The organism is Flavobacterium sp., from assembly GCF_035299245.1.
GTDB lineage: Bacteria > Bacteroidota > Bacteroidia > Flavobacteriales > Flavobacteriaceae > Flavobacterium.
Map to the genome: position 1 here is coordinate 57,672 of NZ_DATGWY010000009.1, position 115,343 is coordinate 173,014.

The window sequence follows — 115,343 nt, forward strand, 5'->3', positions numbered from 1 at the left end:
ATACAAAACACCATGGAGCAAATTGTTTTTATCCCATCGCCACTCGGAACCACTAAAATTGTAGGCGATGAAAACGGTGTTTCTGTGATTTCAATACTTCAGGAAGGCGAACTTTCTAAAAAAATTCCAAAGGAATTAAAAGACGCAGTTACCCAACTCAATGAATATTTTGAGGGCAAACGTCAGCATTTTGATTTCAAAATCAATCCAAAAGGCACCGATTTTCAGCAGAAAGTATGGCAAGAATTACTCGCTATTCCTTTCGGGAAAACAATGTCGTATCTTGATTTGTCAAAAAAACTAGGCGATGTCAAAGCCATTCGCGCAGTCGCTTCTGCCAATGGTAAAAACCCACTTTGGATAGTCGTTCCGTGTCACAGAGTCATCGGAACCGATGGTTCACTCACGGGTTACGCCGGCGGTTTGTGGCGTAAAAAATGGTTGTTGGAACACGAAAGCCCGAGTTTACAACAAAGCTTATTCTAAAATTTTAATTTTACATTTATTCCTAATTCAAAAAAACACTATGAAAAAAACACTACTGATTATCGGTTTATTATTTATTTCCTTATCCAATTTTGCTCAGGATAAAAACACCATTTTAGGAAAATGGACATTCAAAGATGCTGAAGGCAAAGAATCGATGGAAGCCGACGAATTAAAAATGGTGATGACGATGTTCAAAGATTTAAGTTTGGAATTCAAAGCAACCGAAGTAGTGCTAACTATGATGGGAAAATCAGAACCAGCACAATGGAGTTTTTCGGAAAATGACAACAAAATAATCAACACTACATCAAAAACAGGCAAACAAGCACAGATGACTATTAGCAAGTTTGATGAAAAAGAAATGGTTATTACCATTGGTAGAGCTGGACCTTTTGTAATGTCAAAATCGTAATAAGTTCCGTCGGGTTTAATTTTCAAAACTTATTTTTTTATCTTCGTAGTATCAACGCCATAAAAATTTTAGTATGATAGAAAAAATTAAACTCGACTACATTTTGTTTCTTGATATAGAAACAGTTCCTCAAGAAGAACATTTCAATTCGCTTGATGAAGAAATGAAACAACTCTGGGAACAAAAAACGCTGTACCAACGCAAAGACGATTACACACCAGAAGAATTTTACGAACGTGCAGGAATTTGGGCTGAATTCGGAAAAATTGTTTGTATTTCGGTGGGTTATTTTGTAACCAAAGCTGACATTCGAAATTTCAGAGTCACTTCTTTTTTTGGAGAAGAGAAGAAGATTTTACACGATTTTTCTAATTTGTTGAACAATCATTTCAATTTGGCGCAACATCTAATTTGCGGACACAATGCCAAAGAATTTGATATTCCGTTCATTGCCAGAAGAATGATTGTCAATCAGATGAATCTTCCTCAGAAGCTTAATTTATTTGGAAAAAAACCATGGGAAATTCCGCATCTCGACACTTTAGAACTATGGAAGTTTGGCGATTATAAAAATTTTACTTCGTTAAAACTCTTGACTAAAATACTTGGAATTCCTTCCTCTAAAGGCGATATCGATGGCAGTCAAGTAGGTCATGTTTTTTATGTTGAAAAAGACATCGACCGAATTGTAACGTATTGTGAAAAAGACGTGATTGCAGTAGCCCAAGTCTTTCTGAGATTCAGAAAAGAAGATTTATTAATTGAAGATGAAATCATACATGTATAAAAAAAGGAGGTCAATTTTGACCTCCTTTTTTATTTATCTTCTTAAAACAATTTTCTTGGAAATCGTTCCGTTACTATTTTCAATGTTTACCATGTATATTCCATCTTGAAGAGAATCAATCGAAAAAGAAGTATTGATTTGATTGGTTTCTTTCTTCAGAATTTCCCTTCCTTGTAAATCAAAAAGTGTAATTATTGATTTTTCAGTAGTATTCGGAATCATCACATTTACGGTTCCTTTAGTTGGATTCGGATATACACTTACATTGTTTAACGTAGAACTAGCTACTGACAATGTTGAAGGAGTAACTCTACACAAATCGATGCTAAACAAGTTAATTGAACCACCATCATTATCCCATGGATCGTCAACATAAAGTGTCCAAACGCCATCCGCAGGAAGAGTGTTTAAAGAACTTAAGCTTTCAAAAGGAGCAATGCTACCAGAAATCGATGGAATTCCAGAACATTGTGGCGCACCACCATCATCGTCTAATGTACAGTCAATATCTTGGTTGTCTCCACAAGCTTCCTGAAATAAAATAATTTCAGGGCTACCAATTGATGGTGGACCAATTAATGAAATGGTCATGTCTTGAACCCAAGTGTGAGTAATATTCAAATTGATGTTAATATCACCAATCGTATATCCGCCAGTAATTGTCAAAGGCACGCTCGCACTAGAATTTGGAACGTCAGCAATTGTTGCGTTGGAATAATCTTCTGCAACAAATGATTGATCACAGACTAAGATTCCAGTAGAGAATGAGTTTACAGTTGAATTACTAGAATTACCACTACCACATTGATTTGATGGAGTAACTCTCCAATAATAAACAGTTTCTTGGTCCAATCCAGTAGCAAAATATTCGTTAGTAGTAACTGTTTGGTTAACTAACAATGTAGAAAAGCTAGGCGATGTAGACAATTGAACAAGATAACTTTGTGCATTGGCTTGTTCTTGCCAATTTAAGATTGCTGAAGTTGAAAGTCCACTTTGCCCGTTAGTTGGACTCGTTATTACCACATTTTGGAATGTAGAATTAAATATGCGCAACGATTTTAAACGTGTTTCAGTTTCAGTTCCATTATTTCCAGTTATTCCAACAAAATATTCATTAGGAGTTACATTTGATAACCCAGTAATTGTCATGGTTACAGTACCGTTAGAACTCAAAGAAGTAGGAGAAAATGTTGCACTTGCACCCGATGGCAATCCAGCGGCAGAAAAAGTAGTTGTTCCTGCGCCAGTTTGATTATGACTAAAGGTAAATTGTGCATTTTGATTAGAACAAACCGTTACATCTGAGCTAGTTGAATTTAAAGCAAATGTCGAATTGATTCCAGTTATCACCAAAGAATATTTTTGACTGTTGTTGACCAAATTTGTCTTGTGAGTTACAGTTATGGTATATTGACCAGCTGTTGGATTATCAATTTTAACTTGTTCAATATTATCAACATTATTATCACCATTTCGTATAGCAGCATTATTTGGGTCTGATGTAAGTCTCCATGGATAATATGTGGTTCCGTTTCTTGTGATTCGTATGTCTAAGTCGTTCACTAATACTTTGGTTGGATCATTCGGAATGCCGCTAGTATTAATTGCGCCAGGCACATCAGTCCAAGTAATTGAAGCAATTAAAGGTTGCGTACCATTAGAGTTAACATTCATTGTAAATGTTTGACCTTGATTTAAGTTTTCTTCAGAAATCCAAGAGGTTAATCCGTTATTAGAGATGGTTTCGGCTGATTTCTTTGTGTTTAAAAGTCCCCAACCAAAAACAGCATCCGGACCGATATCACCTGCATCATCGGCTGTGTGACAAGCAATTCCTTTTAAGGTTGCTGAACGCATAAAAGAACCATATAAATTGTTGTGATGTTGTTGAAGTAAAATTAAACTTCCTGCCACATTAGGAGATGACATCGATGTTCCAGTAAGAACCGTAGTTGAGGTATTGCTGGTGCTATTAGTAGAAGTTAAACCCGTTCCGTTGCCTGTAATATCGGGTTTAATTCGTAAATCATCTGTTGGTCCTTGACTACTAGAAGAATTGATATTAATATTACCCGAAATTGTACCATCAGTATTGGTGGAAACATCTTGAGCGTTTGCAACAACTAAATTGTTTTTAGATACTTTATTTCCGACTAATTTGTCAAAACCAAAAGCTATTGGGTCTGTGTTAGCATTGTTGTCACCATCATTTCCTGCGGATGCAACTTGTAAATAATAAGGTGATGAATAAGCAATATCATCCCATGCATATGAATCGGGAATGTATGCTCCAATAATCCATGATGGTAACGGACCAGTTCCACCTGAAATGGGAACACCATAAGAATGATTCGATACCAACATTCCTAATTGAATTTCGGACAATGCTTCCGATTCATCGTTAGTCCAGTTGAATGTTCTGGCAGTAGCTTGTGGAGCCATTCCTTTAACTGAAGCAGGATTGGCACTAGCAACCATTGTTCCTGTCACGTGAGTAGAGTGAAAATTCAACGCTTCTGTCAAATCGTCTACAACAGTAACTCTTCCACCAAATGCATTGTGAGACGCTCTAACTCTTCCACCATCCCAAACTCTAACCGTCATTCCTTGTCCTTCTAAATTCAAACCCAAAGAACCACCCGAATGCAGGTGATTGGTTCTAGTGCTTCGAGCTGCATTTACATTTTCAGTTGAATAATAAATAGGATAACCGTCTGGAGTTAATTTCATCAATTCAGCAATTGAACCATCATCTTTAACAATTATTAATGGCCAATGATTGATGTTGGCGGCAGCTATAGCTTTCTTTTTTTCTATTTCTTCTTGCTTTCTGTAATATTCTTCTTTCTCTTTCAAAAGTTTCAAGTCATAATTTTGAACTATTTCTCTAACTTCTTCTGGAGATTGACCATAAGATACAATAGAAAAAAGAACCATAAAAGTCAAGTATAAACTAATGTTTTTCATTTTTTAAAAGGGTGTTTATGAGGTTATAGCAGTTTATTTTTTGCCAAATATACTATTCAAAACTTAAAAAGGTAATAATGTTAAGAAATAATCGACAAAAGTTTAATAATTGTTTAATTGTAGCCTCTACTAATCGTGAAATTGAAATAAAATAATTTTCAACGCTATTTGATATATCCTATATTTACGGAAAAATACATATTATGGTTCTAAGTAGGTTTTGGCTTGTTATATTTATTTCGTCTATTATTTTTGTGATGATAGCATTGTTTTCGGGGAATAGTTATTCTATTGATTATGTCTTGAATGGGAAAAAAGATGATCCGATTCTAGTATCTGAAAAATACAAAGAACAACTTCCGGCTTTCATAAAAGACAGTATCGATAAAGCACCCGATCAAACAATGGTAATCAATCGTGATACTTTAAACGCAGACACTACTTATGTTTTTTCTAATAAAACGGTAAAAATTTACAGTGGAAAACAAAAAAGTGATGGTTTGTTGCCTACTTGTAAAACCAGTTTATTTGATATTATCTTGCCTTTGATGGCGTATTTGGCTTTCTTTTGTGGATTGATGGAATTGTTAATCATTTCTGGTGCTTCTGAAAAATTAGCCCGAAAATTAAGTCCACTTTTTTCTAAAGTTTTCCCATCAGTTCCTAAAAATCACGAATCCATATCGTACATGACCTTGAATTTTGCAGCTAATTTTCTTGGATTAGATTCAGCAGCAACACCATTTGGATTGAAAGCCATGGAAAGTCTGCAAGAAATTAATCCCGACAAAGACAAAGCGAGTGATGCTCAAATTATGTTCATGTGTTTGCATGCAGCGGGATTGACTTTGATTCCAACATCGATTATTGGTTATCGAGCAGCAGCCAATGCAGCCAATCCTGCTGACGTGATGCTTCCGTGTATCATTACATCGTTCATCGGAACTATTGCGGCGATGATTATTGTGGGAATTCGACAAAAAATAAATTTCAAAAGCGCTACTTTGCTGGTGGCTATAATGACTATAATTGCTGCCATTGTAGGTTTGTTGTTATACATTAATCGATTGGATTTAATCGGGAAAAACTTCTTCACGGCCAATTTATCGGGATTGATGCTCATTTTAATCATCGGATTTACTTTGGCATTTTCATTTTTCCATGAAAAGAAATTTTCAGAAAAAAGCACTACTGTTTTTGACACTTTTGTGAATGGTGCTCGCAACGGTTTGACAACAGGCGTTACTATTTTTCCTTATGTAATGGGGATGTTGGTGGCCATTTCCTTCTTTAGAAACAGTGGTTTATTTGAAATTATGAGTAACGGAATTTCGTTTGCTTTTTCCAATATTGGTGTTAGTAAAGAAATCACTGATTCGCTGCCAGTTGCTATGCTTCGTCCGTTCAGTTCAAGTGGTTCAAGAGGATTTATGTTGGATGCCATGAATACTTATGGAGTCGATTCGCTCACCGGAAGATTGAGTTCTATTTTTCAATGCAGCGCCGAAACCACATTTTATGTGATCGCTGTGTATTTTGGTTCAGTAAAAATTAAAAACACACGTTATACTCTAGGAACGATGCTGTTGGTGGATTTAATTTGTGTGATAACGGCAATTTTTGTGGCGAGCTGGTTTTTTTAAAAAGTAGAAATGAATAAGTTTTTGTTAGTCTTTTTTATAATTTTCTTGACCTCTTGTCAAAATAGAGAGGCAGTAATAGACTCTATGCAACTAGCTGAAGCTGCTGAAGATCCTATTTATACAATTGATAAAGTTATCAGTACCGATACTATTTTCTTTCTTTATCAAGACGATAAAAAGTACAATGATTATGCTTTAGTTCATCTTTTGAAAAAGACATGCAGCAAAGACAGCATTTGTGATTTGGATTTTAAAATTGACTTTTTACAAAAGAATCAATTGGTGTACACAGATAAAATTACTGTAAAAGCCGCATCAGAAGGATCCGAATGGTACGGTAATTATGAGTTGGATTCTATTTCTTCTTCATTTAAAAGAGTATCTTTTGGATATCCGGCATGTGGTTATGATCAAAGTAATACTCTTTTCTATGTAGATGGGAAAAATTCGTCAAAAGTGCATACTTGGTCATCTGTGGGTGATGGTGGTTGGTATACTGACGTTAATTTTTCTTTGATTTCCAACACAAAACTAGTTGCTTATACGGAGTCGTTTTGGCCTAATGAAACAAACGCAGAAGAAGACCTATCGGGCGGAGAAGATGGTCTTTTAGAATATTCAGATTCTATTCATTTCACAAAAAAAGGGAACAAATGGAATAAAGATTTCAAATCTCCACGAGGAAAAGTATATCGAAAGAAAATAATTTCATATTCAGAGTATTATAAAATAGAGGAGTAAATTCATCTATAGCAAATAACCAATTTGGGTTTTTCTTTCCCAGCATTATTCCGTAACTTTACGCTTCAAAAACAATTCAAAATGGACTTTATATACCAAGATCCGTATCCGATTTTGAAAGACGATACGCAGTACAAAAAACTATCTTCTGATTTTATAAAAGTAGAACAATTGGGTGATAGAGAAATCCTAACCGTTGATCCGAAAGGTTTGGAATTATTGGCTCAAGAAGCGATGAATGATGTTTCGTTTATGCTTCGAACTGCACATTTGCAAAAATTAAACAACATTCTAAACGATCCTGAAGCAACTGATAACGACCGATTTGTAGCCTATAATTTACTCCAAAACGCAGTAGTGGCCGTTGAAGGTCAATTGCCTTCTTGTCAAGACACCGGAACGGCAATTGTTATGGCTAAAAAAGGGGAAAATGTTTTCACTGGTGTGGATGATGCCGAATGGTTGTCCAAAGGGATTTTCAATACATTTCAGAATAAAAATCTGCGGTATTCGCAAATCGTCCCGATTTCTATGTTTGAGGAGAAAAATTCGGGCTCCAATCTTCCAGCACAAATTGATATTTATGCTAAAAAAGGAGCGTCGTATGAGTTTTTGTTTTTGACCAAAGGCGGAGGTTCGGCTAATAAAACCTTCTTATATCAAAAAACAAAATCGCTATTGAACGAAAAATCAATGGAGGAATTTGTGCGAGAAAAAATCAAAGATTTAGGTACTTCGGCTTGTCCGCCTTACCATTTGGCTTTGGTAATTGGAGGAACGTCTGCCGAAGCAAATTTGGCTGCCGTAAAAAAAGCATCAGCAGGTTATTACGACAACCTTCCAACGTCTGGAAACATGTCGGGTCAAGCGTTTCGCGATTTGGAATGGGAGAAAAAAGTATTGTTGTACTGTCAAGAAAGTGCCATTGGTGCCCAATTTGGAGGAAAATATTTTGCACACGATGTTCGTGTGATTCGTTTGCCTCGTCACGCGGCTTCTTGCCCGGTTGGATTGGGAGTTTCATGTTCGGCCGACCGAAACATCAAAGGGAAAATCACTAAAGAAGGAATTTTCTTGGAGCAACTAGAAACCAATCCGAAGCAATTTTTACCAGAAGTTCCACCGCATTTGGAAGCTCCAGTTGAGGTAGATTTAAACCGACCCATGGCTGAAATTTTAGCAGAATTATCAAAATATCCAATCAAAACGCGTTTGAAATTGAACGGAACGTTGATTGTGGCTCGCGATATTGCTCATGCCAAGATCAAAGAATTGTTAGATGCTGGAAAACCAATGCCCGACTACTTTAAAAACCATCCGGTGTACTATGCTGGTCCGGCTAAAACTCCAGAAGGAATGCCATCGGGAAGTTTTGGTCCAACAACCGCAGGTCGAATGGACGTTTATGTAGAAGAATTCCAAAAAGCTGGTGGAAGTATGATCATGTTGGCCAAAGGAAATCGCACCAAAGAAGTGATGGAAGCGTGTAAAAAATACGGTGGATTTTATTTAGGTTCGATTGGTGGTCCGGCGGCGATTTTAGCTCAAGATAATATTCTAAAAGTAGAAGTAGTCGATTTTGAAGAACTCGGAATGGAAGCCGTACGCAAAATTACAGTTAAAGATTTCCCAGCGTTTATTATTACTGATGATAAAGGCAACGATTTTTTTGCTAACTTATAATTAAAAAAATGCCGCTGATTCAAAGATTCTATTTTTAATGAAAAGTAAAAAAAATCTGTGAATCAGTGGCAAATAGTTTTACAATATGCCTTTCAAAGAATCCTTTTTAGAGTTTTATGCTAAAGTTAAAGTCAGTCTGGAAGACGGAACTTTTGCTAAATTAACTTTGGCAAAAACCATTGGCAATACCGAATTGATGAACATTTACGTTCGCCCGGTTGTGGAAAAAAACGATTTGCAATTGGAATTGAAATTCAAGTTTCAAAAAGAAGAAATTGTTGAAATTCATACGATTGATTCAGCCTTCAATCGATTGTTGGAGTTCATTAATAATCCGTTTTTAGCAGCCATTTTATTCACCACCGAATTTGACCTGACTTATAAATTGAATAAGAAACGTGCAGTGAGTATGGTCGAACAATTCCCGAGTTTCACTCATGCTTCACCAGTAATTTCGGAATATTTGGAAAGCAAAAAATAATGTTCAGATAAACAAAAAACCACAAAATTCAATTGAGTTTTGTGGTTTTTTATTTTATGAATGTGTGTATTAATCAATCACCATTTCTGGAACTTCACCTTCTATGATCAAATCGGCCTCAGTGGAAGCAATAATATGCTCAACTGAAACACCGGGAGCGCGTTCTAAAAGTTTGAACCCTTTGGGTGTGATTTCCAAGACAGCCAATTCGGTTACTACTTTTTTCACACAGCCAACACCAGTTAACGGCAAAGTACAACGTTTTAAAATTTTACTTTCGCCAGCTTTGTTTACGTGCATCATGGCCACAATAATATTTTCGGCAGAAGCAACCAAATCCATTGCACCGCCCATTCCTTTGACCATTTTTCCTGGGATTTTCCAGTTGGCGATGTCACCATTTTCGGCTACTTCCATAGCGCCAAGAATGGTCAAATCTACGTGTTGCCCACGAATCATTCCGAAGCTAAAACCCGAGTCAAAGAAACTCGCTCCAGGTAATGTGGTAATGGTTTGTTTTCCTGCGTTGATTAAATCGGCATCTTCTTCGCCTTCAAAAGGGAATGGACCCATTCCGAGTACGCCATTTTCGCTTTGAAACTCAACTGAAATATCAGTACGCACATAATTGGCAACCAAAGTAGGAATTCCGATTCCTAAGTTGACATAATAGCCATCTTTGACTTCTTTGGCTATTCGTTTTGCGATTTCTTCTTTTCCTAACATAATTTGATGATTTGAAAATTTGATGATTTGAAAATTAAGACTTCTTACTCGAAGAAATAATCTTTGATAAAATCAAATTTATAGATTGTATTTGTGTGTGAAGTTCTTCACTCGGATTAGGGTAAAATTCTGATTCTTTGCATAAAATCAACCAGTATTGGACTTCATCCGCTTCTTTAGCTGCAATTTTGAATTTATGAATAAAATCTGCTTTACTTTCTGCATTTTGAGCTTCTCTTATATTGGCTCCTATCGATGTTCCGCTTCTGAAAATTTGTGAAGCCATTTCAAAACGATTTGTTTTCCGAATTTCTTCAACGTAAGCAATGATTTTTAAAGCAAATTCAAAACTTAAGTTTACTATTAAATTGTCTTTGTCGTTTCTCATCTTCAAATTTTCAAATTAATGAATCTTCAAATTATTTCTTGCGGACTGTGCGTTGCTCTATTCGTTTTTCAAACTTTTCACCTTTGAAAATGCGTTGAATTAAAATTCCGGGTATGTGAATTTGATTTGGATCTAAACTACCCGCAGGAAGTAATTCTTCTACTTCGGCGATAGTGATTTTTCCAGCGCCGCACATACACGGGTTGAAGTTTCGAGCCGTTCCTTTGAAAATTAAATTTCCAGCTTCGTCGCCTTTCCATGCTTTTACAATCGAAAAATCGGCTTTGAACGCGTGTTCCATAACGTGCATTTTTCCGTTGAATTCGCGCACTTCTTTTCCTTCGGCTACCTCGGTTCCGTAACCTGCTGGAGTAAAAAATGCTGGAATTCCGGCTTGAGCAGCACGACAACGTTCTGCCAAAGTGCCTTGCGGAATGAGTTCGACTTCCAATTCGCCCGAGAGCATTTGGCGTTCGAATTCGGCATTTTCACCCACATACGACGAAATCATTTTTTTGATTTGTTTTTGTTGGAGTAATAGTCCGAGGCCAAAATCGTCTACACCTGCATTATTGGAAATACACGTAAGGTTTTTGGTTCCTTTTTTTACCAATTCGGCGATGGAGTTTTCGGGAATGCCACACAAGCCAAAACCACCGAGCATGATGGTCATATTGTCTTCAATTCCGGCGAGTGCTTCCTGCACCGAGTTTACTTTTTTGTTGATCATATTTTAGTACAATTTACTGCAATTGTTGTTTGTATTGCGATGCCCTAGCCCAGATAGAAGCAAGTATCCTTTTTTGTTAGTAACTGCTTTTCGTTTGCAGCTAAGTTTTCAAAAAAGATACTGCGAATAGCTGGAGATTGCTTCAAAAAATCAAGCTATTTATTCGAGACCGAATTCGTCTGTGGGTGCTGTTACAGCAGTTGAATCGCGAGATTTTTTCTTGATGTAATTGGACGAGCCACAATCGACTTTAATGACTGATTCTTCGGGTTCTTCAAAGGCTTCTTTGGATATGTTTAAATCGGGATCAGCGTAGCATTTTTTCATGAACAATCCCCAAACAGGCAAAGCCATTGCTGCACCTTGTCCGTAGGTGATGCTTCTAAAACGCGCTGAGCGATCTTCACAACCGACCCAAACACCAGTTGCTAAATTGGGTACCATACCGATGAACCAACCGTCGGATTGATTTTGAGTCGTTCCCGTTTTTCCGGCGATGTCATTTTCAAAAGCATACGGAAAACCTGTCATTCGGTTGTATCCCGAACCTCCGCCAGTGTAACGTAAACGTTGACCCGAACCTTCTTCGGTTACGCCTTCCATTAGTTTCACTACGGCAAAAGCGATGTCGCGGTTGAGCACGTCACGCGATTCCATTTTGGGTTCGTAGATAAGTGAACCGTTTTTATCTTCAATTTTTAAGATGAATTGTGGTTTTACGTACACACCTTGATTGGCGAATGTACTGTAAGCGCCTACCATTTCCTGAACTGTGATTTCAACAGCTCCAAGAGCAATGGCAGGTTGAGCAGGAATATCGGCAGTGACACCTAATTTTTTGGTCATGTCTACAACGGCTTCCGGACCGGTTTTGTCAATTAATTTAGCCGAAATTGTATTGATGGAATGAGCGAGTGCTTTTTTCAAAGTCACCATTCCGCGGTATTTACCGTCTGAGTTACGCGGTTCCCAATTGCTGGTTAAGTGGTGTTTTCCTCTTCGCATCATGAACGGACCGTCAATCATTTGATCACAAGGCGACATTCCGAGTTGTTCGATGGCAGTTGCATAAACAAACGGTTTGAAAGTAGAACCAACTTGGCGCGCACCTTGACCCACGTGATCATACTGGAAGTATTTATAATTGATTCCGCCTACCCAAGCTTTTACGTGTCCGGTTTGTGGTTCCATCGACATTAAACCGGCTTGTAAAAAGTGTTTATAGTAGCGAATGGAGTCCAAAGGTCGCATGATGGTGTCTTTTTCACCTTCCCAAGTAAAGACTCTCATTTTTGTTTTTACTTTAAATGAGGCTATGATTTCATCATCGGATTTGCCTAATTCTTTGAGTACGCGCCAACGTTCCGAATTTTTCATGGCTTGATTCATGATTCGATTGGTCTCGGCATCTGTGATTTTTAAGAAAGGCGCGTTTTTGTTACCGCGTTGTTGGATGAAAAACTCTTCTTGCATGTTTTTCATGTGGGCTTTTACTGCTTCCTCGGCATAAAGTTGAATTTTAGAATCAATGGTGGTGTAAATTTTTAGACCATCGCTGTAGATGTCGTAATCGTCACCATTAGGTTTTTTATTGTCTTTGGCCCACGCTTTCATGTAATCGCGCAGGTATTCTCTGAAATAAGTAGCTTCGCCTTCGCGGTGACTTTCGGGCTGGAATTTAAGAACAATAGGTTTTTTAGAAAGTCGTTCTTTAGCTTCAGGTTCAAGGAATTTATTGCGAACCATTTGACCCAGCACTGTATTTCTTCGGTCTAAAACCAATTGTTTTCTCTTTTCTTTTACCGGATTGTAAAGCGCAGGATTTTTTAGCATTCCTACTAAAACTGCGCTTTCTTCTATGGTTAAATCTTTAGGTGCTTTTCCGAAGTATATTTTGGAAGCAGAACCAATTCCAACTGCACCATTTACAAAATCTACTTGATTGAGATAAAGAGCGATGATTTCGTCTTTGGTATATTGACGTTCTAATTTAATAGCAATGATCCATTCTTTGGTTTTTTGAATGACACGAAGAATGAAGTTTTTCGAACCCTCACCATGGAATAATAATTTGGCTAATTGTTGAGTGATGGTACTTGCTCCACCGTCTCTTCCTAATTGAACTGCTGCGCCAAATGTACGTTTGGCATCAATTCCGGAATGTTCATAAAAACGTTCGTCCTCGGTAGAAACCAATGCATCTACTAAATGTTTGGGTAAATCACTGTACTTAACAGCAGAACGGTTTTCGTTATAGAATTTTCCTAAGGTTACACCATCAAACGAAATGATTTCAGTGGCTAAGTTAGAATCTGGATTTTCCAATTGTTCAAACGAAGGCATTTTTCCGAAAACACCCCAAGAAGCCAATAAAAAATAAAGAAAAATACCTGCAATTCCGTATATAAAAAATTTCCAAAATTTTCTTTGGTAGTATTTTATGTCTTTGGTTTTGGGAGTTGTTTGTGCCATTTGTTCTTATTTTAATTCAATTCTAAAACCAACATCGGTAACACCTTTTAGGTTTTCTACACCCACAATCTTGCCAGTTTGTCGGTTAGCGTGTTGGATTTTGACTGTATAATCTCCTTTTAAATCAAAACTCACATTCTCTTTGTAAAGTAATTTGCTGAGTTTTATATCGGAAAATCCTTCCCCCATTAGAGTTCCGTCTGGATTGGCCATTTGGTATTCTAAGGTATCTACAATCACTTTTTTGTTGGGTTGTTCCATTGAAACAATTAAAAAAAGATTGTTGTAAGGATAATCATTGTTGTTTCTGATGTTGACAAATAAATTGTATTTCTTAGCCTTATCCAGTTGAGGTAATTTAAAGCTAACAATAGTGTCTTTGTGCCACGAAGTATCAACCGATTTGTATTCGTCAAAAACACTTTTCTTATCGCAAGAAATTACAACAAGAGCTAAAAGCAAGAATAAAAAACTATTTTTTATTTTCATTTCTATTGATCTTTCTCTCACCCGATACTTTAGTGCTATTTTTGTTAGCGTTGTTAGCGTTGTTGTTGCTATTTGGATTGTTAGTATTCGGACGTTTTTTATTTCTGTTTTTACTTTTTTTCTTTTTAGGTTGGTCAAAACGCGTTAAACTTTCTTGTCCCATAGCATTATTGAAATCAACAACAGGTTCAGTTGTAACTTCCAAAGCATAATCTTCAAGAGAAGAAACCCTTTTTTTCTCTTTATTGGAAGCGATGATTTCTTTTACTTGCTCAATTTTGAGTACATGCCAATTGGCAAAATTATCAGTATAAGCAAACCACATTAACCCTTTAAAAATATCTTGTTTTTGACAAATTGCATCACCTTTTTCGGTATATAACTTGGTTTCAAAATCTGGGAAATCTTTTAAAGCATCAAGGTAAGTGTCCAATTCGTAATTCAGACAGCACTTTAGTTTTCCGCATTGACCTGCTAATTTCTGTGGATTTAAGGATAATTGCTGGTAACGAGCCGCCGCAGTATTTACACTTCTGAAATCGGTCAACCAAGTTGAACAACACAATTCACGTCCACATGATCCAATTCCGCCCAAGCGTGAAGCTTCCTGACGAAAACCTACTTGTTTCATTTCGATACGTGTACTGAATTCTTTTGCAAAATCTTTAATCAATTGACGGAAATCTACACGATCGTTTGCGGTATAATAGAAAATGGCTTTTGAACCATCACCTTGAAATTCGATGTCTGATAATTTCATTTCGAGTTTGAGAGCGATGGCAATTTCACGTGCTCTTACCTTCATAGGCTCTTCTTTGTCACGAGCATTACTCCAAATGTCAATGTCTTTTTGTGATGCTTTTCGGTAAATTTTTGCGATTTCTGCACTGTTGTGATTTACGCCTTTTTTCTTCATTTGAATTTTCACCAATTCGCCTGTCAGGGTTATAATTCCAACATCGTGTCCTGGTGAGGCTTCAGTAGCAACAATATCTCCAATACTTAGGGTAAGTTTTTCAGTGTTGCGGTAAAATTCTTTTCTTCCATTTTTGAAGCGTACTTCTACACAATCAAACGGTGTTTCTCCGTTGGGTAAATTCATATTTCCCAACCAATCAAAAACCGTCAATTTGTTGCAGCTATCGGTGCCACAAGTCCCATTATTTTTACATCCTCTTGGTGTACCATCTTTAGCACCCGTAGAACAGTTTGTACAAGCCATAATATATTTAGAGTGTTGCCAAAAGCAACTTAAATTCTTAAAACGATTAATTGGTAAAGATAGTATTTTTATAAAATAAATTCCAATTAAAAAATCCCAAAAAACGAACTCCAAATCCCAACTTAATTATCGTTGAAATTTGGAGTATAATGTATTGAAAATCTGTAAATTTTAGGTTTCTTTTACTGAGATAATGTTTACTGGACAAGCTTTTACAGCCAATTCGCAGTTTTCTGCAATGGTATAATCGGGTGATTTTAACGTGTGAAATCCTTTGGTGTTGGTTGATTTTAACAAGACTGATTTTCCGTCTTTTTTTGACATCTGAAACTGACCAGGTGCCATTTCGACACAGTAATTACAACCGATGCATTTGTCTCTTTGAAGCGTAACAATGACCATTAGTTTTCTACGATTTTGTACATTTTGTCGGATAATCGAATGCGGAAAGGCACTTTCAAGGTACAGCTGTCGCCTTTGGTCGCTTTTTCAGAATGGTTATCGTTAACTAAAAAATCCTCTAAAACCAATTCTTGTGCGCCCGTACTCGGACCAGTGATTAGAATTTTATCGCCTTTTTTGATGTCATAGGCTTCAATTTTGAATTCGGCGATATTCGATTTGGGGAAATAATGCATTCCTTTTCCCACATACACTTTTTTCTGAGTAGCGCTCGAACCCGGATTGTCCGACCATTCGCCCAATTTTTGCCCGAGATAATAACCACTCCAAAAACCGCGGTTGTAAACAGTAGCTAAAGCTTCCATCCAAACTGTGGTTTTTTCTTTGGTGAATGTTCTTTCGTAGTAGGAATCTATGGCTTCGCGGTAGGTTTTGATAACGGTTGCTACGTAATCAGCAGCGCGACCGCGACCTTCAATTTTCAATACTTTGATGCCTGAATCGATGACTTGATCTAAGAAATCGAGCGTACACAAATCTTTGGGCGACATCATGTATTCGTTGTCAATTTCAATTTCGAAACCACTTTCTTGGTCGATAACGGTATATTTTTTTCGGCAATTTTGCTTGCAAGCACCGCGATTGGCTGATGAATTGTGCGAATGCAAACTTAAATAACATTTTCCGGAAACGGCCATGCACAACGCACCGTGACCAAAGATTTCGATTTCAACTAAATTACCACTCGGACCTTTGATTTGTTCTTTTTCGATATCGTCGGTGATTTTCTTTACTTGACGCAAACTCAACTCACGCGACAAAACTATTGTATCCGCAAATAGTGCGTAAAATTTTACTGTTTCAATATTAGTAACGTTCAATTGAGTAGAAATATGAACTTCAATTCCCATACTTCGTGCCGACATGATGACTGCTTGATCCGAAGCAATAACTGCTGTAATTCCCACTTCTTTGGCCTTATTAAGTAAGGTTTTTACAACCGACAAATCGTGATCGTAAATAATGGTATTTAAAGTCAAATACGTTCGAACGTTTTTTTCGTTGCAACGACGCGCAATTTCAGGTAAATCATCCAAAACAAAATTTACCGTGGCACGAGCACGCATATTCAATTGTTCCACACCAAAATACACCGAATCACAACCATTATCTAATGCCGCTTGAAGTGATTCGAAGTTGCCCGCAGGCGCCATCAATTCAATCTTTCCTGAAGTGGTCATTAGCTAATAATTTTAAATAACTTATCAGACAAACGCACTCTAAAAGGCACTTCAAAAGTCACTTTATCTCCGACTTTTGCCACTGAATTTTCCTGCCCGTTCACGAGCATTTTTTCTAAAATTAGCTGCTCATTTCCAGTTGTTGGTCCCGAAATTAGAATGGTATCACCAATAGTTAATTCCTGATTTTCGATGATGAACAATCCCACTTGCGCTTTTACATAATAATGTTCGGCTTTGCCTAAAAGTACCTTTTTGACTTTTATTTTTTGACGGATGTCGGTGATTTCTTGTGCTTTGGCTAAAGGTTGATCCGACAATTCACCAGAATGTTTGAACTTCAATTTCTCTGATTTCCCTTTGCGGAAGACTTTGTTTCCTACTTGTTTTCCACGTCTCAATTTAACTTGTTCAGCCAAAGGAAGATGAGTGATTTCTAAACATTCTGTTGAGCAACAATTTTCCATTGCGGTTTTACATTCGTCGCATTGAATGAACAACAAATGACAACCATCGTTCAAACAATTGGTGTGATTGTCGCACGGTTTTCCACATTGATGGCATTGCGAAACAATATCGTCGGTGATGCGTTCGCCCAATCGATGATCGAAAACGAAATTTTTACCAATGAACTTGCTTTCCAAACCTTCTTCTTTGATTTGTTTGGCATAGTTGATGATACCGCCTTCCAATTGGAACACGTTCTTAAAACCTTGGTGTTTGAAATATGCCGATGCTTTTTCGCAACGAATTCCACCTGTGCAATACATCACTAGGTTTTTATCTTCTTTAAAATCTTTGAGTTGTTCGTTAATGATGGGCAAACTTTCTCTAAAAGTCTCAACATCGGGAGTAATTGCGCCTTTAAAATGACCAATTTCGCTTTCGTAGTGATTTCTAAAATCAACAACAATCGTGTTCGGATCTTCTAAAATTTGGTTGAATTCTTTGGCTTTTAAATGCACACCAATGTTGGTTACATCAAAAGTTTCATCGTTCAAACCGTCGGCTACAATTTTGTCGCGGACTTTCACGGTCAATTTTAAAAACGAATGATCGTCGTGTTCTACAGCTACATTCAAACGAATGCCTCGCATGAATTCGTAGGATTCTAAAGTTTCGCGAAATGCTTCAAAATTTTCGGCCGGAACACTCATTTGAGCGTTAATTCCTTCTTTGGCTACATAGGTTCGACCCAAAGCATCGAGTGCATTCCAAGCAAGAAATAAATCGTCGCGAAATTTTTTGGGATCTTCAATTTTGGCATACGCATAGAAAGACAACGTGAGGCGTTGTTTTCCGGCTTGATCAATCAGCTCGGCTCTTTCTTCTGCGCTTAAGGTGTTGTACAGTTGCATGCTATAAACGTTTTAGCGGTGCACTTTAGTGCACTGTTACAGAAATATGTTATGAACTCTAAATGGAAGAATTCGGGTGCAAATTTATAATTTAACCGCAAAGGCGCAAAGTTTTTTACGCAAAGTTCACAAGGTTTTTTAAAATAATAAGCCACAGATTCACAGATTAAAAAATAATCAGCGAATCTGCGGCAAATTTTTGAGTTTTTCTTTGCGAGCTTTGCGCAAACGTAGCGTCTTTGCAGTTAAAAAATTAACAAAACTCTGCGTAAGCGTCTTTTAAGTTTTCAGCAATCATTTCGGCAGGACGACCTTCAATGTGGTGACGTTCTAACATGTGTACCAATTCGCCATCTTTGAACAACGCCATGCTTGGCGATGATGGTGGGAACGGAAACATTTCTTCTCGAGCAGCATCAACAGCTTCGCGATCAACACCGGCAAAAACAGTGATTAAATGATCAGGCTTTTTGCTTCCATCCAAACTCATTTTGGCTCCAGGACGCGCATTTCTGGCTGCACAACCACAAACTGAGTTGACCACAACCAATGTAGTTCCTCCTGCTTTGATTGCATTTTTTACTTCTTCAGCGCTATATAAATTTTGAAAACCTGCGTCGGTTAATTCAGCACGCATTGGGCTTACCATTTCTTCTGGATACATAATTATAATTTAAGATTTTAGACGTATGATTTTAGATTTAAAAATCTTGTGCAAAGATAAATAGAATTCTCTTCTGTAGAATGATTCTAATCATAAAGATTTGTTATCATTGGATAGAAATTATGTTAGGTTTTTAGAATTGTGTTTACAAATTGGTTGATGGATTCTTTAGTAGTACCGTTTTCTTTCAAATGGTTTATAAAGGCACTTCCAATTATCGCTCCTGAACCAAATTGACAAACGGTTTCAAATGTTTTTTGATTATGAACACCAAAGCCAATTAGATGCGGATTTTGTAAATTCATATTCTGAATGCGTTGGTAATAATCCGTTTGAAAAGAAGTTGCATTGGTGCTTCCTGTAATACTGTTGGACGAAACCAAATAAATAAATCCCGACGAATAACGGTCTAATTGCTCAATACGTTCTTCTGAAGTTTCGGGTGTTACTAATAAGATGTTTGAGACTTGATTTTTCTCGCATAATTCTTTAAAATTTGATACATAATAGTGCAACGGCATGTCGGGAATGATGATTCCGTCAACGCCAACTTCAGCACATTTTTCAATAAATTCTCTTTCTCCATATTGTAGCACTACATTCAAATAACCCATCAGAATAATTGGTTTTTGAGTACTATTTCTTAAGGTTTTTAATTGTTCGAATAAAAGAGCTAACGTCATTCCGTTTTCAATAGCTTGTGTGCTGCTTTCTTGAATAACGGGTCCATCGGCCAACGGATCAGAATACGGAAATCCGATTTCAATCATATCAACATCACTTTCTTCTAGATGTTTTAAAATGGTAAGAGTGTCATTCAAATTGGGAAATCCCGCCGTGAAATACAACGACAAAATGTTTTCTTTTTTGGCTTTAAATAGGGTTTGGATTCTATTGTTCATGGTTACTGTAGTTTTGTAAGGTTGCTAAGTCTTTGTCGCCTCTTCCGGATAAATTTACGACCACCACATCACTTTTTTTCAACTTCATTTTGTGCAAATACGCCAAAGCATGTGCCGATTCAATTGCTGGAATAATGCCTTCTTTTCGAGATAAATCATACGCAGCTTGCATCGCCTCATCATCAGTAATTGAAACTACTTCTGCTTTTTTGGTATCGTGCAAATAGGAGTGAATAGGTCCAATTCCGGGATAATCCAATCCGGCTGAAATCGAATGAGGTTCCACAATTTGGCCGTCATCGGTTTGAATTAAATACGTTTTACTTCCGTGAATGATGCCTTTTTTGCCTAAAGCAATTGTGGCAGCTGTTTTTCCGGAATGAACACCTAAACCGCCCGCTTCAACGGCAATTAATTGGGTTTTTCCATTATCAATAAAATGATAAAAAGCTCCAATGGCATTGCTTCCGCCACCAAGACAAGCGACAACATAATCGGGATTTTCATCACCGGTCTTTTCTTTTAATTGGATTTTGATTTCTTCACTAATGACCGATTGAAATTGTGCCACCAAATCGGGATACGGATGCGGACCAACTACTGAACCAATAATATAGTGGGTTCTAACAGGATCATTAATCCACGCGCGAATGGCTTCGTTGGTTGCGTCTTTTAAGGTTTTACTTCCACTCGTTGCGGGTTGAATTTTGGCGCCAAGTAATCGCATGCGTTCGACGTTTGGTTTTTGTCGTTCGATGTCAATTTCACCCATATAAATAGTGCAATCCAATCCCAATAAAGCACAAGCTGTTGCCGTTGCAACTCCGTGTTGACCCGCACCCGTTTCGGCAATAATTCGTTTTTTGTTCAATCGTTTGGCTAATAAAACTTGTCCGATAGCGTTGTTGATTTTGTGCGCACCAGTGTGGTTCAAATCTTCTCGTTTCAAATAAATTTGCGCCTGAAATTGCTCAGATAAATTCTTTGAAAAATACAAAGGCGTTGGTCGGCCTACATAGTCTTTCAATAACGATTTGAATTCGTTTTGAAATTCATCAGTTGCGATGATTTGCAAATAATTTTTTTGTAATTCCAGAACATTGGGATACAACATTTCGGGGACAAAAGCACCGCCAAATTCGCCATAAAATCCGTTCTCATCAGGTTGTAAAGTCGTTTTCATTTTGCTCTTATTGTTTCTATTAATTCGCTCACTTCTTCTTTAATTTTTCTTGTATTGGAATCTTCCAATTGACTGTTAAAATCCAATCCGACTAACATCGGATGTTTTGTATATTTTATCTTTCCGATGTTGTGAATGCTCAATCCACCACTTAAAAAAAAGGATTTTGACAACCTATATTTTTCTAATAACTCCCAATCAAAAGACTTTCCACTTCCGCCATAATCGGGAGTTTTGGTATCGAATAAAAAGAAATCACAAACCGATTGGTATTTTTCAATTGCTTCAAAATCAAAGGTTGAGTCAACCGAAAAAGCTTTGATGATGTTGATGTTGTTTTCTTTTAAAACTTCACATTCGGCAACCGATTCATTTCCGTGTAATTGCACAAAATCAAAGCTAAATTGGTGTTGAATTTCAAGAATTCGATCGACCTCTTCATTAACAAAAACCGCTACTTTTTTTATACTATTGGGTACTTTTTGTATTGATTTTGGTGAAAAATCAGTTCCAACATACCGTTTGGATTTTGGATAGAAAATATAACCCATAAAATCAGGTTGCAAAGCAGCAATTTCTTGAATGTTTTTCGGAAATTTCATTCCGCAAATCTTTATTTTCATAGCAATTGTTGGATTAGTTTTTTACATTTTTCAGCCGGATTTCTCTCTTTCATAAAATATTCTCCAATTAAAAATCCGTTGAATCCATTGGCCTTCAAGAGTTGTAGGGTTTTTAACGATTGAATGCCACTTTCGGCAATTTTAATACTCGATTTTGGGAGTAATTGCGCCAATTTGATACTGTTCTCGACTGAAACTTCAAATGAGTTTAAGTTGCGGTTGTTAATTCCGATTAAATCAAATGGCAAATCCAAATTCTCCAGAATTTCTACTTCATTTTGGGTTTCTAGAAATACTTCCATTCCGAGTTCGTGTGCCAAATGGGTGAAGGATTGCAATTGTTTCTTCGATAAAATTTTAGCAATCAACAAAATCACATCGGCGCCCATGGCTTTCGACTGAATGATTTGGTATTCATCGACCATAAAATCTTTTCGTAACATTGGAATGGAGTTGCTTTTTCGTGCCAATCGAAAGTCGGTTTTCTGAGCGCCAAAAAATTCGGAATCTGTCAAAACGGATAATCCAGAAACTGCTGCGTTGGCATAACCTTGAGTCACTTCCACCACATTAGCCTCCAAATTGATATTTCCTTTAGCGGGTGATTTTCGTTTGAATTCAGCTATAATTCCGCCTGTAACCGAACTTTCAATCGCTTTTTTCATCGAATGAGTAGCCGAATTGAACAGCGGTTGTTCTTCCAAAAATGAATACGAAAATTGGGCTTTCAATAGTTCAACTTCTTTTACTTTTTGAGCTTTTATAGTATCTAATATGTTCATTGAATCTCTTTTAATCGGTTAAACGAATTTTTAGCTTTTAGTCCCAATAATGATGCTGACGCATGATCAAACGCTTCTTCAAAAGTTAAATTGGGATGGTACGTTTGAATTGCAAGTGCTGCATTCACTAAAACCACATTGTTTTGCGCTTCTGAACCTTTTCCGTTGATAATTGTAGTGAAAATCGATGCGGCTTCTTCCAAGGTTTCGCCTCCATACAATTCAGAAAACGCTACTTTTTTCAGAGCAAAATCTTTAGCTTCAACCAATCGCTCGCCTTTGTTGGTTACCAATTTGCAGGTATCAGTGAGTGTTACTTCGTCAAAACCATCCAAACCATAAATTATAGTGTATTGACTGTTTTCTTCTTGCAGTAAATACTGATACATTCGTGCCAACTCTAAACTAAAAACACCTGTCATTTGTACCTTTGGGAAAGCCGGATTTACCAATGGGCCAAGCATATTAAAGAAAGTCTTGATTCCTAATTCCTTTCGAATAGGACCAACGGTTTTCATGGCTGGATGAAACAAAGGCGCGTGTAAAAAGCAAATATTGGTTTCTTGAATTTGTTGTTTCAGAATGGCTTCGTCTGTTTGAAAAACAACGCCTAAAGTCTCCAAAACATTCGATGAACCAGAAATTGACGACACACCATAATTTCCGTGTTTGGCTACCGGAATTCCGGCTCCAGCCACAACAAATGACGTTAATGTTGAAATGTTGAACGTATTTTTTCCATCGCCACCTGTTCCACAAACATCCATCGGATTGTAAGCTGATAAATCAACTTTATGACACAAATTCAGTAAAGCTTCTCGGAAACCAATTAATTCATCCAGCGTGATGTTTCGCATGATAAAAACCGTCAAAAAAGAAGCAATTTGCGTTGGATTGTATTTCCCTAAAGCAATGTCGGTGAGCACTTGTTTGGCTTCGTCTTTGGTTAAAGTTTTATGTTTGAATAAAGGTTCTAATATTGTTTTCATTTTAATTATTTTTAATAGTATAGTGTTGTTTTTTTTTGCCACAGATTCACAGATTGAAAAAGATTTTAAAATCTGTGAATCTGTGGTTATTTTTTATAAATAATTTGATTTTACATTAGATGGTTTATCCAATTTTTAAGTACTATTTTTCCGTTTTCGGTAAGGATGGATTCGGGATGGAATTGCAATCCGCGCACATCGTATTTCTTATGTTTTAGTGCCATTATATTTCCCAATTCGTCTTTGGCTAGAATTTCCAAATCCTCTGAAATTTTATCGGAAACCACCCACGAATGATAATGGCCAATTTTAAATTGTTTTGGAAGATTTTCGAATAAATAGTCGTCTTTTACAATTTCAATTTCTGAGGCAACTCCGTGAAGTGGCGCTGTTAAATTGATCAAATCGGTTCCGAAATGTTCGGCGATGGCTTGATGACCCAAACAAATTCCGAGTATGCTTTTGGTGGAAGCGAATTCAGTTAATAATTTCGGCATTAATCCAGCGTCTTTCGGAATTCCAGGTCCGGGCGAAAGCACAATTTTATCGTACTGATGAATGGATGAAAAATCGAGTTGGTCGTTTTTGATGACATCAATTTCTTCCACACCAATTTCATACAACGCATGCACAATATTGTACACAAACGAATCGTAATTATCTACTACTACTACTTTCATAACTATATGTTTTGGGCTAATTGAATTGCTTTTCGAAGTGCTGACAATTTGGTTTCCACTTCATTTAATTCGCTGTTCACGTCTGATTTTGTTACGATTCCGCAACCGGCTTGGTACGTCAGTTGATTGTTTCTGCTCACGAACGAGCGAATAAAAATCGCGTGATTGAATCCACCATTGAGGCCAATTATACCAACCGTTCCGCCGTAAAATCCGCGTGAATTGGGTTCGTATTGGTCAATCAATTGCATGGCTTTGTGTTTTGGTGCGCCTGATAATGTTCCAGCAGGATATGTGTTTCCCAAAATTTGTATCGGATTGTATTCGGGTTGTAATTCGGCACTGACTTTAGAAACCATGTGAATGACGTGTGAGTAGTATTCAATCTTTTTAAAACTCTCGACCACAACTTTTTTACTCGATTTACTCAAATCATTTCGAGCCAAATCAACGAGCATGATGTGTTCGGCATTTTCTTTTGGGTCGGCCAAAAGCGCTTCTGCTAAAAGTGCGTCCTCGGCATCATTTCCGGTTCTTTTAAAGGTTCCGGCAATCGGGTTGATGATGGCTTTTTGATTGTTGATGGTTAATTGTGCCTCGGGTGAAGAGCCAAATAATTTGAAATTTCCATAATCAAAATAGAACAAATAGGGTGACGGATTGATGGAACGCAATGCTCTGTAAACATTAAATTCGTCGCCTTTGAAAGCTTGTTTGTATTTTCGGGAAAGTACGATTTGAAACACATCACCAATAAAGCAATGTTCTTGACCTTTCTTAATTACTTCTAAAAAATCATCATTTGTAAAATTAGATTCCTCGTTGTTTTGAATCGCAAATTTGAACTGCGTCACCGAACGATTGTTGATGATTTCCTGAATTTTTTCCAAGTTGGAAGCCTCATTTTCTTGCAAATGTTCCAGCAAAAAAAGTTCATTGTTAAAGTGATTGAACACAATCGTATACCGAAATAAATGGTATTGAATGAGCGGCAAATCAAAATCGTTTTTGGTGAAAGTGATGTCTTCAAACAGCGGAATCGCGTCGTAACTCGTATAGCCAAATAATCCCAACGTTTCAAATCCGAGGTTTAAATCAGTCACTGAAAATGATTTTGAGAATTGATTTAACTCGGCTGCTATTTCAATTTCTGAAGTTGCTTTTATACTTGTTTTTTTATCAGGAAAAGTAATAGTGGTTTGATTAGCATTTGTAATAAATGAAGCGATTGGATCAAAACAGAGGTACGAATAACTGTTTTCTTTGCTTTTATAATCGGAGCTTTCCAGCAAAAAACTATTGGAAAATTGATCGCGGATTTTTAAATACAACGCTACTGGCGTGTGCGTATCGCTTAGGGTTTTGAGTACATTGGTTTGAAAATGATATAACATGATAATTGATTTTTGAGAAAAAATTGGACATAAAAAAAACCCGCTTGGAAAAGCGGGTTTGACAATATTGTAGCAATTTACAAATAGCAGTTACCAACCAATTCCAAGAACGGAGTTAGTCGTGTGCCACCAATTTGTATTTTGTATTTTGTTCATCATAAGTACTGCAAACGTATTGAATTATTTTGTTGCAGTTGCATTATTTTTTAAAATTTAACATTTGTACAACAGTGTTATTTCTTCATTCTGCGTTGTAATTCTTGCTCTATGTCATTTAATTTCAAATCTTTAGCCTGCAATAAAATGAGATAATGAAACAGCAAATCAGCTGCTTCACCAATAAACAAATCGTGATTATTGTCTTTGGCTTCGATGACTAATTCGACGGCTTCTTCACCTACTTTTTGAGCTATTTTGTTGATTCCTTTTTGAAAAAGAGACGCCACATACGAATCAGAAGTTGGATTGGCAATTCGATTTTCAATGACCTTTTCCAATTCCTGTAGAAAAGAAATTTGAGATTCGTTTGCAAAACACGATGTTGTTCCATTGTGACACGTTGGTCCGTTGGGAATGACTTGAATCAGCAGCGCATCTTGATCACAATCTTCTTCAATGGAAACCACTTTTAGAAAATTTCCAGACGTTTCACCTTTGGTCCACAATCGGTTTTTGCTTCGACTGAAAAAAGTTACTACGTTTTCTTGTTGTGTTTTTTGGAGCGCTTCGTCGTTCATATAACCCAACATCAAAACTTGCTGTGTTTTGTTATTTTGGATGATTACTGGAACTAATCCGTTATTTTTTGAGAAATCTAATGTCATCGGATGGGAATGTTTTGGGTTTTTAATACGTTTTTTAATTCGGAAATCGGCACTTCATTAAAGTGGAAAATACTGGCTGCTAATCCGGCACTGACTTCGGTTCGGGTAAATAATTCAACAAAATGTTCCGAATTTCCAGCTCCACCAGAAGCAATAACCGGAATGTAAACGGCTTTGCTGATGGCGTTGGTGATGTCTAAGGCAAATCCGTTTTTGGAACCATCATTATTCATGGATGTAATTAATAATTCGCCAGCGCCTAATTCTTCTACTTTTTTTGCCCAATCGATAGCTAAAATTCCGGTTGATTCGGTTCCGCCTTTGATGAAAACGTACCAATCCTTTTCCACTTTTTTGATGTCGATGGCAACGACTAAACTTTGACTTCCAAAAGCAGCTGAAATTTGGGTTATCAAATCCGGATTCAAAACGGCAGCCGAATTGATACTGACTTTATCTGCGCCCGATTGTAGTAATATTCGAGCGTCATCAACCGATTGAATGCCGCCACCAACTGTAAAAGGAATGTTGATTTCTTTCGATAATTGCATGACCATTTCGGCTAATGTTTTACGTTGTTCCAAGGTCGCGCTGATGTCTAAAAACACCAGTTCATCAGCGCCATTTTTAGAATAAAACGAAGCCAATTCCACTGGATTCCCAGCGTCTTTTAGTTCTAGAAATCGAACGCCTTTTACCACGCGTCCGTCTTTGATATCCAAACACGGAATGATTCGTTTCTTTAACATAACTTGCTCAGATTTTCAATTTTTATTGTGCCTTCATATAAGGCTTTTCCGATGATAGCGCCTTCACAACCTATGGTTTTCAAAAGTTCTAAATCGGAAATGGTTGTCACGCCGCCACTGGCAATTAAGTTGACTTTGGTTGTTGCTAAAATTTGCTGATACAACTCATTTGAAGTTCCTTGCAGCATTCCGTCTTTGGAGATGTCCGTACAAATAACAGTCGAAATTCCTTTGACAACATAATCCGATATGTAGTCAATGACATCTAATTCAGACGTTTCCAACCAGCCTTGAGTCGCTATTTTTCTGTTCAGGCAATCGGCACCTAAAATGATTTTATCGCTTCCAAATTCACTTAGCCATTCTAAAAACTCAGTTGGATTTTTGGCAGCAATGCTTCCGCCAGTAATTTGATTGGCTCCATTTTCAAAAGCGATTTCGAGGTCTTTTCGCTTTTTTAATCCGCCACCAAAATCAATCTTCAAGTTGGTATTGGTTGCAATTTGACACAATATTTTGTGGTTGATAATTTGGTTGGATTTTGCTCCGTCCAAATCCACTAAATGCAAGTATTGAATACCGTTGTCTTCAAAATATTTCGCTACTTCCAACGGATTTTCGTTGTATATTTTTTGCGTGGTATAATCGCCTTTGGTCAATCGGACACATTTTCCGTTGATGATGTCTATGGCTGGGATGATTCTCATAAAATTAGATTTTTGCCACGGATTGCACTGATTTTCACAGATTGTTCCGCGTTTATAGTTTTAAAAAATTCAGTAAAAGTTGTTCGCCAACACTTGATGATTTTTCGGGATGGAATTGTGTGGCGTAGAAATTATCCTTTTGCATGGATGCGCTGAACGGAACAATATACTCGCAAATAGCCGAAGTTTCGTTGGTGATTTCAGCATAATAACTGTGCACAAAATAGAAATCTTCAACGTCTGAAATTCCGTTATACAATGTAGAGTTTAACCGCGAAATAGTATTCCAACCCATGTGTGGTACTTTCAATTTGGGTTCAAATTTCTTTACGGTTGCTTCAAAAATGCCTAAACATTCTGTATTGCCTTCTTCCGAATATTGACATAATAATTGTTGACCAAGGCAAATGCCTAAAACGGGTTGAGTGAGATTTTTTATGACTTCATCTAACCCTTTTTCTTTAAGGTAGTTCATCGCCGAACTTGCTTCGCCTACACCCGGAAAAATGACTTTTTCAGCCAGTTTTAAAATCGCTTTATCATCGGTAACGAGACACGAATAACCTAATTGTTCGATGGCATTTTTAACCGAAGTGATGTTGCCTGCATTGTATTTTACTATTGCTATCATAAGATTCCTTTGGTACTTGGGATGTTGTTCGTTCCGTCTTTTTGAATGGCCATTTTTAGGGCTTTGGCGAACGCTTTAAAAATCGATTCTATTTTGTGGTGTTCGTTTTCGCCTTCATTTTTGATGTTCAAATTGCATTTGGCACCATCGCAAAACGATTTGAAAAAGTGAGAAAACATTTCGGTAGGCATTTCTCCGATTTTTTCTCTTTTGAATTCCGCATTCCAAACCAACCAAGAACGACCGCCAAAATCAAGTGCGACTTGCGACAAACAATCGTCCATCGGAAGTAAAAAACCATAACGATTAATTCCTTTTTTAGAACCTAAAGCTTGTGCAAATGATTCACCTAGTGCAATTCCAACATCTTCGATCGTGTGATGTTCATCCACATACAAATCGCCATTGACACTAATGTCTAAATCGATGTTTCCGTGTTTGGCAATTTGCTCGAGCATGTGATCGAAAAATCCCAAACCTGTATTAATGTTACTATTTCCGCTTCCATCCAAATTGATTTTGACAGTAATTTCAGTCTCTTTTGTTTTTCGAATGAGTTGTGCTACGCGTGGTTGTTCTTTTAGAAATCGATAAATGGTTTCCCAAGAAGTAGTTGATACAATCGCTCGTTCATTGGCTGTAACCGAAATAAAAATCGCCTGACTTCCTAGGTTTTCTGCCAGTTGAATATCGGTAACTCGATCACCAATGACAAAAGAATTTTTCAAATCGTAGTTGCCTTTTACATACTGTTGTAACAAGGCTGTTCCGGGTTTTCGTGTGGGCAAATTTTGCTCTGGAAATGAAACATCAATAATCACATCAGAAAATCGAATTCCTTCGTTTTCAAACGCTTTCATCATTTTATTTTGTGCGGGCCAAAATGTGCTTTCTGGAAACGAATCGGTTCCCATTCCGTCTTGATTGGTCACCATCACTAACTCATAATCGAGTTCTTTAGCAATGCGAGACAAATACTGAAAAACTTCAGGGTAGAATTCTAATTTTTCCAAACTATCCACTTGAAAATCAATCGGAGGTTCGATGATTAACGTGCCGTCTCGGTCTATAAATAGTACTTTTTTCATACGGTTATTAGTTGTAAAGCATACAATAATTGTTGGTTTTCTCGTGGTGTTCCGATGGTAATTCGGATTGTGTTTTCAACCACCGAACTTCGATTGCGCGTGATGATTTGTTGTTCGATTAAACTATTGTAAATGGCTGTTGCGTTTTCCATTTCGACCAGTAAAAAATTAGCTTCTGAAGGATAAATTTTAGTGACAAAATCCAATGCTAGAAGCGATTGTTTTAGTAATTCTCGTTCTGAAATTAGGAGTTGTACTTTCGATTTAAAATTGGCTTCATCGGCGAGCGATTGCACAGCGGCTTCTTGATTCAACTGACTCACATTGTACGGCGGTTTTACTTTATTCATTACCGAGATAATGGTTTCATTGGCATAAGCAATTCCGATTCGAGCTGCGGCAAGACCACGTGCTTTACTAAAGGTTTGTGATACAATCAAATTGGGATAGTTTTTGATTTTGGACACCAACGACGGTTGTTCGCTAAAATCGATGTACGCTTCATCTAAAAACACAATTCCGTTGAAATTTTGAATTATAAATTCCAAATTTTTTAATGAATTTCCTGTCGGATTATTAGGCGAACACAAGTACAAAATTTTGGCTTTGGTTGCTAAAATGGAATCCGAATTTAACTGAAAATCGTCGGTTAATGGAATCGAAATAATTTCAAGATTGTTAATATTCGCATACACTTCATACATGCCATAAGTTGGTGGACAAATGATGACTGTATCTTCATTCGGTTCACAAAAAACGCGTTGTACTAAGTCGATGATTTCGTCGCTTCCATTACCAATTAAGATATTTTCAATTCCTACTTTTTTCTGACTACTCAAAATTTGCTTTAAGCGCCATTGGTACGGATCAGGATAGCGATTTAAATTCCCAAACGGATTTTCATTCGCGTCCAAAAAGATACCCAGATTGCTTTTGTATTCGTCGCGAGCACTCGAATAGGGCGTAAGCGAGAGAATATTTTTTCGAATTAAATTAATGATACTATCCATTTTGCAGTTTTTTTAATCGGATGGAAACGGCGTTTTTGTGTGCGTCTAATTGTTCGGCTGCCGCCATAATTTCGATGGTTGGTCCTAGATTTTGAATGCCTTGAGAAGTCAGTTTTTGAAACGTAATTTTCTTTATAAAACTGTCCAATGAAACGCCGCTGTAATTTTTTGCATAACCATTTGTTGGCAAAGTATGATTGGTGCCGCTGGCGTAATCACCCGCACTTTCGCAGCTGTAATTTCCGATGAAAACCGAGCCAGCATTTTCGATGAACTTAATTTTACTCTCAGCATCTTCAATGGACAAAATCAAATGTTCGGGTGCGTAAAAATTGCTGAATTCGATTCCGGTTGGAATGTCTTGAAAAACCAACGCGCGACTATTTTCCAATGCTTTTTCAACAGTAGATTGGCGAGGTAAAATGGCTTTTTGACTTTCAATCGCTGATGTCACTTTTGTAACAATTTCTTCTGAATTGGTAACTAAAATCACCTGACTATCACCACCGTGTTCGGCTTGCGAAAGTAAATCGGAAGCCACGAATTCTGGATCACAAGTGGCATCAGCAATTACTAGTAATTCACTTGGACCAGCAGGCAAATCGATAGCCAAACCTAATTGTTGGGCATATTGTTTAGCGGCGGTTACGTATTGGTTTCCTGGTCCGAAAATTTTGGACACTTTCGGAATTTCATCGGTGCCAAAAGTTAGCGCAGCGATGGCTTGAATACCGCCAACTTTGTACATTTGAGTCACACCTGTCAATTGAGCCGCAAACAAAATCGCGGGATTGATGTTGCCGTTTTTATCGGGTGGCGAACACAAAATAATGTTCTTGCAGCCAGCAATTGTAGCTGGAATCGCCAACATTAAAACCGTTGAAAAAAGCGGAGCCGTTCCGCCCGGAATATAAATCCCGATGGTATCGATAGCGCGACTTTCCCTCCAACAAAAAACACCCGAAGTAGTTTCAATTTTAGTCGGAATTTCTTTTTGCGAAAGGTGAAATTGGGTAATATTTTCCGCCGCAACTTGAATCGCATTTTTTAATTCTAAGGAAACTTGAGCGATAGCATCTTCAATTTCTGAAGTAGTTACCCTGCAATTTTCAATTGACACACCATCAAAATAATGAGTGTATTTTTTTACTGCTTTGATTCCGTTTTTTTGAATGTCATCAAAAATGGCTTTTACTGTTTCGTTCAAATCAGCTTTGGTAACTGTTTTGCGTTGTGCCAACTCTGTCCATTGTTCAGGTTTTGGATTTAAGTATGTTTTCATGTTTTCTAAATTGAATTATCGAATCATTTTTTCTATCGGAATAATCAAAATTCCTTCGGCGCCAAGATTTTTGAGTTGTTCGATTATTTCCCAATAATCGTTTTCTTGAATTACCGAATGCAAACTGCTCCAGTCTTTGTTCACCAAAGGCAAAATGGTGGGTGATTTCATTCCGGGTAACAACGAACAAATGCTTTCGATGGCCGAATTGGGAGCGTTTAGTAAAATGTATTTGTTTTGTTTTCCTTCTCGAACGGCTTGGATTCGGAACAATAATTTATCCACAAGAAGTTGGTTTTCCGGAGTGAGATTAGGATTTGAAATCAAAACGGCTTCGCTTTTGGTTACGGTTGCGACTTCCTTTAAACCGTTCATCAACAATGTACTTCCGGTGCTGACGATGTCAAAAACGGCATCGGCCAAACCAATACTGGTGGCGATTTCAACGCTTCCGCTGATTTCTTCTACAAACACAGAGATGTTGTTTTTAGCAAAAAAATCAGTCAGAATTTTGGGATAACTTGTTGCGATGCGCTTGCCTTCAAAATAGGTTAAATTGGTATAGGTTTCGTCTTTTGGAATGGCTAATGACATGCGGCAACCTGCAAAACCGAGTTGTTGGATGATTCTAATTTCTTTGTCTTTTTCCCAGACTTCATTTTCGCCAAGAATTCCGATATCGGCAACACCTTGTTCGACGTATTGTGGAATATCGTCATCGCGCAAGAACAGAATTTCTATGGGGAAGTTTTGTGCAACGGCTTTCAATTTTCGCTCGCCGTTGGAAATTTTAATTCCGCATTCTTCTAAAAGTTGGAGTGATTTTTCACTCAGTCGACCGCTTTTTTGAATTGCAATTTTTAAAGTACTCATTTTTAATTTGGAATAAAATCTGAGTACATCAAGAAGTATATGAATACAAAAAACCCGTCTTGATGTACTCAGACGGGTTTTTAATTATGTTTTTGATTAGTTACAATACATCATTAACTCGCCTGATTGCAAGAATGATGATGATGTAATTGTGAAATAATCGTGTTCATTGTTATTTTTTGATGGGACAAAACTAGCTATAACTTTTTGAAGAAAGGGTGTTTTTGATAAAGTTTAACATTTGTGGAAGTGTTGATTAACCGAATAATCTTCCTAGTAAAGCCTTAATGAACGGCAATTTCGGGCATTTTAACATTACTTGTAAATCTTCAGAAAACGACGTTTCTTCGTCTAAAAATTTAAAAATTAAAGTCGGGTTTCCTTTTTTGAATAAGGAAGAAAATACGCTTGAACCTAAATCATTTCTTTTATACAACACATCTAAAAACAATAAGTCATACAACCAAAATTTATCTTTTTTGTGGAATTTTCTAAAGTCGCTTTCTAAAGATAAAAACCCAACTAATTGTTTTGATTTTTTGATGGTGTTTTTAAACGTATAACCTGTACTTGCCTTGGTCCATCCGCCGACCGAACCAATATTGATGATGTTTTTGGTGTTGTGTTCCCAAAACGGATATGAGGTCATCGGAATGTTGCCTTGTTCTTTTTCTACGATTTCATATTCGTTGATTCCCAATTTCTCGATGTACTTTTTAATTTCAGTTTCGTATTCTTCTTTCGGAAGTAAATCCGCCGAAAACAAGGTGTATTCTAAAAGCGCTTCTGTTGGAGAAGTAGGCAAGACGTACATAAACCGCGTGTTGCCTTTTTGTTCCACCGAAAAATCCATGAAAGTTACTTGATTTGTATCAAAAACGCCTTCCTTTGATTTTATAAACCAACCGATGAAATGCTGTTGTAACAATGGATATTTTGATTGACTCTTAACTAATTCAGGCGTATAAATGGAGTTGAAAATTTGGTTGCAGGTAAAACTTTGAGTTTCCGTTTTTACTACACAATGCATTCCTAATTCTTGAAAATCAATTACTTTTTGATGGAGAAAATGAATGTTGTTGTGTTGAGCAATTAAGTCAAAAACCAAATTGTAAAAATCCAACCCGCGAATCATTTTGTACTGGTACGGAATCAATTCTAAATCGCGCTTGAAATGTTCATCGGTAAACAAAGCGGAGTTCCATTTTTTAGTTGTGATTTTTGAAAAAGCATCCTTTTCATCCCAAAAACACCAGGTTCGGTCGTTTGATTTCTTCGGATTTTCATCAATTAATAAAATGGTTTTGTCTTCAAATTTTCCAGACAGAATCATTTCATAGACGGTCATCAACGCTGATAAACCCGAGCCTGTAAAAATATAATGATAATGTTGCATTAATAAATGGTGTATCTGAATCCTAAAAATCCTCTGATTCCTTGATTGGGAGCGTATACATAACTCGGATCAAAAGTCAAAGCATACGGATTATTTGCTGTTGGAATTACATTTCCGTTGGCATCGTAAACTACATTTTGATCAAAAGGATCATCAGCTCGCGCTATCAAAAACGGATTTCCTTTGTTGGGCGTCCAATTCAATATGTTTTTTATTCCGCCGTAAAGTTCAAAACTACGAAATTTTTTATAAGTAAATTGAATGTTCTGAATGCTCCAAGGTTTGGAATACTCACTTCTTGGGTCGAGTGCTCCTAAAAGTGGCAATCGCATCGGTCCGTACAAATTTCCGGTGTAATCAATCGTCAAATGTATTTTCGGAATTTCATACGAAATCGACCAATTCAAACTGTATTTTTCGGTTAAAACAGGTTGTGTAGTGATGCCGTTACGAACGTTTTTTGGGTCTAAAAAAGTAAATCCGAGGATGGTTTTTAATCCGAATGGTGTGACCAAGTCAATGTTTCCGCTTACACCTAATGTTTGCGAATAACCATCGAGATTACTGTAAATAATCTGATTCGGATTGGTGTCGTAATCGGGAATGATTTGATTGGTAAAATACGTGTACCAAGTTGAGAATTCCATCGCGAGCGAAGTAGCATTTTCAAATTTGAATTTTTTAAGGTAGTTCAAGTTGATGTTGTATGATTTTTCAGGTTTTAAATCTTCAGTAATGATTACATCTCTCGAACCCGTTAATGCAGCGTGTTCTTCCGTAAAAAGATTGACAATTCGGAATCCGGTTCCGGCATTAATTCGAAATACATCAGTTGAAGTTGGATTCCATTTGTAGGCTATTCGCGGAGTAAAAATACTGCCATGATTGTTGTTGTAATCGTAACGCGAACCCAAAAGCAGTGTCTGTTTTTCAGCTAGTTTAATTTCATCTTGAACAAAAAAACTGTAAATTAATGTCTTTTCCGGTTCAATTGTAGCAGTCGTATTATCATTGTAAAATTGATGTCGAACAGCTGAACCCAAAAGCAAATTATGATGATTGAGTTTTTTGTCCCAAATCAACTGACCGAAAGCAATTTTTTGTGCAGCGATGTAACTTGTTGCACCATAAACCGAATTTTGATCGTGCGATGTCAATGAAAAAGACAAAAAAACATTCTCTTTTACAGGTAATTGGTATTTACTGATGAGTTCAAAACGCGTGGTGTAAATACTTTCACCATAAACTTCATTCCCACCACGAAAACTTTTGTTCCATTGCATTTCGCCGCCCCAACGATCTTCGTAGAACAACCGTCCGGCAAGCGAAAATTCCTTTTGGCTTTTCCGTTTGAAATCCCATTTATTAAAAATAGAAACGCGTTCTTGAAGTGTAACATCGGTAAAATTATCATTATTGTTATCGATGGGTTGATTGTAGTTGTAGTAATTCACTCCTAACAAATAATCGGCTTTCGAACCTACATTCGATTTAAAACCCAAATCAACATTGGTTTCCAACCACGAAGTCGAAAAAATATCAGCACTAAATAATGGAGCATTTTTGGTTTTTTTGGTGATGATGTTGATGAGTCCGCCAACTGCTTCACTTCCGTACAAACTCGACGCTGGACCTTTGATAATTTCGATTCGTTCGATGAGTGAATTCGGAATTCCAGATAAACCATACACCGTTGATAAGGCACTTACAATAGGCATTCCGTCAATAGTGACCATCGTATACGGACCTTCCAAACCGTTGATGTGAATGTCGCCCGTATTGCAAATGTTGCAATTCAGTTGCGGACGAACGCCGTTTACATTCTGCAACGCTTCAAAAAGATTGGGTGTTGGATTTTTCTTTAAAAATGCGGTGGTATAAATTTCTACAGGAACCGGAGTTTCAAGTCGTTTTACCGCTTTTAATGTGCCTGAAACAACTACTTCTTCCAATTCTTCGGGTTGTTGATGGCTGGAAATGGAATCCTTCACCTGAGCAACTAAAGAATTGAAGCACAAAAGAATCGTCAAAGAAATTATTTTTTTCATTTAGCAAAATAAAAATTTAGATAAAACTAAAAATATCTTTTGACTAATAAAAATAAAATTCCTTTCTTTGTGAAATTATTATGAGCATCATGACTATTTCTGAAGAAAATTATATTAAAGTAATTTACCATTTATCTGTTGTTTCGCCCAAAGGTGTTAATACGAATGCTATTGCCGGAATGTTAGAGACTAAAGCATCTTCGGTCACTGATATGTTGAAGAAATTATCAGATAAAGAGTTAGTTGCGTATCAGAAATACCAAGGCGTTACTTTAACAGAAAAAGGATTTCTTTCGGCTAAAATGATAGTACGAAAACATCGTTTGTGGGAAGTTTTTTTAGTTGAAAAACTCCATTTTTCTTGGGATGAGGTTCATGAAATTGCCGAAGAATTGGAGCACATCAAATCGGAAGCCTTAATTGATAAATTGGATGAATTTTTGGATTTTCCCGATTTTGATCCACACGGAGATCCAATTCCGAATCGAAAAGGTGAGATTAAAAAAATTACCAAATTATTATTATCGGAAGCCGAATTGAACAAAGAATACCATTGTGTGGGTGTGAAAGATTCTTCTTCTGATTTTTTAAAGTATTTAGACAAACAAAAAATTGCTTTGGGTTCGGTGTTGATTGTAAAAGAAAAAGAAAGTTTTGATGACACATTAACGGTCGAAATCAATTCAAAAGAAATAACATTGTCCAACAAAATTGCTAATAATTTATACGTACATTAATTATGTTTCAATCCATTATAGATTATTTTGAAAGTATCGACCCGATTTTAGCGGCGTTGTATGCCACTTTATTTACGTGGTTTTTGACTGCGTTGGGAGCATCTTTTGTGTTCTTTTTTAAGAATATGAATCGAATGGTTCTCGACGGAATGCTAGGTTTTACGGGTGGCGTAATGATTGCGGCCAGTTTTTGGAGTTTGTTAGCGCCAGCCATCGAAATGAGTAAAGGCGAAGGTTTTGTAAAAGTAATTCCAGCGGCGGTTGGTTTTGCATTGGGAGCATTATTCATTTTTGGTCTCGACAAAATTCTACCGCATTTGCACATCAATTTTAAAGAAACTGAAGGCATCAAATCGCCTTGGCAACGTACTACTTTATTGGTTTTGGCGATTACGTTGCACAACATTCCAGAAGGATTGGCCGTTGGAGTGCTTTTTGGTGGAGTTGCCGCTGGAATTCCGGAAGCATCCATTGCTGGCGCAGTAACCTTGGCCATCGGAATTGGAATTCAGAACTTTCCAGAAGGAATTGCGGTTTCGATGCCGTTACGCCGAATGGGAATGAGTAGATGGAAGAGTTTTATGTACGGACAATCGTCGGCCATTGTTGAACCCATTGCTGGAGTTTTAGGCGCAGTTGCCGTTACTTTTTTCACACCATTGTTGCCTTATGCCTTGGCGTTTGCTGCTGGTGCGATGATATTTGTAGTAGTAGAAGAAGTGATTCCGGAAACGCAGCAAGACAAAAATACCGACATCGCTACGTTGGGATTAATCGGTGGATTCATCGTCATGATGACCTTGGATGTCGCTTTGGGTTAATGACAACCACAATCGTCTTTGCCACAGTTTTTTTTGCTCTTTTTTTTACCAAAAAACTTTTGATACAAAACAGCAATTGCAATTCCTAATGCGATGTAAGTTAAAGCTTCCTGCATCATGTTAATTTAAAATTTGATAGGCCAAAAGAGCGGTTAAATAAGCAAATCCACTCATAAAAACCAACTGAATTACGGGCCATTTCCATGAGTTGGTCTCTTTTTTTACAATCGCCAAAGTACTGATGCATTGCATTGCAAAAGCATAAAAAAGAAGTAATGAAACGCCTGTTGGGAAATTGAATATTTTATTTCCATTACCATCTCTTTCTTCCGCCATTCGGTTTTTGATGGTGTCTTGTTCATCGCTATGACTTCCTACACTGTAGATGGTTGCCAATGTTCCGACAAAAACCTCGCGAGCTGCAAACGAACTCACAACTGCAATACCAATTTTCCAATCGTAACCCAAAGGCTTGATTACGGGTTCAATCGATTTTCCAATGATTCCGATGTACGAATGCTCTAATTTATACGAACTTACTTCGTCATCGAATTGCTTTTGATCGTAGTTGATGTTTTTTTGACTGAGTTGATTTTTAACTATTTCTTCTGCTTTACCAAAGTCTTTTGATGGTCCGTGAGATCCTAAAAACCAAAGAATTACGGACAATGCCAAGATTATTTTTCCAGCACCAAAAACGAAGGCTTTTGTTTTCTCTAATACGTTAATCGCTACGTTTTTAAACATCGGAATTTTGTAACCCGGCATTTCAACCACAAAATATGATTTGGATTGTATTTTAAGGATTTTATTCAAAATATAAGCGGAGAAAATGGCCATTCCAAATCCCAAAAGATACAAGGTCATTAATGTTAAACCTTGTAAACTGATGAATCCCAAGACTCTTTTTTCGGGAATAATCAAGGCAATTAAAATAGCGTAAACGGGCAATCGAGCCGAACAAGTGATGAAAGGTGTCACTAAAATGGTAATTAATCGTTCTTTCCAATTTTCAATGTTTCGCGCACTCATGATGGCTGGAATCGCACACGCTGTACCCGATATTAAAGGCACAATACTTTTTCCTGATAAACCGTAACGACGCATGATTTTATCCATCAAGAAAACCACGCGACTCATGTAACCACTTTCTTCTAAAACAGAAATGAACAGAAAAAGAAAGGCAATTTGTGGAATGAAAATTAAAATTCCGCCAATTCCAGGAATGATTCCTTCACTGATTAAATTGGTGAATTCGCCAGCAGGCAAATGCGTTTTGGCGTACGAAGCCAAATTGGCAAACGAACTGTCAATATAGTCCATTGGAACACTCGACCAATCAAAAATCGATTGAAAAATTGCAAATAAAATGAACAAGAAAATAGCATAACCAAAGATTTTGTGCGTCAGAACACGATCCAATTTCGCTCGTAAATCAGTTGCTTTGGAACGGTCAATTTTTTGTCCAATTTTTAATGTATCGTTGATGAATTGGTAGCGTTTTATGGTTTCCTTTTGTTGCAACATGCGCAAATCTGCATGCGATTTGGTAAATGAACTCTTCATTTCATTACGCTCCAAATTCAAGAAATTAACGTCTTGCGTAATGACCAACCATAATTTGTAAACCAACTGATTCGGAAATGCTTTTCGGAGTTTATCAAAGTATTCAGTATCAATTGTAGAGGCATTTAAACACGGTTCGGTTGAGATGGATTGATAGTTTAAAATCAATTCTTTAATCTGTTCAATACCAATTTTTTTTCTCGAACTCACCAAGGCAATTTTAGTTTTGAATTGTTCTTCTAAAAACGGAATATCGAGTTCAATTCCTTTTAATTTCATTCGGTCGCTCATGTTGATGACCAAAATCACAGGAATTTCTAAGTCTTTAATTTGAGTAAAAAGCAGTAAGTTGCGTTTTAAATTTTCTACTTCAGAAACTACAACGACCACATCGGGGAAATGCTCGTCGTTTTTGTTCAACATCAATTCGATAACCACATTTTCATCAATCGAATTGGCATTTAAACTATACGTTCCGGGTAAATCCAAAATAGTCGCTTTAACATTCTTGGATAATTTACAATAACCGATTTTTTTCTCAACGGTAATTCCGGGATAATTTCCCACTTGTTGATGCAAACCAGTCAATTGATTGAACACCGAAGTTTTTCCAGTGTTCGGATTACCAATTAGCGCTACTTTGATTGTTTTGTGTGCCATTAACTAGTTGTTTTCAAAAGTAATTTCGATCGCTTTTGCCGTTTCAAGTCGGATGGCCACGTGAGAATCGTTGATGTTAAAGTACAACGGATCACCAAAAGGAGCAATTTGAATTAATTCAACTGAATTTCCTGGAAGACAACCCATTTCAAGTAATTTCAAAGGAATTTCATCAATTTTCAATTCAGAAATTATGGCTTTTTGTCCTATTTTTAATTGATCGAGAGTTGGGTTCACTGTTTATTTAGAATGAATTAAAATACAAAAGTACATATTTACATTCTATAACACATGATAATTGTCAAGTTTAATAAAATTTTAAGCGTTGTTACTGTCGTAAAAAGGATGTTGATTATTTTTCCTCTTCGCACAACAGAAGAATATCTTCAAGAAGTTGTTTTACGTTTTTGATTCCGGGTTGCGTGGGTTGGTCTAGATTGGTTCCGTCGTAAAAACCACGCACTCTTCGTTTGAAATCAACTAAAACAAAATTTTCGGTGTGAACCATGTCGTACAGTTCTTCGGGTTTTCCTGTTTTTACAGCAAGGTACGATTTTCGCGCGATGTAGTAAATGTCTTTTTTATCGCCTGTAACTAAATTCCATTTGGCATCAATGACACCCTTTTCTTGAGCGTATTTTTTCAAAACTGGAACACTGTCTATATCAGGAGTAACTGAATGGGAAAGCAACATGACTTTTGGATTGTTTTTAATTTGATTCTGTAGCCAAACCATATTATTCGTCATTTTTGGGCAAATAGTTGGGCAAGTAGTAAAGAAAAAATCAGCTACATAAATTTTACCTTCGTAGTCTTTTTGGGTAATCCATTTTCCGTTTTGATTTTGAAATTTAAAATCGGCTATGGTATGTCGATTAGAGACGTGTTGAATTGTAGTATCAACTAATTCAGGATTAACATCGCTTGGGTTGTAAATTGGTAATGTAGGTTTGGGTTTTAGAACAGAATAAAATAGAGAAATCGTGATGATGGAAAAAACTATAAAAAATCCAACAAAAACACGGTATTTTTTTATTAAAGGCAACATATCAAAAATATTTTCAGCAAATTTAATTAAACATCCGTTAATATTACTTTCTACGTATGTTAAAGAAATAGCTGATGTTCATAATTTATTTATATTTGGAAAAAATTAACGAAAATGAAAAAAATTATACTTTTTGGGTTGTTTTTCACAACATCCTTAACTTTTTCGCAATTCAATACCAACGCGCCTTGGTTGATTAATTCTGAAAAAGCAAAAAAATCGGAAGCCACGATTGATGACATGGTTCAATTGTTCAATGAATATTGGAAAAATCATGACAAAACCAAAAAAGGAAGTGGGTATAAACCCTTCATGCGTTGGGAAAATCACTGGAGAAACAAAACGAATTCTCAAGGACAATTAATTACACCACAACAAATGTGGGATGCTTATTATGCCAAAAAAAGCAGAAGTTTACAAAGAAATGCTAATTCCGTTCAAGTGGCAACCAGTAATTGGCAATCAGTTGGTCCTTTTACTCACACTAATACAGGTTCTTGGTCGTCTGGACAAGGAAGAGTAAATACTATTTTAGTTGATCCTTCCAATCCGAATACTGTTTATTTAGGTGCGCCAGCGGGTGGAATTTGGAAATCAACAAATGCAGGAGATTCATGGACACCATTAAGTGATAATTTACCACAAATTGGGGTTTCAGGAATAGCAGTAGATTATAATAATCCAAATATTATTTACATAGCAACAGGTGATGTTGATGCTTTTGATACGTATTCAGTAGGAGTTATGAAATCTGTAGATGGTGGACAGACTTGGAATACGACAGGATTGACTTTTTCAGGAACAGGTTCAGCTTCTGGAGATATTTTAATAAATCCAAGTGATTCTAATATGTTGTGGGTGGCTACTGACAATGGAATTTATCGTACAACTAATGCAGGAGCAAATTGGACTTTAGTTCAAACGGGTGATTTTTCACAAGGAAGAATTCGATTAAAACCCGGAAATAATAGTACAGTTTATGCAGTTTCAAAAAATCGATTTTACCGATCAACCAATTCAGGAGCCAGTTTTACGGTTATTACAACAGGTTTGCCTGCAAGTTCTGGGCGAATGTTATTGGATGTAACACCAGCCAATTCGGAAGTAATTTATATTTTAAGTGCTACTAATGGATATGGTTTTCAAGGAGTTTATAAATCGACAAACGGAGGAACTAGTTGGACAGAAACTTCGGGTACAACTAATATTTTTGAATCGGATCAAGCATGGTACGATTTGGCTTTAGCCGTTTCTACAACCAATGCAGACGAGATTTATACGGGTTGTTTGAACATATGGAAATCAACTACTAGTGGAGCTAGTTTTACTAAAATTAATAGTTGGAGTGAGCCATTTAGTCCAACGTATTCTCATGCTGATATTCATTATTTACGTTTTTACGGAAACAAATTGTATTGCGGAAGTGATGGCGGAATATATGTATCTGACAATGCTGCAGCATCATTCACAGATAAAACAGCTACTGCCCAAATCGGACAATTTTATCGAGTTGCAGTTTCCAAACAAACCGCTTCTAAAATGGTAGGCGGATTACAAGATAACGGAGGTTACGCTTTTAGTGATAATCAATGGAAAAACTTTTATGGCGCTGACGGAATGGACGCAGCGGTTCATCCAACCAACAATAATTTATTTTATGGATTCATACAAGGTGGAGGTGGACTCTACATTAGTAATAACGGCGGAAATTCATTAACAAGTTCGGTAGGAATGCCCGCTGGAGAACAAGGAAATTGGGTTACTCCGTTAGCAATGAATTCAGCAGGTGAATTGTTCTCTGGTTATACTAATTTATATGTTTTATCAGGATCTGATTGGGCACAACAGAATGCTTCTCCTTTTAATGGTGACAGTTTTGAATACATTGCCATTGACCCGAGCGACGATTATAATATGTTTGTTGTTGACAATAGTGTTCTGTACAAAAGCAATGATAAAGGAGTTAGTTTTTCTCCAGTGTATTTTGCTTCAAGTAATATAACTTCTGTAGACGTACATTCATCAAATGGATCTATTATATACATTACTACTTCGGGAACTGATGGAGAAGTTTTAGTGTCTACTGATGGTGGAGATTCATTCAATTCAATATCCGAAGGATTGCCTAATATTGGTAAAAATGTAATTGTTCACCAAGGAAGACATACAGATAACCCGCTTTACGTTGGAACAAGTTTAGGCGTTTATTACAGAGATGATACGATGTCGCAATGGGAACCATTTGATACTAATTTACCTAATGTTGCAGTAACTGATTTAGAAATTAATTTAGAAGACAATGTTATTGTTGCGGCAACTTACGGAAGAGGAATTTGGCAGTCGACTATTCCTGTTGAGGTTCCAGCTGCCGATATTCGATTGACCGAAATTTTAAGTCCATCTTCTGTAAATGTAAATTGTAATAGTAATGTGGCACCAGAAATTACCGTTAAAAATAACGGACTGAATGCAATTACTTCAATAACATTTGATTATTCTTATAATGCTACACCATATACTTACAACTGGAGCGGAAATTTAGCATCCAACCAAACCGCATCTGTAACATTACCTTCAGTAAACTTGGCAAAAGGAGCTTATGATTTTCAAGTTTCATGTACGATTCCTAATGATGCTTATTTTGATAATAATGCATCTCAAGGAGTTTTCTACATTAACGATTCAGGTGAAGTCAATGTAACCAATACTTTTGAAAACACTACAGACGAATTGTTAGAAAATGATGAAGGCAGTTCTACGGGTATTTGGGAAAGAGGAATACGTACAGGAGGAACATTGTCATCTGGGTCAAATAAAGTGTATGCTACTTCTTTAAGCGGAACTTACCCCGATTTGACCAAATCATTTTTGATTTCAGAATGTTATGATTTAACACAATTAGCCAACCCTCAAATTAGTTTTAAATTAGCCTATGATTTAGAAAATAATTGGGATATTTTATACGTACAATATTCAACTGATTTAGGACAAACTTGGCAAGTTTTAGGAAGTATGGATACCAATTGGTACAACAGTGACAGAACACCTGACACCTCTGGTTCCGATTGTTTTAATTGTGTTGGAGCTCAATGGACAGGAACCAATAATGTGCTTTCCGACTACTTCTATCCTTTGGATGAATTAAATGCCGAAACCAATGTAATATTCAGATTTGTATTTCATTCTGATCAATCGGTGGTTGAAGAAGGAGTACTTATTGATGATTTCTTAATCAGTGGAACTCTAGCGAATCAAGCCTTTGACATTAACAATTTGACAATTTATCCTAATCCATCCAGCGGAATTTTCAATATAATGGCTCAAAATAGTTCAGTTGAAAGTGTTGAAGTTTATGATGTTCTTGGGAAACAAATTGACGTCAAAACAAACAATCAAGACAATGCTAATTTAGTATTAGATTTATCGAATGCATCAACTGGAATTTACTTTGTGAAAATTAAATCCAATAATCAAGTAGTAACTAAAAAAATAACTAAGAAGTAAGAATATGAAAAAGAATCTTTTAATTATCACGTGTTTGTTACTTGGATTGAATCAATTATCAGCACAACAAAAAAACCCAGGAATCAATCTGGATTTTATGGATAAAACCGTAAAACCTGGCGATGATTTTTTTAGATATGTAAACGGAACTTGGTTCGATCAAACCGAAATCCCAAACGACAGAGTGCGCTGGGGAAGTTTTGATGAATTACGTCAAAACACTGATAAAGATGCCTTGGCTATCCTAAAAGAAGCAGTAAACAACAAGAATTTAGACCCAAAATCCGATCAAGCCAAAGCCGTTAAAGTGTTTATTACTTATATGGATACGGTTTATAGAAATAAACTCGGAATCAAACCGATTTTACCCAAACTTAAAAAAATTAATGCTGTTAAATCCATTCAAGATGTCAATAATTTAATCATCGAAATGGCACCAGTAGGCGGAATCGGGTTTTACGGAATCGGTATTGGTCCTGATGCTAAAAACAGTAATAGAAATGTTGTAAATATTGGTCTGGGAAGTTTGGGTTTACCCGATAGGGATTACTACGTTTCTCAAGACGCTGATTCTAAAGAAAAAAGAGAAAAATACGTGCTCCACGTTGCTCGAATGTTACATTTTTTAGGCGAAAAGCCAGAACAAGCCAAAGCCAATGCGCAACGTGTCTTAGCCCTAGAAACCGCAATGGCACAACCTCGATTGGATAGAGTAGAACGCAGAGACAGAAGAAAAACCTACAACCCAATGTCGGTGGCCGATTTGCAAAAATTAACTCCAGCCGTTGATTGGCAAAAGTTCATCACTACTGTTGGAATCAAAAATTTAGATTCAGTGATTGTTTCTCAACCCAAATACATGACAGCGCTTCAAACCATTTTTAGCGAGAATAACGTGGAAGATTGGAAAGCCTATTTACGCTGGACTTTAATTAACAAAGCTTCGGATGTATTAACTACAGAAATTGAATTAGCAAGTTGGGAATTCTACAGCAAAACTTTACAAGGAGCAAAAAAGCAAAGACCACGTGAAGAAAGAGCATTGCTAGTTGTAAACGGCACAGTTGGTGAAGCATTAGGGAAATTGTATGTAGAGAAAAAATTCCCTGCAGAAGCCAAAGAAAAAGCGAGTAAAATGATAAAAAATGTGTTCTTAGCTTTTGAAAACAGAATCAATAATTTGCCTTGGATGACTCCGGAAACACGAAAAGGTGCTATCGAAAAACTACGCAAATCAACCGTAAAAATAGGTTATCCAGACAAATGGAAGGACTATTCAAAATTAGTACTCAAAAGTAAAGAAGAAGGTGGCGATTATTTTTCTAACATGGAAAATGTTTCTAAATGGGGATTTGAAGAAAATATTGCCGATTTAAACAAACCTGTCGATAAAACCCGTTGGGGAATGTCGCCTCAAACCGTAAATGCTTATTACAATCCTTCGTACAACGAGATTGTATTTCCAGCGGCTATTCTTCAACCTCCGTTTTACGACTATAAAGCAGATGAAGCTGTAAATTACGGTGGAATTGGAGCGGTAATTGGTCACGAAATCTCACACGGATTTGACGATTCGGGTTCGCGTTACAATGCCGATGGAAATTTAGTGAATTGGTGGACTGAAGACGATTTGAAACAATTTACAGGATTAGGCGGAGCTTTAGCAGCCCAATACAGTGCGTTAGAACCATTACCTGGAACTTTTGTTGACGGTAAATTTACGTTAGGAGAGAATATTGGTGACCTTGGCGGAATCAATGCGGCTTACGATGGCTTACAGATTTATTTGAAAGAAAATGGTAATCCTGGTTTGATTGATGGTTATACTCCAGAACAACGCTTGTTCATTTCTTGGGCAACCATTTGGAGAACCAAATCAAGAGACGAAGCCATCAAAAACCAAGTAAAGACCGATCCGCATTCACCCGGAATGTACCGCGCTTACGTTCCATTATTGAACGTAGATGAGTTCTACAAAGCATTTGATATTAAAGAAACAGACAAATTATACGTCAAACCAGAAGATCGCGTAAAGATTTGGTAAAAAAATAAAACCTCAAGCTGATTCTTGAGGTTTTTTTATGTTTTGTAGTAAGCCAATACAACTTATAATTGCCCAAGTGGCTTCCAAGACCACAAACGGAATGTAGTTAATTAAATACGAAGCATAACAAGCAATACTTGCTCCGAGTATATTCAATACAAAATACAGATTTCCGTTGCGTTGTATGAAGGAAAAATTGTTTAAAAAGTAAGCCATCAAAATAATCCCAACTCCAATGGTTCCTATGATGTCATTTGCGCTCATAATTCAGGTGTTTTAAAAGTGTAATTCAATTGACGGTGTATTTTATCACTCGAAATTAGTTTTCCTATTGAAGGGTTACTTTCATCAAATTCAGGCAAAGTCAAATTCAATTCGATTGCTTTTTGGGTGTAATATTCTTTTCTGGAAGGATGATAAGGCGTTACAGCATTGAAAACCTCATTCCAATTTTCGTTTTCTATGATGGATTGAATAATTCCAATGCAATCCGATTGATGAATTAAATTAACAGGAGCATTTGGATTTTCTATATTCTTTTTCCCTGACAAAAACCGAATCGGATGGCGATCATCACCAATCAGACCACCAAAACGGAGTACAGTGGTTTGAAAATTAGTGTTATTTAATAATTGAAATTCGGCTTCCAACAATTGCTTTCCACTTTCCGTTTCAGGTTGAGGTTTTGTGTTTTCTGTAACTTCTGAATTGTCATCAGCATACACCGAAGTCGAACTCACAAAAAGCACTTTTTTTATAGTTGATTGTTCAATGAATGAAATTACAGTTTGAATTTTAGCTACAAAATTTTCATTTGAGTTTCCTCGTAATTTCGGCGGAATATCTATAATTAAAACAGATGAGTTTTCTAAAAAAGAAGCCATTTCACCTTCAATACTATCTTCCTTTACATTAATTTGAAAAGGAGCAATTCCTGCTTCTTTCAATACGTCCATTTTCTCCAATGATGTCGTCGAACCGTTAACTGAAAATCCAACTTCTATGAATGATTTCGCTAAAGGCAATCCCAACCAACCACAACCTAAAATGCTTATTTGTTTCATTTATTTTTTAAACCCAATTTGTTTCCTTTTCTGATGTAATTCCTCTGTTTTTTCTTTTTGAATCAAATAATGCAATGCTTCAAAAACTTCTCCAAATTGTTGGTCGTATTTTGACTCTAATTCCTTTAGTTTTTTATTGAACTCATTATTAGTTCCAACTTGTCTTCTAATGAGCACAAATGTACGCATTATAGCGATGTTGACATTAATTGCAATATTCGAGTTCAGAATACCACTTAACATGGCTACACCTTGTTCTGTAAAAACATACGGATAGGCTTTTTTAGGTCTTTTTGAGGTAGATGTCGTCACAATTTGTGATGACATAGTTAGCCATTCTTTTTACGGCTTGATTCAAAACTCGAGTTTCGATTTCGTAAGGTTCTGCTAAATCAAAATCGAGCAGCACTTTTTGTCCACGAATTTCGTGGATTTTAGTTTGTAAATGGTGCATATATAATTTGTATGGTTTATAATAATTGATAAAAAATTGATTTAATCGTTTTATTTCACTGTTATGATAGAATCTTTTTTTACACTTGGTTTCACTCTCTGATTTACAATAATCGCATCGGTCAACACAAACGGAGTCGGAATCATCCAATCGCGTCTTTTAGCCATACTGAAAGCAGGATTTTGCATCAAATCGAATGAACTTTCCACCAAACTTAAATCGAGTTTTTCATCCGAATTCATCGAAAATTCCAATTCCAACGGAAGATTATCCACCACATAATAACTCAAAATTTTATTGGTTTTCTTAGCGATAATATTGCTTTTTACATCAATCGATTGGGTACCATTCGCTTTTAAATGATGAAGTTTTGTCTTTCCGTTATTAAAGATATCATACCGATTTACTTTGCGATTCGGAGTAATTACAATTTTCAAATAGCGTTGGTTTCCTATGACCGAATCTTTTATAAAATCGATGGTCGGTTTTTGAATGTTTTTTACGGGTGCATTAGCCATAAAAGTGTATTGCGAACCGTATTTGCTGTACAATTTATTGGTGTTCAAACTCGTAGCTCTTTTGGGTTTTTCACCTAAATAACCTTTGGTCCATTCGTCCAAATTAGTGTCGTACGTTGCCCAATTCGCTTTGTTGGTGTCGCCATTTAAAATATAAACTAAACTATTCGGTTTGGCTTTTCCATAGACATAACCCGACGATTGGTGTGCTTTTGCAAATAATCCAATCGAAAGAGCAAAAAACAAAATCGCCCAACTTCCTTTTCGGGTAAACGAACCAAAAATGGGAAGCAATAAGGTGAACGTCAAAACGGTTAAAAACGCACTTCCCACCAAAATTTTTAATCCCAAACCAATTGGAAACATCTGAATGAATGGCACTAAAATAATGAGAGTTGGTAAGGACAAAATCACATTTACGACAGCATTTGATTTCTGTGTCATCACAAAATAACCCAACATCAGCGTGCTTGAAATGACTGGGATAATCAAAAATCCAGCGCCTTTTAAATACAACGCAATTCCAATATTAATCAATAGCCAAACAAACAAAGGCGCAATGATTTGATTCATTTCTGGGTTTCGTTTACCATCATTTTTATAAAACAAAAAGCAAATAGCGATCGTTAAACTCACAAAAGCATATATATAATCGTGACCGTTATAGGTAAATCCGTGAAGAATATCGTTGTATTGGGGATAAATGACAAGTAGTGTTTCCCAGCCAAAATAGGTTATTCCACCAGCAACAATAAGCGAACCCAATAAAGGTAAAAACCCTTTGATGATTTGATCCAAACGCAAAACATGTTTTCCCATCCCGACAAACATCAACAGAAACAACAGCACAAAACCAATAATCACCATCGGGAGAATCCATGAAAAAGGATAACTCACAAACGAAAACGGAACATTAAAATACACTTTATCTTCAGTTGAATTGAGGTTTTTTAAATCAGAATTTGAAAAATACTTCAACAATGGCATCAAATACGTTCCTTGATGCGTCAAGGTTTTTGGATCTAAATGTTCGTATTTGTCTTGCGACGTATGGTAATCAAAATGAGTGTCAATAAAGGCAAAATTGTACCCTTGAATTTTCCCACTTTCTCTAAAAACGGTCAAATCGGTATCGTTGGGCAACATCTTGTAAATAGAATACATCAACGAATTGGAAACAGGGTAATTCGCTTTTCCGTTTTGAAAACCATCCACCATTTTGGCATTTCCAGCGTTGGTTTCCATTAGCATGTAACTCGGACCAGAAGAACCACGCGCTTCAAAATTCAACACCAAACCGACTTCTTTTGCCCAATTGTGTTGCGTTACAAAAAGCGCGGCACCATTCAATCCTAATTCTTCAGCATCCGAAAAAAGAATAATGATGTCGTTTTTGTGTTTGGTTTTGGTGTGAAGAAAAGCACGAATACTTTCCAATATAGTGGCTACTCCTGAAGCATCGTCACTGGCACCATGCGAATACGAATGAGGCGCACTGTCGTAATGAGAAAGAAGTAAAAGTGATTTAGTATTTGCAGTACCTTCAATTCGAGCTAAAATGTTTTTGGATTGCACTAAAGTTCCTTTTTCGGTCATTGTAAATCCTTCTTGAACAGAAGGTTGAAAACCTAGATTTTTTAATTCTTGAATCAAGTATTGTGCTATAACTTCGTGATTTTTGGAACCAACATAATGCGGTTTTTGTGCTATTGCTTTGACTTTTTCCAAGGCTCTTTTAGTAGAAAATTCAGAAATCGAAGCTTCCTCGGTGTCGTAATTTTGTGGCATCATACAATAAAAAATGCCAGAAATAAGTGCCACAAGCACTAACATGGAGTAAAGAGAAGAGTAGTTTTTTTTCATTTTATGCTGAATTTATTCCAATAGTATAAACACTGAAATCATGCTTTTGTCTTTTTAATTAAATATCTTTTTTGACCAACATATAATAATCATTCTCCAAAATCATATAGCCTTGCTCATAAACAAAAAAATAAGTGTTGCCCGATTTAGTGTTTAAAATGGATGTAAAATAGTCAAAATCAAATCCTTTGCTTAATAGTTTTGTGCGCGTTGTTTTTGATTTTCCATCTGCATTCAACTCCGACAAAATACGGTAATTTTTTCGCAACTTATTATTGATGTTGCGCATATAATTGGTACTGTCTTTGTTTATTTTATTGTTGTAGGCGTTTCGACAACCGTCGCTGCAGAATTTTTTATCTTCTCGACCTACTATTTTTTCTTCACATTCTAAACAGGTTTTTGTCATGGCTTTTAAATTTAAAATTGTCCTTTATGGTAGATAGCTTGATGTATGTGTGCCAAATGATGATTGCAATGCCAAGCATACAAGGCAGTTGCTTCATCCAAACGGTAGACTTTTTTACTTTCGGGATGGATGAATTGTCGAGAGAAATCATCACTGTTGAAACTTTTCAGAAGTAATGTCCAACGGTAATGAACACCTTCAATAATTTTTAATGAAGCTGAAATATCGTCATTTAAACCATCAATTAATTCAGCCCATTTGGATTCTTCATACGGTTTGATGGTCGGAATTTCTTCTGTTAAAGCCAATTTGAATCGAATGAAACTATTCATATGACTGTCGGCACAATGATGAACGACTTGTTTGATTGTCCAACCGTTTGGTCGGTAGTTCCAATTCAATTGTTCGATAGAAAGTGTGCTTGTAAGATTGTAAATTCGATTCGAAAATGATTCGATTTCTGAAATCCATTGATGAGTGTCGGATTCCGAAATGAGTTCAGGAATAGTGAATTTTCCTATTGGAAAGCGGAGTTTTTCTGAGTCAAATGATGCTTCCATAAGTAACAAATTGTAAAGTGTAAGGTTTGGATTAGAGTTGTTGTTTTGGCGTTCAAATTCTTTACAATCAAACAAATATACTAAAAATAGTTCCGTTTGCAAACGCTTACAAATAGTTACAACCGAAAATAAACGCTTAGTAACCGAATCTTTTCTGAGTGTTGCAGCAACTTTGCATCGTCGAAAGTGAATAACGCTATTACAACATCGACAGAAATTAGATCAATAACACTAACATTAAATTTGTAAACGCCATGAGAAACAAAGTACAGTTAATTGGAAACGTAGGACAAGATCCTGAAATCAAAAACCTTGAAGGAGGAAAAAAAGTAGCCCATCTTACACTAGCTACCAATGAAGTTTATTACAAAGAAAACGGAGAAAAAGTAGAACAAACCGAGTGGCACAGAGTGACGGCTTGGGGAAAACCAGCCGAGATCATCGAAAAGTATGTAACCAAAGGGAAAGAGGTGGCCATTGAAGGTAAATTAACCCACAGAAGCTACGATGATAAAAATGGCGAGAAACGATATATAACAGAAGTCATCGTCAAAGAAATTGTATTAATCTAAAAGTAACTAATAATTATTATAAGCCATGAGAAACAAAGTTCAATTAATCGGACACGTAGGCCAAGAGCCAGAAATTAAAACCATCGAAAGTGGTAAAAAAGTAGCTAAATTTAGTTTGGCCACCAATGAGAATTACACCAACAACAAAGGTGAAAAAGTAGAACAAACCGAATGGCATCGCTTGACCGCTTGGGGCAAAACGGCAGAAATCATTGAAAAATATGTAACTAAAGGAAAAGAAATCGCGATTGAAGGAAAATTGACGCACCGAAGTTATGATGATAAAAATGGTGAAAAAAGGTATGTGACTGATGTAGTTGTCAATGAATTACTATTGATTGGAAAATAATACTATTCTATGTTGAAGAAAGGAAAGGCTTGAACTATTCTTCTTGCCTTTCTGTTTTTTCTGTAGAAGGAATGCGACACTGTGAAATAACTTTTCAACACGAAAACGTTTTCGCAACACTTTGTTTTAGTAAGTTCTGATTTTTTTAATACCTTTAATTTGCTGTCATTAAAATAAGAACCCAAAAAATATGAAATCCATAAAGCAATTGCTTTTTTTAGTAGTGTTTTGTAGCTTTTATCAAAGTAGTTTTTCACAGGTTGGAATTAACACTTCTACACCTTTGAGTACGTTGGACGTAAATGGAAATGTGTCTTTAAAAGTAGTAAATCTTCCAGGAAATGGCTCAGGATCTGGTGGTGCTGCAGTTTTGATTGATGATGGAGTTTATATTTCCATTAGTCCAGTTGCTACAGACGATAAATTTCAATTGCCCAACCCAACTCTTTTTCCGGGTAGAATGTACATTATTCGCAATATTCAAAATGCAATAACGGCTCAACTAACTACGGCAACAGGTTTGTTATTCCCTAAAAATTCTACTACAGGAAGTGCTCAGATTTATATGTACGAAGGGAATTTGCGTACAGTAACCGTTATTAGTGATGGTTCCAATTGGACGTACATCAACTAATTATTCATTCATCAGTCGTTCAAAAACTTCTACAAATTCGCCTACATGATAACCGTCCATCAAACCATGGTGAACGTGTATAGACATAGACATGGTTTTCTTTCCGTTTTCGTCCATCATTTTCCCAAAGGAAATTTTCGGGCAACTATCAGGCCAAGTAAAGCTTCTTGCGTGGGTAAAAGAAGTAAAATTAATCCACGGTAAAGCCGAAAAATGAATCAGATTTTCAGGATATTCTCTCGTTAAAAGTCCAGTCGTATTTTGGATTCGTTCAATTTCCTTTTGGGTAATTTCTGAAAATTCAAGAACGTCTGGGTGAAATTCAATGAACGAAAATCCAAACGTTTTATCTTCACGTAAAATGGTAGCCGAAGCATCAATCCGGTCAAAAATGTAGACTTCATTATCCTTAATTCGATAACGAAACGGCTCAACCAAATTAACAGCAACTAATGTTTTGTGTAAATAATAAGTGAAGAACGAAATACCTAATTGTTTTGTTTTTTCATAGGCTTTGGTGCAATCAATAACTATTGTTACGCCAAAAAAAGGTTCTTCCATTTGGGAGAAAAACAGAAAATGCTCTTTGCGGTTCCAAGTTTCAATATCGAGTTTTTGTTTCATTTTTTAATCGCCGCAGATTCACAGATTTTGATTGTATTAATCTGCGAATCTGTGGCTTTTTTATTTTAATAGAATTGGTAATACTTCAGTGATTTTTTCCAAAGTTTTAAAGTTCGAATGTTCTACTTTATGACTTACTTTTTCGTGTTCCCAAGTGGTATGAAACGGAATATGAACGGCGTATCCGCCAATTTCTAAAACGGGTAAAACATCCGATTTTAAGGAATTCCCAATCATAAAAAATTCATCTGGATTTATTTCTAAACGCTTAAGCAAATCATGATAGTCTTTTTCTTTTTTGTCCGACATTACTTCGATGTGGTGAAAATAATGGCCTAAACCCGAATTGTGCAACTTTCTTCTTTGGTCCAACAAATCACCTTTGGTAGCAACCACTAATTTGTATTTTCCATTCAATTCCTTCAAAGTTTCTTCTACACCATCCAATAATTCTATGGGTTTTTGCAGCAATTCTTTTCCGTATTCGATGATTTTTTCAATAATTTCAATTGAAATGGTGTTGTTTGAAATTTTCATTGCAGCTTCAATCATCGAAAGAATATAACCTTTTATTCCGTAACCATACAATTCCAAATTCTGAATTTCTATTCGAAACAATTCTTGAGACAATCCTTGATGTGACAAATAATCCGACATCAGTTCACAAAATTTGCGCTCGGTTTCCTGAAAATAAGGCTCGTTTACAAATAGTGTATCGTCAGCGTCAAACGCAATTACTTTTAAATTCATAAAAATAGATTAATCGTTAAATGAGTAAAAAGAATAGGTTCTAGTAGTTTTATCGTAACCTCCAAAATACAATTTAGAATTCATTTTGAAAACGGTTTGACTTACTAAATCTTGTTTTTTACTAGCAAATACTCTCAATTCGTCAAAAGCTAATTTTTTTACTTCTCCATCAATATGATTGAATTCTGAATCAAAAAGACAGTTAATGTAAACTACTTTTCGTCCGTTATAGGAGTTTAGATTGTTTACAGAATAACTAGAAGAAATAGCACCGCCAATAATAGCTCCAGCCATGCCACCAATCATGGCTCCATAAAGTGCACCATTGTTTTGAACTAATGAAACTGCTCCTAAAGTAAAGTATATTTTATCATTATAACTGTAACACGAAAGCGATGGATTAAGATTTGAAACTTTACGTAACAGTTGGTTTGACTTGTCCAAAATACGAGTGTTAACTACGGATCCATTTTCTTGAATGATGTCGGAGTTTTTGAAATCAATTTCCTTGTCTGCAAGAGCAGTAAAAGTTTTTAGTTCATTTCCTTCTAAATCTTTTACAGAAATGTACATTAAATTAGTATTCAGCTTAATTTGAATGATTCGATTCTTGAGCAAAAATGAATTGGACTGGGAGACATCAAATTCAGTTGGTTCAATGTAAGGTTGAGTGTACGATTTAACTTCGTAGGTAAAATCGTTGATGTTAAAATTGATTAATTGAGTAAAACCTTTATTGTTGTCGAAGGTAAAAATAAGGCGATTATCTCTTACGTATGCTTTTTTCTTATTGGCACTGAATGTCAGAGATGGTGGTGTTTCTTCTAGTATATTTTGAACCGAAAGGCCGTTGTCAAAATCGGTTACTTCTGAAATTATTTCCCATAAATTCACCCTTTGATTGTCATAACTCACAAAATTTCTACTCGACAAATCAATGGTTTTTTTCTCCATTTTTCCATCATTAAAAACATAAAAATTCAATATACTTGTGTGTTTTACAATCGTTACCAAATAGAAAACATTGTTAATGGTGATTCTTTCTATTGGTTTTTCTTTTGAAAATTCTAACTTGAATGTTGTTAATGAAACTTTTTTCCCATCAAAATCAAAACTTTGTGAAGCAATTTCTTTATTATTTGAACTTGACCAATACGAATAATAGTTGTTGCCCGAAATACTGTAACCAATTATATCATCATAATAATCTCTAGATGGTCGTTCAGCAGATAGTGAATCTATTATGTTAAAATTTTCGTCAAAACGAATGGTTCGTACATTGTTTCTATCGCTAAAAAACAACGAAACCTGCTTTTTGTTTTCTTCAACTACTTGAAAAACATCATTTTTTCTAGAATAGTTCAGTGATATGCTTTTGGCTAAATTTTGTGAAATACAGTTGAGTGAAGATAATAACAGTATAATGGCAATTTTTTTCATATTCAATTTTAATAATTTAAAGAGTATTCATCTACTAAACGAACTAATTCTGTTTTTCGTTTATCATCCAATAAAGAATAATTGAATGAGTTTTTGGCCAAAATAACAATCTCTTCTTTCGTTAAATCTAATGCTTGTTGAATGGAATTGAAATTCTGATTCAAATAACCTCCAAAATAAGCTGGATCATCAGAATTTACAGTCACTTTTATGCCTTTGTCTAACATTGTTTTTAACGGATGATCTTTTAAATCAGCGACTACTTTTAACTCTAAATTGGAAAGCGGACAAACCGTCAAGGCCAGATCTCTTCGAATGATTTCGTTCACCAAATTTTCATCGGTCAAACAGTTATTTCCGTGGTCAATGCGCACTATTTTCAAACCGTCAATGGCTTCCCAAACGTATTCTGCCGGACCTTCTTCTCCAGCGTGAGCCAACAAAACATAACCTTCTTTGGCAGAAGCTTCAAAGACTTTGTAAAACTTAGAAGGCGGATTTCCTTTTTCAGACGAATCCAAACCAACTGCTTTTATTAAATGCTTGAAAGGCAACGATTGGCGTAAGGTTTCAAAAGCATCATCTTCCGATAAATGACGTAAATAACTCATGATTAATAACGATGAGATTCCCCATTTTTGCTGTGCTTCTTCACGGGCTCTTTCAATTCCGTTGATGACTGTTTCAAACGAAACTCCGCGTTGTGTATGCGTTTGAGGGTCAAACATGATTTCGGTATGTACAATGTTTTCTTGATGACATTTGTTTAAATATGCCATAGTAAGTTCGTAAAAATCCTGCTCGTGAATCAAAACACTGGCGCCAGCATAATAAATGTTTAAGAAATCTTGCAAACACGAAAATTTGTAGGCTTCCTTGACTTCTTCGATGGTTTTGTACGGAATATCAATCTGATTACGCTGTGCCAAAGCAAACATCAATTCGGGTTCAAATGAGCCTTCAATGTGTAGGTGTAGTTCAGCTTTAGGGAGTTTTTCTATGAAATGATTCATGTATTTGTTTTAATTGTCAAAACGCATTACAACATATTGTTTGGCGTCTTCGTTATAAGAACCAATGTAAGCTTTTCCGTTGGTGGAGAAAAAGGTTGGGTATTTAATTGGAGCAAATCCATTAAAATAACTGCACATTTTGGTGCTTGAATAAGCGTTTACTTTGTCAGTTTGTAATTCAAAATCTTTAGAGAATAAAGAATGAATGGATACTATATTTCGACTCGATTTAAAGTTGTTGTTGAACACACTGGTTCCGTTGTATCCGCCAAATAAGACGTATGCAGACGCGGCTAATAATCCGCCAATTGCTCCGCCAGCAAATACAGGATAGCTGTAGGTACTTGAATCTTGCTCATTAGGGTCAATTTTTTTAATTCTCTCCGAAACGCCACCCATCGAAATAATGTTTTTCCCATTTAAATTATAACATGAAATACCTGGCTGAGACGAATAAATTTTAGAAATAAACTGCTGAGTAGTTGTGATTTTACTTTCTGCAAACGGATTCACCCATTCGGCTAAAAAGTCAGAATTTTTAAACGATATAGTTTCACTCGAGTTGGCACTAAATTCTTTAACAGTTTCTCCAGTTCGTTTTTTTATGCTAAAAAACAATTGATTCATCGAAACTTTTATCTGATACAAATGATGGTCAAAATAATAAGAATTAGTTTGCGTACTTACTATTTTATCTGAAGGTTGGTCAATTTTTTGAACTACTGATGAATAATCATCTAATTTTATTGTGATAATTTGTGTGCTCAACGGATTGTTATCAAAGGTCAAAACTAGTTCATTGTTACTAAAATAGGCTTTTCTTTTTTTGGAGCAAATGGCCAATGAATTCGGAACAGTTACATCAATATTTTGCAATTCAAAAGCGGATTCAAATGATCCGAAACTCTCTGATAACAAATCATAAACATTGGCTCGTTGATTATTAGAATCACTAAAAACAGTACTGCTTACATCAATGGTTTTTTCGTCCAATTCATTGTTACTATTGAATCGATATAATTTCAAAGTACTCGAATTATCCACAACCGACAAACAATAAAAAGCATCATTAGAAGAAAAAGTTTGTACTACCGTTTCATTATTAAACCTGAACTCTTTTGTGGTTAGTGTCACTTTTTTGGTGGCAAAATCAAGATTTTGAAATAGAAATTTATTTCCATTTTTTGATGACCAAATCAAATTCACCGTACTTCCATTTTTGCTAAAACCAATCATGTTATCCGATTTATTCCCCGGAATTGTTGTCATTAAAGTATCCAAATGATTGAATTTTGTGTCGTAATGAATGACACGTACTTTTTTTGCGTTGGCAACAAATAGATAGGCTTCATCTTTCGATTGGTCTACATAACTAAACGATTGACCGTCTTTTTTCATTAGAAACGGGATTGAAGTAGTGTAACTCTGAGAATGACACATACAGCTCAAGAGAAATGCCCAGTAGAAAAGTAGTTTTTTCATAAGTGATTCAAATTGATAGTAAAATTATTTTCTAACTAATCGTCGCACCATTCGCAACGCCATCTGCATCCGGATTCACAAAAACCAATTTGCCTTCACTGTTGTTGGTCATCAAAATCATTCCTTGGCTTTCCACACCACGTAATGCTCTTGGCGCTAAATTGGCCAAAATAGTGACGCGTTTTCCAATCACTTCTTCGGGAGAAAAATGTTCTGCAATTCCCGAAACAACGGTTCTCACATCCAAGCCAGTATCAATTTTCAATACTAAAAGTTTATCGGCTTTGGGCATTTTTTCGGCTTCAATGATGGTTCCAACACGCAAATCTAATTTGGTAAAATCCTCAAAAGTAGCGGTTGGTTTTTGAGGTGTAATGGTAGTTTCTTCCATAGTATTTTCAACCACATTTGCTTTTTTAGTGGCTTCTAATTTGTCAATTTGATTCTGAATTTCGGCGTCTTCAATCTGAGCAAACAAAATCTCGCATTGATTGATTGTGTGTCCTGCTTTTGTCAAATTCCACTGATCGAAATCTAAATTCCAATTATTCAACTTGATGTTCAATGCAGCGCATAATTTTTGTGAGGTAAACGGTAAAAACGGTTCTGATAAAATTGCCAATGCCGAAGCAATTTGCAACGCTACATACATTTGAGTTTTTACTCGCTCTGGATCGGTTTTTACCATTTTCCACGGTTCTTCATCGGCCAAATATTTGTTTCCTAAACGCGCAACGTTCATCAATTCTACTTGTGCTTCTCTAAAACGATAACGCTCAATCGAACTCGAAATAACCGATGGATACGCTTTTAATTCGGCTAACGTTTGCTCATCCACTTCGGTAAATTCATTCGGAGTCGGAACAACTCCATCGTAATATTTGTTGGTCAATACCACAATTCGATTGATGAAATTGCCAAAAACAGCTGCCAATTCATTGTTATTTCGCGCTTGAAAATCCTTCCAAGTAAAATCATTATCCTTAGTTTCAGGAGCATTCGCGGTCAATGCATAACGCAACACGTCTTGCTTTCCTGGAAAATCTTCCAAATATTCGTGCAACCAAACCGCCCAATTTTTGGAAGTCGATAATTTATTGCCTTCCAAATTCAAAAACTCATTCGCCGGAACGTTATCAGGTAAAATAAAACTTCCTTCGGCTTTCAACATCGCCGGAAAAATAATACAGTGGAATACAATATTGTCTTTTCCTATAAAATGAACCAATTTGGTATCGTCTTTTTTCCAATAATCTTCCCAATTTTTACCTTCACGCGCTGCCCATTCTTTGGTAGCCGAAATGTAACCAATCGGAGCGTCAAACCAAACGTATAGTTTTTTTCCAGTTGCACCTTCTACCGGAACGTCAATTCCCCAATCCAAATCGCGGGTTACAGCACGCGGTTTCAAACCATCGTCCAACCACGATTTTACTTGTCCTAATACATTCGTTTTCCAGTCTTTGGCATGTTCCACTAATATCCAATTCGTCAGAAAATCTTGGTATCTATCCAAAGGTAAAAACCAGTGTTTGGTTTCTTTTAGAATCGGAGTTTCACCCGTAATTGTCGATTTCGGATTGATCAAATCGGTCGCATTTAACGTCGAACCACAACGCTCGCATTGATCGCCATAGGCTTCCGGATTTTCACATCTCGGACACGTTCCAGTTACAAATCGGTCGGCCAAAAACTGATCGGCTTTGGCATCGTACAATTGCTCAGTAACTTGCTCTATAAAATCACCTTTATCGTATAAGGTTCTGAAAAATTCTGAAGCCGTATCATGGTGAATTTGAGCTGATGTACGCGAATAATTATCAAACGAAACTCCAAAATCCACAAACGATTTCCGAATAATTCCGTCGTATTTATCAATCACTTCTTGCGGTGTAATGCCTTCTTTTTTGGCTTTCATCGAAATCGCAACGCCGTGTTCATCGCTTCCGCACATAAATGCCACGTCTTTTCCTTGCAAACGCAAAAAACGAGCGTAAATATCAGCAGGAACGTAAACTCCAGCCAAATGACCAATATGAATCGGTCCATTGGTATAGGGTAACGCCGCCGTGATTGTATATCTTTTTGGGTTTTCTAACATTGTAATGGTATATAAAGTGCAAAAATAAGCAATAGAAACGAGAGTTTTATGATTTTTATTTTGAAGCTATTTCCAGCTTTCGCCTTTATCTCCGATTGGCAAAAACTACAGGCAAAGCCTTTGTTTTTGTCCATCGGAGGATATCGGCTTTATCTGGGCTAGGGCAATCCGTTTCATTGGGACAAATTTCTTATCCTACAATCTTAAAGTCTTATAATCTTACAATCCTACAGTCAAATGCAGTGATAAAAAATACCAGCGTAAATCTCTACAATCCGTTTCATCAGCGTTCAAAAAATACTATATTTGGATAAAAAAGATATGAAAAAACAATCGTTACTTACAGCATTCACTTTGCTGTTGTTAGTGAATTGCTGGTCGCAAGAAAAAACCAATCCAATTCTTTTCTCTGAATATTATTTTGGTCCCGCTTTTGGTGGTTCGGGTGGGTTTTCAAACGGAATCAGCTTGAACTATCAAACCAAAGAGAATTTATTCACTTTACGTTACACCAACAACATTCAATTGGAAGGAAAATTTCTTTTTGTGTTTTTTCCAGCTTTTGAAGTTATTGAACAAACCGATGAGTTTGCTTTATTATACGGAAGACGCAAAATCTACGACAACCATTCTTTTAGTTATTCAGCAGGAGTGGGTTATGTAAAACATAAAGAGTTTACTTTTATGGAAAACGATGTTCGTAATTATGAGGTTCAAGACGGTGTAGGTTTGCCATTTGAAATGAACATCAAATGGTTCAATCGCGATAAAGAGCGCTACCGAATTTATTTTTTAGTTCCTGTTGGTAAACCCACTTCGTTCTCTAGAAGTATTGGTTTTAAACTCTACGGAAACATTTCGAAAAATGCGTTCATTGGGATAGGAATCAACTATGGTTTTGGTTGGCATAAAAATTATTAGATTTGCGTTATCGATTATATGTATAAATGAAAAAGTCTATTTTCTATATTTTAATCTCTTTATTCTCAATACAACTTCATTCCCAAAAGAAAATGATTACACCACCGTATTTAAAAAAAGGCGATACAGTTGCCATTGTTGCCACAGCACGTAAAAACATAGAAGACAATTTACAACCCGCAATTTCATGGTTGAAAAGTTGGGGTTTGGAAGTCGTAATTGGTAAAACCATAGGTCTCGATTTGAATCAATTGGCTGGAACCGACGATGAACGTGCAGCTGATTTTCAAACGCAAATCGATAATCCCAATATCAAGGCGATTTGGTGCGTTCGTGGTGGATACGGAACCGTGCGTATGATTGATAAATTGGATTTTACTAAGTTTAAAGAAAGCCCGAAATGGATTGTAGGTTTTAGCGATGTAACCGTATTACACAGTCATTTGAATACAATGGGTTTTCAATCGATACACGGCATTATGCCCGTGAGTTCAAAAGCGACTGAAGAAGCCAAAGAAACCCTACGCAAATCCTTATTTGGTGAGCATTTAGAATATACCGTTCCGTGTGATCCTATGAATCGTTTTGGTTCAGCCAAGGGCGAATTAGTAGGCGGGAATTTGTCAATTTTATACAGTTTATTTGGCTCGCCATCGTCGATTGATTGTAATGATAAAATTCTGTTTTTAGAAGATTTAGACGAATATTTGTACCACATCGATCGCATGATGATGAACCTCAAACGCAACGGTTGTCTCGAAAGCATCAAAGGAATTATTGTGGGCGGAATGACCAAAATGAAAGACAACGACATTCCGTGGGGCAAAAATGCCAACCAAATTATTGAAGACGTGTGCAAAGAATACAACATTCCAATAATATACAATTTCCCAGCCGGACACATGGCCGATAATCGTGCATTGATTTTTGGCAAACAAGTCTCTATGGATGTAAACGAATTGGAAAGTAAAGTAATATTTGAATAGATTAATTAGACTTGCTTAGACTAACTTAGACCTTTTAGAAAGTTAGAATCTAAGAAATCTAAATAGTCTAACAATCTAATAATCTAAGTAGTCTAAAAATGGCTTCCCACAACGAATTAGGTAAACTCGGAGAAGAATTGGCTGTAGATTTTCTGCAACAAAATGGCTATACTATTCTCGAAACGAATTGGGTGTTTCAAAAAGCCGAAATTGACATTATTGCTCAAAAAGAAAACATTTTGGCCATTGTAGAAGTTAAAACGCGTTCGTCCATCGATTTTGGCCTACCACAGGATTTTGTCAAACCAAGAAAAATACAATTGTTAGTAAAAGCGGTAAATGAATATGTGGTTTCACGCGATTTGGATGTAGAAGTTCGTTTTGACATCATCGCCATCAACAAAGAAGCCAACGATTTTCATATCGAACATATTGAAGAAGCGTTTTATTATTTCTAAACACAGATTACACAAATTTTCACAGATTTTTTTAGTATTTTTCAACGGTAAAAATTAAGAAATGCAACAACAACTACTCTTACTTCACGGCGCATTAGGAAGCGAAAGAAGCCTGCAACCGTTAAAGGAATCGTTGCAAAATGATTTCGATGTGTACCGTTTCTCTTTTCAAGGTCATGGCGAAAGCGAATTGCCCGAAAGTGATTTTACTATCGCTGGTTTTGCCAACGAAGTCATTGCTTTTTTAGATGAAAATCAAATCAAATCCATTTCCGTTTTTGGTTACAGTATGGGCGGATACGTGGGCTTGTATTTGGCAAAACATTTCCCCGAACGAATTCAGAAATTAGTCACTTTGGCAACCAAATTAAATTGGACCATTGAAGGTTCGCAAAAAATGGCTTCCATGCTCAATCCAATTGTAATCAAAGAAAAAGTGCCAAAATACGCCTCGAGTTTAGAACAAATGCACGGTGAAAATTGGGAACAATTGATGACCAAAACCGCACAAATGATGCTCAATTTAGGTCAGAATCCCGAAGTAAGCGATAGTGATTTCGAGCAAATTTCGTTGCCAATTTTACTGTCAGTTGGTGACAAAGACGATATGGTAACTTTGGAAGAAACCATTCACACGCATCGAAAAATTCAGCATTCTCAATTGTTGGTGTTGCCTAAAACGATTCACCCTATTGAAAAAGTGGATGTGGTGGAATTGGCACATCAGATAAAAAGATTTCTTTAGACGATAAGACTGTAAGACTGTAAGATTTTAAGACTGTAAGATTGTAGATGTTTGGACTTCTGAGTGTCTCAGGTATATACATCTAAAAGCGGAGCGAATCTAATATTCTAAGAGCGTAGCGAGTCTAAAGATCTAAGAGCATAGCGATTCTAAGAAGTCTCACATCAAGTTCATCAACTCCAACGCCTTGTTGATGCTTTTTACATTTTCAAATGTCAATAGCAATCGCAAACCGTTTTTGGTTTCTTTTTCCTTCATTTTACACAAATTGCCGTTCTGTTGTACAAACTGAAGCAGCTTCATAAAACGTTTGGATTGGTAATAATCGCTTTGTTGATCGCCTACAAAATACCCAATCATTTTACCTTGTTTCAAGACTAATTTTTCTATTCCGATTTGGGTTGCTTTCCATTTGATGCGAATGCTATTCAGCAACGCAACAGCTTCTTTTGGCAACGCACCAAATCGGTCAATCAGTTTTTGCTCGTAGCGTTGCAGTTGCTCTTCATCTTTAATTGTACTCAATTCATTGTACAAATTCAAGCGCTCCGAAATATTGTTAATGTACTCATCGGGGAACAACAATTCAAAGTCGGTGTCAATTTGCAAATCTTTGACGTATTCTTTAGTTTCGATGTCGTTTTCGTTTTCGTATAAGTCTTTGAACTCATTTTCCTTCAACTCGTCAATGGCTTCGTTCATGATTTTTTGGTAAGTTTCGAAACCAATTTCGTTGATGAAACCGCTTTGTTCTCCACCCAATAAATCGCCCGCACCACGAATTTCCAAATCTTTCATGGCAATGTTAAATCCGCTTCCCAATTCGCTGAACTGTTCTAACGCTTGAATTCTTTTTTGAGCTTCACTCGTCATCATCGAATGCGGTGGCGTGATGAAATAACAGAAGGCTTTTTTGTTACTTCGACCTACACGACCGCGCATTTGATGCAAATCGGACAGACCAAAATTATTGGCATTGTTGATGAAAATCGTGTTCGCATTCGGTACGTCCAATCCACTCTCGATAATGGTAGTGGCAACCAAAACATCAAATTCGCCATTCATAAAAGCCAACATCAATTCTTCTAGTTTTTTTCCGTCCATTTGGCCATGACCAATTCCGACGCGCGCATCGGGAACGAGACGCTGAATCATTCCGGCAACTTCCTTAATATTTTCAATTCGGTTGTTGATGAAAAACACTTGACCGTTGCGTTGAATTTCATACGAAATCGCATCACGAATCACTTCTTCGCTAAAACGAATCACTTGCGATTCAATCGGATATCGGTTCGGTGGCGGAGTTGTGATTACCGATAAATCACGCGCAGCCATTAACGAAAATTGTAACGTTCTTGGAATTGGTGTCGCGGTTAAGGTCAACGTATCAATATTTGCCGCAATCGTTTTTAATTTGTCTTTTACATTTACGCCAAACTTTTGCTCTTCGTCTACAATCAGCAAACCCAGATCTTTGAATTTTACGTCTTTATTCACTAATTGATGTGTTCCTATAATGATGTCCACCTTTCCTTCGGCTAATTTTTGTAAGGTTTCGCTTTTTTGCTTGGCCGTTCTGAAACGATTCAAATAATTTACGGTCACCGGCATTTCCTTCAAACGTTCTGAAAAGGTACGGAAATGTTGGTACGCCAAAATGGTAGTAGGAACCAAAACCGCCACTTGTTTTCCATTATCAACCGCTTTAAATGCGGCACGAATGGCAACTTCTGTTTTTCCAAAACCTACGTCACCACACACCAAACGATCCATCGGGCGATCGCTTTCCATATCCATTTTCACATCGTTGGTTGCTGTGATTTGGTCGGGTGTATCTTCATAAATGAAAGAACTTTCTAATTCTTTTTGCAAATAACTGTCGGGCGCACAAGCGTATCCTTTTTCCAATCGGCGTTTGGCGTACAATTGAATCAAGTTGAATGCAATGTGTTTGACTCGTGCTTTGGTCTTTTGTTTTAAGGCTTTCCAAGCTCCAGAACCTAATTTATAAATTTTCGGAACTGCACCGTCTTTGCCGTTGTATTTCGAAATTTTGTGCAGTGAATGTATGCTTACGTAAACAATATCGTTATCCGCATACACCAATTTGATGGCTTCTTGGGTTTTGCCTTCGACCTGAATTTTCTGCAAACCTCCAAATTTCCCGATTCCGTGATCGATGTGCGTTACATAATCGCCCACCGAAAGCGTAGTGAGTTCTTTCAACGTCAAAGTCTGCTTTTTAGAATAGCCGTTTTTGATGTTGAACTTATGGTAACGCTCAAAAATTTGATGATCAGTGTAGCACGCAATTTGGTTTTCTTCGTCGTAAAATCCTTGGTACAAAGGGAAAACAATGGTTTGGTATTGCTTGCGAATGTCTTCATGACTTTCCGAATCTAAATCTTCAAAAATGTCGTGAAAACGGTTCGCCTGACTTTCATTGGCACACAACAAATAATTTTTGATGCCGTTGAAATGATTTTCGTTGAGTTTATTGAGTAATAAATCGAATTGTTTGTTGAACGACGGTTGCGGTTGTATGTGAAATTCGATGGTTTTATCAACCGTAAATGTGCTTCCGCTTCCAATCTCTACTGCCGTAAAATCCAATGCTTTTTTCAGAAACGATTGGTGGTTGATGAACAATTCTTCGGGTTTGTTGTGCTGAATGTCTTTCGAAAGTTTCTCAAAAGCTTCACTCGCTTTGTCAAATAATTTCTCGAGTTGCGCTACAATCAAATCGGTGTTTTGCAAAAATAAAACCGTTTTTTCGTTGATGTAGTGCAGGAAACTTTCGCGCGATTCGTTCAGTAATTTATTCTCTACATTCGGAATGATACTGATTTTCTTCTGTGGTTGAAGCGACAATTGGGTTTCAACATCAAAGGTTCGAATGCTGTCGACTTCGTTGCCAAAAAATTCAATTCGGTACGGATTGTCGTTTGAAAAAGAAAACACATCCACGATTCCGCCTCGCACTGAAAATTCGCCCGGTTCCGACACAAAATCAACGCGTTTGAAGTTGTATTCGAACAGCACTTCGTTGATAAAATCAATCGAAATTTGGTCGCTAACTGAAACTTTTAAGGTATTTTTTTCGAGTTCTTTTCGCGTGACTACTTTTTCAAAAATCGCTTCGGGATACGAAACAATAATGGAAGGTTTTTTACGCGAATTAATGCGGTTCAACACTTCAGCGCGAAGCAACACATTGGCGTTGTCGGTTTCTTCTATTTGATAGGGTCTGCGGTACGAACTCGGATAAAAAAGTACGTCTTGGTCGTTGATTAAATTCTCCAAATCGTTGAGGTAATACGCGGCTTCTTCCTTGTCTTGAAACAATAAAAGAAAGGGCAATTCGCTCTTTTCAAAAATGGTTTTGACGATGAACGACAACGACGATCCAGCCCAACCTTTGATTTGTAGGCGGGTGTCTCTTTTTTGAATGGCATCGGCTAAAAGATTGACTTTTGCCGATTTTTCATAGACTTGAAGTAGATTCGATTTACTCAATACTGAATTTTTTGGGCGGCACACTGTTGGGAATCGCTCGTGTTGTGTCTAAAATCTGAATGCGATCGGGTTCGCCAGATTCTCTCGGAATTTGGCTTCGGCGCACAATTTCTTCCAATTGCAATTGCAATGAAACAATTTCTTGATTGATTTCGGGTATACTTTTGACCACTTTGGCGTCTTGAACTTGATTCAAATTGATGAACAAACTCATCGATTTGATTTTGGTTTCAATCACACTAATGCGGCTGATGATTTGCGGTTTGTTGAATTCGTATGGAATGTTGAATTTCAATTCAGCGGCTTTTTTAGAAAGCACTTTTGCCTTTTTTTGGAAAGCGCCAATCGTACTTTTTGGCTTTTGATTGATTTCAGTTAAAAACGATCGCCATTCCATCCAATTGTTGATTTTACCTTGAACCGTTGGATCCAAAGGACGAATATTGAACACCCAAGCTCTGTTGATGTTGTTGAAGATGACTTCTTTTTTCTTGGCTTCTTTTTGCTGTTCAATCAAGCGGATTTTATTCTCGTCTTGACACGAAAAAAGCAACAATGAAACAATAAGAAGTACTAGCGATTGGAATTTCATTTTCCGAGTTTTGATTACAAAAATACAAAAGTAGTGGTTTTGTTGGAGTGAATGTGTGAAAGGTTTTATAAAATAATGACATATACGAAATACGAAGTTGGAGATACGAATTACGAAATCGTTATATTTGCAATTGCTAACAAACCAAACATGACAACTAAAATATTAATCATTGGAGCTTGCGGTCAAATCGGAACCGAACTAACTACCAAACTCAGAAGTATTTACGGAAATGACAACGTCATCGCTTCCGACATTAGAAAACTCAATAACGACATTGTAAACAACGGAATCTTTGAAGTAGTCAACGCCTTAGATTATAATCAAATCGAACATTTAATCGAGCAATATCAAATTACCGATGTCTATTTGATGGCCGCTTTATTATCAGCTACAGCAGAAAAAAACCCAGCATTTGCATGGGATTTGAATATGAATTCGCTTTTTCATGTGTTGAATCTAGCGAAAGCAAAAAAAATTAAAAAGATCTTCTGGCCTTCTAGTATTGCGGTATTTGGACCAACAACTCCGCGCGAAAACACGCCTCAGTTTACCATTATGGAACCCACAACAGTGTACGGAATTTCGAAACAAACGGGCGAGCGTTGGTGCGAATATTACCATCATCAATACGGTGTAGACGTGCGAAGCATTCGTTATCCGGGATTGATTAGTTGGACGACTGAACCTGGTGGCGGAACCACCGATTATGCGGTTGACATTTACCACAAAGCATTAGAAAAAGGAAAGTTCGAATGTTTTTTATCGGAAGAAACCAAACTACCGATGATGTATATGGACGACGCGATTCGCGCTACAGTAGAAATCATGCAAGCCGATGCCGATGACATAAAAATTCGATCTTCGTATAATTTGGCCGGAATCAGTTTTACGCCTGCCGAAATCGCCGAAGAAATCAAAAAGCACATTCCTAATTTTACCATTACTTACAAGCCCGATTTCCGTCAGAAAATAGCCGACAGTTGGCCTGCAAGCATTGACGATTCTCGCGCTAGAAACGATTGGGGTTGGAAACATCAATTTGAAATGGATTCGATGACCCAGGTAATGTTGGAGAATTTACGCAAATAAAGCCTTCTTTTTTTCGACTTAAGAACATACAAAAACGCTGCTCTAATAACTAGATTAGAAGCAGCGTTTTCAACCTAAAACCAAACTTATGTATTATTGAACGATTGGGTCACGTAGTGATTCCAATACGGCTACGATATCAGTGTACAATTGAGTGTTTGCGGCTACTCCATTGGCTTGTGCAGCTGCGCCAACATATCCTACAAATTTAGTGTAGTTAGCATCTGTAGAAGTTGTTCCCATTCTTGGGTTAGTTGCCGGATTGTGTGCTGCAACCATATTCAAACCTGAATAGGTGTTTACTGCATTGGTTCCGCCTGTGTTGAACGAGAAGAAATCGGTTAGATTGTCTACTAAAATAGCTAAATTGGTAGTGTTTCCTGCTCCAACTTCGGTTAAAACTGGGGCGAAATGCGCTCCTAAATTCCCTGAAGCGTTGTTTTGAACATCGGCTACAATTAAACCTACTGTTGAATTAACCACTTTTCGGTAACTCAAACGTCCGGCTTCAATCATTTGTCCCGGATTGTCCGGATCGGCCACTAGAGTTGAACCACCTAAACGCGCATAAATTGAAGGCGTTGCTGGTGCTGGTGCTGGATCGTCATCGTCACTACATGATACGAATGCGAATGATCCGATTGCTAATGCAAAAAATGCAAATTTTGAAAACTTAGTCATAACTTAAATATTTAAAGATTAATTAAAAGTGTTTTTGAACCCATTTAGAGAACTTGTATTTGAAACTGTCCTTTTTCATTACCGGACAGACTTGATTGTTGGCCATTGTAGCCGGTAGAATGAATCGTTGGGCTTTGTAGTCGCCTTTAGTCATTAATTCATCAAACACCTTTTTAGAATCGGCTACGGTGTTGTCGTGAAAATAAACCACCACATTGTTTTTTACGATGATGTCGCTCTTGACACCTTGTATCGAATGCAACTTTTCTTTTATCTGAATGGTAGATAATGAATCGAAGGGTTGGTCAAAATCAATACGGCTGATTTGAATGTTGGCGTTTTCTATAGGTCGTGCGTTGGCAATATGATGTACCAAAACTGCAAATAATACTAAGGTAATTCCTAGAATACTCAGTACTGCGATTTTTATTTTCTTTTTGATGCTCATAACGTTCTCGTTTTTGTTTGTTACCCTATTTACGAGAAAAAAAAAGTTATGGTTTTAAAAGTGATAAAAAAAGTTGATTTGCCACAGATTCACAGATTATTTTTTGTAATCTTTATTGTTGATTGTCAATATAATATACGTGTATTTGTGGGTACAGAAAAAGTTAACCACAGATTACTTCGTCAGTTCGTCCTTCGTCCTCGTGTCACAGATGGAATCGTTTGGCAACTTGTGTGGAAGAATTGTGGTTTGAAAAAAGAATTTTCTATTTGAGTTTTTCAATCAAAGCATCTTCAATTGGCGCTTTAATTTTTATGACTTCGTTAGTGTTGTCGTTAGGGATGGTCATCGAAAGCACGTAATGTTTGATTTTCCAAGTGTTTTTTACTTTGACCAAAACGCCACTGCCGCGACAAATTTTCATTTGGGTATTGAGTAATTCGTCGAACCAAGCGGTTTTTCCGTCTTTTGAAAAATAAATATGACGTTCTAATGAAGTGAAATTCCACGCTTTTCCTTTATCAAAATACGGTTTGGCAAACTCTTGAAACGCTTTTTTGTTCCAGTTTTCAGTCGCATCGGTACCAATGAAAATCGCGTCGTCGGTCATCGCACCAAAATAGGCTTCAAAATTTACCGTTGCTGCAGCTTTGTGCCAGTCATCTAAAACAGTATTGATGATAACTTGATCTCTTTGTGCCAATGAAAACATTGGTATAATAAGTAGGAATAGGAGTTTCTTCATGGGATTTGTTTGGATAAAAGTACAAATTTGCCACGAAGACGCAAAGACACTAAGTTTTTTTCTTGAAAAATTACAAAGTTGCAAAGTTTCAAAGTCACAAAGTTTTTATTTTTAAACATAAAATCTTAAAGTCATATAATCCTACAATCTCAAAATCAAAAACCTTTGCGAACCTTGCGCTAGCTTAACGTATTTGCGGTTAAATCAAAACTTCTCCCGATGCTGCGACCAATCCAATCCAATTTCTTCCGCTTCTTCCGAAACGCGAATTGGAATAATGTAATTGGTGATTTTGAAAAGTACATAAGCGCCACCAAAAGTAAACACCGAAACCAATACTAACGCCAACATATGATGACCAAAAACACTCCATCCACCGTGAAGTAAACTTGCATTTTCACCTTGAGCAAAAATAGCAGTGAGTATCATTCCCATAATTCCGCCGACGCCGTGACAAGCGAATACATCGAGTGTATCGTCAATTTGTTTGAGTTTTTTCCAATAGACCATTTTGTTGGAAACGATGGCGCCAATGAAACCGAAGAAAATACTTTGCGGAATCGTCACATAACCTGCCGATGGTGTAATCACGACCAACCCAACAACCGCGCCAATGCAAGCGCCGAGTGCTGAAACACGCCGTTTGTTCATCCGATCAAAAAACACCCAAGTCAGCATGGCCGAAGCCGAAGCAATAGTAGTAGTAGCAAAAGCCATGGCTGCAGTTCCGTTGGCAGCAAGTGCCGAACCTGCGTTAAAGCCAAACCATCCAAACCAAAGCAAACCGGTTCCGAGTAGTACAAACGGAATGTTGGTCGGAATGTGTTCGCTATTTTTACGTTTTCCCAAAACGATTACGCCAGCTAATGCTGCAAAACCAGCGCTCATGTGAACAACGGTTCCTCCGGCAAAATCTTTAACACCAAAGTAGCCACACAAAAGGCCGTGAGGATGCCAGATCATGTGGCACAGTGGTGTGTAAATAAAAAGGGCAAACAAACAAATAAACAGCAAAAAAGATACAAACCGAATGCGTTCGGCGAGCGCGCCTGTGATAATGGCAGGTGTAATCACGGCGAATTTCATTTGGAAAAGGGCAAAAAGGATGAACGGTATAGTAGTGCCTAAACTTTTATGTGGCAGTGCTTCTACTTGGTTGAAAAAAGCAAAGTCGAATGGATTTCCGATGACGCCGTAATGAGTTCCATCGATAGTAAATCCAATTGGACTTCCAAAAGACAAACTAAAACCCACGGTAACCCACAGTAAACTAATTACTCCAAGGCAAATAAAACTTTTGAGCATGGTCGAAATCACGTTTTTCTTGCCTACCATTCCACCGTAGAAAAACGAAAGTCCTGGTGTCATCAGTAACACCAAACACGAAGCCGTGAGCAACCACGCTACATCGGCAAAGTTGATGTTTTCGGTGGTGTTGAAGTTTTTCCCAGCTTCAGCCGATTGATGCGGCCAAAACAAACCCGTAACGGCAACTATAGCGGTAATGACAAAAGCAGCTATCCAACGTTTTTGAAGTCTCATTTTTATTATATTTTAAACTTAACCCTATTTTTTGTAGGGTAAAAGTATAAAATAGTTTAAATTTTAGATAAAAATGAGTTTAAAAAATAGGGTGTAGTTGTAATTTTTGTGAAAAATATAATTTAAAAGAAAATTTTTGAGGTTATCGTATTTTTTTACCACAAAGTCGCAAAGGTTTTTTCTTGTAAAGTTTCAAAGTTTCAAAGTTTCAGAGTTGCAGAGTTGCAGAGTTTCAAAGTTTCAGAGTTTCAAAGTTTTATTTTTAAACATAAAATCCTAAAATCGTATAGTCTAAATGTCTAATAATCTAAAAGTCTTATAGTCTAACAATCTTACAGTCTTACAATCAAAAATTACAAACTAGAAAGAGCAGTGTCCTTCTGACTTTCATAAACCGCTTTAGAGATTTCGGCTAATAAATTAGAAAGCGTTTTTAGATCTTTCCCTTTGGTCATTATGGTGAGCAGGTACGCTCTGTCATTGACGTAAACTACAGCCGACTCGTGCAATTGGATTTCCGATGCAGTTCCTGCTTCACCAAATTTGTGGGCTATTCTTGTATTCGCTGGAAGACCTTTTACAATGCCGTCTTGAAAAGTACTTTGACTTAACAATTGCGCGGCAAAGGCGGAGTTTTCTTCGTTGAGGTATGAAGCGTTGTAAATCAGGCGCATGAACAACGAGTAGTTTTGGGCAGTAAAGAAATACTTCTTCGATTCGTAGCTTGGTGTTTCCAATCCTAAATCGGTAAAAAGTTTGACTACAACGGCAGTGTTGATGTTGTTTTGCACCAAAGCGGTGGCGTCGTTATCAGAATGTGCAATCATATAGGTGAGCAATTCGCGCAAGGTATAACTCTGACCCAATTGAAGTGTTTTGGATTGGTAAACCGTGTTTTTCGGAATATCAAATTTTTTGCTGAACTGTATTTTTTTATTGAGCAGTCCGGGTTGTTGTTCGCTCATTTTGAGAGCGGCGATTAAGGTTGCCACTTTAAAAAGAGAACCGGGTTCGTAGTGTTCGGTTTCGTTAACCGACGTCCATTCACTCGTCTCAAAATCACGAAAATATACCGAAGCACTCACTAGATTTTGCGACTGCTTGTAAGTGTTGATGATGGAAGAAATGGTTCCGTTTATACTGCTAAGGTTTTCCGACGGACATTCGTCATCGTAGTACAGAATGGGTTTGATGAGTTCGTAACCGTTGATTCGTTTGGATTTAGTGATGCAATTGTGTGATGCTGTAACACTTTCGGTATTGTTTTGGATGGCACCCGACCAACGAGTAATAACAATCGTGAGTACAATGGCAAGTAGGAACAAGCCAATAACATACGTTAAAGGCATTTTTTTCGATAAGATTCTTTTCATAGCAAGCGTTGCAAAAAATATAGCATTCAAAAATAAAGAAACTTTTTTTAAGAATTAATCAAAATAAGCGGTGTGAATGTTAATTTTTTTGAAGTTATCGTATTTATTTACCACAAAGGCTCGAAGGCGTAAAGTTTTGAAGTTTCAGAGTTGCAAAGTTTCAGAGTTGCAAAGTTTTCACCCTATAAGGCATATAAGAACATAAAAGAAAAAACCTTCAATGACCTTATATGCCTTACATGGTTAAAGAATTCCAAAAGACAAAAAACAAATCCCAAATAAAAATCTAAATCTCAATTATCAAAATCCTAAAACCCTAAAATCTTATAGTCATACAGTCATAGAGTCTCAAAATAAAAATCCTCGCGAACTTAGCGCCTTCTTCGCGTGCTTTGCGGTTGAACATAAGAGATGTTTTCTCGTAAAGCCGCAAAGTCGCAAAGTCACAAAGTTCCAAAGTTTTATTTTAAAAAATCTAAGCAGTCTAATAATCTAACGGTCTAACAATCCTATAATACTACAGTCTTACAGTCTCAAAATCAAAAACCCTCGCGAACTTCGTGTCTTCTTCGTGCCTTAGTGGTTAAAATTCACTACCTTACCCAAACTTGTCTAATCAAGTGTGAAATGATATGAATGCTAGTTTTGAGACCTTGATTACCACTTACATCAACGATAAAGTGGGTATTGCCCAAGATTTTCTGAGTGTTGATTTGTGCCACAATTTGCGCGACAATTTACTTTCGTTTAATGATGGACATTTGCTGTTGCAAGCAGGCGTGGGCAATGATGGGAAAATGTTACACGACAACCTTATTCGCAATGACAAAATTTATTGGCTCGACAAAACCCACAACAATGCCTTTGAAGCCGAGTTTTTTGACACGATGGATGAATTTGTAGCCTATTTGAACGAAAACTGTTTTACCAATATTAAGAGTTATGAGTTTCACTATTCGCTCTACGAAGCCGGAAGTTTTTACCGCTCGCACCTCGATCAATTTGAAGACGACACCAAACGGCAATTCTCGATGATGAACTACCTCAATGCCGATTGGCAAACCAAAGACGGCGGCGAACTACTCATTCACCACGACCACCACAACCAAAGCATTGCGCCCACACAAGGCAAAACGGTATTTTTTAAAAGCGATGAATTACTCCACGAAGTACTACCCACCAACGAACGACGAATGAGTGTGACGGGTTGGTTGAAGAGAGGTTAAGACAAAACTTTCTTTTCAAACTTTTCATTTTTCAAAAAGTTATCTAATGTTTTGTCATTCATATATTTAGCAACAAGAAGTTTTCCGTTACTAGAATAAAAACATTTCCCATTTAATAATTTGAAATTACTTTCAACTAATTGTTTTGTCTCACCATTTGATATTTCTTTTTCAAATATTTCAAAAGATGATTTATTAGACTCATTAAAGAATTCAACAAATTTATTTCTAAATTCCTCTTTTGTTTTATCTCTGAAATCAACAATTTTAGTATCATTGAATGTAGAATATGATTTTAATACATAAAGAAAATTGATTTTATATTGATGAACAAATAAAGTATCTCTGTCAAATAATCTATCTTCAAAGTGAAAAGATTTTATTGGATCTTCTTTTTTTGGAATTAAATGATGTTCATCAAAATCATTTACTTTATCGATATAGCCATAAATAAAGAAGTTAGGAGTAATGTTATAACCTTCAGTTAATTCGTCTCTATACCTTATGTTTTCTTTGTAGAAATCATTTTTGTTTAATAAATCAATATTGAATTGAATTACATTTTTGGCATAAGTAAATTGTTTGTATTTTGATAATTTACCAGCTTCACTTCCTGATTTATAATATTTAGAATCTCCTATATAGAATATGTCAGATGTGTCAATTAATGATCTATAATCGAAAATATGGTCAATTATTTTACCATCGTCGTTATATTTCAATTCGTCCAAAGAAACGCTATCAACCTCTTTTTTTTCATCTAACTTGTCAGAAAAGAGTTTGTCAACCATATCTTCAAAAACTAAATTATAATTTTTTACTGAAATAAATTCTTCTTTTTTCTTCTTACTACTACTCGTGTCAGTTTTTGATAAATAAAGTTCACATAAAATATACATTCTTTTTAATGTATCAGAGAAATAGCGATACTTTATTTTTTTTAGTTTTGATAACCCATTTTTCTGAAGTTTTTCAAATTTTTCACCTTTTATAAGGTTATAGCTTGGGTCAATTTTAAGATGTAATTGATGTTCTTTATTAAAATGATTTAATATTGAAAAGAAATATTTTAGTAACTCTTCTTCGGTGTTTACAACTTTCTTTTTGTTGTTTATTTCAATATAAATTGGAGTATTATTTGCCGAAAGAATAGGTAAAGATTTTCTGATGGTTTTGTCCCATTTAGGTTTCTTTACTTGATTAGATTTGTATTCAATATGTTTGTAAAGAATTGTATTTTTGTTCTTTTTATAGAAGTTCACAAAACTTAATAGCAAATCTAAATAGGAATATTCTAAATCGCCAAGATTTGTATTTAATTCATATGTTAATGAAGACTCAATAATTGAAGTGTCTTTTATTCTTCTTTTGTATTCAGTTAGACTATTATAAAAATAAACTAATAATTGACGAATCCATTTATATTCTTCATTGTGTTTGAAGGATTCTGAATTTTCAAAATCAAATAATTCATCTTTAGAAATACCAAAAACAGTTTCTTGATTATCTTTCATAAAGACTTTAGGGAACATATATACCAATTCTTTCTTTTCAAAAGAATGGTAATATCCTACCGAAATTATTTTGCCAACATTTCCGTTTTGATTGTAAAATTTTGGATCGTCAAAAACAGAAATTAAGTTGTCAATTGAATAATCTTCACCTTCAATTAGAATTTTCATTTAGACTATGGTTGGTTCAATGTTTAATTTTTTAAGTATTTTTAAAACATTTTCTTTTCCTGTTTCTTCTATTGGAAAGAAATCTTCATAAGAAGTTCCTTTTTCAAAAATAGAATCATCCTCGTCTTTAAAAACATCATTCCATAAATAGAAAACAGCTTTATTTATAAATTCTTTTAAAGTTATTTCCTTGGAGTTTGATTTTATAAAATAGTTGCCAATGCATTTGTCCATTCCAAGATTTGTATTTGTTTTTATAACGCCATTTACATTTTTTATAAAATCAATCCATTTAAAAGAAGTATTCTCATCTATTTTTACATCATATCCAAAAGATTCATTTTCAGGGATATCGTCATAACAAATAGGAATATATTCCCAATCCCATCTTCTTTTAAAAGCACTATCCATAGGGAAAAGTGATTGGTCAGAAGTATTCATTGTAGCAAGAATTGAAAGATTTGGCGGAAGTTTTAAGCCATCACTAATTCCTTCTTTATTTATAAGTGACTTATTTAAATAATTTTTTAATTCATTAGATGGGGAAACTGTATAATTATTATTTCTATCTAAGAGTTGAAAAATCTCACCGAATATTTCTGCGCAATTACCTCTGTTAATTTCTTCAATTGCTAAAAAATAATGATTATCCAAATCATTCCATGCTTTAACATAAATATTAGTAAATGATTGAGGCACGAATCGATACTTAATTACATTATTCCCATTGATATTATCATCGGAAACTGGCTTATAACCTCCAACAAAAGTAGCGTTGTCAAACTCAGGATGAAACGTTATTCGTTCGTAGAAATTTGAATTTAATGAATTTAATATCTCATTAACTTTGTGAGATTTCCCAGTTCCTGGTGCTCCGTAATATATTATTTGTTGTGATTCTTTAGTTGAAGACTTAATTAAAGGTCTTTTTGAAATTAATTTATATATATCTTCTTTGCGAATTATTTCAAGTTTGTCTTTTGATATATCAGCCAGTAGTTTGTTAAAATTTTTTAATGACAACCCTCTGCCATTTTCAATTGCATTCCATTGATTTGTGAAATATGAATTTTGGTTATTTAATACAATAATCTTTTCATCAACAAACCTCGATGTATTCCCAGATTGTAGGCCTTTCTCAGTTTGCTCATTTTCAAAAAGAGCCAATAAAACTTCAAAACCAAAATACTTACTTAATATTATCCCTTTATAATTTCGATTTTCGATTTTAGCATTTTTCTCTTCATAACCTTTCAGTACGTTTTCTTGTCCATAGTTATCAAAAATATATTTAAATGCTTCAAAAATAACTTTGTAGAGTGTTTTGTTTTCTAAAATTACATCGATCTGAAATTTATCGATTTTATTAGAAAAATAATAATCATTAATATTAAAGTCTGCAATGATTAGTAATTCCATTATTTCCGTCCCAGAATATAATGTCTGGATGAAAGGAGCTCTTTTAAGTTCTGATGGTTTACTAACAATTAAAAATGGGCTTGAAAAAGATAAAGTTTTACAGTCTAGATCAATTGACTTTTCAGTTTTAAAAAAATTAAAAAAATCTGTTCTATTATAACTTTTTTCGAGAATGAGTTCTGATTTTATGACATTTAAGTCAAAATTTAAACTCAAAAAAGTCTCTGATAATTTTATACTTTTTTTAAATAAATCTACTAATTCTGTAGTTGTGACTTTTTCAAACTCATCGTTTTTAAAATAAAATATTGCAACATCAAGTATGTTTGGTTTCCCATTTGAAGTAATATTATTAAACACATTTATCCAGTTACTTGAGAAATGAAGATAAATATTATTACTATTATAATTTTTAAAGTCATCGCCAAGGTAAAACCAGTTGTCTAAAATTTCAGATATTTTTGAACTATCAATTTCATAGGTGATATTTGATTCTATTTCTCCATACTTTTCGTTTATAGTTTTGAAAATAGATAATAAGCCCCAAAATTTATTATTTGTAGTATGACTGAGTTTGTTAAAACTTTCAAGAACTACTTTTTTTGATATTTTCATTTGTAAATATTTATAATTTTTTCTGCAATAGCTTGAATAACATTCAAAGTTACACTATTTCCCAATTGTTTGTAGGCTTGATTGTCAGATACTGGAAAAATGAAATTGTCTGGAAAAGATTGTAATCTTTTTGATTCTAATACTGAAAGTTTTCTTTCAATATCCCATAGTTTCGGAACTCTATTAGCAATAATAGTTGGTGCGTAAGTCTCTAAACAAGCATAAAAAGCCTCTTGAATTTGAGTTTTTGACGCATCACCTACGTGAAATCTCAATGAATTATCGCTTTTTTGAAAAGAGAAAACACCATGTCTTCCTTTTTTGGTGTTAGAATTATATTTTGAGCTATCATGAAGAACTCTTTCTTGAGTCTTAGAATTGTCAAAATGGTATTTTATTCTTTCTAATTCAAAATCAGTAAGTTTTAGCCTTAAATCATTATTTTGTTCTATAATATCTTTAAGTTTTGGTTTTATATTTTTGTTTCCTTCAGGGAATTCAAAATCTGTTTCTTTGTCAAAACCAACACAATACCATCTTTCCCTTTTTTGAGGCACTCCAAAATCTAAACTATTAAGTACTTTCCAATGAACATGATATCCTAAAGTCGTTAATGAATTAAGAATTGTTTCTAATGTTTTCCCTTTTTCGTGTGAAACTAACCCTTTAACATTTTCTAAAAAAAATACTTTAGGTCTATGTTTTTCTAATATTTCTAATATGTCAAAAAATAAGGTACCTCTGGTTTGATCTTTAAACCCTTCATTTCTCCCAGCATAACTAAAAGGTTGGCATGGAAATCCTGCACATAAAATATCGAAATCATTAGGAATATAATTTTTATTTTGGTCTTTAGTGATATCTCCAAAGGGAGTTTCTCCAAAATTTGCTCTATAAGTTTTTTTTGCAAATTCATCCCATTCAGATGTAAAAACACATTTTCCACCGAGATTTTGCAGTGCTAATCTAAATCCACCAATTCCTGCAAATAAATCAATAAATTTAAAAGTATATTTTTCAGGAGTTGGGAAAGGAACGTTTTCAACTTCAAAAAGTAATTGCTGTAATGCAACATCAGAAGCTATTGATATGTTTTCTTCCTGATTTTTATATTCAATAATTTGCTTTAAATATTCGGTGGCTTCCTTTTCAAAATGTGATTTAACACCATTTCGATAATTATGCAAATAATGAGTTAATACAGCTTTTCTATTATCGTCTTCTTCTACAAAACGAATTTTAAATTTTTTACCGTCAAATTCATCGATTGATATTTTCTCTTTCATTTTCATCTCTTAAATCCTTTATCGTTAAAAAAAGTTGCTAAATCGGTTTCTAAACCCGTTGTTATTTTTTCAATTACTTCTATGGAAACATTTCGTTTTCCTTTTTCGATGTCCGAAATGTAGTTTCGGTCTACGTTGGAAATATTGGCTAATTTCTCTATTGAAAAGCCTTTTTCTTCGCGTAGTTGCTTTACTTTTTGTCCAAATTTTTCTTTGATATTCATAACCTATAAAATTAGAGTTGTGCGGACAATTGACTCGCCTACAATTGTATGCGTGTTGATGGTAATTGTCAACAAAATTTTGAGTAGTTGTAAACAAAAAACCCAACACTTTCGTATCGGGTTTTTAAAATTAAATTAATGTTTTAATATTCATACACCTCATAACCCCAAGGTTTCAAATTTTGCGGTTGAGCAGTTAGGATTTGTGTAGTGTTTTTAAAAACGTTGTGTACTTTTTTGAGTAATGATTTATCGGTGATGATGATGGTTTGCTCTTGGCCCGAAAGGTTGAGTACTACTAGAATTTTTTGGTTGCCTTTTTGTCGGGTGTAGGCGTAGATTGCTTTGGGATCGCCGGCGTTTACTTTGGCAAAAGTAGCATCGGCCGAGAGTGCGCTGTTGCGTTTTCTTAGGTGAAGAAGTGTGGTGTAAAACTGTTGGCGTTCGAGTTTTTTAAAGGTCATTGGGTCTTTGTCAAAGAATTTTATGGCGCGCAAAACGGGTTCTTCTTGTCCGCTGTAAATGAGCGGAACGCTGTTTTTCATGGTTTGGGTAAATACAGCAAACGGCGCATGCACTTCGTTGGGAAACGTGCCATAATCGGCGTGGTTCCAACTGTTTTCATCGTGGTTGCTGGTAAAATACATTTGGATGGTGTTTTTGGGATACCGCGTTTCGTTTTCGGTGTTGATGCTATCGAGTCCAAAAGCAGGTCGTTGACCTTTGGCAATTTTTTCCATCATTTTAAACATGTGCCACGGATAGACCGCATCGAAACCACTTTTGGCCAAATACGTGCTGTCGCCTTCGGCTAACATAAAAACGTCTTTCATCTTTTTCAACTGCGGAATCGATTTTTGCCAGAAATCCGCAGGTACATTCCACGCTACATCGCATCTAAAACCGTCAATATCGGCGTTGGTTACCCAGTATTTCATGGCGGCCACCATACTGTCTTGAAGCACAGGGTTTTTAAGATTGAGTTGACGTACATCGGCCCAATCAAAAGCTACTGCGGGTTTTCCGGTGCTATCTTTTACGTAAAAATCGGGATGTTGTTTGAGCCAACGGTGATCGGCGCCCGTGTGATTCGGAACCCAATCAATAATGACTTTCATTCCTCTGTCGTGAATCGATTGAACGGTGCGCTTGAAGTCGGCCATAGTACCAAATTCAGGGTTTACAGCCGTAAAATCAGAAACGGCGTAGTAACTTCCCAATGAGCCTTTTCGGTCTACTTTACTGATCGGATTGATCGGCATGAACCAAATGGTTTGAACGCCCATGGCTTTAAGGCGATCAAGGTGTTTTTCGAAAGCAGCAAAAGTTCCTTCGGGTGTGTATTGACGCACATTGACTTCGTAAATATTGCCTTGCATGATCCACACCGGATGACCATCAATTTGAGGCGGATTGTTGGTGGCTAATGGTTCTTTTTTGCAGCAAATGAAGGTTAAAATCAGCGCAATAGCGAATAGAGGTAAAAGTAGTTTTTTCATGATTGGCTAGTTGATTACTACCAAAAATAAAAAATAATGCCGTACTTTTTTAAAGATGTACCATGTAATGAAATGAATGTCTACCAAAAACGTTTTCGGTAAGTGAAGAATTGAGGTAAAAAAAGCCACTCTTTCGAATGGCTTAGTTCTAGAAGTTATTTTTTTATTAAGGAGACCAAAAACAGCAGTACCCAAGCACCGCCCGCTGCGATAATAATTTGCCATAGCAAACCGCCACCACCAATACCGAATTTTCCTGCCAGCCATCCACCAACAAAACCGCCAATGATTCCGACAACAATATTACCCACAAGACCAAAACCAGAACCTTTCCACAGTTGACCTGCTAGCCAACCCGATACTGCACCGATGGCTAAAAAAATTAAAAAATCCATAATTTACTAGTTTAGAAGTTAATGATAACTCAAAGCTAGTTCATTTACGTTCCAAAATGGGTGAAGAAGATGTAGAAAGAGTTTTACAATCAAAAGAGATTCAATGGTTTGGTTAGCGTTTTACTGAAAAATGCGCTCTAAACGTTTTGGCAGCGCCGTTTTCTAGGTAGTCAATGGTAAACCAATAATCGTCGGCAAATACGGGTTGACCGTTGTACGTTCCATCCCAACCCGAACCTTCAGGACTGATTTGTTTCAGTAGTTTTCCGTAGCGGTCAAAAATCAAAATACGTGCATCCGAATTGACACCTTTGATGTTCCACGTATCGTGAATGCCATCGCTGTTAGGCGTGAAATAGTGCGGGTAATTGATGATGTTGATTTCGGTAGTCAGATACGTACAATACCGCTCGTCAATGACTGTAATCGTATACGCTCCTGCAGCAATCGGATAAAATACATTCGACGATTGGAACGGCAAATCGTTCATTTGATACAAAAATGGTCCATCGCCGCCAACAACAGTTACTGTAATTATTGGGTTATCATCAAAAGCTGCTGTTTGCGTAACAATCAAACTTTCACCTTGGTTGGATTGAGTGACCACGGCCGAATCGGGAGCAGAAACACAACCGGTAATCACATTTGTTGCCACTACAGTATAGGTTCCGATTTGAGTAGCGTTGTAGGTATTTCCCGTTGCATTCGGGATAACACCGCCGTTGAATTTCCATACAAAACTGTAATCACTACTGCTTAAATTAGTATCTAAAGTGTAGGATTGATCGGGCGAATTAGAGTTCAAACAAATCACACCATCGTTGATAATTGGGTTGGGCAAAGGATGAACGGTTACTGTAATTTGGCGGGTTGTTCCAACGCAGCCGTTAGCAATAGGCGTAATGGTGTACGTTGCAGTTCCAGCGTTTGCAGTTGTAGTGGTTAGTAATTGATTGATGATAGCGCCCGAACCCGAAGCAGCGCCAGTGGTTCCGTTTTGCACCACTGTCCAACTAAAAGTTGTTCCGACCACATTGGAAGTTAAGTTAATGGCCGTTGTTTCTCCCGAACAATAATTCAAATTTCCTGTAAAATTAGACGTTGGAGCTGGAGTAAGAGCGATGGTAACGGAATCGTTGACATTTTGACTACAACTGGATGAACCGTTTAACGTTACATTTATTAATTGATAGGTAGTTGGGGCTGTTACAGGTGAAGTTACTATAGAAGCAGTTCCGGTTGCGTTAAGCTGTATGGTTTGATTGGAACCACCGTTTTGGGTGTAGGTGATGACGGCGTTGGGCGTTCCTGTGAAATTGAGCGTGCTTGTAGTGCCCGAACAAACACTCAACGGACTTGCAGTGAGATTTGCGGTTACTAAAGGAACAGTTGAAATAGTAAAGGATTGATTGAGCGATTGAGTGCAACTATTGGCTCCGCTTGTGGTGAGACTTGTAAAATTGTACACTAATGTTGAAGTCACACTTGGAATGGAGATAATAGCCGATCCGCTTGCATTCAGAGGAAGCGTTTGAGTTGCGCCGCCATTGATGTTGTAATGAATGATTGCGTTTGGCGTTCCGTTGGTAAGTGTTATTGTGGCTGGAGCGTTCGAACAAACTACACTATCGCCCGAAATGGAAATAGTAGAAAAGGTAGTAACCGAAACTGTCGCTGAACCACTCAGATTAGCACTGCACGAACTCAGGGTTGGCGAAATTACGCTGACTAAAGTATACGTACTGTTGGTGTTGAGTGTGGGTGTAGTGATGAAAGCTGAACCACTCGAATTGAGAGTAATTGTTTGGTTTGATCCGCCATCAATAGTGTAATTGACTATCGCGTTGGGTGTTCCGTTGAAGGAAATAGTGGCCGTATTTCCAGCACAAATGGAAGTGCTTCCAGAAATAGTTGCCGTTGGCAATGGAACGATGCTGAGCGTTACAGGAACTCGAGTAGGATTGATGCAATTGTTACTCAAATCGTAGGTTTCGGCATAGAAAGTTCCGGCATTGGTGGGTGTGTAATTGGGTGAATTGGATTGTAATAAAGTGCCTCCTGTAGCTGCGGAGTACCAATTAACGCCAGTAGTTACATCGGCTGAAACTGATAAAGCCGGAATGGGTTGATTGCTGCAAATAGTAATATTACCATTGCTGGTGGAATTGGGTGGAAGGTTGTAAAACGAAACCGTAAAAATATTGGAAGTAGTAGAACAGAAGTCATTTCCTAAGTTGGCACTATCTTGAGCGACTTTAGTTCTGAAAAAGGTTTGTGTAGTGAGGTTAGGAGTAGTATAAGTGGCCGAATTGGCGCCTGAGATGTTCGTCCATGTAATTCCATCCGTGCTGGTTTGCCATTGGTAAAAATAATTGGCTGTTCCGGTAGTTGTGGCTTCGAGTGTTATTGAATTGGTATTTTGATTCGGACATAAAACAAGAGTATCACCAGGAATACCCGCTTGAGCGATGGTTGTCAAGTCGCCACACGAACGGAAGATAATGTCGTCAATTGCTAAGTCGTTACCGCATCCGCCCACGCCGTTATTTTTCATTTTTAAGACAACTGAAGTTTGACTGGTTGTGGTGAAAACTATTCCGAATTGCTGCCAATTGGGGCTGAATGTTCCCATAATGTTTCCCGTATTTCCCGAACCCAAAAGCACAGTTTCAGTATCGTTCCAAATTTCAAATTGCACGTTAATGGGTTTTTCGGATGCGCCGCAAAACCCTGAACCCGGATTGTAAACATTCATTACCCAAGCCGAAAATTCAAAAGTAGTGTTGATGCACAAGCCAGTTACAGTTCGTCTATAAAATTCGCCCGAAGTATTGGCGTTAGCATTTACAATCAAGCATTTTCCGTTGATGCCATTAGATGAGTCGGGTGTATGATCGAGTGAATCGTGCCACGTACTGTACAAATTGGTTCTGTAGTACAAAGTGTAACTTCCGTCATTCGGACTTGCAGCTACAAAAGGATAATTTGTAATTCCTGCGGGTAATGCTGGGCCGTAAGTAGTTCCGTTTCCGAAATTTTCATTAAAAACAGGGTCGCCTTTGCTGCCTGTACAGAATCCGAGTTGAGCTTGTGTACAAGACGATGTTAGTAGAATCAGAAGCGCTACTATTTTTTTTGAGATTTCCATCTGCATAGACTAATTTTTTAACTAAAGTGAATGTTATTGCACTTGATAGGGGCATTTTATAAAAATAAATTTTATTTAATCATGTAAGGAGGAAGAAAGCGTTATAAAAACTATACAGAATTAGTTTTAACATTTACAGAACGATTGTGTTTTAAACCATTGATTTTACTTGATTAACCAATGAATTCTGAAGTATTGATGCGAAGAATGTTGTAGTAATGTTTAGTTAGAAACTCGTTTTGTTTAACTTTTATCTTCACAGGAATGGCAAAATCGACTTGATTTAGGAGTATTAATCAAGTGATTTTTATTTGAAAGGGCTGATCTACAATTTATGTAAGCAACATGAATACTCCAAATCGGGTAAGAATTACTAAAACCAAAAAGCCACAACTTTTGTGTTACGGTTTTAATATGGGTTGTGGCTGAAAATAAAAATAGAAGTATAAAAAAAGCCTAACATTTCTGTTAGGCTTTAAAAAGCTCCCCCTCTTGGGCTCGAACCAAGGACCCTCTGATTAACAGTCAGATGCTCTAACCAACTGAGCTAAGGAGGAAGATGTTATATCTTTTAAGCGGTTGCAAATATAAGGCGATTTTTATTTTTTGCAAATAAAAATTAAACTTTTTTGAAAAAATTATCAATGATGATTTCGTAGATGTCTTTTCCGAAAGTCAAGGCCATCAGTGAGAGCAAGAAAATCATCCCTCCAGTTTGTACATAACCCATTGCTTTTTCACTTAAAGTTCGTCCAGTAATCATCTCTGCTATAGTAAATAAGGCATGACCGCCATCTAAACCTGGAATTGGTAAAAGATTCATAAAAGCTAAACCAATAGAAAACATAGCGGTAAATTTCCAGATGAATTCCCAGTCCCATTCAGTGGGTAATTGACGTGTAATCCCGATTGGACTTTTTACTTGTTTGTATGCTTCTGTTTTAGGTTTTAGCAATAATTTAAACTGTTTGATGTTGTAAACAAATTGAGTGTATGATTCTTCTACAGCTTTTGGAATCGCATCAATAAAACTCATTTTATTAACTATTTCATAGGTGTTGAACTCTTTCTCAGCCTGTTTTGAATAGCCGAAACCAATTTTTCCTTCTTTGTCGGTTTTGGTTGCAAGAGTTAGTTTTTCGTTATTGCGAATAATAGATAGTGTAATCGAATCATTTTTGTGTGATTTGAGTTCATCAGACAAGACATCAAAATAAGGAGTGCTTTTTCCGTTGATACCTACAATGCGATCTCCAATTTTTAAGCCCATTTTTTGAGCGCCGCTTTTAGGGTTGATACTATCAACAATAATGTTTTTTATTCGAGGCCCGATAAAATTGCGTCCTTCTTTCTTTAAAATATCTCTTTTGTTTTCGTCGGTTAGTAGGATGGTTTTGTTTTCACCATTTCGATTTACAACGACTTCGGTACCCAATAAAATATCAATAATCATTCGGTTGTATTTCTCTTGGAATTCTCCATCAACACTAACAATTTTATCGCCATTTTGGAAACCAGCAGATTTTCCTACATCACCAAATGATAAACCATTTTCTTGAAATTTATCTGTAGCAATGTACTTCTGACCATAAGTGCTATATACAGCGGTATATAAAAACCAAGCCAAAATAATATTCACAGTAATGCCGCCTAACATAATAATTAAACGTTGCCAAGCCGGTTTGGAACGGAATTCCCAAGGTTGAGGTTCTTGTTTGAGTTGCTCAGTATCCATACTCTCGTCAATCATACCGGCCAACTTTACATAACCACCAATTGGCAACCATCCAATTCCCCATTCGGTATCTTTAATTTTTTTCTTAAAAAGAGAAAATCCTGCATCCATAAAAAGATAGAATTTTTCCACTTTTACTTTGAAAATTTTTGCAGGAATAAAATGCCCAAACTCGTGCAACACCACCAATATTGATAAAATAAAAATGATTTGGGCAATTTGTATAAATGTATCCATGTTTTGATTTGAGTTATAAACGCACAAAAGTAAGGTTTTCACCTTACTTTTTTGAAATAATGTGCGAGAATACTAATTTTTTATAATTTTTTTATGAAAGGTGCCTTCTGAGGTAGCTATTTTAAGAAAATGAACCCCTGAAGCTAACTCATTCAGAGTGAAATCAGAAGTGAATTTTGTGCTTACTAATTGACCAAGGTTATTGTAGATTTCTACTGATTCTAATGTTAAATCCAATGGCATTTGAATGTGAATTTCATCATCAGCAGGGTTGGGAGAAACTGTAATCGCTTCTTCAAAATTAAAGGATTCGTTACTTAAAGTAGCAGTATTGTTTCTTGAAATTATATTTTTCTTTGGGTCAAATTGCACTCCAGTCACCACAAACGGAACCGGAACAATAAATTGTTGACCATTGAACGTGTTATTTACAACCGTATCATAGGTTTGTCCACCCGACCCCAATAATCGAATAGGAACTGGCATTTCAAAAAAGCTTACACTCGGATGTGATTGGGTCTGATTAACCGTTATTTTTGCTTGGCCTGCTCCAAAATTTTGAGCTGTGATGGTATAGGTTGGATAACCTTGATTGTACAGCCAATCATTAAAAAATTCAGTCAAAGAACCGCCATAAGCAGCTTCCAAATGTTCTTGTAAATCAGTTGATACAGCATATTTATAAGCTAAATCAGTATCGGCTAAATAATTTCTCATGCCTAAGAAAAAGGCTTCGTCGCCCATTTTAAAGCGCAGCATATTTACTACCATCGAACCTTTGTTGTAAGTAAGACGAGAACTGAAAATACGATTGACGTTGGTAGCTTCAGTATCAGTTAAATAAACAGCTCCACTAGGTTGAGAAGTAATGTTATTGATTTTAGAGTTTTTCCAAGCTGTAAAGCTGTCGTCACCATCCAAATTTTCAACGACTAATCCGCTCAAGTATTCTGCAAAACCTTCGTTTAACCAGATGTCATTCCAAGAGCCGCATGTAATCTTATCGCCAAACCATTGATGTCCCAATTCGTGCGCAATTAAGCTACGTCCGAAACTTCCCATAAATGAAACGGTAGTATGCTCCATTCCGCCACCCCAACCAAATTGAGCATGGCCGTATTTTTCGTTTTTAAAAGGATACGGTTCGAATAAGGTCTCGAATAAGTTCATTATGGGAAGCGTTTCTGCTAATTGAGTTGAAGCAGAGCTGTAATTTTCAGGATAAATATAATTCACTATTGGAAAAGGAGTTTCTATTCCTGCGGTTTGAGTAAACGTCTGATAATTAGTTACTGCAAAAGCAACCAAATAAGCAGGAATCGGGTAATTGTGGAAGAAATGCGTTGTTTTGGTTCCGTCTCCATTGTTAATAGCGCTTTGTTCCAATCCATTTGCCACACTTGCATATTGTGCTGGAGCTGTTATGTAAAAGTCAACGCTATTCATTTTATCATTCAAATCTTGTTTGCATGGCCACCAATCGCGAGCACCAAAAGGTTCAGAAAGTGTCCACATTACTGGAGTTCCAGCATGATTTTCGGCGGCAAATGCAGCAAAACCATTTACAGGTGGCGCACCAGAATAAGTGATTTCAATTGTAGTAGAACTTCCAGCAGAGGCTTGAGCAGGCAAAGTCACTACAATTTCGTTATTCCCGTTTTGTTCAAAAGTCAATTCTGTTGTTCCTTGTTTAGCAGAAGTTACCGATAGTTCATTCGCTAAATCAAAAGTTATAGTAGAGGTGTTTTCTAAAAAAGTCAAGGTATTTTTAACTGTTCCAGCCACAAAATAATCGGCAGGATTTACATCCAAACGTAATTCGGCATGAGTTAAATCGTAATTCAGGGTGTTTGGGTTGACAACAAATGTCATAATATTGGAAGCCGCTTTCATTTCAGCTTCTACCATAGACTCCATGTCAGTTTCTGTAGTTTGGGCAAATGAGAAACTAATGAACAGAAGTAAAAATAAAGAGTAGGTTTTTTTCATTTTCTTAAAAAATTTATGCGAATGTAATAATTATTTGTAAAAACAACAGCTAATGAATTGATAAATAGCGGAATTGTCACTAAAAATTTATAAAGTGAGATGGCGCAAATAATAAAATCAATTCGTTAAATTTGCAACCTTAATCAAATAAAAGTCATGTTACAATTAAGCGTTATTAGAGAAAACAAGGAAAATGTTATTACAACATTAGCCAAAAAGCACATGGATGCTAAAGCCATTGTTGAAGAAGTAATTCAGTTGGATGAAAACCGTAGAAGTACTCAAGTGGAATTAGACAACACCTTAGCCGAATCTAATAAACTGTCCAAAGACATTGGCGAAATGATGAAAAACGGTGAAAAAGCTAAAGCAGAAATTCTAAAACAGAAAACAGTTCAATTGAAAGAAAAAAGCAAAGAACTTTCTGAAAAATTAGATGCTTTTGCCCATGAATTACAGCAAAAAATGTATTTGTTGCCTAATCTTCCTGCCGAAATTGTTCCCGAAGGTAAAACTCCTGAAGAAAATCTGAATGTTTTTGAAGAAGGTGAAGTTCCCGTTTTACATGAAGGTGCTTTACCGCATTGGGATTTAGTAAAAAAATACGATATCATCGATTTTGAATTGGGCGTAAAAATTACTGGTGCTGGTTTTCCTGTTTACAAAGGAAAAGGAGCCAAATTACAACGTGCTTTGATTTCGTATTTCTTAGATAAAAATACCGATGCTGGTTACCAAGAATACCAAGTTCCTCATTTAGTAAACGAAGCTTCGGGTTTTGGAACAGGTCAGTTACCCGACAAAGAAGGTCAGATGTACCATGTTGGTTTGGATGATTTATATTTGATTCCAACCGCCGAAGTACCAGTGACGAATCTTTTTAGAGATGTTATTTTAAATGAAAATGAATTACCCGTTTTATGTACGGGTTATACACCTTGTTTTCGTAGAGAAGCAGGTTCATACGGAGCACACGTTCGCGGTTTGAATCGTTTGCATCAATTTGATAAAGTAGAAATCGTTCGAATCGAACATCCAGATAAGTCATACGAAGCGTTAGACGGAATGGTAGAACACGTTAAAAACATTATGCGTGAACTGAAATTACCGTTTAGAATTTTGCGTTTGTGTGGTGGCGATATGAGTTTTGCATCAGCCTTAACTTACGATTTTGAAGTGTTTTCAACAGCACAAGATCGTTGGTTGGAAATCAGTTCAGTGTCTAATTTCGAAACCTTCCAAGCCAATCGTTTGAAATTACGTTTCAAAGATAAAGACGGTAAAAACCAATTGGCACATACCTTAAACGGTAGTTCATTGGCGTTGCCTAGAGTGATGGCCGGAATCATCGAAAACTATCAAACACCAGACGGAATTGTAGTTCCAGAAGTGCTTCGCAAGTACACAGGTTTTGATATCATTAATTAAAAAGTTAACTTCGTCTAAATAATGTACTAAACTGGCACAAAATGTGTTATTTTAGTACATTGTTTTTTAATACTAATTGTAAATGAAAAATATTTGGGTAGTACTTTTTTGCTTCATTTCGCTTTTTGTTCAGTCTCAAAACGAACAATTGGCCAACAACTATTTTGATCGAGGTGAGTTTGAAAAAGCATTGCTCAGTTACGAAGAGTTGGTAAAAGTACAGCCCGCCAATTTCAATTATTTTATACGAACAATTGAGTGTTATCAGCAGTTACAACAGTATGATAAAGCTGAAAAAGCACTTATTGATCGTGTGGCAAAATACAAACAAAGCAACACGATTGTCGAGTTAGGATACAACTATCAACTGCAAAAAAACCTTAATAAAGCAACCAAATACTACGATGAATGCATCGATAGAATCAGTAAAAACCCAACCGACGTATACAGCATTGCGTATCAATTTGAAAAAAGAGGTTTAGTTGATTATGCTTTAAAAGCGTATCAAACGGCTTTGGATAAAGAACCAAAATTCAGTTTTAATTACCAAATGGCGCTACTGTATGGGCAAAAAGGCGATTTGGACATGATGATTGAAAAATTCCTGACCGAAGCGTATGTGAATCCTCAAAATCTGGTGATGATTCAAAATCAACTCAACCGATTCATGACCGAAGATTCAACGGTTACGTTCAATGATTCGTTAAAGAAAGCATTATTGACAAGAGTTCAAAAGACACAAGACGTGTTTTGGAACGAATTTCTGAGTTGGTTTTATGTTCAAAATAAAGAATACGGAAAAGCGTTCATTCAAGAAAAAGCGATTTACAAACGCAATCCCGAAACATTTGCTAATATTGTCAATTTAGCGCAATTAGCAGTAGAAGAAAACGAACCCGAAGTTGCCAAAGAAATTTTAGAATTTGTCTTGGCAAATACTCAAGATTTAGACCTTCAAATTCAATCGCATTCCTATTTAATGGAGATGAAAATCGCCAAAGCTACCGAAAAAGACTATCCTGCTATTGATGCCGAATTGGATAATTTAATCAAAGAATTTGGTGTTAGTCCGTTCAGTTTGTCCTTACTCAAAATCAAAGCTGAATTTGCTACCTTCAAACTCAAAAACCCTGAGTTAGGTAAAACCATTCTCAAAAATGCGCTTGAAATGCCGTTGGATAAATACCAAATTGCCACTTTAAAAATGGAATTGGGCGAGGTTTTGTTGTACGAAGAAAAATTCAATCAAGCCTTGTTGTATTATTCGCAAGTGGAAACCGATATGCACAACGATGTACTCGGACAAGAAGCGAGTTTTAAAACGGCCAAAACGAGTTATTTTAAAAACGACTTCGAATGGGCAAATCATCAATTAAAAGTATTAAAATCAGCCTCTACGCAACTTATTGCCAACGACGCGCTCGATCTCTTTTTGTTGATTTCGGATAATACTGTAGAAGATTCCACTCAAGTAGCCTTGAAGAAATTTGCACGTGCCGATTTCCTCTTGTTCCAAAACAAAACAACTGATGCTTTGGCAGCATTTCAAGCGGTTTTGAAAGAGCACAAAGGCGAACCCATCGAACCCATTGCATTGTTGCGCATCGGAAAAATTTACGAGCAGCAAAACGATTTCACTTCAGCACTGAGTCAGTACAAACAAATCATCGACAATCATAAAGAATGCATTTATATTGATGAAGCACTTTATTTTTCAGCCGAAATTTACAACCAACAAAACAATGCCGAGGAAGCAAAACCACTATACGAAGCTCTAATTATGAACCATCAAGACAGTATTTATTTTGTCAATGCACAGAAGAAATACAGGCAATTGCGTGGCGATAAAGACATCTAGTTTTCAGTCGCAGTCGCAGTTTTCAGTCATTCCTTTTAAACAAACTACAAATGATTTTATACAATGTAACAGTAAACATCCACGAAAGTGTACACGATCAATGGATGAATTGGATGCAAAACAAACACATCAACGACGTTCTCGCTACCGGAAAATTCTCTTCAGCACGAATGGTCAAAGTGTTGGTAGAAGAAGAAATGGGCGGAATCACCTACGCTATTCAATACACAACCGATAGCAAAGAAACCTTGCAACGCTATTACGATGAAGATGCAGCTCGTTTGCGCGAAGAAGGAAGCCGTCTTTTTGGTGATAAAATGCTTGCGTTCCGTACTGAACTCGAAATGATATCGGAGTTTTTTCAAACGAATTAAAAGCAAAAAAAAAATGAAATTGCGTTTTCAAACTAAAGAAGAAAGTAACCAACAACAACAAGACGAATTTTTAAAATTGTCTAAATTGGAACGACTGTACGCTTTTTTTCGACTGATGGAGCAAATGAGTAAATTTCCAATAAAAAATAAAGAAGACAAGAATAAAGACAATTTTATCATTGTCATCAATACCAAAAAATAATGTCTAGAATTTGGGAAGAAAACATCGATCAATTCATTATACTCGCTAATAAACATTCCGTTCGAATGATTATGGTTCGTGGTGGAGCAGTTAATTTTCATGGCTATCAACGCCATTCAGCAGATGTTGATTTTTGGATAGAAACAACAGTTGAGAATTTCAAAAATTTAATAGTTGTTTTCAAAGAAATGGGATATGAGATTGATGATTTTCCTGAAAAAGTAAAGAATCAAGAGCAAAATATATCCATAAAGTTTTCTCCAGAAGATTTGAATTTAGAACTCATAACCAATTTTTCAGTAAATAAATCTTTTGACGAAGCCTATAACGACTCAGAAACTGTGACTAAAGATGGAACACAATTTCTGAAATGGAATGTCTTATCATTGGAAGATTTAATTACAAGCAAAATAAAAGCAGGCAGACCAAAAGATTTACTAGACGTCCAACAATTACAAGAAGTTAAAAAGAAATAATAAGTTTACATTCCAAATCTTATTAAAAATAACCTTAGCGACTTAGTGCCATAGGGGCAAAAAATTGAATACTAAAAAAACAAACTAGATTGCTTCGTTTCCCGAAAATCGGGACAAGCTCTCGCAATGACTATGGAAAAAGTAAAAGCCAAAAAACACCTCGGTCAGCATTTCCTCACCGACGAATCCATTGCCCAACAAATTGCTGATACTTTGGCGTTTCAAGGCTATGAAAATGTTCTTGAAATAGGACCAGGAATGGGCGTTTTAACCAAATACCTTTTGGAAAAACCCACCACAATCTACGTCATCGAAATTGATACTGAATCGGTTGAATACCTCAATGCACATTATCCAAAATTACACGGCAAAATCATCTCCAAAGATTTCCTCAAATACAACATCAATGAAGTTTTTGAAGAAAAACCCTTTGCCATAATCGGAAATTTCCCTTACAATATTTCGTCTCAAATTGTGTTTCGCGCTTTAGAACTTCGGAACCAGATTCCCGAATTCTCCGGAATGTTTCAAAAAGAAGTAGCCGAACGCATTTGCTCCAAAAAAGGAAGTAAAGTATACGGAATTTTATCCGTTCTAACTCAAGCTTTTTACGATGCTGAATATCTGTTTACGGTTCATGAAGACGTATTCAATCCGCCACCCAAAGTAAAATCGGGCGTACTTCGCCTTCGCAGAAAAGAAAATTTCACCTTGCCTTGTAGCGAAAAATTGTTCTTTTCAGTAGTAAAAACGGGTTTTCAACAAAGAAGAAAAACTTTGCGAAATAGCTTAAAATCGTTTCAATTGTCTGATAATTTAAAAGAAGATAGTATCTTTGACCTCCGACCAGAACAACTGTCGGTAGAACAATTCATTGAACTTACTCAAAAAATAGAAGCCAATGCAATTTAAAATCAGCAAAGAACTATTAGAACAAATAGAGCAACTCATTCACCACAAAAACGACCAAGAATTGGAAGTGCTGTTGAACGACTTGCACCACGCTGATATTGCCGAAATTTTTGAAGAACTGGATATCGCCGAAGCCACCTACATTTTTAAAGTGCTGGATAGCGAAAAAACAGCCGAAATTCTTCTTGAATTAGAAGAAGATGTTCGTGAAAAAATCCTTCACGCTCTTTCACCAAAAGAAATTGCAGAAGAGCTTGACGAATTAGATACTGACGACGCAGCCGACATCATCGCCGAACTTCCTCAAAGTAAAAAAGAAGAAGTAATCTCCGAGCTCGAAGACGTTGAACACGCCAAAGACATTGTCGATTTATTGCGCTACGACGAAGATACTGCCGGAGGTTTGATGGGAAAAGAGCTAGTAAAAGTCAACGAAAATTGGAATGTTTTGACTTGTGTGAAAGAAATGCGCATCCAAGCCGAACACGTGACTCGCGTGCATTCTATTTACGTTGTCGACGACGAAAACCGCCTCAAAGGTCGTTTGTCGCTCAAAGATTTACTCACCACTTCAACCAAAACTCCGATTAGCGAGGTTTACATCAAAAAAGTAGATTCGGTTCGTGTCAACGCTTCCAATGTTGAAGTAGCGCGCATCATGCAGAAATACGACTTAGAAGCCATTCCAGTTGTAGATGAAATGGGACGACTGGTAGGTCGCATCACCATCGACGACATCGTAGACGTTATCAAGGAAGAAGCCGATAAAGATTACCAGTTAGCAGCGGGTATCTCTCAAGACGTTGAGGCCGACGACAGCATCATCGAACTCACCAAAGCACGCTTACCTTGGTTGGTTTTAGCTCTATTTGGAGGATTTGTCAGTGTTACTTTGCTCGAAAGTTTTCAAGGAGCAATGCAATTCCACAAAGAACTCTTTTTCTTCACACCACTCATCGCTGCGATGGCCGGAAACGTTGGTGTACAATCATCAGCTATCATCGTTCAAGGTTTGGCCAATCACAGCATTAGCGGAACCATTGTCAATCGATTACTCAAAGAAATATCGCTGAGTTTACTCAACGGATTAATTTTGGCAACCGTTCTCTTTTTAGGAAGTCATTTCTTATTAGGCGTCGACTCTAAAATCGGCATCATCGTAACCATCGCCTTAATTTCTGTAATCGTTATTGCCTCACTCATCGGAACTTCCATTCCATTATTACTTGACAAATTCGGAATCGATCCCGCACTCGCAACCGGTCCATTCATCACCACCAGCAACGACATCTTCGGAATCCTAATTTACTTCTCAATAGCTAAATTAATTCTAGGCTTTTAGTCATTGCGAGAACTTGTCCCGATTTTCGGGAAACGAAGCAATCTGTCATTGCGATTCCGATGATAATTGGAAGAAGCACCCGAGCGCAGCGAACAGAGCGTAAGCTAATCTTTCCAATTTAATTTGGGTGTCATTTTTAGAAGCAGTTATCTTCTTTTCCATTAGGAACACTCGTCCCGCTTTCGTCAGTCGCTTTGACTTATTGAATCAATAAGTCAAGAGCTCCAACAATGCCTCAATCGGGGCTAGAAAAGAAAAATATCTTTTTTGAACACTTTTTCAGACCTGACAGGTTTCCACAATCCTAACAGGTTTTCAAAACCTGTTAGGTATAAATCATTTTTTTAGTCATCTTTATTGAGCATAAATAAACCTAATAGGTTTCAAAAAACAATTTTGGTTTAACTTGTCAATTTGTTTCATTTATGTTTCGTTTTTAAAATATTAGAAACCTAACAGGTTTCAAAAACCTGTTAGGAATACAAAAAAATAATTACCTTTATACTTCAATTTTTACTTTGTGTACTTAATGCAAAATCTTAGTGCCTTTGTGGTTAAAAAATCAACCTTGAATACAAAAGAAATAAACATCCTCCACATCGATTCCAATCATCCTTTACTTTGGGAACAACTTGAAAACGCGGGTTTCCACAACGAAGCCGATTTTACTTCTACCAAAGAAGAAGTAGAAACCAAAATCCATAATTACCACGGAATCGTCATTCGCAGTCGTTTTAAAATCGATAAACAATTTCTAGATAAAGCCATTAATTTGCAATTCATCGCTCGCGTAGGCGCTGGTTTAGAAAGCATCGATTGTGACTATGCAACTTCAAAAGGAGTACATCTTATCGCTGCACCCGAAGGCAATCGAAACGCCGTTGGTGAACACGCAATCGGAATGCTGTTGTCACTCTTAAACAAACTCAACCGCGCCGATCGATTGGTCCGCGAAGGAAAATGGATTCGTGAAGGCAATCGCGGTTACGAACTCGAAGGCAAAACGGTCGGAATCATCGGTTACGGAAACATGGGAAAATCGTTCGCCAAAAAGTTACGCGGATTTGATGTTGAGGTTATTTTTCATGATATCATAGAAAACATAGGTGATGAAAATGCTCGCCAAGTTTCGCTTTCCGAATTGCAACAAAAAGCCGATGTACTGAGTCTGCATTTGCCGTGGACTCCAGAAACTGATAAAATGGTAAACTCACAATTCATCAACTCATTTGCCAAACCGTTTTGGTTCATCAATACATCACGCGGTAAAAACGTAATAACCGATGATTTGGTTGAAGCACTACAATCAGGAAAAATCCTCGGTGCAGGATTGGATGTGTTGGAATACGAAAAACTTTCTTTCGAAAATTTATTCATCGACACCGAAAAACCTGCCGCGTTTGACTACCTACTGCAAGCTGAAAATGTACTGCTTACGCCTCATATTGCAGGTTGGACGTTTGAAAGTCACGCCAAACTTGCACAAACCATAGTAGATAAAATCATACTTAAGTATGAGCAATCATAACTAAGTTCTTTTTTTATTTGTGTTATCAAATTAACAAATAACAATCATGAGTAAAGACATTAAAAGAGTAACAGGAATTGGCGGTGTTTTCTTTAAAAGCGAAAACCCAAAACAAATGAGTGAATGGTATAAAACACACCTCGGAATTCCAGTAGGCGATTACGGTTGGTCGTTTGAGTGGAAAGACAAAGAAGGAAACGATGGCATGACACAATGGACCATTTTTGACGCTAATTCAAAGTATTTCAATCCGAGTGAAAAACCCTTTATGATGAACTATCGCGTAGACAATTTGGAAGAGTTATTAAAGGTATTAAAAGAAGAAGGTGTTACTGTTGTGGGTGAAATGGAACGTTATGATTACGGTAATTTTGGTTGGGTTTTAGATCCGGATGGAAATAAAATTGAACTTTGGGAGCCAAAAGGATAGTCTGTTTCTATAAAATTTTATACTTTTATGACACTCTAACCAAAAAACACAACCAATGGAAGTAATACCACCAAAAGAAGATTGGAATAATCCACAACCCGTAAGACCGGAAAACAAGAGAGTTGTATCAGGAATATTAGCTATAATTTTCGGAAGCTTAGGTGTTCACAAATTTATTTTAGGCTACAACAACGAAGGACTCATTTTGTTAGGAATCAGTATTTTAAGTTATCTAACTTTTTGTTTTTTAATCGGAATTTTTTTGGTTTGGATTCCACCCATTATCGGATTAATAGAAGGAATCATCTATTTAACCAAAACGGATGAAGAATTTTACAATATGTATCAAGTCAATAAAAAACCTTGGTTTTAAAAACAAAAAAGCTTCCAATTTGGAAGCTTTTTTTAATTCTTTTCTTTGCGTTCTAGTTCGGCCTGAAACTCTTCCATAACGGGTTTCATAGTGCTTTCTGGTATGTCAGCAATTCGGATGTACATTAATCCATCAATGGCGTTGTTGAAAAGCGGATCAACATTGAAGGCAACCAAACGTGCATTTTGCTTGATGTATTTCTTGATTAAAACGGGCAATCTCAAATTTCCTGGTTCTAATTCATCAATAATTTTATCAAATTTATTCAAATCGGCCTCAGCTTCATCGAAGATAAAATCTTTATCAGCATCTTTCAGTTTTACTTTAAATTCTTTTTTAGGATGAACGTATTGCGCTATGTAAGGATCGTAATAATTGGACTTCATAAATTCAATCATCAACGACTTAGAAAAATCGGTAAATTGATTACTGATACTCACGCCACCAAGCAAAAACTTGTGCTCAGGATAACGCAACGTTGTGTGAATAATTCCGCGCCAAAGTAAAAACAAAGGCATCGGTTTTTGCTGGTATTCTTTCACGATAAAAGCGCGTCCCATTTCTATAGAACTTTTCATCATGTCGTGTAATTCTGTTTCAAACCGGAACAAATCATTCAAATAAAAACCATCCATTCCATACTTAGGGAAAATCTCCGAACCCAATCCCATTCGATAAGCACCAGCTACTTTTTTGGTGTCTTCATCCCACAAAAACATATGATGGTAATACCTGTCGTATTTATCCAAATCAATAGATTCATTGGTTCCTTCTCCAACTTCACGAAAAGTAATTTCTCTTAAACGCCCAATTTCATGGAGTAAGTTTGGAATTTTATTCGCTTCTGTAAAAAACACTTCGTAGTTTTTACTTTGAAAAAATCTTGAATCGGTTTTACGTAATTCCTCTACTTCAGCAATCATTTTTTCCTGACTTGCCGGCGTAACAATTTTCTTCGGACTTTTTGGACTTTTTAAATTGGGAACGGTCAACAATTTGCTTTCTTCATTGAAAGAATTGGCCAACATATAGGTTTTCTTTCTCAAGAATTCGGAATATTCTTCTATCGATTGGTATTCATTTTGTTCTGCAACCGAAATTGGTTTTCCAATACGAACCTTAATTACACGGTGTTTTTGGGTAAATAATTCCGATGGTAATTTTGCAGTTCTAAGTGTACCGCCAATTTTAGATAGAAAATAAAACAATCGACTATTTTTGGCATGAAAATAAATAGGAACAACAGGAACTTGAGCTTTTCTAATTACTTTAATTGCGCCTTCTTCCCATGCTTTATCAACTACTAATTTCCCATCTTTATAGGTTGAAACTTCTCCAGCAGGAAACATTCCCAAAGGTTTTCCATCGCTCAAATGGCGTAAAGTTTCTTTAATTCCGATAACGCTCGATTTAGCATCTTTGTGATTCTCAAACGGATTTACCGGCATTATGTATTGTTTCATTGGCTCAATTCGATGCAATAAAAAATTGGCTATTATTTTGAAATTGGGTTCTTTTTCCAACATCAATTTCAATAATAAGATTCCATCAATACCACCTAGCGGATGATTTGAAATGGTAATGTAAGCGCCGTCTTTGGGTAAACGTTTGAAATCTTCTTCGGGAATTTCAAATTTGATTTCTAAATCGCTAAGAATGGCATTCAAAAAAGCAACCTCTTTTAGGTGCTTGTTTCTGTCGTAAATTTTGTTTAATGTCGAAATTTTTAAAATCTTCATCAACAACCAACCAGAAAAAGTACCGAAAACTCCGTACTTATCCGCGTTTATTGCTTTTGCAACCTCTTTAGCAGTAACTAAACCCATTCAATTTTTTGTTTATTGAGCAAAAAACAAATATAGTAATTCCAAACGATTTTATTAAGTTGACATCGTTAGTTTTTTTGCATTGAATAATTCACCATTAAAATAAAAAAATCATAGTAAAGATTCAATTTCTGTTTTTATACTGAGGTTGTTTTTGCTTATTTTTGAAAAACTAAATTATTTTATGAAAATCATCTCTTATAATGTAAACGGAATCAGAGCTGCTATCAGCAAAGGATTCCTCGATTGGTTGCAACAATCTAATCCCGATGTGATTTGCCTACAAGAAATCAAAGCACAAGAAGATCAAATTCCAATCATGGAAGTTACAGTCGCGGGTTATCCGTATCAATACTATTTTTCAGCACAAAAAAAAGGGTACAGCGGTGTTGCGATTCTTTCTAAAATCGAACCTAAAAAAGTGGTTTTCGGAACGGGAATCGATTATATGGATTTTGAAGGAAGAAACATTCGCGCAGATTTTGATGATGTTTCCATAATGAGTTTGTATTTGCCATCAGGAACCAATATGGATCGTTTGGATCACAAGTTTCAATACATGGACGATTTTCAACGTTATGTAGATCAATTAAAAGTCGAAATTCCGAATTTGGTGATTTGTGGCGATTATAATATTTGTCACGAAGCCATCGATATTCACGATCCAATTCGAAACGCAACTGTTTCAGGATTTTTGCCTGTAGAGCGCGCTTGGATTGACCGATTCATGAAAAACGGCTTCATTGATACCTTCCGATTTTTTAACAAAGAACCGCATAATTACAGTTGGTGGAGTTACCGCGCTAATGCTCGAAACAACAACAAAGGTTGGAGAATTGATTATTGTTTGGCCAGCGAACCACTTCGAAATCGCTTGACTCGCGCCGTAATTTTACCCGAAGCCAAACACTCCGATCATTGTCCGGTTTTAGTAGAAATTAGTTAATTTTTCACATTTAAATTGTGAATAAGAATGTCAATAACAATCCATTTTTTAACTAAAAGTGCGTGTTTTGATGGGTTAAATTTGGACTGAACCCCAAAAATCTTAAATTTTTAAAAAATGATAAAGAAAATTACAACAGGAATTTTGATTCTTGCCCTGTCCACATCGTGTGTTTCAAAAAAGATTTACAACGATTTAGAGAACAAATTCACCGATTTAAAAAAGGAGAATCGAAAATTAGCGGATGATAATGAAGAATTATTGAAAGCAAAAACCAAATTAGAAAACGATGGCGTAGCGTTGAAAGCTGATTACGACAAAGTAAAAGCCGAGCGCGACAAACTATTGGCGGATTATGCTGCTTCACAAAAAAGCTTGAAAACACTACAGGATTCCTACAATGCTTTAGAGAAAGACAGTAATGAAGCTTTAACATCGAACATCAATAAAAACAGAGAATTATTAGCGCAATTGGAAGCCAAAGAAAAAACCTTGGCCGCTGAACAAGAGCGTTTGAATAAGTTGAAAAAAGACTTAGAATCGAGTTCACAACGTTTGAGCGAACTCGAATCGATGATGGCACAGAAAGAAGCCGGAATGAAAAAACTAAAAGAAACCTTATCCAAAGCGTTGAATGCTTTTGAAGGAAAAGGATTGACCATCGAACAAAAAAATGGTAAAGTTTATGTTTCAATGGAAAACAAACTGTTGTTTCAAACCGGAAGTTGGGCTGTTGGTGTTGAAGGGAAAAAAGCAGTAGTCGAATTAGGTAAAGTGTTGGCTCAAAACCCCGATATTTCAGTGTTGATTGAAGGCCACACAGACGATGATAAAATCCTTGGAAATATTGGTGGCGGAATTGAAAACAATTGGGATTTATCGACCAAAAGAGCGACTGCAATTGTGAATATTTTGTGTGAGATTAGCGGAGTGAAAAAAGACAATCTTACAGCTGCTGGTCGTGGAGAATTTGCTCCAATCGCCGGAAATGATTCGCCAGAAGGAAAAGCCAAAAACAGAAGAATCGAAATCATTTTAACTCCAAAATTAGACGAAATTTCTAAAATGTTGAACGAGTTATAAGATTCAATTTAAACAATAAAAAAAGGTTCAAAGTGTAATTGCTTTGAACCTTTTTTGGTTATGAATAGTTTTACTTGTTGTTTTTTAATACCATGTCAATCGTAATGGCACACGAAACAATCGCCACTTTATTAGTGTCTTCAGCATATTCAGGCACTATCGCCACATAGTATTTATCTGCTCTAGTAAAAGCTTCTTTCATCAATCCGCCCCATTTTTTATTGATGGTTCCGATGGTGTTCTGATTGGAGTCTGTAATCTGAAAATCCCATGCTTTCCAATCACCTTTGATTACTCCAATAATCGCATCGGAAGAATTGCTAATGGTAAAAGTGGGTTTGAAAAATTTAAACTTTTGTTTGATGGTTCCAATCACATTTTCGTTCGCATCAGAAATAGTCACTTTACTCATCCAAAATGTCCAACCTCTTCGAATAGTTACTAATAAATCATTGTCCATATCTCTTACTTCCAATAAAAAAGGAAACATGGCTTTGTTTAAAAAAAGACGAAGAACTTTGTGCCAACCCGTAATTTTTTGATTGATAACGCCTACTTGCTGTGCGTCTTTATCATAAACGTTATACGTGTTACCAAATTTGAAATAATTTACTTTTTCATCGATAAAATAATCATTGGATTCGAAAAACTTCGGAATAAAAGGAGAATGTTCAGACATAATTTTTTGGTGTTAAATGAGGTGCAATAATACCATTCTCAAGATAAAATAGCTATTTTTTTGTGTGAAAATAAAATTAAGTCTTGTTTAACAGCTGTTACTGTTTGAATTCATTTTTGAAACTGTATTTTTGCTTTCCAAAATAACGACAAAGAGAACATGAAATTTAAAACTCTTCCCCATACTGCTCTACAAGTGAGCGAAATTTGCCTCGGAACGATGACGTTTGGCAATCAAAATTCAGAATCCGAAGCGCATGCACAATTGGATTATGCAATTGAACGCGGCATCAATTTTATCGATACAGCCGAAATGTATCCGATAGGAGGAAATGCTCAGATTTTTGGGAGTACAGAGCGTTATATTGGAAGTTGGATTCACAAAATCGGTCCATCTGAAAGAGAAAAATTGGTGTTGGCAACTAAAATTGCTGGACCCAATCGCGGCATGGAATACATTCGTAAACCATTGGATTTTTCTAAAAAAAGCATTCATGAAGCCGTAGAATTAAGTTTGAAAAACCTGCAAACGGATTACATCGATTTATATCAAATGCATTGGCCAGAACGCGTGATGAACATGTTTGGCAAGCGCGGTCTAACCGAAATTGATACACAATGGCAGGATAATTTTTTTGAAGTACTGTCGGTTTACGGTGGATTGATCAAAGAAGGTAAAATCAAACACATCGGAGTTTCCAACGAAAATCCGTATGGCGTGATGCGTTTTTTACAGGAAAGCGAGAAACACAATTTACCTCGAATTGTTTCAATTCAGAATCCGTATTCATTATTGAACCGTTTGTTTGAAGTAGGTTTGTCTGAAATTTGTATGCGCGAAAATGTAGGATTGTTAGCCTATTCACCCCTAGGATTCGGGTTTTTGTCAGGAAAATACTTGAATGGTTTTCCGGAAAATTCACGTTTGAAATTGTTCCCAAACTTCACTCGTTATACTAATGAAAATTGTTATAAAGCAACGCAATTGTATAAAAATTTAGCCGAAGCCGATGGTCTGACTTTAGTGCAATTGGCCGAAGCTTTTGTGCACCAACAATCGTTTGTTACATCGACCATAATTGGTGCTACTTCATTGGAACAATTGAAAGAAAACATCGATGCTTTTGATGTAGTATTGTCCAAAGAAATTCTTGCTGAAATTGAAAAAATTCAGGAATTGCATCCGAATCCGGCACCTTAGTTTAGTAGTTGGTTTTTTTCAACGAAAAGAGAGAAAATTTGCTTATGGAATACTAATGGAAAAATCTACTTTTTTATATTGAAGCAGATTATTTTCGATTTTTTCACCAGAAAGAGTATTGCCAACGGCTTTTTTAACGATGTAATTTTCGTAAATATTGAATTTACTAACAAATTCAAAAGGATGTATGCAACTTAACCTATAGGCACTGAAAAGATTTGTTTCGTTTGGAATTAATTCAAAATCATAGGACATTATTGATTTTTTCCGTTTGGAATTTTTATAGACATTTAATGTAACCTTTTTGTAACTCTCATTTTCATCAATAGTTTTGAACTCGAATAAATATTTCGAATACCAATTTTCATTGATACCAGACAAATCGGATGTGTATAATAAAACAAATTCATCATCATTTATATTGTAGGATTTTATATTTTCTACTTTGAAATAATGAACTTTTTTATTGTTGTAATCAAAAATCTTACCTTCGTAAGAGTCTTCAAGTTTGAACAATTTTAAACAATAAGTATCATTTTTAGAGTTAGTAAAACACAATATTTGTCTTTCAGTTTGCTTGTGTTTTGTAGAGTAAATTATCATAGTGTCAAACTCAAATTCTTTAGCATTTACTAGAGAAAAAAACAAAACAAGAAACAGTATCGATATTTTTTTCAAGCGACAATTCTTTTTTGATTTAAACCAACATAGACAATTTTATTCTACAACCAGTTTACTGCTGTACTTATTCCCATCTGAAGCAATCACAGTCACCAAGTACATTCCACTCGATACATTTTCAATTGAAAGTGTATTTTCTTGATCGATTTCGGCATTTTTAGAAAGCAATAATTTTCCAGAAAGATCATACAATTCAATAGTGGAAGCTGTAATATTCGTAGAGCTTTTTACAACAACAGAATTTTTAGCTGGATTGGGAGCCATTGAGAAACCTACTTTTTCAAACTCAGAAACCGAAAAACTTTGGTCTATTAATTTGTAAATAATACTTCCGCTGGAAACGTATAATTCACCGTCTTTATCTTCTCCAAAAGCAGGAATTAAAAAAGTTGAATTGTACGCCCAATTGATGGTTCCGCCCGAAGTGTCAAGCAAACCAATATCTCCCGTACAATAATCAGCAAATACGTATTTATTCAATAAATTAGGATACAAACTTCCCGTATAAACATAACCTCCGGTGATTGAACATCCTCCTGTAGCAGTGTGAGTGTATTGAGAAATAGGCATTGTCATTGTTGAAATGGCTGGGCAACCTCCTGTGCTATAAGCAACATTTCCTTCGTAGCATTTCCATCCAAAATTCAATCCAGTATTGGGTAGCGGTGATGCCACTTTGTTGATTTCTTCAACCTCGCCTTGACCTACATCACCAATCCATAAATCACCATTCAAACGGTTGAACGTAAATTTCCACGGATTACGCAAACCTCTAGCCCAAATTTCTTCTTTTCCCGCTTCAGTGACATACGGATTTGTAGATGGGAAACCATAATTCAATGAACCTGCAATGGTGTCAACATCTATTCTCAGAATTTTCCCTAAATAAATTCGGGAAGGATTCGCCGTAACATTAGCATTCGTCAAGCTCAAATTTTGAGCGTAACCTTGCGGATCGCCACCATTTCCGCCATCGCCCATGCCAATGTACAAATAACCATCAGGGCCAAATTGTATGGAACCGCCATTGTGATTCGAATAAGGCTGATTGATAGTCATCAAAATAGTTCCTGTAGTATTGGCAATATTTGGATTAGCACTTACTCCGTAACGAGCAATTACAGTGTTTCCGGCTGTATTGGTATAGTTTACAAAAAACAATCCGTTGGTAGCATAATTGGGGTGAAATGCCAAACCTAGTAAACCTCGCTCACTTCCGGTGCTAATTAAGGTAGATAAGTTCAAAAACGGAGTTGCATTTACGGTTCCATTGGAATTTAAAATTCGGATTAACCCGCCTTGTTGTACCACAAATAAACGCGAATCATTAGCTGGATGTGCAATAGCAATAGCGTTGTTGAAACCCGTTCCGAATGATTGCAAGGTTAATACTTGAGCGAACGAAAGGGATGATAATAGCAGAGCGCTAAAAAGTAATAGTTTTTTCATAGCATTGAAATTTTAGTTAGTAGTATAGTTGATGTAAATTTATAAAAATTTAGCAAACTATTTCATAGATAATGACTTAAAAACAAAACACCCTAAAATCATCCGACTTTAGAGTGCTTGAGTTAGGCTACAAATTATCAATTATCTTGTCTTTGGGATATTTGACTTTATAGCTGATCCTTATTTTCTTGGTCTCGTTAGGAGCGAGTTTGAGTTGCCAAGTTAAAATTCCGGTTTCGGTATTGACTTTGGCTTTTCCGTCGTCCAGCAATTCAACAGTAATTTCTTTATCGGTACTCAACGGGTATTGATCTTTCAACAGTAAAAAAGCTTCTTCTTTTTTGTTGTTACGAACGGTCAAATCGTAGGTAAACACTTGTTCTTTGTAGGATGATAAAAACTTAGTTCCCGATTTATCCACCACTTTTTCACGCTTGATGGAGATTTTTTTGTCTCTTCCCATACTCAAATTCAAAGTGTCTGCTGTTTGATTTGGGTTGATGGTTGTTTTGCCTACGTACATTCCTTCAAAAATAATGTTGGCTTCTCCTGGCAACAAATTGTATTTCGAATAATCACTGATTTCAGCCAATAAAAACGCTTCTTTATCTACTCTCGGAACCGCATAGTATTTATAGGTTGCAGGCAAATCGATTTCTTTTAATGTTACACTGTGTACTTTACCGTTGGATAAAATATCGTACGGAATATCGATATCAAAGGAAACATTGAGTTGGTTTTCGTTGATGGTGGTGTAGTTTGAAATAGATGATTCCTCTTTGTACTTGTCATCTTGTTCTGCAGCTACATAACCATTAACTTGTACTCCTGATACTTTTGACTGAATAGTATTTAAGAAGTTAGCATTACTAATTGTTTGTGGGTAATTATTGTAAGGATTCCCATACCTCAAAAACCAAGCATTCAAAATTGGCGCTACATTACTTTGATTTGGGTTTCCGTTGGATAACGTCAGTTTTACTTTTTTCCAATCAATTCCTGAGTTTTGGACTACTTGCGCTTTGTACATCATATTGATTGGATTTTTGATGCTTTCAGCACGTAAATCGTAAAAAGGTGTCCACGAAGCCGAATTGGAAATGTAGTTAATATCCAAATTTACAATTCCAGCCACATCATTCATCACTTGCAAAATCAATTTTCCGTTCGAAGTTTTTTCTTCGTTTTTGGTGTTGATTTCTAGTTTGCTTTTCAACCGATTTAAGGTTTCATTGAATTTGTTTTCTTTTTCTTGAAGCGAAGTTATGGCATTATTCAATTCACTGCGTTTGGCTTTGTAATAATCAACCATTTTGATGAGTTCGGCCACACTCAACCCCGAATTTTGCCCGGCAACCAGTTGGTTTTTGTCCAATAATTCGATGGTTTTTGAGTGCGATGTTTTTTCAATTTGAACTTTTCCGATTTCCTTTTGCATCAGCGAAATGCTATCGCGTACTTTCTTGATGGTCGGATTGCTTTCGTCAATTTCAAACTCCGATATGTAATTATTGGTAAACTGAACCGACAAGATCGTAACCGAATTAGGTGCGCCAATTTGTACCGTGCTTTCGTTCAATGTATTGGCTACATTTTTAACGACTACTTCACTGGTTCCAGCAGGCAAATTGACCGAAGCCGTTTGTGATAACTCGGCCACATTAAAATACACAGTAGCGGCTTTTACTTTAGCAGCCGTAAAAATGGGTTTTTGGGCAAACGAAATTGCTGAAATCCAAAACAGAAATAAAACTAATTTTTTCATACAAATGGTTCTATAGTTTGAAAGAGGATGATTTTAGGTTAAAGGTTGGAACGTAATTAAAAAAAGAAGTAAAAACTACAATTTCATTACAAAATTGTAGTTTCTGGCAGTCACCTTTTATAACTAATTATTCATTTAAAAATTACTTTCTTTTTGTGAAACACTTCCAATCATGAATGATTTCGAACTTAAAAGTGCTCTTGAATTTCTAATTTCTTCTTTTACAACGCCTTCTTTTTGAATGTAATTGGAATGTAAAAAATACAGTTTTGATTGGTCTTTGATGATGAAACCCGTGTGAAAATCAAGTCCAACAATAAAAATTTCTTCTTTATTTCTTCCGTTCAGATACGTTTCAACCTGTTCGATTTTGGAAAAATGTTTGATGCTTTTTGATTCGCATAAAGTTTTGATCATTACTGAAGAAACCTGTTGCGCCAACTGTATTCGTTTCAGTTTGATTCCGAAATCATCCAAAACTGTAGTGACAAAATAGCCACAAGCGATGGTTCCGTTTTGAGGCGTGCGCGTTGTTCCGTTAAAATCCCATTTCGTTCCCATCCAATAATTAGGAACATCGGTATTAATGAATGTAAAGAAACGATCTTGTTTTTCTTTTGCATCTCCTTTGAAATTTTTCAACTCCTCTTTCAACTCTGCATAAGGTTTGAGTTGCGCTTTTTCAGTAGTTTCATCAGAAATAGTTTCTCTGCACGAAAATTGAAATAACGACACCAAAACAATTAAAAGGCATTTTTTCATAAGCAGTGAAATCAGCGAAAAGGAATTCATAAGTATAACTTTAAAATTACTTTTCTATTGTATAGCCTTTGCTTTTTGCCAACGTCAAAATAGAACTGCTGATGGCGTTTCCTAAATCGTCTTGAGACTTGTTTTTCTTGGCTTCGGCATCAATGTATTCTTGGCGTTTTTTAGCTAAATCACTGATTTCTTTCTGAATGGCTTCTCGTTCTTTTGCTTTTTGAATCACATAAGCTTCAATTTCGGCTTTGCTTTTGCCTTGCAATTCTTTTGGTAATTCGTCTTTTTTTAGATTGGCAATCGCGTTTTTGTCTTCTTTTACTTTATCCACTAAATCCCAACTATCATTCCGGTACGCGCCTTTTGACTTACTCACTACGCGTTCGGTCATGTTGGCATAGGATACACTTTCGGCGTTTTTATCTTGCGCTGCTTGGTTCATTTTCTTCATTTCACCTTCACGACCATAACTGATGTAAGTCGCGTTGATTTTTTCGTTGCATTTCGAAATTTTGTCATCAAAAGGAGTAACGATGTATTGAACTGCCTGATTGGAATCAATATTGAAATACTTGCCTTTTCCAACATCGGCACCATCTTTCCACAGTAAACTTATGCCTTCGCTTTGATTGCCACAATATATAGTATTGATGTAAATATTGTTTTTTAAAGCGTCGCTGATCGCTTCTTTGTAGTTGATTCCGCCTTGATTAAACGCTTCATTTCCCGAAATGTAAATCAGTTTCATCGTGTTGGAAGCCGTTCCCCATTTCAATTGTTTGGTCGCGTCCTGAATAACCGCACCGCAATACTCAGAACCGCCATTGGTGCGAAGTGAAAATAATTTCTCAGAAATCAAATCCAAATCGGTGGTCAAAGCCGTCACTTGTCGGATGTAATTGGATTGACTCGATAAACCGTCGTTACCGTATTCATACAATGAAATTTCGATAGTTGGCGTTTTACCCGAATATTTCAAGGTAGTCAATGTATTTACAATGTTCCACAAACGCGACTTGGCTTGCTCGATCAATCCGTCCATACTATTGGAAGTGTCTAACAATAGAGCCACTTGAATTTTAGTATCTTCATCGACTACAGTTGTGGTTTTGGCTGATGCAATTTCAGTTGGTTTGTTAGTGTTGTTGCAACTTGCAAAAGTGAATGAAGTTGCCAAAAGTGCTGTGATTAAAAAGGATTTTTTCATGGTAGTGTTTTTTTAGTGTTATTGACGTACGTCTGTTCCTTCGAATACTAATTTTGGACTGAATACAGAGATGAATTCGGATAACTCATACACATTGGTATATCCGTAACCATAAAGGTTGATGAAAGTTGGGATGTTCAATGCTAAAGTGAGTTCTTTTGCCGGTTCGAATTGGATTTGCTGTACAGGAAGTTGCCCAATGGACTGTTTGGATGAACGATTGGTAGCCGTTGGTAATTTAAATATTGGCTTCGGAACATAAGATTTGGTAGTAAAATTGATTGGATCATCACCAAAATTGTTGTTGCAATAAATCAGAATTCGAGTATTCGGATCCGGAATGAGTCGCGCCAAATTATCTTGAGTAAAATCGGAGAAATTCAAGTGAATAGCGCCTTTTACATGTTTTCTGTCGTACATTTCTTTCGAACGCGTGTCTAAAATAACAGTGTTACTTTCTTTAGAATAAAGATTGAATGTTTTCCAATCAATCAATCGGTTTTTACGATAAAGATTGACTTCTTTAGTCAGTTTTTCATAATCATCAAAATTCACTTTTGATGGAGTTTGAGCGTTGGCATTGGAACTCATGAGTCCGATGAAAAGGATAAAAAATAGTGGTTTCATACGTTTATTTTTAAGTTATTTAATTTCAAATTTTGCTTTTACTTCAAATCGAAGTTTAATTTCATTAGAGTTTTGTACTCCAGCATTACTATCCACACCCACATAGGAAGAATTTACATATGAATTACTGGTAACATCTTGCAACGTTCGTTGATTGTAATACCATGGATTTTGATTGACTTGCGGCACATTTTCGGGTAATTCTTCTACCGAAAGCAAACCGCCAATTTCTTCTCCCACACTTTCCAACATATAAGTTGCTTTTTCTTTGGCAGCACGCATGGCTTCTTTTTTTATTTCTTTACGAATGCGTTGCACATCAGAATGTGAGGTTTTGGTAACGCGAATACTTTGTACCCATTTTACCTTTAAATCTTCTGATAATTTCAAAAAGTTGGTTTCTTTATTCAGTTTTAAATTAATGGTTTTGGTTAAATATTGATCGTGTCTTTCGTGCCAATACCAGTACCAATACCATTGATTATTGGTGTTTTCGAGCACTAATTTTTTGGTGTCAATTTTATTGTTTTCAAGTATTTTGTAGAACTCACTTTCAATATCATCCAATTTGAATTTTTTGCCGTTGCCATTGTATTCTGTTAAAATAATTTCCAAAACAATTTCATCAGGTTGTAGTTTAATTTCGGCACTTCCGGTAACTTCAATGAACTTTTTTTCTTGATTTTGACTGTTGCAACTCATCGATAAACAACTAACGAGTGCAATAACAATTAGGTTTAATTTTGATTTCATATGGATTGGTTTTTGTTAGATTACACCACAAACGTACCCATAGAATGAACTAGTTTTTTGCAGAAAGGGTGAAACGGTGTTTTGACTTGGTGAAAGGAGTTGTAAAAGCATTTTAAAATGATTTACTTTACAGTATCAATTATTTAGAAGGTATGCGTCGGATTATAAAGGTGATTTTGTCTCTGTTTTTGTTGTTTTTGCTTCCGATAGAAGTGAAAGCACAAGACACTATTGTGGAACAAAAGCAACAAAAGAAATCCAAAATCAATCAAGCCGCAACACAATTAAAGAATTCACTCGATGTGAATGATGAGGTGCGAATTGCCCAAGGTTATGAAGCTTTAGCCAAAGGGTTTCTGGATAAAGGCGATGTGGCCAAAAGCGAAGAATACCTTAAAAAAGCCTTGCAAAGTTATTCCAAACTCAACCGTAAAAAAGACGTGGCACGAGTTACCCGAAGCCTAGCCAAAAGCCAGGAAACACAAAATAAAATTAAGGAAGCTTCTACCAATTATAGAGCGGCTAGTGAATTGTCTCCAGATAAAGAAATGGAGCAAATCAACTCGAACGATTACAATCGACTGAATAATTCCAATACTTTGGTTCAAGATGATTATCTGAAATCAAATATTGAACTTTTTGACAAGAAAGAAAAGAAAGAAGAAGTGGCCGATTTGTATGTTCAGAAAGCCGAAAACAGCGTAAAACGCAACGACAAAGTAGACGCCATTGAAAGCTATCAACAAGCCATTAAATACGTAAAAGACAAGCCCGAAAAAGTCATACAGCTGCAAAATGAGATTGCCAAAGTCTATGCCTTAGACAATCAGTTTGATAAAGCGCTTTCCATCAATCAAAAATTATTGGATGAAGCCGTTCAAAAAAGTGATTATCAAACTCAGATTACCCAATTACAGTCGCTTTCGTCTATTTTCTTCCAAAAAAACGAACCTGAGAAAGCCATTGCATTGCTCAAAAAAGCCTATCAATTGGCGACCAAAAAAGGAAATACAGCCGAAGTCAAAAAAAGTTTAACTGCTTTGTTGAACTATTATAAAAACAATGGCAACGACAAAGAAAGCATTCGTTTGTACGACGACTTTTTTCAGAATTTTGATCGAATTGTCGAATCCGATACTTCATTAATCGACCTTAAAACATTTCAGATTACAGAGAGTAAAATAGAACAATTAGAAAAAGAAAAGCAGTTGAAAGACGAGCTGATTTCACGAAAAAATACCTTCAATTATTTTCTTATTGGAGCGATTGTACTTTTGTTACTCTTTTTCGGATTAATCGCCAAAGCTTTGTTTGCCATCAAGAAAAAGAACAAAGAAATTGCGTTACAGTCGTTGCGACGTGAGATGAATCCGCATTTTATTTTCAATAGTTTGAACAGCGTAAACCAATTCATATCACAAAATAAAGAGTTGGAAGCCAACAAATACCTGACTTCCTATTCTAATTTGATGCGCAACATGATGGAGAATTCCAATAAAGATTTTGTGTCGCTGACCAATGAAATCAGCCAACTCAAAAAATACTTGGATTTAGAACATTTGCGTTTTCAAGATCAGTTTGATTATGAAATTTTGGTAGATGAAAATTTGGATACCGACGCTGTTTTTATTCCCAATATGATCATCCAACCGCATTTGGAAAACGCCATTTGGCATGGTTTACGGTATTTGGAACACAAAGGTCGTTTGTTGCTCCATTTCAAAAGTGAAAACAACAAAATAGTGGTTCTAATTGACGATGACGGAATTGGATTAACACGAAGTAAAGAACTCAAAACCGTCAATCAAAAAGTACACGAATCGCGTGGTTTAACCAATACCAAAGAGCGAATTCATCTGTTGAATGAATTGTACAAACACAACATTTCATTTGAAATCAATGAGAAAAAAATACCACAAACCGGGACTATTGTTCGAATAGAACTGCCCATTATTAATAAAGTAGAGTAGCATGCAAAAAATACGAAGTGTCATAGTTGAAGACGAAACTGCGGCTCGCGAAGCACTCAAAAATTACTTGAGTAAATACTGTCCGCAAGTAGAAGTCATTGGCGAAGCCCAAAACATCAAAGAAGCCGTTCCGTTGTTGCATGAAACACTACCGCAATTGGTTTTTTTGGATGTAGAAATGCCGTTCGGAAATGCTTTTGACGTGTTGGAAGCGTGTAAAGACTTGCAATTTGAAACCATTTTTGTAACCGCTTTTTCCGAATATTCGTTGAAAGCATTGAACCAAAGTGCGGCGTATTATTTGCTAAAACCCATTAGTATTGAAGAATTAATTGTGGCTGTGAATAAAGTCCAGCAACACATCATCAACAACGAAATTTTCAATCGCAATAAAATCATCGTAGAAAATTTCCGCGAAACCAAACCTGAAAAACAACAGGTTATTTTACCCACTTTAGAAGGTTTTGAAGTCGTAAAAATGGAAGAAATTGTGCGTTTGCGTGGCAACGGAAATTTTACTGATATTTATTTGTCGAACGGTAGTAAGAAAATGGTATGTCGCTTCTTGAAGCATTTTTCTGAGTTGCTACCGTTTCCGTTCATTCGCGTACACAAATCACACATCATCAATGTGAATTTTGTGAAATCGTACAATAAAGGTGGATTTTTAATGCTGCACGATGCCACCGAAATTGAGGTTTCTCCAACCTACAAAGACGAATTTCTGCAAAAGTTTAAGTAGAATTTTAAAATAATTAATCGAGTTTGATGTAACCTATTAACTACTAATTACTAGGTTAAAAGGAATGTATATATCGATAATAATCTGTTTTTGCCACGAATTCACAAATTAATATACATAACTATTAAGAATTAGTTCATCTACGATGAATATTCGAATTAAATCAAATTGTTACAATATAAAATTCGATAATTCGTGGCTGAAAAATAAATTTGCAGATTAACCTCACGCAAATTAGACTTAAACATATAGTCTTTTGTGCCTTTTGTGGTAAAAATCATCAACACAAAAGTCACAAAAGTTAGTTTTGAGAAAATTTTGTAGGTGATAAATTCAATTATTTTTTGCTTTCTAAATTAACCAAAAGCAGTTCTACTTCTTTTTTCTGCTCGGCATATTTCTGTTGCAATTCGCCGTCTTTTTCCATTCGATTGTAGTACAGTAAGGCTTTTTCTGCGAATAATTTTTTATGAAAATCGCTGGCTTCGGGTATTTGCGGGTATATTTTATGAAACAACATCTCGTAATACGCTTGCCACTCGCGTTCGTTTTTATCCTCCAATTTAACATTAGGTGATTTTTGAATTACGTGAACCATTTCGTGCGCAATCAAATTGAGCATCATGACCAATTCAAATTCGAATGCATTCTCAGGAATTCGGATGATTTGTGGTTCGCCTATAACTCCTTCAGTGGTCAAAACAATCATTGACGGCAATGCACGATCTCGCAATTCGAAACCTTTAAAATTAGGATGATGCAAACCGTATTCTTTCAAAATAAATTCGGCTGCCTGAATGGTTTCTCCCAATTCATGAAACGTGTTTACATGTTGTAAAATGGATTCAAACGACTTCATCACTAGTGTTATTTAGATTTACTTACATCCAAACCAATGTGAATAATATTGGGTAAATAATCAAAATGAAACGAATGAGTAACCGAAATTTGATGTTCCCCTTTTGATAGTTTTGCTTGCGACGCTATAGTGTGTTTTAAGTCGCAAATATCGCCTGCGCAATCACCCAATTCCTTTCCGTTTTCATCTTTGAATTTAAAATCAACTGGAATATTTTCTGAGCTTCCATCGGGTTTTATCCATTTAAATGAAAGCGGAGCGGAGGCAAATTGATAATCGTAAACATGACTTAAATTAAAAGTCACATCGTACAATGAAGCGTCGTCATCAATGGTGAAAACAAAAGAATTGGAACTCTTTTTTAACCATTGGTTTTTTGGGAAATCATGACCTTCATTGTACACCGATGAGTCGTTGCATGAGATCATTAATAGAAACAAACTAATTAGGAAAAAGTATTTTATTTTCATGGAAATAGTTTTAAATTATCCGAAAAGTTCGCTGGCAACATCTTCAATTTTGGCTACCAATTTGATTTCTATTAACGGATTTTTGATGGAAATCTTGTTGTATTTCGAAACAAAAATGGTAGAAAATCCTAACTTTTCGGCTTCTTGAATGCGTTGATCTACACGATTTACTGGGCGAATTTCACCCGAAAGTCCGACTTCTCCAGCAAAACAAAATCCTTTATCTATGGATATGTCTTCGTTGGAAGAGAGAATTGCGGCAACCACGGCCAAATCAATGGCTGGATCATCTACCGAAATTCCACCAGTAATGTTCAGAAACACGTCTTTTGCACCCAATCGAAAACCAGCGCGTTTTTCTAAAACAGCCAAAATCATGTTCAATCGTTTGGCATTGTAACCTGTTGTGCTGCGTTGCGGAGTTCCGTATACTGCCGTTGAAACCAAAGCTTGAATTTCGATCATTAATGGTCGCATTCCTTCTAATGTAGAAGCGATTGCGGTTCCCGAAAGTTCTTCGTTTTTATGTGAAATTAATATTTCAGATGGATTGGAAACTTCGCGTAAACCCGAAC

General features: G+C 36.3%; 107 protein-coding genes and 1 tRNA gene (1 of these 108 only partly in view). 35 read left to right on the top strand and 73 right to left on the bottom strand.

What is annotated here, in order from left to right:
• Positions 1-12: 12 nt before the first annotated feature.
• The 3 genes from VK161_RS06415 (at position 13) to VK161_RS06425 (ending at position 1,688) form a co-directional block, all read left to right on the top strand.
• Positions 13-486: a methylated-DNA--[protein]-cysteine S-methyltransferase gene (locus tag VK161_RS06415; RefSeq protein ID WP_324213940.1), complete on the top strand. Its 474-nt coding sequence runs from the start codon at positions 13-15 to the stop codon at positions 484-486.
• Positions 487-526: 40 nt separating this feature from the next.
• Positions 527-901, top strand: a complete 375-nt coding sequence (locus VK161_RS06420; protein ID WP_324213941.1) for a hypothetical protein — start codon at positions 527-529, stop codon at positions 899-901.
• A 73-nt stretch (positions 902-974) separates the two neighbouring features.
• Positions 975-1,688 carry a 3'-5' exonuclease gene (locus VK161_RS06425; RefSeq protein ID WP_324213942.1) on the top strand — a complete coding sequence of 238 codons (714 nt, stop codon included), beginning with the start codon at positions 975-977 and terminating at the stop codon, positions 1,686-1,688.
• A gap of 33 nt (positions 1,689-1,721) precedes the next feature.
• On the opposite strand, the gene VK161_RS06430 is transcribed toward VK161_RS06425, so the two are convergent.
• Positions 1,722-4,658, bottom strand: coding sequence for a S8 family serine peptidase (locus tag VK161_RS06430; RefSeq protein ID WP_324213943.1), 2,937 nt, complete (start codon positions 4,656-4,658; stop codon positions 1,722-1,724).
• Between the two features lie 203 nt (positions 4,659-4,861).
• Between VK161_RS06430 and VK161_RS06435 the strand changes: the two genes are divergently transcribed.
• The 4 genes from VK161_RS06435 (at position 4,862) to VK161_RS06450 (ending at position 9,206) form a co-directional block, all read left to right on the top strand.
• Positions 4,862-6,301 carry a nucleoside recognition domain-containing protein gene (locus VK161_RS06435; RefSeq protein WP_324213944.1) on the top strand — a complete coding sequence of 480 codons (1,440 nt, stop codon included), beginning with the start codon at positions 4,862-4,864 and terminating at the stop codon, positions 6,299-6,301.
• 84 nt (positions 6,302-6,385) lie between these two features.
• Positions 6,386-7,042 carry a hypothetical protein gene (locus VK161_RS06440; RefSeq protein WP_324213945.1) on the top strand — a complete coding sequence of 219 codons (657 nt, stop codon included), beginning with the start codon at positions 6,386-6,388 and terminating at the stop codon, positions 7,040-7,042.
• 81 nt (positions 7,043-7,123) lie between these two features.
• Complete coding sequence (locus VK161_RS06445) at positions 7,124-8,725, top strand: fumarate hydratase (protein WP_324213946.1); 1,602 nt, start codon at positions 7,124-7,126, stop codon at positions 8,723-8,725.
• A gap of 85 nt (positions 8,726-8,810) precedes the next feature.
• Positions 8,811-9,206 (top strand): hypothetical protein, encoded by a 396-nt coding sequence (locus VK161_RS06450; protein WP_324213947.1) that lies wholly within the window; start codon positions 8,811-8,813, stop codon positions 9,204-9,206.
• Between the two features lie 69 nt (positions 9,207-9,275).
• On the opposite strand, the gene VK161_RS06455 is transcribed toward VK161_RS06450, so the two are convergent.
• The 27 genes from VK161_RS06455 to VK161_RS06585 form a co-directional block, all read right to left on the bottom strand.
• Positions 9,276-9,932, bottom strand: coding sequence for a CoA transferase subunit B (locus VK161_RS06455; protein ID WP_324213948.1), 657 nt, complete (start codon positions 9,930-9,932; stop codon positions 9,276-9,278).
• Positions 9,933-9,966: 34 nt separating this feature from the next.
• Entirely contained in the window at positions 9,967-10,320 is a 354-nt protein-coding gene (locus VK161_RS06460) for a four helix bundle protein (RefSeq protein ID WP_324213949.1), read from the bottom strand.
• A 31-nt stretch (positions 10,321-10,351) separates the two neighbouring features.
• Positions 10,352-11,050 carry a CoA transferase subunit A gene (locus tag VK161_RS06465; protein ID WP_324213950.1) on the bottom strand — a complete coding sequence of 233 codons (699 nt, stop codon included), beginning with the start codon at positions 11,048-11,050 and terminating at the stop codon, positions 10,352-10,354.
• Between the two features lie 159 nt (positions 11,051-11,209).
• A complete protein-coding gene (locus VK161_RS06470) occupies positions 11,210-13,522 on the bottom strand; it encodes a PBP1A family penicillin-binding protein (protein WP_324213951.1) in 2,313 nt (770 codons plus the stop codon).
• Positions 13,523-13,528: 6 nt separating this feature from the next.
• Positions 13,529-14,011, bottom strand: a complete 483-nt coding sequence (locus VK161_RS06475) for a gliding motility lipoprotein GldH (protein WP_324213952.1) — start codon at positions 14,009-14,011, stop codon at positions 13,529-13,531.
• Positions 13,995-15,233, bottom strand: coding sequence for a regulatory iron-sulfur-containing complex subunit RicT (locus VK161_RS06480; RefSeq protein ID WP_324213953.1), 1,239 nt, complete (start codon positions 15,231-15,233; stop codon positions 13,995-13,997). Before VK161_RS06480 ends, VK161_RS06475 begins: the two co-directional genes overlap by 17 nt.
• A 171-nt stretch (positions 15,234-15,404) precedes the next feature.
• Positions 15,405-15,635, bottom strand: coding sequence for a ferredoxin (locus tag VK161_RS06485; protein ID WP_324213954.1), 231 nt, complete (start codon positions 15,633-15,635; stop codon positions 15,405-15,407).
• The gene (locus tag VK161_RS06490) at positions 15,635-16,876 is read right to left on the bottom strand and encodes a peptidase U32 family protein (RefSeq protein ID WP_324213955.1); all 1,242 of its coding nucleotides are present in this window, start codon (positions 16,874-16,876) and stop codon (positions 15,635-15,637) included. Before VK161_RS06490 ends, VK161_RS06485 begins: the two co-directional genes overlap by 1 nt.
• Complete coding sequence (locus tag VK161_RS06495) at positions 16,876-18,234, bottom strand: rhodanese-related sulfurtransferase (protein WP_324213956.1); 1,359 nt, start codon at positions 18,232-18,234, stop codon at positions 16,876-16,878. The genes VK161_RS06490 and VK161_RS06495 overlap by 1 nt, the downstream gene beginning before the upstream one ends.
• A gap of 253 nt (positions 18,235-18,487) precedes the next feature.
• Positions 18,488-18,898, bottom strand: a complete 411-nt coding sequence (locus VK161_RS06500; RefSeq protein ID WP_324213957.1) for a BrxA/BrxB family bacilliredoxin — start codon at positions 18,896-18,898, stop codon at positions 18,488-18,490.
• A 125-nt stretch (positions 18,899-19,023) separates the two neighbouring features.
• On the bottom strand, positions 19,024-19,800 hold the full coding sequence (gene trpA / locus VK161_RS06505; protein ID WP_324213958.1) for a tryptophan synthase subunit alpha: 777 nt from the start codon (positions 19,798-19,800) through the stop codon (positions 19,024-19,026).
• The gene (gene trpB / locus VK161_RS06510) at positions 19,790-20,983 is read right to left on the bottom strand and encodes a tryptophan synthase subunit beta (protein ID WP_324213959.1); all 1,194 of its coding nucleotides are present in this window, start codon (positions 20,981-20,983) and stop codon (positions 19,790-19,792) included. Before trpB ends, trpA begins: the two co-directional genes overlap by 11 nt.
• Complete coding sequence (locus VK161_RS06515) at positions 20,980-21,606, bottom strand: phosphoribosylanthranilate isomerase (RefSeq protein WP_324213960.1); 627 nt, start codon at positions 21,604-21,606, stop codon at positions 20,980-20,982. Before VK161_RS06515 ends, trpB begins: the two co-directional genes overlap by 4 nt.
• Entirely contained in the window at positions 21,603-22,388 is a 786-nt protein-coding gene (locus VK161_RS06520; protein WP_324213961.1) for an indole-3-glycerol phosphate synthase TrpC, read from the bottom strand. Before VK161_RS06520 ends, VK161_RS06515 begins: the two co-directional genes overlap by 4 nt.
• Entirely contained in the window at positions 22,385-23,377 is a 993-nt protein-coding gene (gene trpD / locus VK161_RS06525; RefSeq protein ID WP_324213962.1) for an anthranilate phosphoribosyltransferase, read from the bottom strand. The genes VK161_RS06520 and trpD overlap by 4 nt, the downstream gene beginning before the upstream one ends.
• A 110-nt stretch (positions 23,378-23,487) precedes the next feature.
• On the bottom strand, positions 23,488-24,057 hold the full coding sequence (locus tag VK161_RS06530; protein ID WP_324213963.1) for an aminodeoxychorismate/anthranilate synthase component II: 570 nt from the start codon (positions 24,055-24,057) through the stop codon (positions 23,488-23,490).
• Between the two features lie 2 nt (positions 24,058-24,059).
• Complete coding sequence (locus VK161_RS06535) at positions 24,060-25,451, bottom strand: anthranilate synthase component I family protein (RefSeq protein WP_324213964.1); 1,392 nt, start codon at positions 25,449-25,451, stop codon at positions 24,060-24,062.
• A gap of 233 nt (positions 25,452-25,684) precedes the next feature.
• Positions 25,685-26,275, bottom strand: a complete 591-nt coding sequence (gene hisIE, locus VK161_RS06540) for a bifunctional phosphoribosyl-AMP cyclohydrolase/phosphoribosyl-ATP diphosphatase HisIE (protein WP_324213965.1) — start codon at positions 26,273-26,275, stop codon at positions 25,685-25,687.
• A complete protein-coding gene (hisF, locus tag VK161_RS06545; protein WP_324213966.1) occupies positions 26,272-27,024 on the bottom strand; it encodes an imidazole glycerol phosphate synthase subunit HisF in 753 nt (250 codons plus the stop codon). Before hisF ends, hisIE begins: the two co-directional genes overlap by 4 nt.
• A complete protein-coding gene (hisA, locus tag VK161_RS06550) occupies positions 27,018-27,731 on the bottom strand; it encodes a 1-(5-phosphoribosyl)-5-[(5-phosphoribosylamino)methylideneamino]imidazole-4-carboxamide isomerase (RefSeq protein ID WP_324213967.1) in 714 nt (237 codons plus the stop codon). The genes hisF and hisA overlap by 7 nt, the downstream gene beginning before the upstream one ends.
• A 52-nt stretch (positions 27,732-27,783) precedes the next feature.
• Positions 27,784-28,362, bottom strand: coding sequence for an imidazole glycerol phosphate synthase subunit HisH (hisH, locus tag VK161_RS06555; RefSeq protein ID WP_324213968.1), 579 nt, complete (start codon positions 28,360-28,362; stop codon positions 27,784-27,786).
• Positions 28,359-29,450 (bottom strand): bifunctional histidinol-phosphatase/imidazoleglycerol-phosphate dehydratase HisB, encoded by a 1,092-nt coding sequence (gene hisB, locus VK161_RS06560; RefSeq protein WP_324213969.1) that lies wholly within the window; start codon positions 29,448-29,450, stop codon positions 28,359-28,361. The genes hisH and hisB overlap by 4 nt, the downstream gene beginning before the upstream one ends.
• Complete coding sequence (gene hisC / locus VK161_RS06565; protein ID WP_324213970.1) at positions 29,447-30,460, bottom strand: histidinol-phosphate transaminase; 1,014 nt, start codon at positions 30,458-30,460, stop codon at positions 29,447-29,449. Before hisC ends, hisB begins: the two co-directional genes overlap by 4 nt.
• Positions 30,453-31,742 carry a histidinol dehydrogenase gene (gene hisD, locus VK161_RS06570; RefSeq protein WP_324213971.1) on the bottom strand — a complete coding sequence of 430 codons (1,290 nt, stop codon included), beginning with the start codon at positions 31,740-31,742 and terminating at the stop codon, positions 30,453-30,455. The genes hisC and hisD overlap by 8 nt, the downstream gene beginning before the upstream one ends.
• Before the next feature lie 15 nt (positions 31,743-31,757).
• A complete protein-coding gene (hisG, locus tag VK161_RS06575; protein WP_324213972.1) occupies positions 31,758-32,615 on the bottom strand; it encodes an ATP phosphoribosyltransferase in 858 nt (285 codons plus the stop codon).
• A 256-nt stretch (positions 32,616-32,871) separates the two neighbouring features.
• Positions 32,872-34,011, bottom strand: coding sequence for a lycopene cyclase family protein (locus VK161_RS06580; protein WP_324213973.1), 1,140 nt, complete (start codon positions 34,009-34,011; stop codon positions 32,872-32,874).
• Positions 34,011-36,059 carry a TonB-dependent receptor plug domain-containing protein gene (locus VK161_RS06585; protein ID WP_324213974.1) on the bottom strand — a complete coding sequence of 683 codons (2,049 nt, stop codon included), beginning with the start codon at positions 36,057-36,059 and terminating at the stop codon, positions 34,011-34,013. The genes VK161_RS06580 and VK161_RS06585 overlap by 1 nt, the downstream gene beginning before the upstream one ends.
• Before the next feature lie 89 nt (positions 36,060-36,148).
• On the opposite strand from VK161_RS06585, the gene VK161_RS06590 reads away from it, so the two are divergent.
• Both VK161_RS06590 and VK161_RS06595 read left to right on the top strand, forming a co-directional pair.
• Positions 36,149-36,796 carry a metal-dependent transcriptional regulator gene (locus tag VK161_RS06590; protein ID WP_324214142.1) on the top strand — a complete coding sequence of 216 codons (648 nt, stop codon included), beginning with the start codon at positions 36,149-36,151 and terminating at the stop codon, positions 36,794-36,796.
• Positions 36,797-36,798: 2 nt separating this feature from the next.
• A complete protein-coding gene (locus tag VK161_RS06595) occupies positions 36,799-37,617 on the top strand; it encodes a ZIP family metal transporter (RefSeq protein WP_324213975.1) in 819 nt (272 codons plus the stop codon).
• A gap of 120 nt (positions 37,618-37,737) precedes the next feature.
• Here the strand turns inward: VK161_RS06595 and feoB are convergent, their stop codons facing one another.
• The 3 genes from feoB to VK161_RS06610 form a co-directional block, all read right to left on the bottom strand.
• Positions 37,738-39,843, bottom strand: coding sequence for a ferrous iron transport protein B (gene feoB / locus VK161_RS06600; protein ID WP_324213976.1), 2,106 nt, complete (start codon positions 39,841-39,843; stop codon positions 37,738-37,740).
• A gap of 3 nt (positions 39,844-39,846) precedes the next feature.
• The gene (locus VK161_RS06605; protein ID WP_324213977.1) at positions 39,847-40,080 is read right to left on the bottom strand and encodes a FeoA family protein; all 234 of its coding nucleotides are present in this window, start codon (positions 40,078-40,080) and stop codon (positions 39,847-39,849) included.
• A 115-nt stretch (positions 40,081-40,195) separates the two neighbouring features.
• The gene (locus VK161_RS06610; RefSeq protein WP_324213978.1) at positions 40,196-40,891 is read right to left on the bottom strand and encodes an SCO family protein; all 696 of its coding nucleotides are present in this window, start codon (positions 40,889-40,891) and stop codon (positions 40,196-40,198) included.
• A gap of 114 nt (positions 40,892-41,005) precedes the next feature.
• Here VK161_RS06610 and VK161_RS06615 point away from each other — a divergent pair, with 114 nt between their 5' ends.
• Positions 41,006-44,395: a T9SS type A sorting domain-containing protein gene (locus VK161_RS06615; protein ID WP_324213979.1), complete on the top strand. Its 3,390-nt coding sequence runs from the start codon at positions 41,006-41,008 to the stop codon at positions 44,393-44,395.
• 4 nt (positions 44,396-44,399) lie between these two features.
• A complete protein-coding gene (locus tag VK161_RS06620) occupies positions 44,400-46,439 on the top strand; it encodes a M13 family metallopeptidase (protein WP_324213980.1) in 2,040 nt (679 codons plus the stop codon).
• A 12-nt stretch (positions 46,440-46,451) separates the two neighbouring features.
• Here the strand turns inward: VK161_RS06620 and VK161_RS06625 are convergent, their stop codons facing one another.
• From VK161_RS06625 to VK161_RS06650, 7 genes are read right to left on the bottom strand one after another with little or no spacing between them, the layout of a single operon-like run.
• Complete coding sequence (locus VK161_RS06625; protein WP_324213981.1) at positions 46,452-46,703, bottom strand: CBU_0592 family membrane protein; 252 nt, start codon at positions 46,701-46,703, stop codon at positions 46,452-46,454.
• On the bottom strand, positions 46,700-47,503 hold the full coding sequence (locus tag VK161_RS06630; RefSeq protein ID WP_324213982.1) for an SDR family oxidoreductase: 804 nt from the start codon (positions 47,501-47,503) through the stop codon (positions 46,700-46,702). Before VK161_RS06630 ends, VK161_RS06625 begins: the two co-directional genes overlap by 4 nt.
• Positions 47,504-47,830: a hypothetical protein gene (locus VK161_RS06635; protein WP_349254657.1), complete on the bottom strand. Its 327-nt coding sequence runs from the start codon at positions 47,828-47,830 to the stop codon at positions 47,504-47,506.
• Positions 47,787-47,957, bottom strand: coding sequence for an ORF6N domain-containing protein (locus tag VK161_RS15375; protein WP_349254658.1), 171 nt, complete (start codon positions 47,955-47,957; stop codon positions 47,787-47,789). Before VK161_RS15375 ends, VK161_RS06635 begins: the two co-directional genes overlap by 44 nt.
• Before the next feature lie 50 nt (positions 47,958-48,007).
• The gene (locus VK161_RS06640) at positions 48,008-50,338 is read right to left on the bottom strand and encodes a M20/M25/M40 family metallo-hydrolase (RefSeq protein ID WP_324213983.1); all 2,331 of its coding nucleotides are present in this window, start codon (positions 50,336-50,338) and stop codon (positions 48,008-48,010) included.
• 58 nt (positions 50,339-50,396) lie between these two features.
• A complete protein-coding gene (locus VK161_RS06645; protein ID WP_324213984.1) occupies positions 50,397-50,747 on the bottom strand; it encodes a hypothetical protein in 351 nt (116 codons plus the stop codon).
• A gap of 11 nt (positions 50,748-50,758) precedes the next feature.
• Positions 50,759-51,307 (bottom strand): YfiT family bacillithiol transferase, encoded by a 549-nt coding sequence (locus VK161_RS06650; protein ID WP_324213985.1) that lies wholly within the window; start codon positions 51,305-51,307, stop codon positions 50,759-50,761.
• Between the two features lie 254 nt (positions 51,308-51,561).
• On the opposite strand from VK161_RS06650, the gene VK161_RS06655 reads away from it, so the two are divergent.
• From VK161_RS06655 to VK161_RS06665, 3 genes are all read left to right on the top strand, one after another.
• On the top strand, positions 51,562-51,879 hold the full coding sequence (locus VK161_RS06655) for a single-stranded DNA-binding protein (protein ID WP_324213986.1): 318 nt from the start codon (positions 51,562-51,564) through the stop codon (positions 51,877-51,879).
• 25 nt (positions 51,880-51,904) lie between these two features.
• Positions 51,905-52,228 carry a single-stranded DNA-binding protein gene (locus VK161_RS06660; protein ID WP_324213987.1) on the top strand — a complete coding sequence of 108 codons (324 nt, stop codon included), beginning with the start codon at positions 51,905-51,907 and terminating at the stop codon, positions 52,226-52,228.
• Between the two features lie 190 nt (positions 52,229-52,418).
• Positions 52,419-52,862: a hypothetical protein gene (locus VK161_RS06665; protein WP_324213988.1), complete on the top strand. Its 444-nt coding sequence runs from the start codon at positions 52,419-52,421 to the stop codon at positions 52,860-52,862.
• Here the strand turns inward: VK161_RS06665 and VK161_RS06670 are convergent, their stop codons facing one another.
• The 6 genes from VK161_RS06670 to metG are packed head-to-tail and all read right to left on the bottom strand — an operon-like array spanning position 52,863 to position 60,272.
• Positions 52,863-53,486 (bottom strand): chloramphenicol acetyltransferase, encoded by a 624-nt coding sequence (locus VK161_RS06670; protein WP_324213989.1) that lies wholly within the window; start codon positions 53,484-53,486, stop codon positions 52,863-52,865.
• Between the two features lie 60 nt (positions 53,487-53,546).
• Complete coding sequence (locus VK161_RS06675) at positions 53,547-54,236, bottom strand: HAD family hydrolase (protein ID WP_324213990.1); 690 nt, start codon at positions 54,234-54,236, stop codon at positions 53,547-53,549.
• A 9-nt stretch (positions 54,237-54,245) separates the two neighbouring features.
• Positions 54,246-55,676 carry a hypothetical protein gene (locus VK161_RS06680; protein WP_324213991.1) on the bottom strand — a complete coding sequence of 477 codons (1,431 nt, stop codon included), beginning with the start codon at positions 55,674-55,676 and terminating at the stop codon, positions 54,246-54,248.
• An 8-nt stretch (positions 55,677-55,684) separates the two neighbouring features.
• A complete protein-coding gene (locus tag VK161_RS06685; RefSeq protein ID WP_324213992.1) occupies positions 55,685-56,689 on the bottom strand; it encodes an adenosine deaminase in 1,005 nt (334 codons plus the stop codon).
• Between the two features lie 9 nt (positions 56,690-56,698).
• Positions 56,699-58,171, bottom strand: coding sequence for a hypothetical protein (locus VK161_RS06690; protein WP_324213993.1), 1,473 nt, complete (start codon positions 58,169-58,171; stop codon positions 56,699-56,701).
• 31 nt (positions 58,172-58,202) lie between these two features.
• Positions 58,203-60,272: a methionine--tRNA ligase gene (gene metG / locus VK161_RS06695; RefSeq protein ID WP_324213994.1), complete on the bottom strand. Its 2,070-nt coding sequence runs from the start codon at positions 60,270-60,272 to the stop codon at positions 58,203-58,205.
• 321 nt (positions 60,273-60,593) lie between these two features.
• Here metG and VK161_RS06700 point away from each other — a divergent pair, with 321 nt between their 5' ends.
• From VK161_RS06700 to VK161_RS06715, 4 genes are all read left to right on the top strand, one after another.
• Entirely contained in the window at positions 60,594-61,193 is a 600-nt protein-coding gene (locus tag VK161_RS06700; RefSeq protein ID WP_324213995.1) for a hypothetical protein, read from the top strand.
• A 92-nt stretch (positions 61,194-61,285) separates the two neighbouring features.
• Positions 61,286-62,179: a S66 peptidase family protein gene (locus VK161_RS06705; RefSeq protein ID WP_414655413.1), complete on the top strand. Its 894-nt coding sequence runs from the start codon at positions 61,286-61,288 to the stop codon at positions 62,177-62,179.
• Between the two features lie 98 nt (positions 62,180-62,277).
• Positions 62,278-62,637, top strand: a complete 360-nt coding sequence (locus tag VK161_RS06710; RefSeq protein ID WP_324213997.1) for a YraN family protein — start codon at positions 62,278-62,280, stop codon at positions 62,635-62,637.
• 61 nt (positions 62,638-62,698) lie between these two features.
• Positions 62,699-63,382, top strand: coding sequence for an alpha/beta hydrolase (locus VK161_RS06715; protein WP_324213998.1), 684 nt, complete (start codon positions 62,699-62,701; stop codon positions 63,380-63,382).
• 159 nt (positions 63,383-63,541) lie between these two features.
• Here the strand turns inward: VK161_RS06715 and mfd are convergent, their stop codons facing one another.
• The gene (gene mfd / locus VK161_RS06720) at positions 63,542-66,832 is read right to left on the bottom strand and encodes a transcription-repair coupling factor (protein WP_414655414.1); all 3,291 of its coding nucleotides are present in this window, start codon (positions 66,830-66,832) and stop codon (positions 63,542-63,544) included.
• A 58-nt stretch (positions 66,833-66,890) separates the two neighbouring features.
• Positions 66,891-67,490: a hypothetical protein gene (locus VK161_RS06725; protein WP_324214000.1), complete on the bottom strand. Its 600-nt coding sequence runs from the start codon at positions 67,488-67,490 to the stop codon at positions 66,891-66,893.
• 150 nt (positions 67,491-67,640) lie between these two features.
• On the opposite strand from VK161_RS06725, the gene VK161_RS06730 reads away from it, so the two are divergent.
• Positions 67,641-68,582: an L-threonine 3-dehydrogenase gene (locus VK161_RS06730; RefSeq protein ID WP_324214143.1), complete on the top strand. Its 942-nt coding sequence runs from the start codon at positions 67,641-67,643 to the stop codon at positions 68,580-68,582.
• A gap of 93 nt (positions 68,583-68,675) precedes the next feature.
• Here the strand turns inward: VK161_RS06730 and VK161_RS06735 are convergent, their stop codons facing one another.
• The 5 genes from VK161_RS06735 to VK161_RS06755 form a co-directional block, all read right to left on the bottom strand.
• Positions 68,676-69,263: a hypothetical protein gene (locus VK161_RS06735; RefSeq protein ID WP_324214001.1), complete on the bottom strand. Its 588-nt coding sequence runs from the start codon at positions 69,261-69,263 to the stop codon at positions 68,676-68,678.
• 22 nt (positions 69,264-69,285) lie between these two features.
• Positions 69,286-69,711, bottom strand: coding sequence for a hypothetical protein (locus VK161_RS06740; protein WP_324214002.1), 426 nt, complete (start codon positions 69,709-69,711; stop codon positions 69,286-69,288).
• A 265-nt stretch (positions 69,712-69,976) separates the two neighbouring features.
• Positions 69,977-70,456, bottom strand: coding sequence for a nuclear transport factor 2 family protein (locus VK161_RS06745; RefSeq protein WP_324214003.1), 480 nt, complete (start codon positions 70,454-70,456; stop codon positions 69,977-69,979).
• Positions 70,457-70,660: 204 nt separating this feature from the next.
• Positions 70,661-71,998, bottom strand: coding sequence for an ammonium transporter (locus tag VK161_RS06750; protein ID WP_324214004.1), 1,338 nt, complete (start codon positions 71,996-71,998; stop codon positions 70,661-70,663).
• A 353-nt stretch (positions 71,999-72,351) separates the two neighbouring features.
• Positions 72,352-73,371, bottom strand: a complete 1,020-nt coding sequence (locus VK161_RS06755) for a serine hydrolase (protein ID WP_324214005.1) — start codon at positions 73,369-73,371, stop codon at positions 72,352-72,354.
• A 632-nt stretch (positions 73,372-74,003) separates the two neighbouring features.
• Here VK161_RS06755 and VK161_RS06760 point away from each other — a divergent pair.
• Positions 74,004-74,597: a 2OG-Fe(II) oxygenase gene (locus VK161_RS06760; RefSeq protein ID WP_324214006.1), complete on the top strand. Its 594-nt coding sequence runs from the start codon at positions 74,004-74,006 to the stop codon at positions 74,595-74,597.
• Here the strand turns inward: VK161_RS06760 and VK161_RS06765 are convergent.
• The 10 genes from VK161_RS06765 to VK161_RS06810 form a co-directional block, all read right to left on the bottom strand.
• On the bottom strand, positions 74,594-76,279 hold the full coding sequence (locus VK161_RS06765; RefSeq protein WP_324214007.1) for a hypothetical protein: 1,686 nt from the start codon (positions 76,277-76,279) through the stop codon (positions 74,594-74,596). The genes VK161_RS06760 and VK161_RS06765 overlap by 4 nt on opposite strands.
• Positions 76,280-78,313, bottom strand: a complete 2,034-nt coding sequence (locus VK161_RS06770) for an McrB family protein (RefSeq protein WP_324214008.1) — start codon at positions 78,311-78,313, stop codon at positions 76,280-76,282. It abuts the gene before it with no gap.
• Entirely contained in the window at positions 78,310-79,599 is a 1,290-nt protein-coding gene (locus VK161_RS06775; protein ID WP_324214009.1) for a DNA cytosine methyltransferase, read from the bottom strand. Before VK161_RS06775 ends, VK161_RS06770 begins: the two co-directional genes overlap by 4 nt.
• A gap of 2 nt (positions 79,600-79,601) precedes the next feature.
• On the bottom strand, positions 79,602-79,823 hold the full coding sequence (locus VK161_RS06780) for a helix-turn-helix transcriptional regulator (protein WP_324214010.1): 222 nt from the start codon (positions 79,821-79,823) through the stop codon (positions 79,602-79,604).
• Positions 79,824-79,966: 143 nt separating this feature from the next.
• The gene (locus VK161_RS06785; RefSeq protein WP_324214011.1) at positions 79,967-81,322 is read right to left on the bottom strand and encodes an alpha-amylase family glycosyl hydrolase; all 1,356 of its coding nucleotides are present in this window, start codon (positions 81,320-81,322) and stop codon (positions 79,967-79,969) included.
• 155 nt (positions 81,323-81,477) lie between these two features.
• Positions 81,478-81,717, bottom strand: a complete 240-nt coding sequence (locus VK161_RS06790) for a GlsB/YeaQ/YmgE family stress response membrane protein (RefSeq protein WP_324214012.1) — start codon at positions 81,715-81,717, stop codon at positions 81,478-81,480.
• Between the two features lie 112 nt (positions 81,718-81,829).
• Positions 81,830-84,865, bottom strand: coding sequence for a T9SS type B sorting domain-containing protein (locus VK161_RS06795; protein ID WP_324214013.1), 3,036 nt, complete (start codon positions 84,863-84,865; stop codon positions 81,830-81,832).
• Positions 84,866-85,348: 483 nt separating this feature from the next.
• A tRNA-Asn gene (locus VK161_RS06800) sits at positions 85,349-85,422 on the bottom strand.
• 62 nt (positions 85,423-85,484) lie between these two features.
• The gene (rseP, locus tag VK161_RS06805) at positions 85,485-86,837 is read right to left on the bottom strand and encodes an RIP metalloprotease RseP (RefSeq protein WP_324214014.1); all 1,353 of its coding nucleotides are present in this window, start codon (positions 86,835-86,837) and stop codon (positions 85,485-85,487) included.
• Between the two features lie 72 nt (positions 86,838-86,909).
• On the bottom strand, positions 86,910-88,826 hold the full coding sequence (locus tag VK161_RS06810; protein WP_324214015.1) for a M1 family aminopeptidase: 1,917 nt from the start codon (positions 88,824-88,826) through the stop codon (positions 86,910-86,912).
• Positions 88,827-88,982: 156 nt separating this feature from the next.
• On the opposite strand from VK161_RS06810, the gene serS reads away from it, so the two are divergent.
• The 10 genes from serS (at position 88,983) to VK161_RS06860 (ending at position 97,749) form a co-directional block, all read left to right on the top strand.
• Positions 88,983-90,254, top strand: coding sequence for a serine--tRNA ligase (gene serS / locus VK161_RS06815; RefSeq protein ID WP_324214016.1), 1,272 nt, complete (start codon positions 88,983-88,985; stop codon positions 90,252-90,254).
• Positions 90,255-90,336: 82 nt separating this feature from the next.
• Positions 90,337-92,112: a tetratricopeptide repeat protein gene (locus VK161_RS06820; RefSeq protein ID WP_324214017.1), complete on the top strand. Its 1,776-nt coding sequence runs from the start codon at positions 90,337-90,339 to the stop codon at positions 92,110-92,112.
• A 50-nt stretch (positions 92,113-92,162) separates the two neighbouring features.
• A complete protein-coding gene (locus tag VK161_RS06825) occupies positions 92,163-92,486 on the top strand; it encodes a DUF4286 family protein (protein WP_324214018.1) in 324 nt (107 codons plus the stop codon).
• Between the two features lie 13 nt (positions 92,487-92,499).
• Positions 92,500-92,688, top strand: a complete 189-nt coding sequence (locus VK161_RS06830) for a hypothetical protein (protein ID WP_324214019.1) — start codon at positions 92,500-92,502, stop codon at positions 92,686-92,688.
• On the top strand, positions 92,688-93,164 hold the full coding sequence (locus VK161_RS06835; RefSeq protein ID WP_324214020.1) for a nucleotidyltransferase: 477 nt from the start codon (positions 92,688-92,690) through the stop codon (positions 93,162-93,164). The genes VK161_RS06830 and VK161_RS06835 overlap by 1 nt, the downstream gene beginning before the upstream one ends.
• Positions 93,165-93,296: 132 nt before the next feature.
• A complete protein-coding gene (rsmA, locus tag VK161_RS06840; RefSeq protein ID WP_324214021.1) occupies positions 93,297-94,076 on the top strand; it encodes a 16S rRNA (adenine(1518)-N(6)/adenine(1519)-N(6))-dimethyltransferase RsmA in 780 nt (259 codons plus the stop codon).
• Positions 94,066-95,418, top strand: a complete 1,353-nt coding sequence (gene mgtE / locus VK161_RS06845; RefSeq protein WP_324214022.1) for a magnesium transporter — start codon at positions 94,066-94,068, stop codon at positions 95,416-95,418. Before rsmA ends, mgtE begins: the two co-directional genes overlap by 11 nt.
• Positions 95,419-95,947: 529 nt before the next feature.
• Positions 95,948-96,946: a 2-hydroxyacid dehydrogenase gene (locus tag VK161_RS06850; protein WP_414655412.1), complete on the top strand. Its 999-nt coding sequence runs from the start codon at positions 95,948-95,950 to the stop codon at positions 96,944-96,946.
• Positions 96,947-96,992: 46 nt separating this feature from the next.
• Positions 96,993-97,376, top strand: a complete 384-nt coding sequence (locus tag VK161_RS06855) for a VOC family protein (RefSeq protein WP_324214024.1) — start codon at positions 96,993-96,995, stop codon at positions 97,374-97,376.
• Between the two features lie 55 nt (positions 97,377-97,431).
• Positions 97,432-97,749, top strand: coding sequence for a TM2 domain-containing protein (locus tag VK161_RS06860; RefSeq protein WP_324214025.1), 318 nt, complete (start codon positions 97,432-97,434; stop codon positions 97,747-97,749).
• Positions 97,750-97,781: 32 nt separating this feature from the next.
• Here the strand turns inward: VK161_RS06860 and VK161_RS06865 are convergent, their stop codons facing one another.
• Positions 97,782-99,575 (bottom strand): lysophospholipid acyltransferase family protein, encoded by a 1,794-nt coding sequence (locus VK161_RS06865; protein WP_324214026.1) that lies wholly within the window; start codon positions 99,573-99,575, stop codon positions 97,782-97,784.
• 184 nt (positions 99,576-99,759) lie between these two features.
• Here VK161_RS06865 and VK161_RS06870 point away from each other — a divergent pair, with 184 nt between their 5' ends.
• The gene (locus VK161_RS06870) at positions 99,760-100,521 is read left to right on the top strand and encodes an exodeoxyribonuclease III (protein WP_324214027.1); all 762 of its coding nucleotides are present in this window, start codon (positions 99,760-99,762) and stop codon (positions 100,519-100,521) included.
• 117 nt (positions 100,522-100,638) lie between these two features.
• On the top strand, positions 100,639-101,604 hold the full coding sequence (locus VK161_RS06875; protein ID WP_324214028.1) for an OmpA/MotB family protein: 966 nt from the start codon (positions 100,639-100,641) through the stop codon (positions 101,602-101,604).
• Between the two features lie 70 nt (positions 101,605-101,674).
• Here the strand turns inward: VK161_RS06875 and VK161_RS06880 are convergent, their stop codons facing one another.
• Positions 101,675-102,283, bottom strand: a complete 609-nt coding sequence (locus tag VK161_RS06880) for a phospholipid scramblase-related protein (RefSeq protein WP_324214029.1) — start codon at positions 102,281-102,283, stop codon at positions 101,675-101,677.
• Positions 102,284-102,442: 159 nt separating this feature from the next.
• Here VK161_RS06880 and VK161_RS06885 point away from each other — a divergent pair, with 159 nt between their 5' ends.
• Positions 102,443-103,483 carry an NADP(H)-dependent aldo-keto reductase gene (locus tag VK161_RS06885; RefSeq protein WP_324214030.1) on the top strand — a complete coding sequence of 347 codons (1,041 nt, stop codon included), beginning with the start codon at positions 102,443-102,445 and terminating at the stop codon, positions 103,481-103,483.
• Between the two features lie 42 nt (positions 103,484-103,525).
• On the opposite strand, the gene VK161_RS06890 is transcribed toward VK161_RS06885, so the two are convergent.
• The 7 genes from VK161_RS06890 to VK161_RS06920 all read right to left on the bottom strand — a co-directional run bounded on the left by VK161_RS06890 (position 103,526) and on the right by VK161_RS06920 (position 110,727).
• A complete protein-coding gene (locus VK161_RS06890; protein WP_324214031.1) occupies positions 103,526-103,999 on the bottom strand; it encodes a hypothetical protein in 474 nt (157 codons plus the stop codon).
• Positions 104,000-104,200: 201 nt separating this feature from the next.
• Positions 104,201-105,613, bottom strand: a complete 1,413-nt coding sequence (locus VK161_RS06895; protein WP_324214032.1) for a PQQ-dependent sugar dehydrogenase — start codon at positions 105,611-105,613, stop codon at positions 104,201-104,203.
• A gap of 127 nt (positions 105,614-105,740) precedes the next feature.
• Positions 105,741-107,378, bottom strand: coding sequence for a DUF4139 domain-containing protein (locus VK161_RS06900; protein ID WP_324214033.1), 1,638 nt, complete (start codon positions 107,376-107,378; stop codon positions 105,741-105,743).
• 135 nt (positions 107,379-107,513) lie between these two features.
• Positions 107,514-108,140, bottom strand: a complete 627-nt coding sequence (locus tag VK161_RS06905) for a hypothetical protein (protein WP_324214034.1) — start codon at positions 108,138-108,140, stop codon at positions 107,514-107,516.
• A gap of 46 nt (positions 108,141-108,186) precedes the next feature.
• Positions 108,187-109,347, bottom strand: coding sequence for a vWA domain-containing protein (locus tag VK161_RS06910; RefSeq protein ID WP_324214035.1), 1,161 nt, complete (start codon positions 109,345-109,347; stop codon positions 108,187-108,189).
• Between the two features lie 18 nt (positions 109,348-109,365).
• Positions 109,366-109,974, bottom strand: a complete 609-nt coding sequence (locus VK161_RS06915; protein WP_324214036.1) for a rhodanese-like domain-containing protein — start codon at positions 109,972-109,974, stop codon at positions 109,366-109,368.
• 15 nt (positions 109,975-109,989) lie between these two features.
• A complete protein-coding gene (locus VK161_RS06920; protein ID WP_324214037.1) occupies positions 109,990-110,727 on the bottom strand; it encodes an SIMPL domain-containing protein in 738 nt (245 codons plus the stop codon).
• Positions 110,728-110,879: 152 nt separating this feature from the next.
• Here VK161_RS06920 and VK161_RS06925 point away from each other — a divergent pair, with 152 nt between their 5' ends.
• The gene (locus VK161_RS06925; RefSeq protein ID WP_324214038.1) at positions 110,880-112,697 is read left to right on the top strand and encodes a tetratricopeptide repeat-containing sensor histidine kinase; all 1,818 of its coding nucleotides are present in this window, start codon (positions 110,880-110,882) and stop codon (positions 112,695-112,697) included.
• A gap of 1 nt (position 112,698) precedes the next feature.
• Positions 112,699-113,439: a LytTR family DNA-binding domain-containing protein gene (locus tag VK161_RS06930; RefSeq protein ID WP_324214039.1), complete on the top strand. Its 741-nt coding sequence runs from the start codon at positions 112,699-112,701 to the stop codon at positions 113,437-113,439.
• 337 nt (positions 113,440-113,776) lie between these two features.
• On the opposite strand, the gene VK161_RS06935 is transcribed toward VK161_RS06930, so the two are convergent.
• The 3 genes in view from VK161_RS06935 to radA are tightly spaced (at most 15 nt apart) and all read right to left on the bottom strand, a layout consistent with a single transcriptional unit that may run on beyond the window.
• A complete protein-coding gene (locus tag VK161_RS06935) occupies positions 113,777-114,298 on the bottom strand; it encodes a hypothetical protein (RefSeq protein WP_324214040.1) in 522 nt (173 codons plus the stop codon).
• Between the two features lie 8 nt (positions 114,299-114,306).
• Positions 114,307-114,768 carry a hypothetical protein gene (locus tag VK161_RS06940; RefSeq protein ID WP_324214041.1) on the bottom strand — a complete coding sequence of 154 codons (462 nt, stop codon included), beginning with the start codon at positions 114,766-114,768 and terminating at the stop codon, positions 114,307-114,309.
• Positions 114,769-114,783: 15 nt separating this feature from the next.
• Positions 114,784-115,343, bottom strand: partial view of a DNA repair protein RadA gene (gene radA, locus VK161_RS06945; RefSeq protein ID WP_324214042.1) — the end only. 802 nt of this gene lie beyond the right edge of the window; only the last 560 of its 1,362 coding nucleotides appear in the window; its start codon lies beyond the right edge, outside the window; it ends in the stop codon at positions 114,784-114,786.

Excerpts from the sequence above, each read along its gene's own strand:
- VK161_RS06875 (WP_324214028.1), top strand. The coding sequence starts at position 100,639 with ATGATAAAGAAAATTACAACAGGAATTTTGATTCTTGCCCTGTCCACA.
- VK161_RS06750 (WP_324214004.1), bottom strand. The coding sequence starts at position 71,998 with ATGAGACTTCAAAAACGTTGGATAGCTGCTTTTGTCATTACCGCTATA.
- hisC (WP_324213970.1), bottom strand. The coding sequence starts at position 30,460 with ATGGATAGTATCATTAATTTAATTCGAAAAAATATTCTCTCGCTTACG.
- VK161_RS06830 (WP_324214019.1), top strand. The coding sequence starts at position 92,500 with ATGAAATTGCGTTTTCAAACTAAAGAAGAAAGTAACCAACAACAACAA.
- VK161_RS06475 (WP_324213952.1), bottom strand. The coding sequence starts at position 14,011 with ATGAAAATAAAAAATAGTTTTTTATTCTTGCTTTTAGCTCTTGTTGTA.
- VK161_RS06825 (WP_324214018.1), top strand. The coding sequence starts at position 92,163 with ATGATTTTATACAATGTAACAGTAAACATCCACGAAAGTGTACACGAT.
- VK161_RS06485 (WP_324213954.1), bottom strand. The coding sequence starts at position 15,635 with ATGGTCATTGTTACGCTTCAAAGAGACAAATGCATCGGTTGTAATTAC.
- VK161_RS06895 (WP_324214032.1), bottom strand. The coding sequence starts at position 105,613 with ATGAAAAAACTATTACTTTTTAGCGCTCTGCTATTATCATCCCTTTCG.
- VK161_RS06900 (WP_324214033.1), bottom strand. The coding sequence starts at position 107,378 with ATGAAAAAATTAGTTTTATTTCTGTTTTGGATTTCAGCAATTTCGTTT.
- VK161_RS06450 (WP_324213947.1), top strand. The coding sequence starts at position 8,811 with ATGCCTTTCAAAGAATCCTTTTTAGAGTTTTATGCTAAAGTTAAAGTC.
- VK161_RS06795 (WP_324214013.1), bottom strand. The coding sequence starts at position 84,865 with ATGGAAATCTCAAAAAAAATAGTAGCGCTTCTGATTCTACTAACATCG.
- trpD (WP_324213962.1), bottom strand. The coding sequence starts at position 23,377 with ATGAAAACAATATTAGAACCTTTATTCAAACATAAAACTTTAACCAAA.
- VK161_RS06870 (WP_324214027.1), top strand. The coding sequence starts at position 99,760 with ATGAAAATCATCTCTTATAATGTAAACGGAATCAGAGCTGCTATCAGC.
- VK161_RS06865 (WP_324214026.1), bottom strand. The coding sequence starts at position 99,575 with ATGGGTTTAGTTACTGCTAAAGAGGTTGCAAAAGCAATAAACGCGGAT.
- VK161_RS06445 (WP_324213946.1), top strand. The coding sequence starts at position 7,124 with ATGGACTTTATATACCAAGATCCGTATCCGATTTTGAAAGACGATACG.
- VK161_RS06925 (WP_324214038.1), top strand. The coding sequence starts at position 110,880 with ATGCGTCGGATTATAAAGGTGATTTTGTCTCTGTTTTTGTTGTTTTTG.
- VK161_RS06810 (WP_324214015.1), bottom strand. The coding sequence starts at position 88,826 with ATGAAAAAAACCTACTCTTTATTTTTACTTCTGTTCATTAGTTTCTCA.
- VK161_RS06490 (WP_324213955.1), bottom strand. The coding sequence starts at position 16,876 with ATGACCACTTCAGGAAAGATTGAATTGATGGCGCCTGCGGGCAACTTC.
- VK161_RS06790 (WP_324214012.1), bottom strand. The coding sequence starts at position 81,717 with ATGGATTTTTTAATTTTTTTAGCCATCGGTGCAGTATCGGGTTGGCTA.
- VK161_RS06850 (WP_414655412.1), top strand. The coding sequence starts at position 95,948 with ATGCAAAATCTTAGTGCCTTTGTGGTTAAAAAATCAACCTTGAATACA.
- VK161_RS06425 (WP_324213942.1), top strand. The coding sequence starts at position 975 with ATGATAGAAAAAATTAAACTCGACTACATTTTGTTTCTTGATATAGAA.
- VK161_RS06460 (WP_324213949.1), bottom strand. The coding sequence starts at position 10,320 with ATGAGAAACGACAAAGACAATTTAATAGTAAACTTAAGTTTTGAATTT.
- VK161_RS06915 (WP_324214036.1), bottom strand. The coding sequence starts at position 109,974 with ATGAAACCACTATTTTTTATCCTTTTCATCGGACTCATGAGTTCCAAT.
- VK161_RS06440 (WP_324213945.1), top strand. The coding sequence starts at position 6,386 with ATGCAACTAGCTGAAGCTGCTGAAGATCCTATTTATACAATTGATAAA.
- VK161_RS06660 (WP_324213987.1), top strand. The coding sequence starts at position 51,905 with ATGAGAAACAAAGTTCAATTAATCGGACACGTAGGCCAAGAGCCAGAA.
- hisA (WP_324213967.1), bottom strand. The coding sequence starts at position 27,731 with ATGAGAATCATCCCAGCCATAGACATCATCAACGGAAAATGTGTCCGA.
- VK161_RS06700 (WP_324213995.1), top strand. The coding sequence starts at position 60,594 with ATGAAAAAACAATCGTTACTTACAGCATTCACTTTGCTGTTGTTAGTG.
- VK161_RS06880 (WP_324214029.1), bottom strand. The coding sequence starts at position 102,283 with ATGTCTGAACATTCTCCTTTTATTCCGAAGTTTTTCGAATCCAATGAT.
- VK161_RS06770 (WP_324214008.1), bottom strand. The coding sequence starts at position 78,313 with ATGAAAATATCAAAAAAAGTAGTTCTTGAAAGTTTTAACAAACTCAGT.
- VK161_RS06740 (WP_324214002.1), bottom strand. The coding sequence starts at position 69,711 with ATGAGCATCAAAAAGAAAATAAAAATCGCAGTACTGAGTATTCTAGGA.
- VK161_RS06630 (WP_324213982.1), bottom strand. The coding sequence starts at position 47,503 with ATGAAACAAATAAGCATTTTAGGTTGTGGTTGGTTGGGATTGCCTTTA.
- VK161_RS06615 (WP_324213979.1), top strand. The coding sequence starts at position 41,006 with ATGAAAAAAATTATACTTTTTGGGTTGTTTTTCACAACATCCTTAACT.
- hisF (WP_324213966.1), bottom strand. The coding sequence starts at position 27,024 with ATGTTAAAGAAACGAATCATTCCGTGTTTGGATATCAAAGACGGACGC.
- VK161_RS06735 (WP_324214001.1), bottom strand. The coding sequence starts at position 69,263 with ATGACTAAGTTTTCAAAATTTGCATTTTTTGCATTAGCAATCGGATCA.
- VK161_RS06885 (WP_324214030.1), top strand. The coding sequence starts at position 102,443 with ATGAAATTTAAAACTCTTCCCCATACTGCTCTACAAGTGAGCGAAATT.
- VK161_RS06775 (WP_324214009.1), bottom strand. The coding sequence starts at position 79,599 with ATGAAAGAGAAAATATCAATCGATGAATTTGACGGTAAAAAATTTAAA.
- VK161_RS15375 (WP_349254658.1), bottom strand. The coding sequence starts at position 47,957 with ATGCACCATTTACAAACTAAAATCCACGAAATTCGTGGACAAAAAGTG.
- rsmA (WP_324214021.1), top strand. The coding sequence starts at position 93,297 with ATGGAAAAAGTAAAAGCCAAAAAACACCTCGGTCAGCATTTCCTCACC.
- serS (WP_324214016.1), top strand. The coding sequence starts at position 88,983 with ATGTTACAATTAAGCGTTATTAGAGAAAACAAGGAAAATGTTATTACA.
- VK161_RS06650 (WP_324213985.1), bottom strand. The coding sequence starts at position 51,307 with ATGGAAGCATCATTTGACTCAGAAAAACTCCGCTTTCCAATAGGAAAA.
- VK161_RS06730 (WP_324214143.1), top strand. The coding sequence starts at position 67,641 with ATGACAACTAAAATATTAATCATTGGAGCTTGCGGTCAAATCGGAACC.
- feoB (WP_324213976.1), bottom strand. The coding sequence starts at position 39,843 with ATGGCACACAAAACAATCAAAGTAGCGCTAATTGGTAATCCGAACACT.
- VK161_RS06835 (WP_324214020.1), top strand. The coding sequence starts at position 92,688 with ATGTCTAGAATTTGGGAAGAAAACATCGATCAATTCATTATACTCGCT.
- trpA (WP_324213958.1), bottom strand. The coding sequence starts at position 19,800 with ATGAACAATAGAATCCAAACCCTATTTAAAGCCAAAAAAGAAAACATT.
- VK161_RS06435 (WP_324213944.1), top strand. The coding sequence starts at position 4,862 with ATGGTTCTAAGTAGGTTTTGGCTTGTTATATTTATTTCGTCTATTATT.
- hisG (WP_324213972.1), bottom strand. The coding sequence starts at position 32,615 with ATGAGTACTTTAAAAATTGCAATTCAAAAAAGCGGTCGACTGAGTGAA.
- VK161_RS06480 (WP_324213953.1), bottom strand. The coding sequence starts at position 15,233 with ATGGCTTGTACAAACTGTTCTACGGGTGCTAAAGATGGTACACCAAGA.
- VK161_RS06930 (WP_324214039.1), top strand. The coding sequence starts at position 112,699 with ATGCAAAAAATACGAAGTGTCATAGTTGAAGACGAAACTGCGGCTCGC.
- VK161_RS06855 (WP_324214024.1), top strand. The coding sequence starts at position 96,993 with ATGAGTAAAGACATTAAAAGAGTAACAGGAATTGGCGGTGTTTTCTTT.
- VK161_RS06935 (WP_324214040.1), bottom strand. The coding sequence starts at position 114,298 with ATGAAGTCGTTTGAATCCATTTTACAACATGTAAACACGTTTCATGAA.
- VK161_RS06625 (WP_324213981.1), bottom strand. The coding sequence starts at position 46,703 with ATGAGCGCAAATGACATCATAGGAACCATTGGAGTTGGGATTATTTTG.
- VK161_RS06690 (WP_324213993.1), bottom strand. The coding sequence starts at position 58,171 with ATGAAAAAACTACTTTTCTACTGGGCATTTCTCTTGAGCTGTATGTGT.
- VK161_RS06780 (WP_324214010.1), bottom strand. The coding sequence starts at position 79,823 with ATGAATATCAAAGAAAAATTTGGACAAAAAGTAAAGCAACTACGCGAA.
- VK161_RS06520 (WP_324213961.1), bottom strand. The coding sequence starts at position 22,388 with ATGAACATATTAGATACTATAAAAGCTCAAAAAGTAAAAGAAGTTGAA.
- VK161_RS06635 (WP_349254657.1), bottom strand. The coding sequence starts at position 47,830 with ATGTCATCACAAATTGTGACGACATCTACCTCAAAAAGACCTAAAAAA.
- VK161_RS06665 (WP_324213988.1), top strand. The coding sequence starts at position 52,419 with ATGAAATCCATAAAGCAATTGCTTTTTTTAGTAGTGTTTTGTAGCTTT.
- VK161_RS06595 (WP_324213975.1), top strand. The coding sequence starts at position 36,799 with ATGTTTCAATCCATTATAGATTATTTTGAAAGTATCGACCCGATTTTA.
- VK161_RS06705 (WP_414655413.1), top strand. The coding sequence starts at position 61,286 with ATGATTACACCACCGTATTTAAAAAAAGGCGATACAGTTGCCATTGTT.
- VK161_RS06470 (WP_324213951.1), bottom strand. The coding sequence starts at position 13,522 with ATGGCACAAACAACTCCCAAAACCAAAGACATAAAATACTACCAAAGA.
- VK161_RS06610 (WP_324213978.1), bottom strand. The coding sequence starts at position 40,891 with ATGTTGCCTTTAATAAAAAAATACCGTGTTTTTGTTGGATTTTTTATA.
- VK161_RS06685 (WP_324213992.1), bottom strand. The coding sequence starts at position 56,689 with ATGAATCATTTCATAGAAAAACTCCCTAAAGCTGAACTACACCTACAC.
- mgtE (WP_324214022.1), top strand. The coding sequence starts at position 94,066 with ATGCAATTTAAAATCAGCAAAGAACTATTAGAACAAATAGAGCAACTC.
- VK161_RS06715 (WP_324213998.1), top strand. The coding sequence starts at position 62,699 with ATGCAACAACAACTACTCTTACTTCACGGCGCATTAGGAAGCGAAAGA.
- VK161_RS06710 (WP_324213997.1), top strand. The coding sequence starts at position 62,278 with ATGGCTTCCCACAACGAATTAGGTAAACTCGGAGAAGAATTGGCTGTA.
- VK161_RS06655 (WP_324213986.1), top strand. The coding sequence starts at position 51,562 with ATGAGAAACAAAGTACAGTTAATTGGAAACGTAGGACAAGATCCTGAA.
- VK161_RS06580 (WP_324213973.1), bottom strand. The coding sequence starts at position 34,011 with ATGCAACATTATCATTATATTTTTACAGGCTCGGGTTTATCAGCGTTG.
- hisIE (WP_324213965.1), bottom strand. The coding sequence starts at position 26,275 with ATGACATTAGATTTCTCAAAAAATAACGGATTAGTTCCAGTAATCATC.
- VK161_RS06530 (WP_324213963.1), bottom strand. The coding sequence starts at position 24,057 with ATGAAAGTAGTAGTAGTAGATAATTACGATTCGTTTGTGTACAATATT.
- VK161_RS06680 (WP_324213991.1), bottom strand. The coding sequence starts at position 55,676 with ATGAAAAAAATTGCCATTATACTGTTATTATCTTCACTCAACTGTATT.
- VK161_RS06920 (WP_324214037.1), bottom strand. The coding sequence starts at position 110,727 with ATGAAATCAAAATTAAACCTAATTGTTATTGCACTCGTTAGTTGTTTA.
- VK161_RS06420 (WP_324213941.1), top strand. The coding sequence starts at position 527 with ATGAAAAAAACACTACTGATTATCGGTTTATTATTTATTTCCTTATCC.
- hisD (WP_324213971.1), bottom strand. The coding sequence starts at position 31,742 with ATGAAAACATACTTAAATCCAAAACCTGAACAATGGACAGAGTTGGCA.
- VK161_RS06645 (WP_324213984.1), bottom strand. The coding sequence starts at position 50,747 with ATGACAAAAACCTGTTTAGAATGTGAAGAAAAAATAGTAGGTCGAGAA.
- trpB (WP_324213959.1), bottom strand. The coding sequence starts at position 20,983 with ATGAAAACGACTTTACAACCTGATGAGAACGGATTTTATGGCGAATTT.
- VK161_RS06640 (WP_324213983.1), bottom strand. The coding sequence starts at position 50,338 with ATGAAAAAAAACTACTCTTCTCTTTACTCCATGTTAGTGCTTGTGGCA.
- VK161_RS06725 (WP_324214000.1), bottom strand. The coding sequence starts at position 67,490 with ATGAAATTCCAATCGCTAGTACTTCTTATTGTTTCATTGTTGCTTTTT.
- rseP (WP_324214014.1), bottom strand. The coding sequence starts at position 86,837 with ATGGATACATTTATACAAATTGCCCAAATCATTTTTATTTTATCAATA.
- VK161_RS06820 (WP_324214017.1), top strand. The coding sequence starts at position 90,337 with ATGAAAAATATTTGGGTAGTACTTTTTTGCTTCATTTCGCTTTTTGTT.
- VK161_RS06670 (WP_324213989.1), bottom strand. The coding sequence starts at position 53,486 with ATGAAACAAAAACTCGATATTGAAACTTGGAACCGCAAAGAGCATTTT.
- VK161_RS06760 (WP_324214006.1), top strand. The coding sequence starts at position 74,004 with ATGAATGCTAGTTTTGAGACCTTGATTACCACTTACATCAACGATAAA.
- VK161_RS06590 (WP_324214142.1), top strand. The coding sequence starts at position 36,149 with ATGACTATTTCTGAAGAAAATTATATTAAAGTAATTTACCATTTATCT.
- VK161_RS06755 (WP_324214005.1), bottom strand. The coding sequence starts at position 73,371 with ATGAAAAGAATCTTATCGAAAAAAATGCCTTTAACGTATGTTATTGGC.
- VK161_RS06455 (WP_324213948.1), bottom strand. The coding sequence starts at position 9,932 with ATGTTAGGAAAAGAAGAAATCGCAAAACGAATAGCCAAAGAAGTCAAA.
- VK161_RS06940 (WP_324214041.1), bottom strand. The coding sequence starts at position 114,768 with ATGAAAATAAAATACTTTTTCCTAATTAGTTTGTTTCTATTAATGATC.
- VK161_RS06910 (WP_324214035.1), bottom strand. The coding sequence starts at position 109,347 with ATGAAAAAATCCTTTTTAATCACAGCACTTTTGGCAACTTCATTCACT.
- VK161_RS06675 (WP_324213990.1), bottom strand. The coding sequence starts at position 54,236 with ATGAATTTAAAAGTAATTGCGTTTGACGCTGACGATACACTATTTGTA.
- hisH (WP_324213968.1), bottom strand. The coding sequence starts at position 28,362 with ATGATAGCAATAGTAAAATACAATGCAGGCAACATCACTTCGGTTAAA.
- VK161_RS06495 (WP_324213956.1), bottom strand. The coding sequence starts at position 18,234 with ATGCAACTGTACAACACCTTAAGCGCAGAAGAAAGAGCCGAGCTGATT.
- VK161_RS06465 (WP_324213950.1), bottom strand. The coding sequence starts at position 11,050 with ATGATCAACAAAAAAGTAAACTCGGTGCAGGAAGCACTCGCCGGAATT.
- VK161_RS06860 (WP_324214025.1), top strand. The coding sequence starts at position 97,432 with ATGGAAGTAATACCACCAAAAGAAGATTGGAATAATCCACAACCCGTA.
- VK161_RS06430 (WP_324213943.1), bottom strand. The coding sequence starts at position 4,658 with ATGAAAAACATTAGTTTATACTTGACTTTTATGGTTCTTTTTTCTATT.
- VK161_RS06745 (WP_324214003.1), bottom strand. The coding sequence starts at position 70,456 with ATGAAGAAACTCCTATTCCTACTTATTATACCAATGTTTTCATTGGCA.
- VK161_RS06415 (WP_324213940.1), top strand. The coding sequence starts at position 13 with ATGGAGCAAATTGTTTTTATCCCATCGCCACTCGGAACCACTAAAATT.
- VK161_RS06905 (WP_324214034.1), bottom strand. The coding sequence starts at position 108,140 with ATGAAAAAATGCCTTTTAATTGTTTTGGTGTCGTTATTTCAATTTTCG.
- VK161_RS06765 (WP_324214007.1), bottom strand. The coding sequence starts at position 76,279 with ATGAAAATTCTAATTGAAGGTGAAGATTATTCAATTGACAACTTAATT.
- VK161_RS06535 (WP_324213964.1), bottom strand. The coding sequence starts at position 25,451 with ATGTTATATCATTTTCAAACCAATGTACTCAAAACCCTAAGCGATACG.
- VK161_RS06785 (WP_324214011.1), bottom strand. The coding sequence starts at position 81,322 with ATGAAAAAACTACTTTTACCTCTATTCGCTATTGCGCTGATTTTAACC.
- VK161_RS06515 (WP_324213960.1), bottom strand. The coding sequence starts at position 21,606 with ATGAAAATAAAGATTTGCGGAATGAAATTTCCGAAAAACATTCAAGAA.
- VK161_RS06585 (WP_324213974.1), bottom strand. The coding sequence starts at position 36,059 with ATGAAAAAAATAATTTCTTTGACGATTCTTTTGTGCTTCAATTCTTTA.
- VK161_RS06620 (WP_324213980.1), top strand. The coding sequence starts at position 44,400 with ATGAAAAAGAATCTTTTAATTATCACGTGTTTGTTACTTGGATTGAAT.
- VK161_RS06500 (WP_324213957.1), bottom strand. The coding sequence starts at position 18,898 with ATGTATCCAGAAGAAATGGTAAGCCCAATGCGTGCTGAATTAACCGAC.
- metG (WP_324213994.1), bottom strand. The coding sequence starts at position 60,272 with ATGTTAGAAAACCCAAAAAGATATACAATCACGGCGGCGTTACCCTAT.
- hisB (WP_324213969.1), bottom strand. The coding sequence starts at position 29,450 with ATGAAAAAAGTACTATTTATAGACCGAGACGGCACGTTAATCATCGAA.